Below are 113,536 nucleotides of genomic sequence, written 5' to 3' on the forward strand. Positions count from 1 at the left end.
CGGGCTACGAACGGGACCGTGACGAAGATGGTGGCCAGGACGATGCCCGGCAGGGCGAAGACGATCTGGATGTCGTGATCCTGCAGCCACGGCCCGAACAGGCCCTGGGCACCGAACATGAGCACGTAGACCAGGCCGGCGATCACGGGCGACACCGAGAACGGCAGGTCAATCAGGGTGACCAGAATACTTTTGCCGCGGAAGCTGTACTTGCTCACGCACCATGCCGCACTGACCCCGAACACCAGGTTCAGCGGCACCGAAATGGCAACGGCGAGCAGGGTGAGTTTCAGGGCCGACAACGCGTCGGGTTCGAAGATGGCTTCGAAGAAAGTGCCGAACCCATTCTTCAGGGCCTGGGAAACCACGATGACCAGCGGCAACAGCAGAAACAGTGCAAACACCAGCCAGCCAAGGCCGATGAGTAACCGCCGCGATGTGGCGCTGCCGCGGCGGGCGGCGTTGGCGGCGGCGGTTGCATTCAGGGAAGAACTGGACATGCCGACCTCCTTCAAGGGGTTTCGATGCGGCGCTGCAACAGGTTGATCAGCAGCAGCAGAATGAAGGAAACCACCAGCATCAACACGCCAATGGCGGTAGCGCCGGTGTAGTCGTACTGGTCGAGCTTGACCATGATCAGCAGGGGCAGGATCTCGGTTTTCATCGGCATGTTGCCGGCGATGAAAATGACCGAACCGTACTCACCCACGCCACGGGCGAACGCCAGGGCAAAGCCGGTGAGCCAGGCCGGTAGCAAGGCCGGGGCCAGGATGTGGCGAAACACCTGCAGCGGTCTCGCGCCCAGGCAGGCAGCGGCTTCTTCGACCTCGCGCGGGATGTCTGCCAGCACTGGTTGTACCGTGCGCACCACGAACGGCAGGGTGACGAACGTCAGCGCCAGGGTGATGCCCAAGGGGGTATAGGCGATCTTGAAACCCAGGTCGGTCGCGAACTGGCCGACCCAGCCCGCCGGCGCGTACAGCGCGGTGAGCGCGATGCCGGCCACTGCCGTTGGAAGGGCGAAAGGTAAATCGATCATCGCGTCGATGATCTTGCGCCCGGGGAAGGTATAGCGCACCAGCACCCAGGCCAGCAGCGTCCCGATCACACCGTTGATGATCGCGGCAAACAGGGCGGTGCCAAAGCTCAGCTTCAGCGCAGCGATGACCCGCGGCGCGCTGATGATGGTCCAGAACTGTTCGAAGGTCAGCTGCGAGGCATGGATGAACATGGCCGCCAGCGGTATCAGCACAATCAGGCTGAGGTACACCAAGGTGTATCCCAGCGTCAGCCCGAAGCCGGGTATGACGGGGGAAATGCGACGTGACATAGAGATCCCTGGTTGAATGCACGTGGCCCGGGAACCATCCCGGGCCGTGGTAGGCGTCCGAATTGTGTGTTGTTCCTTGGCCCTTACTGTGCCTGATAGATCTGGTCGAACACACCGCCATCATTGAAGAATTTTGGCTGGGCGATCTTCCAGCCGCCGAAGTCCTTGTCGATGGTCACCAGGTCTAGCTTGGGGAACTGCTTGCCAAATTCAGCCGCCACCTTCTCGTCACGCGGGCGGTAGAAGTTCTCGGCGGCGATCTTCTGTCCGGCCGGGCTGTAGAGGTGTTCCAGGTACTCGGTAGCGATTTCGGTATTGCCCTTTTTCTCGGCGTTCTTATCGACCACCGCCACGGGCGGCTCGGCCAGGATCGACAGCGACGGCACGACGATGTCGAACTTGTCAGCCCCACCGTCTTCCTTCAACGCCAGGAAGGCTTCGTTCTCCCAGGCCAGCAGCACATCGCCCTGACCGTTGTTGACGAAGGTGATGGTCGATCCGCGGGCGCCGGTGTCCAGGACTGGCACGTGCTTGAACAGTTCCTGCACGTAGGCTTTTGCCTTGTCCTCGCTACCGCCGGTTTTCAGGCCATAGGCCCAGGCGGCGAGGAAGTTCCAGCGCGCGCCCCCGGAAGTCTTGGGGTTCGGGGTAATGACCGACACATCCTTCTTGATCAGGTCGCCCCAGTCCTTGATGCCTTTGGGGTTGCCCTTGCGTACCAGGAATACGATGGTCGAGGTGTAGGGGGTGCTGGCGTCCGGCAAACGCGTCTGCCAGTTTTCCGGCAGGGTCTTGCCGAGCTTGGCGATTTCGTCGATGTCGCCGGCCAAGGCCAGGGTCACCACGTCGGCGCGCAGACCGTCAATCACCGCACGGCCCTGTTTGCCCGAGCCGCCATGGGACTGCTGGATCTTCACCTTGTCGCCTGGGTGAGCCTGCTGCCAGTGCTTGATGAACTCGGCGTTGTACTGCTGGTACAGCTCACGGGTCGGGTCGTAGGACACGTTCAGCAGTTCGTAATCCTTGGCGATGGCGGAACCGGCAAAAATAGCACTGGCCAGAGCGGCAAGCGCATAACGACGGATGGACATGGTGAAGCTCCCGATTGGCATTTTTCTAGTTCTGGAAGGTGGGGCGTGTTCAGCCGGGCTTGTTGCCAGGCTGCTGCAGGCGGAACTTCTCCTTGCGCTCGATCTGCACCACCTGGGCGTTGTGCACGGTGATTTCCACAGCGCCAAAGCGCAGATCGCGCAGCGCGCTCTGGATCTCACGCAAGATGGTGGCTTCGTCCTGACCGTCGATACTGCGCAGCGATGCACTCATGCTCGTTCTCCTTGGAGTGAGATTGCCGGGCAGAGGTTTGAATGAGGGTTTGCGCCTGGCGTGAGGGCAATAGTAGTGGGGGCGGATTATTCTTAAAAATACTGTTTGGGCATTTTTATATAACCATTTACACGATTGTCTGGATGCGCTTCCTCAATGGACGTATTAGCGCAGGCCATGCGCTGGTTGACGTGTTTGCGCGTAGAGTCCATCGCCGAAAAGTCGGCTTTTACGCGCAGGGTCGCTGGCTTCCAGGTCGTGGCTTAGGTGTGCAGTTGAGGGGTGCAGGTTCGCCTCGTAGGCGCGGCGTCTGCGGGGCGCCAAAGCGGCCATGATGGGCCGCAGAACGGCCCCGCATGGCAAGCGGCGCGATAGGCGCCTCAACCTTCCTGATGCGGCTCGCGGATCTTGTAGGACGCTACGTAGAGCGCTGGCAAGAACAGCAAGGTGAGCAAGGTTGCCACAATGATGCCGCCAATCATGGCGTACGCCATTGGCCCCCAGAATACTTCGCGAGCAATCGGAATCATGCCCAGGCTGGCAGCCGCAGCTGTCAGCAGGATTGGCCGGCGACGATGGTTGGTGGCCTCGACCACGGCATCCCATGGTGAATACCCCTGGGCTTCGAATTCATCGATCTGGGTGACCAGAATGACCGAGTTACGAATGATGATGCCCGCCAGCGCCAGGATGCCCAGGATCGCCACGAAGCCCATCGGCGTACCCGTCGGCACCAGCGCCAACACCACACCGATCAGGCCCAACGGCGCGACGCTGATCACCAGGAACAGCTTCTTCACGCTGTGCAACTGGATCATCAGGAACGTGGCCATCAGGAACAGCATCAGCGGGATCACTTTAGCGATGGGCCCCTGTGCCTTGCCGCTCTCCTCCACGGTGCCGCCGGTGGCCACTTCGTAGCCGGTGGGCAACTCGCTGGCGAACTTTTCGATGTCTGGCTTGAGCTGAGCCACCAGGTCCGTAGGCTGAATATCCCCGTTGACCGACGCTTTGAGGGTGATCGTAGGCTTGCGATCGCGCCGCCACACAAGAGGCTGCTCCTGCTCGTAGCGCACCGTGGCGAATGACAGCAAGGGTATCGAAGTGCCGTTGGGTGTAAGGATCTGCAGGTTCTGCAGCGTATCGGGCGAGCCCCGCTCGCTATCCACGGCGCGGGCCACCACGTCGATCAGGTAGATATCATCGTTGACCTGGGTAACGGGCACGCCGGTGACGATGCTGTTCATTACATTGGCCACATCTTCCGAAGAAAGCCCCAACTGGCGGGCCTTGTCCTGGGCAATATCGATGCGCAGCACTTTACCCGGCTCGTTCCAGTCGTAAATCATTTCGCCGATGTTGGGGTTCTTGTCCAACAGGGTCGCCAGCTCGATGGCATGCTTGCGCACCTGCTCGATGTCCTTGCCGCTGACGCGGTACTGGATCGGTCGCCCCACAGGTGGCCCCATCTCCAGCGACTGAACGTTCGAACCGATACCGACGAAGTCCTCTCGCAGACGTTTCTGCAGGCGAGTGATGAGCTCACCGCGCTCTTCCAGGCCTTTGCTGACGATGACCAATTGGGCGTAGTACGGGTTCTGCAGTTGCTGGTCCAGCGGCAGGTAGAAGCGCACCGCACCTTGACCGATATAGGTGCTCCAGTGATCGATGTCTTCGTCATCCTTGAGCGTGGCCTCCAGCTGGTCGACCACCTTGCGAGTTTCCTGGATCGACGCGTTCTGTGGCAGGTTCAGATCGACCAGGATTTCCGGACGGTCCGAAGCAGGAAAGAACTGGTTCTGCACGAAGCGCATGCAGAACACGGCCAGGGCGAACAGCACCACGGTGCCGATGATGGTCATCCAACGGTGGCGCATGCTCCACAGCAGGCCATGCTCGAAGACCCGGGCTACCCTGCCCGGCTTGTCATCATGGGACTTCACTTTGCGGGCGTTGAGAATGTGCACGCCAAGCACGGGGGCGAAGAACACGGCCACCACCCATGACACCAACAGCGCAACGGCAATGACCGCGAACAAGGTGAAGGTGTATTCACCTGCCGAACTTGCGTTGAGGCCAATCGGTACGAAACCTGCGACAGTCACCAGCGTACCGGTGAGCATTGGGAATGCCGTGGAGGTGTAAGCGAAAGTAGCAGCGTCTTCCTTGCTCTCGCCCATTTCCAGGCGCGTGACCATCACCTCCACGGTGATCATGGCGTCATCCACCAGCAGCCCCAGCGCAATGATCAGTGCACCTAGCGAGATACGCTGCATGGTGATGCCGCTGTATTCCATGAATACGAACACCATGGCCAGTACCAGCGGGATCGAGCACGCCACCACCAGGCCTGCACGCACACCCAAGCTGACGAAGCTCACGGCCAGAACAATGATCACCGCTTCGAACAATGCACTGGTGAAGCCACCGACGGCCTTCTCCACCACCGTCGCCTGGTTGGACACCGTGTGCACATCGACGCCTACCGGAAGCTCGTTGGTGATGCGCTGCATGGTTTGCTTGAGCGCCTTGCCAAACTCCTGGATGTTGCCGCCCTTCTGCATGCCGATGGCAAGGCCCAGGGCCGTCTTGCCGTTGTAGCGGAACATCGGCGCAGGCGGGTTGGTGTAGCCGCGTTCGACCTCGGCGATGTCTGCCAAGCGGAAGAAGCGATCGTTGATGCGCAGGTTGACGTTCTCAAGGTCCTTTTCCGAGGCGAACTGCCCACTTGTCCGTACGGAGATGCGCTCCGGCCCGGCCTCGATCACGCCCGCTGGCGTCACGCTGTTCTGCGCCTGCAGAGCCTGCATCACCTGGCGCTGGTCGATACCCAAGGCGGCGAGCTTGCGGGTGGAGAAGTTCAGGTAGAGCACTTCGTCCTGGATACCGACCATTTCGATCTTGCCGATATTGGGTACTTCGCGGACCTCGGCCCGCGCCTGCTCCACATAATCACGCAGCTGGCGCAGGCTCAGCCCGTCGGCGGTGAAGGCGTAGATGGAACCGAACACATCGCCGAATTCATCGTTGAAGCCGGGGCCCTGCAAGCCCTCGGGGAAATCGCCGCGAATGTCCTGGATCTTCTTGCGGACCTGATACCAGATCTGCGGTATGTCGTCTGCCTTGGTAGTGTCGCGCAGGTAGACGAACACCGTTGATTCACCAGGCCGGGTATAGCTCTTGGTGTAATCGAGCGAATCGAGCTCCTCGAGCTTCTTCTCGATCCGGTCGGTGACCTGCAGCAGCGTTTCTTCCTGGGTAGCGCCAGGCCAGCGGGTCTGGATCACCATGGTCTTGATGGTGAAGGACGGATCCTCCTCACGACCCAGGTTGAAGTACGAAAAGATGCCCATGAGCAAACCGACGAACATCAGGTACCACACGAACGACTGATGCTTGAGCGCCCATTCGGACAGGTTGAAGCTTCCTTTCATTGCGCATCCTCGTCGAAGGTGACCTGCTGGCCAGGCTTGAGGCTATTGACGCCGGCGATCACCACCCGCTCCCCAGGCTGTACGCCTGATGAGACGACGATGCGGTCCTCGTTTCGGTCGATCAGGGTCACGTCGCGCAAGGCGACGGTTTTCTGCTGGGGGTCGACGACCCATACCTGTGTCTTGCCATCGCGCTCCAGCAGCGCGCTGACCGGCAGCTCGCTGCGAGGAGAAACCTGCGAGCTGAGAGTGACGCTGACGGCAGTTCCCAGATGGAACGTTTCAGGGGTGCTGGCCAAGGTCAGCCGCGCACGCCGCGTGCGGGTGGTGGCATCGGCCTTGGGCTCGAGCTCGCGCAGGGTGGCGGTGGTGTTGACGGCGGGGTTGAGCTGCGAGGCGACAGTGAAGGTCAGGTCCGGTGTCAACTGCTCGGCAATGCCGATGGGCAGGTCAATCACCGCTTCCTTCACGTCCGGCCTGGCGAGCGTGACCACAGCCTGCCCAGCGGTGACGGTTTGCCCGGCTTCGGCCCGCCAGTCAGTAATCACCGCCGCATGATCGCTGCGCAGCGTGGTATAGCCCAGCTGGTCACGGGCCTGACTGACCGAGGAACGAGCCTGCTCCAGCGTGGCGCCGGCTGTTTTCAGGTTGGTCTGGGCGATGTCCAACTGGGCCTGAGCACCCACGCCGCGGTCGTACAACTGTTGTTGCCGGCGGGCGTCGGACTGCGCGTTGATCCACTGCGCCTGCACCCTGGCCAGATCGCCTTCGGCAGCGCGCAGCTGATTTTGCTGGTCGGTCGGATCCAGCGTGGCCAACGTATCGCCCGCTTTGACCTGGGCCCCGACGTCCAGCCAGCGGCGAGCGATGCGCCCGCCCACACGAAAGCCCAGGGTACTTTCGTAACGCGCTTCGATCACGCCTGCAAAGCGGCCCAAGCGGGCCTGCAACTGAGGTTGCACCACTACCGACAGCACTGGACGAACCGGCTCCGGCGGCTGCTCTTCCTTGCCGCACCCGACAAGCAAAACACCGGCACACATCAACGTCAGCCAAGGCTTCATAGCGGGCTCTCCGGCGCTTTGGCGGGTACTTTTTCAACTTTCATACCGGGGTGCAGCAGCTGCCCGCCGGTTACCACGACGACTTCGCCACCGTCGAGACCTTTGCCGATGACCACAGTGCCGGTCAGGTAGCGGCTTACTTCGACTTCCCGCAACTGCACCTTGTCCCCCTCGCCCACGATCCACACGGCGGGTTTCTTCAAGCCTTTGGTCAGTGCCGACCAGGGCAGCTCGACACTCGGCTTGCCCCGCCCTTGGGTCGTCACGGTGACGGGCGCGCCCAACTGCATCGCAGGCGGAACGTCCTGCAATCCGACCTTGACCTGCACCGTGCCGCTTTGAGCCGAGACAGTGGGGGTAATTTCACGCACCGCTCCACGGGCCTGCACCTTCGGATCGTCCAACAGGCTGACCACGACGCTGGCATCACTGGGCGTGCCCGCCAGAAGCGACTCGTACACGTTGAACACCGCATCACGCTCGCCGTCACGGGCCAGGCTGAAGATGGGCATGGTCGCTTGCACCACTTGCCCTACCTCGGCCTGACGCTCGGTGATCACCCCGTCGGCTTCGGAGACCAGCGCGGTATAACTCAATTGCTCGTTTGCGTTGGCCAGTTGAGCTTGCGCAGCCTTCAGCGCGCTTTTATTGCTGCGCAACGAGGCCTGGGCAGCATCATATTCGCTTTGACTGGTATAGCCCTTGGGCAACAGCTTCTGCTGACGAACGAAGGCAGCTTGGGTCTGGGTCACCCGTGCCTGCGCCGCGAACACTTCGGCCTTGGCCGAAGCCACGTTGTTCTGCAAGTCTTTAGGGTCGAGCCGGGCCAGTACCTGCTTGGCCTTTACGTGATCGCCTACATCTACACTGCGCGAAATGATCTTGCCGCCTACGCGGAATGAGAGGTCCGTCTGCACCCGCGCCTGGATGTCGCCAGTCAGCGTCACCCGGGCTGCGAAATCGGCGGACTGGACATTCTGTACCCCTACACGGGGCAGCGTTTCAGGCAGCTCTTCCTTGCTGCAGCCGGTGAGCATGCCCAGCAGCCCCAAGCCCGTGACCAGTAGCGCACGCGACAACGTCATGGAGGCTCCTTTCTTGCGCGCAAAAGATTCATGCATGCGATTCGCCAAGCAGGCCAGGGTTCCATAATTCTTGCTGTAGACGCCAGACGCCCTGCCGCCTCCAGCCTCGTGGGTGGCTTCGTCAGGCCAGGTGTTGGCAAACCCTGGCAATTCTGTCAGTAGCCCACGCTTTCAAGATCACGATACTGTCGCCTGACGCGAAACTTCCAACCTACCACTGCTTGCAGACGGTCGGTCTTATTCATCCGGGGATGTTGGTATGGACAAATCTGGCAGGGTCCACGCGTTCTATCAAGCCGGCCAACTCGTCACGGAACTGGGTGACGACGTCAAACGCTCGGTGTTCCGAGGTCAGGCACGCTTTCTAGGCCATCTTGCAGGCGATAAGCGGACGCCTTCAGTAAGCGCGGTAGACAGGGGCAACACCGTAATGGCCGAGCCCCACACCAACTGCCTGGCTCGCTTTTCCTACACGCCTTACGGCCAAAGGGCCCGTTTGAATGAACCGGACACGCCATGGGCGTATCACGGTGAGCGACTGGATGCACTATTGGATGGGTATCCACTGGGCAACGGCTATCGACTGTATAGACCGGCACTCATGCGGTTTGGCGCCCCTGACAACCTGAGCCCTTTTGGACAGGGGATGCTCAATGCGTATGCCTACTGCCTGGGTGACCCTGTCAATCAAAGTGATCCATCAGGCCACTTCGCGGTGAGAAGCCTGATCAAGTATGCAAGCTGGATCACAGCCGCTGCGTCCTTAACAGCAGGCACAGCCCTTGCTGTCGTCGGTGCTTCGAAAAATGACGATAACCTTATCGGAGTGGCGATCGGCGTTTATATTGGTGGGTCATCGCTTGTCGCCGCTTTATTCGTCCGGGAAAAATATATGAGTACGCTCAGAGCCGACTCGTCATATGGAGAACGGTTCTCGACTACAGTGGGAGGCAGCGACCGACGAAACGTGCATGACCCTGTACAGAGCTTTTCATCAGCGGATGTGACCTTGGTACCTCCAAGTGTCCATACGAATAGAAGATTTGGTGGCTCGCATTTAACAACGCAACCGGTAGTTCCGGCCCCGCCTCCCAGCTATTCGAGTTTAAACCTTCAAGCGCCAGGTCTGGACGAGCTTCCCAGCTATTTGGATCTTTATCCCAACCAGGACTCAACTGGAGGAAACTTGTCGCACAGGAACAGCCTCCCCCCACATATCGAGCCACAGCGAATTATGAATAGAGTTCGGCGCTTAAGTGTCTAGTGACCTCGCCGTAGCAATTCGTCACAAACGATACGTTTATGCGGCCACATTCAGTTCTCCGCACGGCGCAAGCGCAAGTGTGGAACAGCTGCTCGCTCCAAAAGCGTAACGAGCAGCCATACCTCGATCAGATCGGCGCTACCGGCGCCGGGCGCCGTACCTGAGGCTGCGACGCATTGGCCGCCGCACCTTCTTCAATCGCCTGCTGTATGGCCTTGCGGCGACGCTCTTCGGCACGGCGACTGAAGTACCAGACGAAGAATGTCACCAACGAGACGGACAGCAGAATCAGGCTGGCCACGGCGTTGATCTCAGGTTTCACGCCCAGGCGTACCGCCGAGAACACTTCCATCGGCAACGTGGTCGAGCCTGGCCCGGACACGAAGCTGGCCAATACCAGGTCATCGAGCGACAAGGCGAACGACATCATGCCACCTGCCGCCAGCGAAGGCGCAATCATGGGGATGGTGATCAGGAAGAACACCTTCCAAGGCTTGGCCCCCAGGTCCATGGCCGCCTCTTCGATCGACAGGTCCAGCTCACGCAGCCGGGCCGACACGACGACGGCCACATAGGCCGCGCAGAAGGTGGTGTGGGCAATCCAGATGGTGACAACGCCACGCTCCTGCGGCCAACCGATCAATTGCGCCATGGCCACGAACAGCAGCAGCAGCGACAGACCCGTGATGACTTCAGGCATGACCAACGGTGCGGTGACCAAGCCACCGAACAAGGTACGCCCGCGGAACCGGGTGACCCTGGTGAGTACGAAAGCCGCCATGGTGCCCAACGCGACAGCCGCTACCGCCGTGTAGCAAGCGATTTCCAGCGAGCGCATCACCGAACCGATCAGCTGAGTGTTGTCCAGCAAGCCGACATACCATTTGACCGACCACCCGCCCCACACCGTCACCAACTTGGAGGCGTTGAACGAGTAGATGACCAGAATCACCATCGGCAAGTAGATGAACAGCAAGCCGAACACCAGCATCAGCTTGGAAAAACCGAAGCGCTTCATGCCCTGCCCTCCATTTCCTTGGCCTGGCTGCGGTTGAACAGCAAAATGGGCACGATCAGGATCGCCAGCATCACCACCGCAAGCGCCGAGGCCACCGGCCAGTCACGGTTGTTGAAGAATTCCTGCCACAACACTTTACCGATCATCAGGGTTTCCGGTCCGCCGAGCAGTTCGGGGATCACGAACTCGCCCACCACGGGGATGAACACCAGCATGCAACCGGCGATGATGCCGTTTTTTGACAGCGGCACGGTGATTTTCCAGAAGCTGTTGAAGGTGCTCGACCCCAGGTCGGATGCCGCTTCGAGCAGGCTTGGGTCATGCTTCACCAGGTTGGCGAACAAGGGCAGGATCATGAACGGCAGGTAGGAATAGACCACGCCGATGTACACCGCCAGGTTGGTGTTGAGTATCTGCAGCGGCTGGTCGATCAGCCCGGTCCACATCAAAAAGCCATTGAGCAAACCGTTGTTGCTCAGAATGCCCATCCAGGCATACACGCGGATCAGGATCGCGGTCCAGGTCGGCATCATGATCAGCAGCAGCAGGACGGTCTGGGTTTCCTTCTTGGCGTTGGCGATGGCATAGGCCATCGGGTAGCCGATCAGCAGGCAGAGCAGCGTGCTGATGAACGCCATCTTCAGCGAACCGAGGTAGGCCGAGATATACAGTTCGTCCTCGGTCAGCAAACCGTAGTTGGCCAGGTTGAGCACCAACTGGATCTTGTCCTCGACGTAGCTGTAGATCTCGGTGTACGGCGGGATCGCCACGTCGGCTTCGGCGAAGCTGATCTTCAGGACGATGAAGAACGGCAGCATGAAGAACAGGAACAGCCACACGAAAGGAACACCGATCACCAGGTGCCGCCCTTCAGGGGTGATGCGCCGGAACGCTCGCTTGAGCTTGCGCAGCTTCATGACCGCAGTACCACGCCGCTGTCGTCTTCCCACCATACGAAGACTTCATCGTCCCACGTAGGGCGCGCGCCTTGGCGCTCGGCGTTGGCGACGAACGACTGCACCACCTTGCCACTGGGTAGCTTCACGTAGAATACCGAATGCCCGCCCAGGTAGGCGATGTCATGGATCTTGCCGCGCGACCAGTTGTACTGGAAATCAGGCTGGACAGTGGTGACCAGCATCTTTTCCGGGCGCAGTGCATAGGTGATGTGCTTGTCCTCCACGGAGGTGGAGACACCGTGCCCGACGTAGATCTTGCGCTCAAGTTCAGGCGAGGCGATCAGGGCGTGGCCTTCGGCATCGTCGATCACCTCGGCATCGAACAGGTTGACGTTGCCGATGAATTCGCAGACCAGGCGGCTGGTCGGGGTTTCGTAAATGTCTACCGGCGAGCCGATCTGAGCGATCCAGCCCAGGTGCATGATGGCAATGCGCTGGGCCATGGTCATGGCTTCTTCCTGGTCGTGGGTCACCATCACGCAGGTCACGCCGACGCGCTCGATGATTTCCACCAGCTCCAGCTGCATCTGCGAACGCAGCTTCTTGTCCAGGGCACCCATCGGCTCGTCCAGCAGCAACAGCTTAGGCCGCTTGGCCAGGGAACGAGCCAAGGCCACGCGCTGCCGCTGGCCACCGGAGAGCTGGTGCGGCTTGCGTTTGGCGTACTGAGTCATGTGCACCAGCTTGAGCATCTCGGCCACGCGGGCGTCGACCTCGGCCTTGGGCAAGCGGTCCTGCTGCAGGCCGAAGGCGATGTTCTGCGCCACGGTCATGTGCGGGAACAGGGCGTAGGACTGGAACATCATGTTGATCGGCCGCTCGTAGGGCGGCATGTCGGTAATGTCCACGCCGTCCAGGAAGATGCGTCCTTCGGTGGGGCGTTCGAAGCCTGCCAGCATGCGCAGCAAGGTCGACTTACCGGAGCCGGAACCCCCAAGCAAGGCGAAGATTTCGCCCTTGCGGATTTCCAGGGATACATCGTCCACCGCTACCGTTTCGTCGAATTTTTTCGTGACCCGGTCGATCTTGACCAGCACCTGCTTGGGTTGCTGGCCACCCTCGAGGGCTTTCTTATAGGCGCCGGAGGCAACTGCCATGAGTGAAACTCCCAACAAGTTTTTTGTGCCCGCGCGGCCTGCCAGGCAGGCCGCGCGGGTGAGGTGGATTACTTGCCCGACTTGACCTTGGTCCAGCTGCGGGTCATCAGGCGCTGCACTTTGGGCGGCAGCTCTGAGTTCACGAACATCTTGTCCAGCACATCCTGCGGTGGATAAACCGCAGCGTCAGTCCTCACGGCCTGGTCCATCAGGTCGCCAGCCTTCGAGTTAGGGTTGGCATAACCGACGTAATCACTGACCTGGGCGATAACCTCAGGTTTCAGCAAATAGTTGATCAAGGCATGCGCCTGCTCCACGTTTTTGGCGTCCTTGGGAATCGCCAGCACGTCGAACCAGAGGTTGCCGCCTTCTTTGGGAATGGCATAAGCCAGGTTCACACCCTTCTTCGCCTCTTCGGCGCGGGCCTTGGCCTGGAACACATCACCCGAGAAACCTGCCGCGACACAGATGTTGCCGTTGGCAAGATCGGTGATGTACTTGGACGAATGGAAATACGTCACGTAGGGGCGTACCGCCAGCAGCTTCTGCTCGGCCTTGGCGTAATCCTTGGGGTTGGTGCTGTTGGGATCCAGGCCCATGTAGTTGAGGACGGCCGGAAGCATTTCGTCCGCCGAGTCGAGGAAGGCCACGCCGCACTTGGACAGCTTCTTCATGTTCTCGGGTTCGAACAGCACTGCCCAGGAGTCGATGGTATCGACGCCAAGCGCCTCTTTGACCTTGTCGACGTTGTACCCGATGCCATTGGTGCCCCACAGGTAAGGCACGGCATACAGGTTACCCGGGTCGTTCTTCTCCAGGCGCTTCATCAACGCAGGTTCAAGGTTCGCGTAATTGGGCAGCAGTGCCTTGTCGAGCTTTTGGAAAGCGCCCGCCTTGATCTGCTTGCCCAGAAAATGGTTGGAGGGCACGACCACGTCGTAGCCGGTCCTGCCGGCCAGCAGCTTGCCTTCCAGGGTTTCGTTGGAATCGAAGACATCCTGCACCGGCTTGATGCCCGTGGCTTTCTCGAAGCCTGCGAGCGTGTCGGGGCCGATATAGTCGGACCAGTTGTAGAAATGCACCGTAGGCGCCGCTTGGACGCTGCATGCCAGCGTCAGGCTCGCTGCAGCCATCACGGCCTTGCGTAATACAGAATTGGACAAGTGGGTGGTCCTCACAATCAGTGTCTGGATAGCGACAATGCTGCCGCACACGCAAAACCGGCGCGCAACTTACCTTCGCAGCTTCGATGCCGCAATGCTCAATTGCCTTTCACTGGTTTCGGACCGGGAATACCCGGTCCGAAAATGCTACATCAGGCTTATTTGCCCGATTTGATCTTGGTCCAGCTGCGGGTAATTACCCGTTGCACTGCTGCTTCAGGGGCGGCAATGGCGTACAGATTCTTTTTCACTTCAGCGGACGGATAGATGCTTGGGTCGCTGGTGATGTCCTTGTCCACAAAGGCGGTCGCGGCCTTGTTGCCGTTGGGGAAGCGCACGGCATTGGTGATTTCGGCCATGACTTGCGGCTGCATCAGGAAGTCCATGAACTTGTAGGCCGCTTCCTTGTGCTCGGCATCCTTGGGCATGGCAACCATGTCATAGAAGGTGCCGGCGCCTTCTTTCGGGATCACGTAGTCCAGCTTGACCTTGTCCCCCGCTTCGTGGGCGCGGGTCTTGGACTGCTCCAGGTCACCCGAGTAGCCGACAGCCAGGCAGATGTTGCCGTTGGCCAGGTCGCCAATGTACTTGGAGGAGTGGAAATAGGTGATCGACGGACGGATCTTGAGGAACAGGTCTTCGGCAGCCTTGAGGTCTTCCTTCTTGGTGCTGTTGGTCGGCAGGCCCAGGTAATGCAGGGCCGCTGGCAACATTTCGGTTGGGGCATCAAGGAAGCTCACGCCACAGCTCTTGAGCTTGGCGATGTTCTCTGGCTTGAAGACCACGTCCCAGGAATCGATCTTGTCCACGCCCAGCGCGGCCTTGACCTTCTCGGGGTTGTAGCCGATGCCGATCGAGCCCCACATGTAGGGGAAGGCATACTTGTTTTCCGGGTCGCTGGCATCGCCCACGGCCTTGAGCAGATCCTCGTCGAGGTTCTTCCAGTTGGGCAGCTGGGTGCGATCGAGTTCCTGGTAGACGCCCGCCTTGATCTGCTTGGCCAGGAAGTTGTTGGAAGGCACCACGATGTCATAGCCCGACTTACCGGCCAGCAACTTGGCCTCCAGGGTTTCGTTGCTGTCGAACACGTCGTACTTGACCTTGATGCCCGACTCTTTCTCGAACTTGGCGATGGTGTCCGGAGCAATGTAGTCCGACCAGTTGTAGACGTTCAGTACCTTGTCTTCAGCCTGTACAGCCCCGACCACTGCGCCCATCAGCGCAGCGGCCAACAACGTCTTGCCCATATTCTTCATGCGTCATGCTCCAGAGTGTTCGATTAGCCATCCGTTCAGAAGCCGGGTCCCGCAGTACACGCGTGTGGGCGACTGAAGCAGCCGCTAGTCTGGCAAGTTACAAGGCCCGGTTTCAAGGAAACCTGGCCCTTGTAACGACTTAATGTCACATCGCTAGCTGTCAGCGAATCGCCTCGAGTGTCAGGTCCAGGCATTTGCGTGCCTTTTCCACCAGCTCGTCGATCTGCGCCGGGCTGATGACCAGAGGTGGCGCGATGATCATCGTGTCGCCGACGGCCCGCATGATCAGGCCATTGTCGAAGCAGAAATTACGGCAGATCATGCCAGCACCTTTGCCCTCGAAACGGCTGCGTGTCGCCTTGTCCTTCACCAGCTCGATCGCGCCGAGCAGGCCAACACCGCGCACCTCGCCCACCAGCGGGTGGTCCTGCAACTCACGCAAACGCTTTTGCAAATACGGTGCCGCTTCGGTGCGCGCTTTCTCGACGATCTGTTCGTCGCGCAGGATGCGCAGGTTTTCCAGGCCTACCGCGGCAGCCACCGGATGCCCGGAATAGGTGAAGCCGTGATTGAAATCCCCGCCTTCGCTAAGCACCTTGGCAACCTTGTCACGCACGATCACACCGCCCATGGGGATGTAACCGGAGGTAAGGCCCTTGGCGATGGTCATCAGGTCGGGCCTGAGGTCATAGAAATCCGAGCCGAACCACTGCCCTGTTCGTCCGAAACCGCAAATGACTTCGTCGGCCACAAAGAGGATGTCGTACCGGGCCAGGATTTCCTTGATCTTCGGCCAGTAGGTGTCTGGCGGGATGATCACGCCACCGGCGCCCTGGATAGGCTCGGCGATGAACGCGGCGACGTTGTCCTCGCCGACTTCGAGAATTTTCTTTTCCAGTTGCTCCGCAGCCCAGACCCCGAACGCCTCCGGTGTCATGTCACCGCCCTCGCCATACCAGTACGGCTGAGGGATATGCACCACGCCCGGGATGGGCAAGCCGCCTTGCTCGTGCATGCCACTCATGCCGCCCAGGCTGGCACCGGCCACGGTGGAGCCGTGATAGCCGTTGACCCGACCGATCAGGGTCTGCTTGCTCGGCTTGCCCTTGAGTGCCCAGTAATGGCGAACCATGCGCAGCACGGTGTCGTTGCCCTCGGAGCCTGAACTGGTGAAGAACACATGGCTCATGCCCTCGGGCGCCACTTGGGTGATCGCCTTGGCCAACTCCAGCGCCGGAGGATGGGCGGTCTGGAAGAACAGGTTGTAGTAGGGCAGCTCACGCATCTGCCGCTCTGCCGCCTGAACCAGCTCCTCCCGCCCATACCCCACGGCCACGCACCACAGGCCAGCCATGCCGTCGAGAATCTTGTGCCCCTCGCTGTCCCACAAATGCACGCCTTGCGCCTTGGTGATGATGCGCGGCCCCTTGTCCTTCAGCTGCTTGTAGTCGCTGAAAGGCGCGAGGTGATGCTCGCCACTGAGGGCTTGCCATTCACGGGTTTGCGGGTTGTTCAGGCTCATGTGGTTCTCCGTTGACGGACGGCCGCGCGTCTGCGGGGCCGAGGTTGATCAAACTGCGAACAGCAGGAATTCACGCTCCCAGGAACTGATGACGCGCTTGAAGTTCTCGTGCTCGGCACGCTTGGTGGCCACGTAACCGGCGATGAATTTCTTGCCCAGGTATTGCTCCAGGGCGCGGCTGATTTCCATGCGTTCCAGGGCGTCTTCGATGGTCAGCGGCAGGCGCAGGTTGCGACGCTCGTAACCCCGGCCCTGGACCGGTGCGCTGGCCTCGATACCTTCGACCATGCCGATGTAACCACACAGCAGGCTCGCGGCGATGGCCAGATACGGATTGGCATCCGCACCCGGCAGGCGGTTTTCCACCCGGCGGCTTTGCGGGCCAGCGTCCGGGACGCGCAGGCCTACCGTACGGTTTTCCTCGCCCCACTCGACGTTCACTGGCGCCGAGGTATCCGGCAGGAAGCGGCGGAACGAGTTCACGTTGGGCGCAAACAGCGGCAACGCTTCGGGAATGAATTTCTGCAAACCGCCGATGTGGTTCAGGAACAGCGTGCTCATGCTGCCGTCTTCATTGCTGAAGATGTTCTTCCCGGTGGTCACATCGACCACGCTCTGGTGCAGGTGCATCGCACTGCCAGGCTCGCCGGTCATGGGCTTGGCCATGAAGGTGGCTGCCACGTTGTGCTTGAGCGCCGCCTCACGCATGGTGCGCTTGAACACCAGGATCTGGTCGGCCAGGTGCAGGGCATCGCCGTGACGGAAGTTGATTTCCATCTGCGCCGTGCCGTCTTCGTGGATCAGCGTGTCGAGGTCCAACTGCTGCAATTCGCACCAGTCATAGACATCCTCGAACAGCGGGTCGAATTCGTTCGCAGCTTCGATGGAGAAGGACTGGCGCCCGGTTTCAGGCCGGCCCGAACGGCCCACTGGCGGTTGCAGCGGGAAGTCAGGGTCTTCGCTGCGTTTGGTCAGGTAGAACTCCATCTCGGGCGCGACGATGGGCTGCCAGCCCTTGTCGGCGTAAAGCTTGAGCACCTTCTTGAGCACGTTGCGCGGCGACAGCTCTACGGGGTTGCCCTTTTTGTCATAGGTATCGTGGATGACCTGCGCGGTCGGCTCGATGGCCCATGGCACCAGGAACACGGCATTCTCATCGGGCCGGCAGATCATGTCGATGTCTGCAGGGTCCAGCAGCTCGTAATAGATGTCGTCGTCGACATAGTCGCCGGTCACGGTCTGCAGCAACACGCTCTCGGGCAGGCGCATGCCTTTCTCGGCGATGAACTTGTTGGTAGGCGAAATCTTGCCGCGCGTGATGCCGGTCAAGTCGCTGATCAGGCATTCGACTTCGGTGATCTTGTGCTCTTTCAACCAATCGGTGAGCTGGTCGAGGTTGTTACTCATAAATACCTCAGGAGGTAAGGTGGTCCGCGACTTGATTCTGGATGCAGTGGATGGCTAAAGCAAAACCCCCGCGCAGGCGGACGGTGGATACACTGAAATGACGTGTGTCCTAAGTAATTCGTAATGGCAGAAAGAAGCGAAGCGTGGAGATGAGGTGCCATGAAGGCGGGGCCGAGCATGCCAGACGTCAATTATTGCGAGCACTGCCGCCATGGGATTGGCAGGCCAGGCTAACGTGACTGAACAGCCTGATTGCACTGCATTGGCAGCGCTTCCAGGTCGCGGCAGGCGGACCATGAGACCCTCGTATTATTCTGTTTTGGGTTGAATCGGAGCTTAGCGCCGTTCATTTTTTTACACAACACCTGCGTAAAAAAAAAACGACGCAGTGCTCACGATAGCGCTTTTCCAGAGAAATAGCGGATAATGCCGTGCCCCGATATGCAGCAAATCTGCCGTAGACGTGCCATTTCAGGGCATCATGGGGTTGGCTTGACATCAGTATGGCTTTTCGATTGACTGGTCCTGCAAGCCCCCCTTGATTGATATTTTTAACAACAAAGGTGTTGCATCATGTCGGTACCCCCGCGTGCCGTTCAGCTTAACGAAGCGAACGCGTTCCTTAAGGAACATCCTGAGGTTCTCTACGTTGACCTTCTGATTGCAGATATGAATGGTGTGGTGCGTGGCAAGCGCATAGAGCGCACCAGCCTCCACAAGGTTTACGAGAAAGGCATCAACCTGCCGGCCTCCCTGTTTGCACTGGATATCAATGGCTCCACCGTCGAAAGCACCGGGCTGGGCCTGGACATCGGCGATGCAGACCGCATCTGCTATCCGATCCCCGACACCCTCTCCAACGAGCCGTGGCAAAAGCGCCCGACTGCCCAGTTGCTGATGACCATGCACGAGCTCGAGGGCGAACCTTTCTTCGCCGACCCGCGTGAAGTACTGCGCCAGGTGGTGAGCAAGTTCGACGACATGGGCCTGACCATCTGCGCCGCCTTCGAGCTGGAGTTCTACCTGATTGACCAGGAGAACGTGAACGGCCGCCCACAGCCGCCGCGCTCGCCCATTTCCGGCAAGCGTCCGCAATCGACCCAGGTCTACCTGATCGATGACCTGGACGAGTATGCCGACTGCCTGCAGGACATCCTCGAAGGGGCCAAGGAACAGGGCATCCCTGCCGACGCCATCGTCAAGGAAAGCGCCCCGGCTCAGTTCGAAGTCAACCTGCACCATGTGCCGGACCCGCTCAAGGCGTGCGACTACGCCGTGCTGCTCAAGCGCCTGATCAAGAACATCGCCTACGACCATGAAATGGACACCACCTTCATGGCCAAGCCCTACCCAGGGCAGGCAGGCAATGGTCTGCATGTACACATTTCCGTGCTGGACAAAGATGGCAACAACATCTTCACCAGCGAGGATCCCGAGCAGAACGCCGCGCTACGTCATGCTGTCGGCGGTGTGCTCGAGACCCTGCCCGCGTCCATGGCGTTCCTGTGCCCGAACGTCAACTCCTATCGCCGCTTTGGCGCGCAGTTCTATGTGCCCAATGCGCCAAGCTGGGGCCTGGACAACCGCACCGTGGCGTTGCGCGTACCGACCGGATCCCCGGATGCCGTGCGCCTGGAGCACCGCGTGGCGGGTGCTGACGCCAACCCGTACCTGATGATGGCGGCCGTGTTGGCAGGCGTTCACCATGGCCTGACCAACAAGGTCGAGCCGGGCGAGCCTATCGAAGGCAACTCGTACGAGCAGCTGGAACAGAGCCTGCCGAACAACCTGCGTGATGCGCTGCGCGAGTTGGATGACAGCGAAATCCTGAACAAGTACATCGATCCGAAGTACATCGACATCTTCGTCGCGTGCAAGGAAAGCGAGCTGGAGGAGTTCGAACATTCGATATCCGACCTCGAGTACAACTGGTATCTGCACACCGTGTAAACCAGAACGCCGCCCTTGAAGGCGGCGTTTTCATTTCAGGCGCACAGGCGCAGAACGCCTCACCCCAACGGCTTTTCGAAGATTTTCGAATTGCGCTGGAAGTTGTACAGCGAAGCCCGTGCCGCCGGCAGCCGCTCGACACCACTGGGCGAGAAGCCGCGTTCGCGGAACCAGTGCGCCGTGCGTGTAGTGAGCACGAACAGGGTGCTCAACCCCATTTCCCGTGCCCGGCTTTCGATACGCGCCAGCAGCTCGTCCCCGCGCCCGCCATGGCGGTATTCCGGATTCACCGCCAGGCATGCCAGCTCGCCAGCATCGGACTCTGCAATCGGATACAGCGCTGCGCACGCGATGATCATGCCTTCGCGCTCCACCACACTGAACTGCTCGATTTCCCGCTCCAGCACTTCCCGTGAACGGCGCACCAGGATGCCCTGTTCTTCCAGCGGGCTGATCAGGTCGAGCAGGCCGCCGACGTCTTCGATGGTGGCCTCTCGCACGATCTCGAACTGCTCCTGGGACACCAGCGTACCGCCACCGCCCCGGGTGAACAGTTCGGTCAGCAGCGCGCCGTCCTCGGCATAGCTGACGATGTGACTGCGTGCCACGCCGCCTTTGCACGCCTCGGCAGCGGCATCGAGCAGCTCGGCCTGGTAATCACTGCCCAGGCGCTGCAAGTGCGGCGCAACCTGTTGGGGGCGCAGTTCGCGCACCAGGCGGCCATGCTCATCCAACAGACCAGGTGCTGCACCGAACAACACCAACTTCTCTGCACCCAGTTCGATGGCCGCACGGGTGGCCACGTCTTCGCAGGCGAGGTTGAAGATCTCGCCGGTTGGCGAATAGCCCAGCGGCGAGAGCAACACGATGGAGCGTTCGTCGAGCAGGCGGCTGATGCCCTTGCGGTCTACCCGACGCACTTCGCCGGTGTGATGAAAATCCACGCCTTCGAGCACGCCGATCGGCCGCGCGGTGACCAGGTTGCCGGAGGCCACCCGCAGGCGCGAGCCCTGCATGGGCGAGGCGGCGATGTCCATCGACAACCGCGCTTCGATGGCCAGGCGCAACGCGCCGACCGCGTCGATGACGCAATCCAGGGTAGCGGCATCGGTGATACGCAGGCCGTGGTGGTAATGCGCTGCCAGGCCACGTTCAGCCAGGCGGCTCTCGATCTGCGGACGAGAGCCGTGCACCAGGACCAGGCGTACCCCAAGGCTGTGCAGCAGCACCAGGTCGTGGACGATGTTGCCGAAGTTAGGGTGTTCGACCCCATCGCCGGGAAGCATCACCACGAAGGTGCAGTCGCGGTGGGCGTTGATGTAAGGAGAAGCGTGGCGTAGCCAGTTGACGTAATCGTGCATGACAGGGCCTGTGGATAAGTGGACGGAGAACGGCGTTACAGGGGCGTTCAGGATCATCGTCGGAACAGGCTTGCGGTCACGCGCGGTCTCCTCTAGGCAGAAACGAATGAATGGGGTGGACGTTTAATGCAGACAATAGTGCCCGATCAAGTCACGCAATAGACGCACGGTCGGCTCGATACGTGACATGTCCAGGTATTCGCCAGGCTGGTGTGCGCAGGCGATGTCACCAGGGCCGAGCACGATGGTCTGGCAGCCAAGCTGCTGAAGATAAGGTGCTTCGGTGCCGAATGCCACCGCTTCGGCACGGTGGCCGGTGAGCCGTTCTGCCACCTGGACGAGTTCACTGTCGGCCGCCTGTTCGAACGGCGGCACTTCGGGGAACAGCGGCGCGTAGTCGATACGCACGTCATGGCGCTCGGCCACCGGAACCAGTTTTGCACGGATGGCAGCGCGCAACTGCTCCACGTCCATGCCCGGCAATGGGCGCAGGTCGAACTCCAGGGCGCACTGACCGCAGATCCGGTTGGGGTTGTCGCCACCGTGAATGCAACCGAAGTTCATGGTGGGTGCCGGCACCGTGAACTGCGGGTTGTTATAGGCCTTCTGCCATTGCTGGCGCAGGCCCATCAGTTCGCCCATGACCGCATGCATGGCGTCCATGGCGCTACGGCCCAGGCTTGGGTCCGAGGAATGACCACTGCGCCCCAGGATGTCGATACGATCCATGAGAATGCCCTTGTGCATGCGGATCGGCCGCAGCCCGGTCGGCTCGCCGATGATCGCCGCGCGACCCAGGGGCTGGCCAGCATCGGCCAGGGCACGGGCGCCAGACATCGAGCTTTCCTCGTCGCAGGTGGCCAGAATCAGCAGCGGCTGCTTGAAGTCGTGCTGCAGCAACGGAATGACGGCTTCGATCACCAATGCGAAAAAGCCCTTCATGTCGCAACTACCAAGCCCCACCCAGCGACCCTCGACTTCGGTCAGCTTCAAAGGGTCGCTGCTCCAGAGCTGCTCGTCATAGGGCACGGTGTCGCTGTGGCCGGCCAGCACCAGGCCGCCCGGGCCGCTGCCGCGGCTGGCCAGCAGGTTGAACTTGCCGGGGGTCACCTGCTGAATGTCGCAGGTGAAGCCCAGATCGCCCAGCCAAGTAGCCAACAGGTCGATGACCTGACGGTTGGACTGGTCAAGCGAGGCCTGGGTGCAACTGACCGAAGGCGCGGCGATCAAGGCGGCAAATTGGTCTTTCAGCGTCGGCAACGGCATGCGTTTACTCCTCGGAAGCCTTGCCCATCATAGGACCATCCGCCGTCTGGAATAAACCGTTGACGGCCTACTGCTGTAGACTCTGCATCGACCACGCCCCCTTTCGAGCCTGTGATGCCCAAAGAAACCGAACTCAAGCTGCGCGCCAGCCCCGAGACCCTCGCCGCCTTGCGCGAGCACCCGCTGCTGAAAAAGCGCAACAAGTCTGGCTGGCAGACCCGCGAACTGCTGAACCAGTATTTCGACACGCCTGAGCGCGCGCTGGCCGAGGCACGCGTTGCCCTGCGCCTGCGCCGTGACGGCGATACCGTCATCCAGACCCTCAAGTGCCGCGGAACCAGTGTGGCTGGCCTGTCCGAGCGCAACGAGCACGAATGGCAACTGGACAAGGTCAAGCTGGACCTCAAGAAGCTGGATGACAGCTGCTGGCCGGCGCAACTGGCCGACCTGGACAAGAAGACCATCAAACCGTTGTTCACCACCGATTTCACCCGCGAATATGCCGAAATCGCTTGGGGCCGTGGCAAGGCCAAGGTGGTGATCGAGGCTGCGCTGGACCAAGGCTTCGTAATTGCCGGCAAGCGCAAGGAAGCGATATGCGAGTTGGAACTGGAGCTGCGTGAAGGTGAGCCGGCGGCGCTGCTGGAACTGGCTGCCGAGCTGACCACAAGCGTTGCGCTGATGCCCTGCGATATCAGCAAGGCCGAGCGCGGCTATCGTCTGCTGGAGCCAGAGCGTTTCGAGCTGGACCTGAGCGTCGCCGACCTCGAAGCGGACATGGCCTTGGACGACGCCTATGCTGCGTTGGCCTGGCAACTGCTGGGCAACAGCCAGCGCCTGGCCGAGCAATACCGCCACAGCGGCCACTGGCGGTCGCTGCAGGACTGGGTGCAGAACCTCATCGAGCTGCGCGCAATCACCGCCAGCCTGGGCCAGGCCGCCCCCCGCGCGGCTACCCGTGACCTGCGCGCGCGCCTGGATGCCCTGCTCGAAGACTGGCGTCCACTGGTGCAAGCCGGCAACGATGACGAAGACATCCGCCGCGCCGCGCCCGAGCAGTTCGCAGAAGAGCTGGATGATCCTCGCTGGGGCCAGTTCTCCCTGGAAACCTCACGTTGGCTGTTGTCGCGTGCCTGGACTGCCGAACGCAAGGGCCGTGGCGAGCGCCAGGGCAAGGCGCTTCTGGCAAGCTGGCTTGCACACCTGATTGCCGAGGAAGGCCGCGCCCTGAAGTTGTCGCTGTACACCCAGCGCCCCGAGGACCTGGCAGAGCAACTGCCGCGCATCGAGCAATTGATGGCCTGGCTGCACCATGCCCGCCATGTGCTGGACGCACCACAAATGGACCGCCTGTACGGCGACATGAAGAAGTTGCACGAACTGGCTGAGCAACCGATCGGCAATGAGGTACTCGAAGCCCGCATCGAGCAGGCACGTGCCGTCGATCAGAGCCGTGGTTGGAAACATCTGCTCAAAGCGTGATGCCCTCAGCCCGATAGCGGCAGGCTGGTGGTGGACTTGATCTCTGAGAGGGCCACGATCGAGTTCACCTCCTGAATGCCGGGCACGTTCGAGAGCTTTTCGAAGAAGAACCGCTCGTACGCCTCGATGTCCGGGGTGACGATACGCAGCAGGAAGTCCACCGAGCCCATCAACACGTAGCACTCCAGTACTTCCGAAAACCCGCGAATCGCCTCCGTGAACTCGGTGAAGTTCGAACGGCCGTGGGCATTCAATTTTACTTCGGCGAATATTTGGGTGTTCAGCCCGATCTTCTTGCGGTCCAGCAAGGTGACCTGCCCGCGAATCACCCCCTCCTCTTTGAGCCGTTGAATCCGTCGCCAGCACGGCGATTGGGACAAGCCAATGCGTTCGGCGATCTGGGCGCTGGACAGCGAAGCGTCTTCTTGTAGCAACTCGAGGATACGACGGTCGTAAGCATCCAATGCGCTGTGCATGAACAATTCTCCAGATCGACCCGCATCGATAATAGCTATGCAAAAAAAGACTCATTGGGTCGAATCTTAGCGAAAAAATTCCGGCCTAGGCATGCAAAACTTTCTGCATTCAACGAGGATAACGCATGAACTCACTGCCGCGTGCCGATGTATGGGCCAACAGCAATGCCCACACCACCGTGCTGTATCGCTTGCAGGCCGAAGCCGAGCCCGACAGCTTGTGCCGGATACTCAATCAGTTCGCCTTGCAAATGCTCACACCGCACAGCATGCAGGTCATTCAACAGGATGACTGGTTGACCATCGACATCGGCATTGGCGGGTTAAGCTGGCATCGCGCCGAGGTGATTGCTCAGAAACTGCGCAACATGGTGTGTGTGGCCGATGTGCACATGGCCCCACAACACCGTGTGGAGCTGTCAGTAGTGCACGCCTAACGGCGCCTGCCAACGCATTGAGGCGCGGAGCAAGCGTCACCCTCAGGCAAAACCCTGAAACCCTTCCGATCCGGCTTGGGCGAAGGCTGAGCTAGCCTTGATCAGGTCTTCTTGATCAGGCACGGACGCCTCATGCATAACCCAGATACCCTGGCACTCGACCTGCACCGGGTGCTCGAAGCCCTGCTTATCGATCAGCGCCTGCATGCCAGCGATAGCGTGCGTGTCCTTGAGCAGGCCGTCGATCACCCCGCTGATCATCCGCTGGAGCAGGTGGCCGCCTGCAACCTTGTCGACCGCCTCCACCCAGGGCAGATACTGGACCTGGACCGGCTTTGCCAATGGCTGGCTGCCAAGGCGGGTCTGCCCTATCTGCGTATCGATCCGCTGCAAATCGACCTGCAGCAGGTGGCTGAGCTGGTGTCGCCGGCCTTTGCGCAAAACCACGGCATTCTCATCGTGGCGGCTGACGCCGCGAGCGTCACCGTGGCCAGCGCACAGCCCTATCAGTGCCGCTGGCAGGCCGATCTTGCCCTGAGCCTTGGACGAACCGTACGGCGGGTGCTCGCAAGCCCTGTGCAACTGCGTCAGGCCGGTGAACCCTTCCAGCGCCTGGCCCAGTCGGTGAAGGGCGCGCATCATCAGCAATCGAACCGCTTTAGCGAGCTTGAGCAGTGGCTGGAGCTGGGCAAACGCCACATGCAGGCCAGTGCGGATGACGCGCACATCGTGCATATCGTCGACTGGCTGCTGCACTACGCGATCGACCAGCGCGCCAGCGACATCCATCTGGAGCCACGCCGCGACCAAGGGCACTTGCGCTATCGCATCGATGGCCTGTTGCACACCGTCTACGTGTTCCCCGGCGCAGTCATGGTGGCTCTGATCAGCCGCCTGAAGCACCTTGGGCGCATGGACGTCGCGGAAAAACGCAGGCCTCAGGATGGCCGACTGCAAAGCCGCCTGCCAAACGGGAGCGAGGTGGAGCTCCGGTTGTCGACCCTGCCCACTGCCTTTGGTGAGAAGCTGGTTTTGCGCCTGTTCGACCCGCAGCAGTTGCACGAGAGCTTTGATCGGCTCGGCCTTCAGGGGCAGCAATTGAGCCATTGGCAAGGCCTGCTGCAACGGCGCCAGGGCATCATCCTGGTCACAGGGCCCACAGGCTCAGGCAAGACCAGCACGCTGTACGCCAGTCTCAAGCTGTTGGCCACCCCGCAGGTGAACCTGTGCACCATCGAGGACCCCATCGAACGGCTCGAACCCGCGTTCAACCAGTTTCAGGTGCAGCCGGCACTGGACCTGGGCTTTGCCAACGGCGTGCGCGCCATGCTGCGCCAGGACCCGGACATCATCATGATTGGCGAAATACGAGACCCCGATACCGCACGGGTGGCCGTGCAGGCCGCCCTTACCGGGCACCTGGTGCTGTCTACCCTGCACACCAACGACGCCTGTGCCGCAATCATCCGCCTGCAAGAACTGGGTGTGGCTGACTACCTGATCAAAGCGACGTTGATCGCGGTGATGGCTCAGCGGCTCGTGCGTACGGTGTGCAGCCAGTGCCAGGGGCGCGAGGCAGCCAGCTGCAGAACGTGCCGCGGCACGGGCTTTCACGGGCGTACAGGTTTGTTCGAATTACTCGAGCCTAGCGACAACCTGCGGGCTCTGATCGGCCCTGATACAGACCTTGCGCAATTGCGACGCCAAGCCCAGGCAGATGGTCTTGTGGACCTGCTCCGCTGCGGCGAAGCCAAGGTTGCGTGTGGGCGAACCCTGGCAGAAGAAGTCCTGCGTACATGCAGCTGATCAGAAGCGGCAAGTCCCGGAACTTGGCAGGCCCGCGAGCATCCAACCGCACATCTTCAACGCTCACCTTCGAGGTGTCTCATCATGCGTCTCAACACTGCCATCGCTGCCGCAGCCCTGCTCGCGCTGCCCATGGGTTCGGCCATGGCCGATTCCTTCTGGCGTAATGTGATCTCCTCCGGGGCAACCACCGGCTCGACCTACCTGACCTCGCGCGACCACAAGTTGGTGATGGCGGCGCAGGATGATGCCGGCAGCTTCGTAGCCAGTGAAGGCGCCATCCGTGGGCCATTCCTGGAGTCGGCAATCAAGCAGGTGCGTGCGGAACATCCAGGCCTTCACGCGTCCGACATGGAACTGGCCAATGCCATTCTGGCCGAGCATGCAGTAGTCGACTGATCGATACAGCGCCGGCCCCATCGCTGGCAAGCTCGCGCCGGGAGGTCTTCACCCCCTGGCTGCGAGTGCTCATGCCAGTGATGGCCGGACGGCTTACTCGCCGATCGCGGCCTTGTAGCCAGCCGCATCCAGCAGTTTATCCAGATCAGCCTGGCTGCTCGGCTTGAGCTTGAAGATCCATGCGTCGTAGGGCTGCTCGTTCAGTTGCTCAGGGCTGTCAGCCAATGCCTCGTTGACGGCGATCACTTCGCCACTGACCGGGGCATAGATGTCGGAAGCGGCCTTGACCGACTCCACGACACCGGCCGCGTCGCCTGCGGTGAACACCTTGCCCACCTCGGCCAGCTCGACGAACACCACGTCACCCAGCGCTTGCTGCGCATGGTCACTGATGCCTACCGTGACGGTACCGTCGGTTTCCAGGCGGGCCCATTCATGGCTTTCGGCAAAACGAAGTTCGGCGGGGATATTGCTCATGTCTTGAATTCCTCGATTGGCTCAGCGGTACGCCCGCCGTTTGATGATGGATCAGATCAGAATCTTGCCATGGCGCACGAAAGTCGGCCTGACCACGCGCACCGGGTACCATTTGCCACGAATTTCCACTTCGGCCCGGTCGCCCGTGGCCATGGGGACGCGTGCCAGGGCAATGGACTTGCTCAGCGTAGGTGAGAAACTACCACTGGTGATCTCCCCTTCGCCAATCCCCGCCACACGGACCACCTGGTGGGCACGCAGTACACCACGCTCTTCCAGTACCAAACCCACGAGCTTTTCCTGTACGCCCCGCTCGATTTCCGCCAACAATGCCGCGCGCCCGATGAAGTTTCGGCTCGCCGGCTCCCAGGCGATGCTCCAGCCCAGGTTGCACGACAACGGCGTGTGCTGCTCGTCGATGTCCTGCCCGTAAAGGTGCATGCCGGCTTCGAGCCGTAACGTGTCGCGAGCCCCCAAGCCGCTGGGTGCAATACCGGCGCCGACCAGGTCGTTGAAAAAGGTCACGGCCTGGTCACCCGGAAAGATCATCTCCAAGCCATCTTCGCCGGTGTAGCCGGTGCGCGCGATGAACCACTCCCCGTCCATCACGCCTTCGAACGGGCGTAGCGTGCGTATCAGCGCGGCCCGCGAGGCACTGACCAAAGCAGCTACCTTCTCGCGCGCGTTCGGGCCCTGAACGGCAAGAATGGCGAGGTCCGGACGAACCTGAACGTCGACGGCAAGCCCGTCACGCTGCTGGTCCAGCCACGCGAGCACCCGGGCTCGGGTAGCTGCGTTGGTGACCAGGCGGTAACCCGTCGCCGTGCGGTAGGCGATCAAGTCGTCGATCACCCCGCCCTGCTCATGCAACATGGGGCTGTAAAGTGCCTTGCCAACCTGATCGAGCCGGGCGACATCGTTAGCCAGCAACCGCTGCAACCAGGCCGTGGCCGCATCGCCCTTAATATCAATGACGGTCATGTGGGAAACGTCGAAGACCCCACAGTCACTGCGCACCTGGTGGTGCTCATCGACCTGCGAGCCATAATGCAGCGGCATGTCCCAGCCACCGAAATCGACCGTCTTGGCGCCAAGCGCCAGATGCAGGTCGTACAAAAGCGTGCGCTGTCCCATGGGTTTCTCCTTCCGGGCGTGGCGAAGCGGCAGCAGTGGAGGGCTCATGGCCTTCAGCTGTGTGAACAGCGTTGTTTTGATTGCCTGCTGCGCGAGTGCCGCGCATTGTAGCGGCAAGGGCGCACGCTGGCACCCTTAGCAGGAATGGCCGGGCCTGCGCGCCGAGCGGCGGATCAGGCCAATGACCGGCAGCAGCCCTACCACCACCAGCGTCAATGCTGGCAGCGACGCCCGCGCCCATTCACCCTCGCTGGTCATCTCGAACACCCGTACCGCCAGCGTATCCCAGCCAAATGGGCGCATCAGCAGGGTTGCCGGCATTTCCTTCAGCACATCGACGAACACCAGCAACGACGCGCTCAGTGCGCCTGGCAACAGCAGCGGCAAGTACACCTTGATGAACAGCCCTACCCCGCCCACACCCAGGCTGCGTGATGCCTGCGGCAGCGAGGGACGAATCCGATCCAGGCTGCTCTCCAGCGGGCCGTAGGCCACGGCGATGAAGCGAATGACATAGGCCAGCAGCAACGCCGCAAGGCTGCCCAGCAGCAATGGCCTGCCAGCGCCTCCCAACCAGCTGGACAGCGGCGCGACGACCTGACTGTCCAGGTAACTGAAGGCCAGCATGATCGACACCGCCAGTACCGAGCCGGGCAAGGCATAGCCCAGGTTGGCAAGCCCTACGCCGATGCGGATACCCGGTGTAGGTGCCTGGCGACGGGCGAAGGCCAGCAGCAGCGCCACGCAGACCGTCACCAGCGCTGCAACGCCGCCCAGGTACAGGGTGTGGAGCACCAGGCCGATGTAGCGATCATCCAGATCGTGGCGCCCGCGCTGCCAGAACCACACCAGCAGTTGCAGCAATGGGATGACAAATGCGCAGGCGAAGACCAACAGGCACCAGCCGCTGGCCAGCAGCGCCTTGCCACCCTGCAGTCGGTACAGCGCCTGGCCTCTGGGGCGTTCACTGGCGCTGTGGTTGGCGCCCCGCGCACGGCGCTCACCGTACAGCACCAGCATGACGGCCAGCAGCAGCAAACTGGCTAATTGCGCAGCGCTGGACAGGCTGAAGAAGCCATACCAGGTCTTGTAGATGGCGGTCGTGAACGTGTCGAAATTGAAGACCGCCACGGCGCCGAAGTCAGCGAGGGTTTCCATCAGGGCCAAGGCGATACCCGCCCCAATGGCAGGCCGCGCCATGGGTAGGGCCACACGCCAGAATGCCTGCCAGGGGGAGAGCCCCAATACCCGGGCGGCCTCCATCAACCCTTTGCCCTGGGCAAGGAACGCTGTGCGTGCCAGCAGGTAAACATAGGGATAGAAGACCAGCACCAGCACGGTGATCACGCCGCCGGTGGAGCGCACCCGTGGCAGGCGCATGGGCCCGAAAGCCTCACGCAGGGCACTCTGCACTGGGCCGGCGAAGTCCAGCAAACCTACGAAGACGAAGGCCAGGACGTACGCCGGAATGGCGAACGGCAACATCAGCGCCCAATCCAGCCAGCGGCGGCCCGGAAACTCGCACAGGCTGGTGAGCCAGGCCAGGCTGACACCGAGCAAGGAGACGCCCAGACCGACCCCCACCACCAAGGTGGCGGTGTTACCCAGCAAGCGCCCCATCTGCGTGTCGAGCAGGTGGGACCAGATCTGCAGGTCGATCGACTGCCACGACAACAGCAGCACGCTCAGGGGCAGCAGCACGAGGCCAGCGATCAGGGTGACGGGGAGGTACCAGCGACGACGGTGGGTGTAGGGCACTTTAGATCTCTATGACGGGCCGCAGCTCGACCCACGAAGAGGCCTTTGCAGGCCTCTCGAGCGGGATGTGGCGCTCAGTTCCAGCCGGCACGGTCCATCAGGCGGATGGCTTGGGCCTGTCGCTTGCCGGCCACTTCCACCGCAATGCTGTCGGCCTTGAAGTCGCCCCACGCGGCGACTTCGTCCGAAGGCTTGACCTGAGGGTTGGCCGGGAACTCCTGATTGAGGTCGGCGAACAACTTCTGCGCCTGTTCACCGGTCATCCATTCCACCAGTTTCGTTGCGGCCTCAGGATGAGGCGCGTGCTTGGTCAGGCCGATGCCGGAGAGGTTCACGTGCACGCCACGGTCTTGCTGGTTGGGCCAGAAAATCTTCACCGGCAGGTTAGGATTCTGCTTGTGCAGCCGGCCGTAGTAGTAGGTATTCACAACACCCACGTCGCACTGACCCGCCTCGACGGCCTGGATCACTGCGTTGTCATCCGAGAACACGTCGGTGGAGAGGTTGTTGACCCAACCCTTGACGATCTGCTCGGCCTTCGCTTCGCCGTGGCTTTCGATCAGGGTGGCGGTCAGGGACTGGTTGTACACCTTCTTCGCCGTGCGCAGGCACAGCCGACCTTCCCACTGCTTGTCTGCCAGGGCTTCATAGGTGCTGAGCTCCGACGGCTTGACCCGTTCGGTGGAGTAGATGATGGTACGCGCCCTCAGGCTCAGGCCGGTCCAGTCGTGGGACGAGGCACGGTACTGAGGCGGGATGTTGCGCTCGATGATGTCGGATCGGATCGGCTGCAGGATGCCCATCTGCTCTGCCTGCCATAGATTGCCTGCATCGACGGTGAGCAGAAGATCCGCCACACCGTGCTCGCCCTCGGCCTTGATGCGCTGCATCAGGGGAGCTTCCTTGTCGGTGATGAACTTGACCTTGACGCCGGTCTCGGCCGTGTAGGCGTCGAACACCGGCTTGATCAGCTCATCGATACGCGAGGAGTAGACCACGACATCGTCAGCGGCCTGCACGGTACCACCGACAACGCTCAGGGCCAGGGCGGCCAGTAGGGACTTGCGTGGCAACATGGAAGGCGCTCCTCGATCGAATAGAGAGGCGCAGATGGTAGTGAATCCCATTTGAAGGCTCACCCCCATTGCCGTTACTGGATGTTGCAATGTGCCAGGGCCCGCCACGCATCCGCTCTCGCCAACGCGCCAAGAGCAGCCTTTACACCTTGGCCAAATCCGGCAAATCGCCACTCAAGCCCAGTGCCTGTCGCACGAACACAGCCTTGGCCTCTGGCAGCTGCTCAACCAGCTTCAAGCCACTGTTGCGCAGCCAACGCAGCGGCAACTTGTCGGCCTGGAACAACCGCTCGAACCCTTCCATGGCTGCCATCAGCGCCAGGTTGTGCGGCATGCGACGACGCTCATAGCGGCTCAGCACCTTGACATCGGCCAGCCTTTCTCCGCGCTTGCAGGCATCCACCAGGACTTCGGCCAGTACCGCCGCGTCAAGGAACCCCAGGTTCACCCCCTGCCCTGCCAGCGGATGAATGGTGTGGGCCGCATCACCGATCAGCGCAAGGCCGGGTTCCACGTAGCGTTTTGCATGTCGCTGGCGCAGCGGTACGCACAGCCGCGGGTCAGCCTGCAGCACCGTCCCGAGGCGGCCTTCGAATGCACGCTCCAGCGCCTTGAGGAAGGCTGGCTCATCCAGCGCCATCAGCCGCTCGGCCTCGGCCGGCGTGGTTGACCACACGATCGAGCACCAGTCCTGTTTGCCGTCGCGGGTCAATGGCAGGAAGGCGAGCGGACCATCGTCGGTGAAACGTTGCCAGGCGGTGGCCTGGTGATCCTGAGCGCAACGCACGCTGGTGACGATGGCATGGTGCAAGTAGTCCCACTCGCGCGTTTCACAACCTGCAAGGCGGCGAACCGCGGAATGAGCACCGTCGGCTGCGACGACCAGCGGCGCACGCAGCTGCCGGCCGTCGTGCAGCGTCATCAGCCAGTCGTCGCCGGAATGGCGCAGCTGTTCCATGCGCGCATTGGGCAACAGGCCGATGTCGCTGTCGTGCAGGCGCTCGAGCAAGGCATCCTGGACCACTTTGTTCTCGACGATATGGCCCAGCACCTGCGCATGCACGCTGGCGGCGGAAAAGTGGATCTGCCCGGTGCCGCTGCCATCCCATACCTGCATATCCGAATAGGGCGTCGCGCGCCGCCGTGCGATGCCTTCCCAAGCCCCCAGGCGGTCGAGAATACGCTGGCTGGCGGCCGACAACGCGCTGACCCGCGGCTCGAACGGCCCCTGGGCGTCGAACGGCCTGACGGCCAGGGGACCGCCATCGAGCAGCAGCACCTGCAAACCGCTATGGCGCAAGGCGAGCGCCAGCGCGCTGCCGACCATACCGGCACCTACGATCAGAACATCTGCGCGTGTTTCCATGCCTTACGCCAGCCTCGCTTGCGGCTTGAGCCGCACGTATAGGGTTTTATCGACCCGCGCCACCAGTTCACCTGCGCCGTCGCGGATATCGACCTGCAAACGGGGCAGGCATTTCTTGCCGGTGGCGGTCTGCTGGCGGATGTCGTCCAGCAGCGCGTCATCGACATGGAACTCGGCATACACCGGGCCCTTGCCAGGGGTGATGAAATCGATGCTGGCGGCCTTGTCCCAGACGATGTAGTCGCGCCCCAGCCGTTCGATGAGCAAGAGCATGTAGAACGGATCGACCATGGCATAGAGGCTGCCACCGAACTGGGTGCCCACGTAATTGCGGTTCCAGCGGGTGAGTTTCATCGCCACCCGGATGCTGCGCATGTCAGGGCTGATGTGCTGCACACGGATACCGGCGCCCAAGTAGGGCGGATACAGGTTCAGCATCCAGCGCAGAACGCGCGCACGCCGGGCCAGTTTGCGCGGGTTGCTCATGCCTTGCCCCGTACATCGGAACGCGTACCCAGGCCCATGGCCTGGCGGGCGAACCAGCTTTTGGCCGGTGGAAGCAGGTCCAGGCCCAGCAAACCCAGGTTACGGCCCGCGGCGAGCAAAGGCTGGCCGCTGCCGAACAACCGTGTTACCTGATCGGAAAACCCGATGGTGAGCGTTTGATCCAGGCGCTGGCGCTTACCGTAAGCCCGCAAGGTCGCAAGGTCGCCTGGCCGCTGCGGCCCTGCAAGCAGCGCCTCGGCAAGGGACTGCACATCCCGCAGCGACAGGTTGAACCCCTGGCCTGCGATGGGGTGCAGGCTGTGTGCGGCGTTGCCCAGCACAACCAGGTGGGGGCGGATCTGCTCCTGCGCCTCGATCAGCGACAGCGGGTACAGGTGCCGCACGCCTACCTGGCGAAGGGTCCCCAGGCGGTAACCGAAGACGCCCTGCAATTCACGCAGGAAATTGCGCTCATCCATGTCGGCCAGGCGCTGCGCATCCATGCCCTGCCGTGTCCAGACCAGCGCGCAGCGGTTTTCCGGTAACGGCAGCAAGGCCATGGGACCGGCTTCGGTGAAGCGCTCGAAGGCCTGGCCGCGGTGAGGCTCGCCGGGGGTGATGTTGGCGATCAATGCACTCTGCTCATAAGGCGTGTGGCAGACGTGAATGCCCAGTTGCTCACGCAGCCCCGAGCGCCCACCATCGGCCAGCACCGCCAGGTCGCAGTCAATGTGCGTGTCGTCATTGAGGCGCAAGCGGTAACCGCCCTCTATAGCCTGCATCGACGTCACTTCGGCCGGGCAGCGCCAGCTGACCACATCCCTGTCCAGGCCCTGCCAGAGGCATTGCCCAAGCCAGGCATTCTCGACCACGTAGCCCAGGGCCGGAACACCTTCCTCCCTCGCGTCCAGGCGGGTGGCACCAAAGCGTCCTCGGTCCGAGACGTGAATCTGTGCGATCGGTTCAGCACGCCGCTCGATGGCAGGCCACAGGCCCAGTCGATCGTAGATCTGGCGGGTCCCGAACGACAGTGCCGAGGACCGCGCATCGTAGCTGGGCTGAAAGCTGTCGCCGGGGGCAAAGGGTTCGATGAGAAGGATTTTCCAACCACGCGCCTTGGCGCCTGCCTGCAGGGTCAGCGCCAGGCTGGCCCCAACCAGCCCGCCGCCGATGATGGCAAGATTCACCTGGGTCATAGGCTGGCCTGACGCGCGTCGTGCATCAACGCCTCGATCTCGGCGACGGTGCGGGGAACGCCCGATGTCAGGATTTCACAGCCTTGCCTGGTGACCACCACATCATCCTCGATCCGAATGCCGATGCCGCGCCATTTCTTGGCCACGCTTTCATTGTCGGCTGCTATGTAAATGCCGGGCTCGACCGTCAAGGCCATGCCTGGCTCGAGCACCCGCCACTCACCGCCCACCTTGTAATCGCCCACGTCATGCACATCCATGCCCAGCCAGTGGCCGGCACGGTGCATGTAGAACGCCCGGTACGCCTCGCTCTCGATCAACGACTGCACGTCACCCTTGAGCAGGCCCAGCTCAACCAGCCCTTCGGTGATCACCCGCACGGTGGCTTCATGGGCATGGTTCCAGTGCTTGCCCGGGGCGATTTCGGCAAACGCCGCTGCCTGGGCGCTCAGAACAAGCTCATAGATAGCCTTCTGCTCGGATGAAAACCGCCCGCTGACGGGAAACGTACGGGTGATGTCACTGGCATAGCAATCGATTTCGCAGCCCGCGTCGATCAGGACCAGGTCGCCCTCCTTGAGCGGCGCGTCGTTCTGCTGGTAGTGCAGGATGCAACCATTGCGCCCTGCGGCGACGATCGACCCATACGCCGGCATCTTTGCCCCGCCCTGGCGGAAGGCGTAATCGAGTTCGGCTTCAAGGCTGTACTCATGAAGGCCCGGGCGGCAAGCCTGCATCGCCCGCACATGGGCCTTGGCAGAAATCTCGGCGGCCGTGCGCATCACTTTCACTTCCGCCGCCGATTTATACAGGCGCATGTCGTGCAGCAGGTGATCCAGGGCAACGAATTCGTTCGGGGGCTGTGCACCGAGGCGGGCCTTGGAGCGAATCACGTTGATCCAGTCCATCAACCTGCGATCGAATTCGGGATTGCTGCCCATGGCGCTGTAGACGCGTTCGCGGCCTTCGATCAGCCCCGGCAGGATCTCGTCGATGTCGGCGATGGGAAACGCATCGTCAGCGCCAAAATCGCGCACCGCACCCTCCTGGCCGGCCCGCAAGCCGTCCCACAGCTCGCGCTCAGGGTTGCGCTCGCGGCAGAACATCACGTATTCGCCATGCTCGCGGCCAGGTATCAACGCAATCACCGCCTCGGGCTCGGGAAAACCACTGAGGTATTGAAAGTCGCTGTCCTGGCGGTACACGTGCTCGACATCACGGTTGCGGATGGCAACGGCGGCGGCAGGCAAGATGGCAATGCTGTTGGGGACCATCTGCGCCATCAGCGCCTTGCGCCGGCGGGCATATTCGGCCTTGGGAATGCGGCTCATGGGCAGACTACCCCGTGGTTCAGTGCAGAGAAGGCTTGGGCGCAGGCGCTGCAGGCTTGGCCAGTTCGGAAAACAGCAGCAACGGCGCGACGCGCAGGTACTCCATCACTTCCATGTAGTCGCTTTCGCCGTCTTCGGATTCTTCCAGCGCTTCCTGGACCTGGGAGATGGCCACCAGGTCCTGGAGCACTTCCTTGGCCTCGATGGACAGGTCCTTGCCACCGGCGTTCAGGCCGAAGCCTGTGATGAAGCCCTGGCACCACTGCCCCAGGGCGGTGGCGCGATCGGTCAGCGCAGCGTCGTCGGACGGCAGCAGCAGCACGATGGCCATATCGTCGCTGGTAAGCTCGCCCTTGACCATTTCCTGCAGGCCAATCAGGGCATTACGCACAGCGTCTTGCGGTTCGGTTTCCAGCAACTGGGCCGCATCGGCCAGCCAGCCGTCGGCATCGAAGCCGGCGCCCGCACAGCTGCGGCCGATGAGCAGGCCGTGCAGTTCGGCGGGTGTGACGGGGTGGCCATTGCTGGAAAGCAGCATGGCGAAGGCAACGTAGGGCGATTGAGTATTGGGCATGGGCTGCTAGGCGCCGGAGGGCGCAATGACTAGAATGAAGGCCTTGTATCCTAGCACCGGCAGGCGCGCCAAGACCATCGGCACTGGCAGCCACGGCCCAGGGAGAGGCATCATCGCAAGATGAGTCAATGACGGAGCGAATCGAGTGCAACCCACGCAAGAGAACGACCTGCAGGCCCTGATGAGCCGATTCGAGCTGCTGATCGAGCGTGTCGAGCAACTTAAACGGCAAAATGCACTCCTAGTAGCTCAGGAAAAGTCCTGGCGCGAAGAGCGCGCCCACCTCATCGAAAAGAACGAGATCGCCAGACGCAAGGTCGAGTCGATGATCTTGCGTCTCAAGGCCCTGGAGCAAGACTCATGAGTTCAAGCAATAGCGTCACCGTGCAGATCCTCGACAAGGAATACTCGATCATCTGCCCGCCCGAAGAGCGCAACAACCTGGTCAGTGCAGCTCACTACCTGGACAGCAAGATGCGCGAGATTCGCAGCAGCGGCAAGGTGATCGGTGCCGACCGCATCGCGGTCATGGCGGCGTTGAACATTACCCACGAGATGCTCCATCGCCAGGAAGACCGCAGCGCTGCTCCGGCCGGCGGGGCCACGCGCGAGCAGGTGCGCGATTTGCTGGACCGGGTCGACCAGGCGCTGTCCGACGAGACGGGTACCAAAAAAAACTGAGGTTGTTATACTGGCGCCACTCCCTGGTGGATGCGCCAGTCGGTTATGTCCCTGAGCCGATACGCACAACCACGGGGGTTGCACGCTGGGGCAGGTGTGCATGTCCGCTCGACGGAAAGCCTTAATGTCCCCTGCAATCTCCACCTTGAACTTTCGGGTTCAAGGGCTACACCGATAGCGGTCTTATCGGGGAGCCCGAATTCCTTTGCCCGCCTCCCGGCGGGCAAATCGTTTTGGCCAACAGCAATGGCCAGCACCCTCGGATCGCCCGTGCCATGACCGACACCGCGACGCTCACCCGCCCTCAACTTCGCAGGCACTTGCGCAATGCGCGCAGGGCGCTCACGCCAGCGCAACAGCGTCAGGCCGCTGCGGGCCTGTACCGTCTGCTGGCACAGCACCCGCTCTTTCGCAAGGCCAGGCATATCGCCTTGTACCTGCCCAACGATGGCGAGATCGACCCTGCATTGCTGCTGCGCGAGGCGCAGCGACGCGGCAAGCGCACCTACTTGCCGGTGCTGCATCCATGGCCACGCACCCGCATGGTGTTTCAGCGATTCGAGAAGGGCGAGAAACTCACGCCCAACCGGTTCCGAATCCCTGAGCCGACCACCGACCGCAGGCGTCAACGCCCCGTATGGGCACTGGACCTGATTCTGCTGCCCCTGGTGGGCTTCGACGACGCGGGAGGGCGACTGGGCATGGGAGGTGGCTTCTATGATCGCAGCCTGGCTTACCTGGCTCGCCGGCAGACCTGGAAAAAACCACGGCTGCTAGGCCTGGCGCATGAGTGCCAGAAGGTCGAACGGCTAGCACAGGCCAGCTGGGACGTGCCTTTGCAGGGAACGGTCTCGGATCGTCACTGGTACGTGGCACCACGCTGAGCGGTATCGGGAGGGTCAGCGTTGCGCCTGACCGGCTTCGTACGGCATCTGGTAGGCGTTATCCAGCTTGCGCTCCCAGATCCCCTGCGCATAACCGGTGGTAACCACACCCAAGCCAAAGATGAACACCAGGACCCACAGTAGGTCCGGCTTTTTACGTTGATTCATCGACGATTGCCCCCCAGGCAAACTGTTCAGTGCTCGGCGACTTCTGGGTCGTACCTGAGCATCGCACCTCAAACGGGGCGCATTCTCCGACAACCTGAGCCACCACGCAAACGTTGACGTCAACCAGTCGTCGGTTTGATTGAACGAGTTATTTCAAAGCATTTCTGGAGCAAACAACATGGCCTATTGGCTGATGAAGTCGGAGCCCGACGAACTGTCCATCGAAGGTTTGGCTCACCTTGGCGAAGCCCGCTGGGACGGTGTGCGTAACTATCAGGCGCGCAATTTCCTGCGTGCGATGAGCGCGGGAGACATGTTCTTCTTCTACCATTCCAGCTGCCCTCAACCTGGCATCGCCGGCATTGCCAAGGTCATCCGCGCAGCCTATCCGGACCCCACTGCGCTGGACACGCAGAGCCCTTACCACGATGCCAAGGCCACGCCCGACAAGAACCCGTGGAGCGCGGTAGACGTGGCTCACGTGCGGACACTGCCACGCGTGCTTGAGCTGGGCTGGTTGAAACAACAGCCAGCCCTCGCCGAACTGGCGCTGGTGCAAAAGGGCAGTCGACTGTCGGTCATGCCGGTAACGGCCGAGCAATGGACTGCCATCCTGCCGATGGATTGAGGCACCTGCCCCGCTCCGACATTCCCATGAAACCCAGCCTTCAGTGGCTGACCGAAGACCGGGTTAGCCGCTCACTGGACGATCAGGTTGTTGAACAGCAGGTCCTCGACGATCGGCTTGCCCTCCTCGGTCTCCATCACCTGCTGAACCTGCTTGAGCGCCTCCTGGCGCAAATGCTCCTTGGCCTCCACATTACTCATGCTGTCCACGGTCTGCTGGGTAAACAGTGCGACGAGCTGGTTGCGGATCAGCGGTTCATGGTGCTGTACCGCCTTGGCGGCCTCATCCCCGGTCACTCGCAACGCAACATCGGCCTTGAACACCCGCAACCGCGGACCACCATCGAGCGCATAGTTACCTACGAACGGCGGTGTCAGCGTGATATAGGCCACCTTGGGCGCGCCCTCCTTGGCCTCCTCGGCCACGGCTGCGGCGGGTAACACCAGTGCCAACACCATCAATATCCACGCTTTCACGAAATCGCTCCTCTATTCAGGTGGCGCCAGCTTAACCAGCACATCATTCAAACCCAAGCCTGGGCTTATGCCGGCTCATCAGGACAAGCCATGCTCGTTGACCCGACTGGCGGCCCTCCTACACTTATCGGCCATTACCCGCAAAGGAATAGGCCACGATGAAAGCGCTGCTCTGCAAGCACCTGGGCCCGGCCCGCGACCTGGTCCTGGAAGACGTGCCCAGCCCAACGCCCAAGCCCAACGAAGTGGTGCTGGACGTGCAGGCGGCAGGGGTCAACTTTCCCGATACCCTGATCATAGAAGGCAAATACCAGTTTCAGCCGCCCCTGCCCTTTTCTCCGGGTGGAGAGGCCGCGGGCACGGTCGCAGCCGTTGGCGCCAAGGTGGGCGCCTTCAAGGTGGGTGACCGCGTCATGGCGCTGACCGGCTGGGGTGCTTTCGCCGAGCAAGTGGCAGTGCCCGCCTACAACGTAATGCCCGTGCCAGCCGGCATGGACTTCATTACCGCCGCCGCATTCGGTATGACCTACGGCACCTCGATGCACGCCTTGCGCCAGCGCGGTCGATTGCAAGCCGGCGAAACCTTGCTGGTATTGGGTGCGTCCGGCGGGGTGGGCCTGGCAGCGGTTGAGATCGGCAAGGCCATGGGGGCGCGGGTTATCGCGGCTGCCAGCAGCGCGCAAAAGCTCGCGGTGGCCCGTGCCGCCGGTGCTGATGATCTGATCGACTACAGCCAGGAAAATCTGCGCGAGGCCATCAAGCGCCTGACCGATGGCAAGGGTGTGGATGTGATTTACGATCCGGTCGGCGGCGAGCTGTTCGAGCACGCCGTGAGGGGCCTGGCGTGGAACGGTAGGCTGTTGGTGGTAGGTTTTGCCAGCGGCAGCATTCCCCAATTGGCAGCCAACCTGGTGCTGCTCAAGGGGGCGGCGGTGCTGGGCGTGTTCTGGGGCGCGTTTGCACAGCGCCAACCGGAGGATAACGCAGCCAACTTCAAGCAGCTGTTTGCCTGGCACGCGCAGGGCAAATTGAAGCCGCTCGTCTCACAAACCTACACCCTGGCCGACGCGGGTACGGCCATCGAAACACTGGGCCAGCGCCAGGCGGTCGGCAAGCTGGTGGTGGTGCCGCCCGGCACCTGATCACCGTTCGCGCAGGTCATGACAGCGCCTGAAGCGCGCCTCCAGGTTGCGATCAGGCATGTGATGGCTGCGCAGGGCGTGAAGGGTCTGCTCGACATAATCACGCGTGGTGCCATACCGCCCTTTAGCGCTGGCCAGTATGTGGCTGAGCACGTTATCCGGCAGATTGCCCGCATAGCAAGGCAGATGCCGCTCCAGCACGAAGCCCAGGGCCTGTACCTTGCTGCCATCGTCGAGCCGGCAGTTGAGCCAGTGCGGGCGGTAGGCCGGGTAAGGCATTTCGCGCTGCCACAGGGCACGAAGCGACGCATCGAGGGTGGCATCGTCCAGCCTGTAGGCAAAGCCGCTGCACGAGCCGCCTCGATCCAGACCGAACACCAAACCTGGGGTTTCAGGCGTGCCACGGTGCTCGTGCGACCACAGGTACAAGCCCCGGTGGTAACCGTGCACCCGCGCACGTCGACGCTCGACCGCGCTGCACTCGGGCCGCCAGATCAAGGAGCCATAGGCGAACAGCCACACTGGCCCGCCCTGGTGACGGGACATGGCGGCTTGCATGGAGTGATGCAGTTGCTCGTGGGTCAGTTGCTGACCAAAATCGAGCGAAGGGGGGTATGGGACTTGCCAGGATGAACGTTCGAGCGCCGACATAAGCTGCCGCTATGATTCCCTGTGAACAAAGCATGTAACGTGGCCGAGCCTGATGCGTTAGCCACTGGGTCGTTGACCAGAGCCCTCAGGCAAGTCATTTACGGCAGTCGCGCCAGGCGGTGTATAAGCTAAGTCAGGGCAAGGGGCTGAACAAGTGCATGCAGAGCTTTTCACGCCAGGCGCCGACGACCGGCCGTGCAGCGCGTCAAGTGCGTACGGGGTGGCGCGGGCAGCCTGACGGGCGCCGCGCACCGCGAGGGGATGCTTCAGCCGCGAGGCGCGTAAGCGAACACGTCCGCACGCATGCGGTGCGCATCCATGCCGGCGTCCACCAGCGCATCGAGCGTGGCGTAGATCATGTTCGGCGAGCCACTGGCGTACACGTGTACGCCGTTAAGGTCGGCAATGTCCTCGCAAACCGCTTCGTGCAGCATCCCACAACGGCCCTCCCAGCCACACAGGTCGCTGACCACCTGGTGCAGGGACAGGTTGGGCAGACTCAGCCACTGATCCCAATGCTCGATCTGATAGAAGTCTTCCGGGCGTCGTACGCCCCAGTACAAGTGAACAGGGTGTTTGAAGCCCTGAGCGCGGCAGTGTTCCACAAGGCTGTGCATCTGCCCCATGCCGGTACCGGCGGCGATCAGCACCAAGGGGCCGTCGGGCAGTTCGGCCAGATGGGTATCGCCGAAGGGCATTTCGATACGAGCCAAGCGCTCGCGCTGCAATTGCTCGATCAACTGCACGGCGCTGGGCTCGCGCGCCAGCACGTGCAATTCAAGCTCGCGCCCTGCATGGGGAGCGGAGGCCAGCGAAAAGGCGGCCGGCTTGCCCGCTTCACGTTCGATCATCAAATACTGCCCGGCATGGTAGCGCGGCGGCTTGCCCGCAGGCGCCAACAGGCGCACGCGCCAAACGTCGCCACCCACTTCACGGCATTCACTGACCGTGCAGGTCAGCTTGCGCACCGGCAGCTCGCCCAAGGCCAGCACGCCGTCCCATAGCAGGATGCAATCTTCGAGCGGCTCGGCGATGCAGGTGAACAATTCGCCATGGTCCCGGACTTCTCCGTTCTGGCGCACACTGCCTTCGACCAGCAACGCAGCGCAGACATGACAGTTGCCATTACGGCAGCTGTTGGGGCAGTCATAACCCAGCCGACGCGCACCTTCCAGGATCCGTTCCCCGGGCTCTAGCGTCAGCACTGCTCCGGACGGCTGCAACGTTACCTGCATCAATCTATTCCCAACTGATCCCACAGCTCATCGATACGCCGGGTGACGGCTTCGTCCTTGACGATGACCCGCCCCCACTCGCGTGTAGTCTCGCCCGGCCACTTGTGCGTGGCATCCAGGCCCATTTTCGATCCCAGCCCCGACACTGGAGAGGCAAAGTCCAGGTAGTCGATCGGCGTGTTGTCGATCATCACCGTATCACGCTTGGGGTCCATGCGTGTGGTGATGGCCCAGATCACGTCGTTCCAGTCGCGGGCGTTGATGTCGTCGTCGGTCACGATAACGAACTTGGTGTACATGAACTGTCGCAGGAACGACCACACACCCAGCATCACGCGCTTGGCATGCCCCGGGTACTGCTTCTTCATGGTCACCACCGCCATGCGGTAGGAGCACCCCTCCGGTGGCAGGTAGAAATCGACGATTTCCGGGAACTGTTTCTGCAGGATCGGAACGAACACTTCGTTCAGCGCCACGCCAAGGATCGCCGGTTCATCCGGCGGCCGACCGGTGTAGGTGCTGTGATAGATAGGCTTTTGCCGGTGGGTGATGCGCTCGACGGTGAACACCGGGAAACTGTCCACTTCGTTGTAGTAACCGGTGTGGTCCCCATAGGGGCCTTCAGGCGCCATCTCGCCCGGGAGGATTACCCCTTCGAGAATGATCTCGGCCGTGGCCGGCACCTGCAGATTGCTGCCGCGGCACTTGACCAGCTCAGTGCGATTACCCCGCAACAGGCCCGCGAAGGCGTATTCGGAAAGCGTATCGGGCACTGGGGTCACTGCACCCAGGATAGTGGCAGGGTCTGCCCCCAACGCCACGGCCACTGGGAACGGCTGGCCGGGATTTTTTTCACACCACTCACGGTAGTCCAGGGCGCCGCCACGGTGGCTGAGCCAACGCATGATCACTTTGTTGCGGCCAATCACTTGCTGCCGGTAGATGCCCAGGTTCTGGCGGTCCTTGTTCGGACCGCGCGTGACGGTCAGGCCCCAGGTGATCAGCGGTGCCACATCGCCCGGCCAGCAATGCTGAATCGGCAATGCGCCAAGGTCCACGTCCTCTCCTTCGAGCACCACTTCCTGGCAAACGGCGTCCTTGACCACCTTCGGCGCCATCGATACCACTTTCTTGAAGATCGGCAGCTTGGACCAGGCGTCCTTGAGCCCTTTGGGGGGCTCAGGCTCCTTGAGAAACGCCAGAAGCTTACCGATCTCGCGCAGCTCATCGACCGACTCGGCACCCATGCCCATGGCCACCCGCTCAGGCGTGCCGAACAGGTTGCCCAGCACGGGAATGTCGAAGCCGGTCGGCTTTTCGAACAACAGCGCAGGGCCTTTGGCACGCAGCGTGCGATCGCAGACCTCGGTCATTTCCAGCACTGGGGAGATCGGGACCTGGATGCGCTTGAGCTCGCCGCGCTGTTCCAGGCCACGAATGAAGTCGCGCAAGTCGCGATACTGCATGCATGAGCCTCGTGTTGGCCGTATCGGTCGGGGGTTCAGAGTGTAGCGCCGTTCAGAGCGCAATGGTCAAAACTGATCAGGGCCGCGTCGCGTCCCATCGCAGCCGGTCCGGTACCCCGGCAAAGCCGTTCTTACAGGATTACGCTATCCCTGTAGGAACGGCCTTGCAAAGGCATCGGACCAGCCGCGATGGGCTGCGAAGCGGCCCCATTCGATCTAGACCTGAAACGCTTACTTGCGCTTCATCGACAGGAAGAACTCGTCGTTGGTCTTGGTCTGCTTGAGCTTGTCGACCAGGAACTCGATGGCAGCGATTTCGTCCATCGGGTGCAACAGCTTGCGCAGGATCCACATGCGCTGCAGTTCGTCGTCGGCGGTCAGCAGCTCTTCGCGGCGAGTACCCGAACGGTTGATGTTGATGGCAGGGAACACACGCTTTTCAGCGATACGACGGTCCAGGGGCAGTTCCATGTTGCCGGTGCCCTTGAATTCCTCGTAGATCACCTCGTCCATCTTCGAACCGGTTTCGACCAGCGCGGTGGCGATGATGGTCAGCGAACCGCCCTCCTCGATGTTACGGGCGGCACCGAAGAAGCGCTTGGGCTTCTCCAGCGCGTGGGCGTCGACACCACCGGTCAGCACTTTGCCCGAGCTTGGAATGACCGTGTTGTAGGCACGTGCCAGACGGGTGATGGAGTCGAGCAGGATGACCACGTCCTTCTTGTGCTCGACCAGGCGCTTGGCCTTCTCGATGACCATTTCGGCCACTTGCACGTGACGGGTTGGCGGCTCGTCGAAGGTGGAGGCAACCACTTCGCCGCGTACGGTACGCTGCATCTCGGTCACTTCTTCCGGGCGCTCGTCGATCAGCAGAACGATCAGGTGGCACTCGGGATTGTTACGCGTGATGTTGGCTGCGATGTTCTGCAGCATGATGGTCTTGCCCGCCTTGGGCGGGGCGACGATCAGGCCACGCTGGCCCTTGCCGATCGGAGCGCACAGGTCGATGACCCGGCCGGTCAGGTCTTCGGTGGAACCGTTGCCGGCTTCCATCTTCAGGCGCTTGTTGGGGAACAGCGGCGTCAGGTTCTCGAACAAGATCTTGTTCTTGGCGTTTTCCGGCCGGTCGAAGTTGATGGTATCGACCTTCAACAGGGCGAAGTAACGCTCCCCTTCCTTCGGCGGGCGGATCTTGCCAACGATGGTATCGCCGGTACGCAGGTTGAAGCGGCGGATCTGGCTAGGCGAAACGTAGATATCGTCAGGGCCGGCCAGGTAGGACGCATCAGCAGAACGCAGGAAACCGAAACCATCCTGGAGAATCTCCAGCACGCCGTCACCCGAGATCTCTTCGCCGCTTTTCGCATGCTTTTTCAGCAGGGAGAAAATCACGTCCTGTTTGCGCGAACGGGCCATGTTCTCGATGCCCATTTGTTCGGCCATTTCCAAAAGATCGGTAATCGGCTTTTGCTTGAGTTCAGTCAGGTTCATAAGGGGAATGACGTAATCATGTAAGAAGGGAGAATTAAGCTTCTGGCTTAATGAAGCCGCGCCGCTAGATGGCGAAAGGATCGCGTACTGATTCGAATTGGGGATGCTTCGGCGACGGCATGTAGAGGGCACTGAAGAAGCAGTGCGAGGCCGAATGTAACACTTGCTTTTTTGTGCGTCTAGTGCTCTGAAAAAGAAAAGCCCCGCATTTGCGGGGCTTTTTTATCACAGGTGGGCGTCGAGGAACGCTGCCAGCTGCGATTTGGACAAGGCACCGACCTTGGTGGCTTCCACGTTGCCGTTCTTGAACAGCATCAGCGTCGGGATACCACGCACGCCGTGCTTGGCTGGGGTTTCCTGGTTTTCGTCGATGTTCAGCTTGGCGACGACCAGTTTGCCTTCATACGTGGAGGCGATGTCGTCCAGAACCGGAGCGATCATCTTGCATGGGCCGCACCATTCAGCCCAGTAGTCGACCAACACCGGGCCTTGAGCCTGAAGCACTTCAGCATCGAAGGTGGCGTCGGTGACGTGTTTGATTTTGTCGCTCATGGAAATCTCCAAGGTCGTAAGCACGGAAAACGTTGCCCATCATAGCCGCCCCCGCGGTCGACAGGAAGCCGCAGACGATTGAGTGTAACTATAGTTGTGCAAGAGCACTCGAATCAAAACTGTCACATCGTCTTCATAGAATCGAATGGCACATTGCCGTATATCAAGCGCATCGCGCAGGCCAGGTGCCACGCGTTGGCGACCAGCCTGCTATCGTGGCACGATTGCCAGGTTAACGACCGAGAACTTCCAGATCATGCCGCATACCACCGCGAAGAACCTGTCCCTGATAGCCGCCATCGACCTCGGCTCCAACAGCTTCCACATGGTCGTGGCCAAGGCCCACCACACCGAAATCCGCATTCTCGAGCGGCAGGGCGAGAAGGTACAGCTGGCCGCCGGCATCGACGAGGAGCGCAGGCTCAGTGAAGAAGCCATGGAGCGCGGCCTGGAGTGCCTCAAGCGCTTCGCTCAGCTGATCAACGGCATGCCCGCAGGCTCGGTGCGCATCGTCGGCACCAACGCCTTGCGTGAAGCGCGCAACCGCAACATCTTCATCCAGCGTGCCGAAGCCATTCTTGGCCACCCGGTAGAAGTCATCTCAGGCCGCGAAGAAGCCCGCCTGATCTACCTGGGCGTTTCCCATACGCTGGCCGACACCGCGGGCAAGCGCCTGGTGGCGGACATCGGCGGCGGCAGCACCGAATTCATCATTGGCCAGCGCTTCGAGCCGCTGTTGCGCGAGAGCCTGCAGATGGGCTGCGTCAGCTTCACCCAGCGCTATTTCCGTGACGGCAAGATCACCCCTGCGCGCTATGCCCAGGCCTATACGGCCGCCCGGCTTGAGTTGATGAGCATCGAGCATGCCCTGCACCGCCTGACCTGGGATGAAGCCATCGGTTCGTCGGGTACCATTCGCGCCATCGGCGCCGCCATTCGGGGTGCAGGCCTGGGCAATGGCGAGGTAAACGCCGAAGGGTTGGCCTGGGTCAAGCGCAAGCTGTTCAAGCTGGGCGAAGTCGACAGAATCGATTTCGAAGGGGTCAAGCCGGATCGGCGCACCATCTTCCCGGCGGGCATGGCCATCCTCGAAGCGATCTTCGATGCGCTGGAGCTGCAGCGCATGGACCACTGCGACGGTGCGCTGCGTGAAGGTGTGCTGTTCGATCTGCTTGGCCGGCATCATCATGAAGACGTACGCGAGCGTACCCTCAACTCGCTGATGGAGCGTTACCACGTCGATCAGGGCCAGGCCGCCCGGGTCGAGCGCAAGGCACTGCATGCCTTCGACCAAGTGGCCGTAGCCTGGGACCTGCAGGACGGCAATTGGCGCGACCTGCTGGGTTGGGCAGCCAAGGTCCATGAGATCGGCCTGGACATCGCCCACTATCATTACCACAAGCACGGCGCGTACCTGATCGAGCACTCCGACCTGGCAGGCTTTTCGCGCGAGGATCAGCAGATGATGGCCTTGCTGGTGCGCGGCCACCGCCGCAACATCCCCAAGGACCGTTATGCCGAGCTGGGGGATGATGGGGTCAAGCTGCTGCGCCTGTGCGTGCTGCTGCGCTTTGCCATCCTGTTTCATCACATCCGGGGCACGCAGCAGATGCCCAAAGTAGAGCTCAAGGCGGCCGATAACCGCCTGGAAGTGGTATTCCCGGAAGGTTGGCTCGAGCAGAACCAGCTGACCCAGGCCGACTTCGCCAACGAAGCGGAGTGGCTGGCCCGGGTCGGCTTCGTCCTCAGCGTACGTTGAGGACCGGGTTGCTCAGGCGCTCCAGCAAGGTCGCCTGGGCACTGCGGGGGTTCTGGTTACCCGTCGGGCTGCTGCGCACATAGCGCCCGTCGGGCTGAAGGGTCCAGGCGTGAGTGTTGTCGGTCAGGTACGCCTCCAGTTCCTTTTTCACCCGCAGCAAGAGTTTCTTGCCCTCGACCGGGAAGCAGGTCTCGACCCGCTTGTCGAGGTTGCGCTCCATCCAGTCCGCACTGGAGAGGTAGATCTGCTCTTCACCGCCATTGAGGAAGTAGAACACACGGGTGTGTTCCAGGAAGCGGCCGATGATCGAGCGCACCTGGATGTTGTGTGAAACCCCTGGAATACCTGGACGCAGGCAGCACATGCCACGCACGATCAGGTCGATCTTCACCCCCGATTGACTGGCCTTGTACAAGGCCTTGATGACCTTCGCATCGGTCAGCGAGTTGAATTTGGCGATGATGTGCGCCGGCTTGCCGTCCAGGGCGAACTGGGTTTCGCGGGCGATCATGTCCAGCATGCCCTTTTTCAGGGTGAACGGCGCATGCATCAGTTTCTTCATGCGCAGGGTCTTGCCCATGCCGATCAGCTGGCTGAACAACTTGCCGACGTCCTCGGTGAGCGCATCGTCGGAGGTGAGCAGGCTGTAGTCGGTGTACAAGCGGGCATTGCCAGCGTGGTAGTTGCCGGTCCCCAGGTGCGCATAGCGAACGATCTCGCCCTGCTCGCGGCGCAGGATCAACATCATCTTGGCGTGCGTCTTGAAACCGACCACGCCATAGATCACCACCGCGCCTGCCGCTTGCAGGCGGCTTGCCATCTGCAGGTTGGACTCCTCGTCGAAGCGTGCGCGCAGTTCGATCACGGCGGTGACTTCCTTGCCGTTGCGCGCTGCATCGACTAACGCATCGACAATTTCCGAGTTGGCGCCGGAGCGGTAGAGCGTCTGACGTACGGCCAGAACGTGCGGGTCCTTGGCCGCCTGGCGCAACAGGTCGATGACCGGCGTGAACGACTCGAAGGGGTGCATGAGCAGGATGTCCTGCTTGCTGATCACGCTAAAGATGTTGTCGGCGTTCTGCAGCAACTTCGGGATGGCCGGGGTGAACGGTACGTATTGAAGTTCGGGGTGGCTGTCCAGCCCAGTGATGCTGAACAACCGCGTCAGGTTGACCGGCCCATTGACCTGGTAGAGCTCGCTTTCGCTCAGGCTGAACTGCTTGAGCAGGTAGTCCGACAGGTGCTTGGGGCACGTATCGGCGACTTCCAGGCGCACGGCATCGCCGTAGCGGCGCGAGAACAGCTCGCCACGAAGCGCCCGGGCCAAGTCATCGACCTCTTCGGAATCCAGCGCCAGGTCGGCGTTACGGGTCAGGCGGAACTGGTAGCACCCCTTCACCTTCATACCCTGGAACAGGTCGTCGGCGTGGGCGTGGATCATCGACGAAAGGAAGACGTAATTGGCACCGGTGCCACCCACCTCCTCAGGCACGCGAATGACCCGTGGCAGCAGCCGCGGTGCCGGAATAATGGCCAGGCCTGAATCGCGGCCGAACGCATCGACGCCTTCAAGCTCGACGATGAAGTTCAGGCTCTTGTTCACCAGCAACGGGAATGGATGGGTAGGGTCCAGGCCGATCGGGGTGATGATGGGCGCAATCTCGTCGCGGAAGTAGCGACGCACCCATGTCTTGAGCTTGGGTGTCCAGTGACGGCGGCGAATGAATCGAATCTGGTGTTTTTCCAGCTCCGGAAGCAGCACATCGTTGAGAATCGCGTACTGGCGATCGACCTCGATATGCACCAGTTCGCTGATACGCGTGAGGGCCTGGTGCGGCTGCAAGCCGTCGGCACCGGCCTGCTCGCGGGCAAAGTTGATCTGCTTTTTCAGCCCGGCCACACGAATCTCGAAGAACTCGTCCAGGTTGCTCGAGAAGATCAGCAGGAACTTCAGGCGTTCGAGCAACGGGTAGCTTTCATCCAGCGCCTGCTCCAGTACGCGGATGTTGAACTGCAGCTGGGACAGTTCGCGATGAATGTACAGGCTGGTATCGTCCAGGCCAGGCACGACGATGGCCGGGGCGGGGGCCGGCGTGGGCGCCGCTGACTCCGCTGCAGGTTCCACAGCGACCTGGGACGCGGGTGGCAGATCAGGCGGGGTCTGCACCAACTCCTCTGGAAGCTCCTTGGCATCCTTGATCAAGACAGGGGGAAGCACTTCGTTATTCATCTGGCGGTCCTGAGGACGTTAACGCCCTATCATCAATTGAGCGGCAAGATAAGCGCCCATTATGACGCCTGTGTTACACGCCAGGGCAAGCCATGGCACACGGTTGCAGACATTGTGGTAGCGGGCACTGTTCACGTCGAGACACATTTGGACACTTTCCCGAACGCACGCGAAGGGGTAGGCTGCGCGTTCATTTCGCCAGCACCTCAGAAAATGCTCCAACAATTCCTGCAGGATTTCGGCTACTTTGCCCTTTTTCTAGGCACCTTCTTCGAAGGCGAGACCATTCTGGTCCTTGCAGGCTTTCTTGCGTTCCGCGATTACATGGACATCAAGCTGGTATGCCTGGTGGCATTCATGGGCAGCTATGCCGGTGATCAGCTGTGGTATTTCATGGGTCGTCGCCATGGGCGCAAGATCCTGGCGCGCAAGCCTCGCTGGCAGGCAATGGGCGACCGCGCCCTGGGCCACATCCGTCGCCATCCCGATATCTGGGTGCTCAGCTTCCGCTTCGTTTACGGGCTTCGCACGGTAATGCCGGTCGCGATTGGTCTCTCGGGCTATCCGCCGCGGCGCTACCTGCTGCTCAATGGCATCGGGGCCGCGATCTGGGCCATCGCCCTGGGTGCTGCGGCCTATCATTTCGGCGCAATCCTCGAAGGCCTGCTGGGCAATATCAAACGCTACGAATTGTGGGTACTGGGCGCCTTGCTGGTGCTTGGCGTAGGCCTGTGGCTGCACCGGCGCTTTCGCACGCTGCGGGCAGAGCGCCGGGCTGCGCGCGAGTCCCAGGACTGAACACCTGCACCTGTGCACACTCCAACAGACATGGACCATCCCGCACTGCGCCGCGCTGCCAGCCTGACGGGTATCAAGCGCTTCGACCTGGAGTAATGAGCATGACAAAAAAAGTGGCGGTGATTCTTTCCGGCTGTGGCGTTTATGACGGCGCAGAAATTCACGAAAGCGTGATCACCTTGCTGCGCCTGGACCAACGCGGCGCGCAGGTGCAGTGCTTTGCACCGAACATTGCACAGATGCATGTCATCGACCACCTGACAGGCCAAGAAATGCCCGAGTCGCGCAACGTGCTGGTGGAATCTGCCCGTATCGCGCGTGGCGATGTGAAAGACATTCGTGAGGCGCGCGTCGAGGACTTCGACGCCTTGATCGTACCGGGCGGCTTTGGCGCAGCCAAGAACCTCTCGGACTTTGCCGTGAAAGGCGCAGACTGCACTGTCAATCCGGATGTCCTGGGGTTGGCCGAGGCGTTCGCCGCCGCCTGCAAGCCAGTTGGCCTGATCTGTATCTCGCCTGCATTGGCTGCCAAGATCTATGGCCCTGGCGTGGTCTGCACCATCGGCAACGACGCCGACACCGCCGAGGCCGTCGTCAAGATGGGCGGTACCCACGAAGAATGCGACGTGCACGACATCGTCGAGGACCCGCAGCGCAAACTGGTGACCACCCCTGCCTACATGTCGGCAAAGACCATCAGCGAAGCCGCTGGCGGGATCTACAAGCTGGTTGATCGGGTGCTGGAACTGACCCACGAGTAAGCGCCGCTTGCCCGGCTGGAGCGCCTGACCAGGCGATTGGCGCTCCATTGGCTATCAAAGCGCCGACAGCCGAGCGATGATCCGGTCCAACGCATTGGCAAACGCCTGTTTGTCGCGATCCCCATAAGGCCCCTGCCCGCCACCTGACTGGCCTTGTTCACGCAGCTCGGTGAACAGGTTGCGCGTAGCCAGGCGCTCGCCCATGTTGCGCTCGTCGAACTCGCGCCCGCGCGGGTCCAGCGCCGCTACGCCCTTTTTCACAAGCCGGTCGGCCAGAGGCACGTCGCTGCAGACGACCAACTCGCCGGGTACGGCATGCTCGACCAGGTAATCGTCGGCCGCATCCATGCCGCTGGGTACCACGATCAGTCGTACGATGCCGAATGCTGGTTTTGCCACTGCCTGGCCCGCGACCATGACCACTTCGAACTTGCGCTTGAGGGCGAACTTGACGATCAGGTCCCTGGCAGCCTTGGGGCAAGCGTCGGCATCGATCCAAACACGCATGATTGACCTCACGTTGTCATTTAGCCAGTCATGATGCACTACCCCGACAGGTTGCAGGAACTCGCGCAAATAGCTCCAGAACTGAATGAGCCTGTGTGAGCCGTACCGTTCAGGCTACACTCGCCCCAGCTTCAGCGGACTGATGAGCGCAAAATGAATTGTCCCGACGAGATCCAACTGGACCTGGACAACGGGATCGACCGTAAGCTGCTGGCCAACTTGCGTGGGCGCTACCTACAGATCAACGCAGGCCGCCTGCAGCGAGCAATGGCCGGTTTGTCCCCCCGCCAGCAGCAGGTCCTGACGGTGCTGCCCGTGCTGTTCCATGTAAATCATCCGCTACTGCCCGGCTATGTTTCGTCGACGACGCCGGCAGGCATCTGCGACTTCGAGCCAAGCGCCGATCAGGTATTCGAAGCTCAGCGCCTGGCACGCGCCTTCAGCTACAAAGCCCGCGACAACACCTCACCACGCCCCATCGACGGGCTGTTTCTAATCGGCAGCCTGGGCACGCTTGCCCAGGCTGAGGACAGCGACATCGATGTATGGGTATGCCATACCAGCGACCTGGAGCGCGAAGCGCTGGAGGCACTACAGCGCAAATGCCAGTTGCTGGAAACCTGGGCCGCGATCCAGGGCGCCGATACGCACATCTTTCTGATTGACACCCAGGGGTTCGCTCAGGGCCAGCGCACAGGCCAACTCGGCACCGACGATTGCGGCACTACGCAGCATTATCTTCTGTTGGACGAGTTCTACCGCACGACCCTTTGGCTGGCAGGGCGGACGCCGCTGTGGTGGTTGGTGCCGCCCGACCAGGAGAGCGGCTATCCGGCCTACGCCCAAGCCCTGCTGGCAAAGCGTTTCGTACGCCCTGGGGAAGCCCTGGACCTGGGTCACCTGGCGCAGATCCCAGGCCACGAATTCGTCGGCGCCGGGCTTTGGCAGCTGTTCAAGGGCATCGATGCCCCTCACAAGTCCTTGCTCAAGTTGCTGCTGACCGAAGCCTATGCCAGCGAATACCCCGCCGTGCGTTGCCTGAGCCTGGACTACAAGCAAGCGGTCTTCGCCAATCAGCTCGACCTTGACCGTCTCGATCCTTACGTCATGGTCTACCGACGGATCGAGCGCTACCTGATGCAACGCCGTGAGCAGGCTCGGTTGGAACTGGTGCGGCGCAGTTTGTACCTGAAAGTGAACAGCAAGCTCAGCGAACAGGGCCGCGCCGAAGGCTGGCAACGCCGCCTGCTGCGCAGCCTGACCGACGAGTGGGGATGGGGAGGCGCGCAGTTGGCCCTGCTCGATGGTCGCCCTGGCTGGGGCGTGCACCAGGTTACCCTGGAGCGCCGAGAACGGGTGGCCGAGCTCAGCCGCAGCTACCGGTTCCTGGTGCAGTTCGCGCGCACACATGACGCGACCAGCCGCGCCGACTTGCGCGAGCTCAACCTGTTGGGACGGCGATTGCAGGCAGCATTCGAGCGCCGTGCGGACAAGGTGGAAATCCTCCAGAGCGACCGTGCCTGCGACCTGGCCGAGCAAACCGTGACGCTGGCCCAGTCACCCAGCCGCAGAGCGCCAGGTGGCCACCCCTGGGCACTCTACAGCGGCAACCTGCATGGCCATGAAATGGAACTCGCCAACCCGATCAAGCGCTGCTGGCACCTTGTGGAGCTGTTGGTCTGGGCCCATTGCAATGGCGTGATAGACAGGCATACACGACTGGCGCTTCATCCGGGTATCAGCGATCTGAAAGAGCCTGAATTGCAGGGCCTGCTCGCGAGCCTGCAGCAGCTCATCGTGTTGCCGCTGCCCGCCGTCAGCGAGGTGAGCCTGTTGCAGCCAAGCGTCGCCGACGATGTGCTGCTGCTGATCAACGTGGGCATTGACCCCCTGCCCCACCACCGTGAGCTGGATATCCTGCTGACCACCGAGCGTACCGACTCGCTCAGCTACGGTGGCCTGCGGGAAAACCTGGTATTGACAGTGGACCAGGTCACGGTCAACTCCTGGAACGAGGTGCTGGTACATCGCTACGACGGCGAGCATGCGCTGATGCGATGCCTGCGCGATTTCATCAACCTGCCGAAACAGGCAAGCGGCTGGCCCAATGTGCGGGCGCACTGCTTTGCCCAGCACCGGGCGCAGGCCATCAGTCAGCGTGTGGCCGAGCTCTTCCAGACTGCGCGGCAGTTGCACGCACAGGACGTTCCTGGCCGTTACCTGGTGCAGGTGGCGCACCAGGTTCATGTGCTGGAGTGGCTCCAGGGCAAGGTCGTCCTCACGAGCCTTGACGACCATGATGCGCTACTCACGTTCATGGGCCAGGAGCGCAGTACCTACAGCCCCGTGTGCCTGGATGCCAATGCCCTGCCGGACACCGATGTGGGCCTTGTGCTCGAGCAAGGCCGCCGCGACTGCGTCCAGGTCTTCTATCGACTGTTCGACAGCTGGGCCGAGCTCTACGTGCTGGATGAATGCAACGCTTTGTGGCACCAGCGCGTGCCGTTGCAGGACGAACCTCACCTTCTGCTGCCGCTGCACCGCTTTCTGGCTTCGGTCTTGCGCCGACGCGAGGCGCAGTTGCCTTATGGTGCAAGGCAAGCAGCACGCCTGGACATCGTGTACGCGCAGCTGCTTGGGTCTGGATCAGCCAGGGCACGGGGCCTGGAGCAGAGGGCGGCACCGGATGCGGGGAACGTGCAGCCCTACTACGACGTCCAGGCCATGATTCACGCCGACACCGACGGTGCCACGCACGTGACCTTGTTCTGCGAACAACAGGAGTTCTCCGAGCTCGACCATGGGCCGAGCCTGTATGGCGTGGTGGCACGAGAAATCATCGCCCAGCGGCGAAGTGCAGGCCTGTATCGGTGCTACATCACCGACTTGGATGTTTCCGGGTTACCCGATGGCCGCCAGGCCACGACGCAGGTTTACCTGAACTACAAGCGGACACTTGAGCAGGCCTTGAATGAGGGGCTACAGCAGGTGCTGGCTGGCCAGGCTTAGGCACTGGCCACGCCACAGGTGCGTTGAAAGCACTACAGGTCGAAATCGCCCGCCGCTTCCGGCTGATACTCGACTTCCAGCAACTCTAGCCTGAGGGTCTTGCCCCCTGGCGCCGGCCAGTCGATCTGCTCACCCACCGACAACCCGAGCAAGGCACAGCCGATGGGCGCCAGGACCGAGACCTTGCCGTCTGGCCCGGCATCCTTGGGGTAGACCAAGGTCAAATGGTAGTCCTTGCCACTGGCTAGCTCGCGGCAATGCACGCGCGAATTCATGGTCACCACACCTGCCGGCACCTCATCATGCCCCACCACCTGCTCGGCGCGGTCGAGCTCGCCGCTGAGCGCGAGCACGCCAGGGGTACTTTCGTCGAGACTATCGAGCAGACGCTCCAGACGTTGTACATCCAAACGGGTGAGGATAAGGGAAGGCTTGGTGCTCATGATCCAGTCAGACTCCTTTGAACAGGCAGTTTTCGATGCACAGATAAAGCAAAACCCCGCCCTATGCGCGTAGTGCTGTTCACTTGAGAGTGTTTGGGCTGCAGAGCAGCCCTAAGTGACCAGCATTACGCCCAAAGGCGGGGTTTTCGAATGCTTTGGCGTCATCGACGCAAGCCCCGACACTACCACAGCGGGGCAAATACTCAAGCCCTTGCTATCAGTGTGCCTTAAGGTCGCGAAGCGCAGTGGCCTCGCGGCAGATCTGCCGACGGCGCTCATCATCGGCAGAGCGCCATTCGCGGATATGTTCAACATGCCGATGACAGCCGGTGCACACGCGCTGTTCGTCAAGGCGGCAGATGCTGATGCACGGCGATGGCACCGCTGGGCTGACGTTGCTGTAAAGCGGCTTGGGGGGCCGAACGGGTGCATTGCTCATGTCAGATGTCGTCGAAATCCAGCTTTTCGCCGGCTCGCTCCCACACGATGCGCTCAAGCATTTCACCCAGCAGCTCTTCGCTCTTCTCGCACACCCACTTGCCGCTCTCTTCGTCATAGTCGAAGTGGAAGCCGCCGGACCGATCGGCCAGCCACAGCTGGCGCAGAGGCTCCTGGCGGCTGAAGATCAGCTGGGCTCCACCTTCGAACTTCACGGTCAGCACTCCAGCGGAGTTCTCCATGTCCAGATCCAGCCCGCTTTCGTCGAACAGGTCTTCCAGCGCCTGCTGGGTAGCGTCGACCAGATCATGGAAACGCGCTTCACTCAAACTCATTGCAGGAACCTCGAAATTGGCGGCGTGACAGGCAAGCCGGGCACGATACGGGCGCTTGCCGATGAATGCAAAGGTTTAGCCAGGGTCCTTGCAGGCCACTTCGCTTGCAACGCGGCCCTGACGGCAAACAGGTGCGGCTCGGCACCCAGAATAGCCTGCCCGGCGGGCCGGTACTTGCATAGGCAAGCCGCCGGTCGCTCGGTATACTCGGGCTCAATACTGCATTTTTCTAAGGATTTCATCCATGAAGCGCCTGATTTCCTCCCTCGCGGCGCTGGTCGCTGTTGCCTGCCTCGTTTCTGCATGCGGCCAGAAAGGCCCGTTGTACCTGCCCGATGACGGCAAGGACCGCAAAGACGCCCACTCGGCGCACCAGCACCAGACCAAAGCCAAGTCAGCACAGACCCAGGAGCAGCAAGACACGCTGCAGTCCGAGCCTGAGCAGTCGCCTGAGCAGTAAGGGAATCGGATGAACGTCTTCAATTACCGCGACGGTGAACTGTTCGCGGAAGGGGTGTCCCTGTCGGCAATCGCCGAGCGGCACGGCACCCCCACCTACGTGTACTCGCGTGCCCACATCGAGGCCCAGTACCGTAGCTACACCGATGCCTTGCAAGGTTGCGAACACCTGGTCTGCTTCGCGGTGAAAGCCAACTCGAACCTGGGCGTGCTCAATGTACTGGCGCGCATGGGTGCAGGGTTCGACATCGTTTCCGGTGGCGAACTTGAGCGCGTACTGGCTGCCGGCGGGCGCGCTGACCGCGTGGTGTTTTCCGGCGTGGGCAAAACCCGCGAAGACATGCGTCGCGCGCTTGAAGTGGGCGTGCATTGCTTCAACGTCGAGTCCACCGATGAGCTGGAGCGTTTGCAGCAGGTGGCCGCCGAAATGGGCAAGGTTGCGCCCGTCTCGCTGCGGGTCAACCCGGACGTGGATGCAGGTACCCACCCGTACATTTCCACCGGGCTCAAGGAAAACAAGTTCGGCATCGCCATCGCCGATGCCGAGGCCATCTACGTGCGGGCCGCTCAGTTACCCAACCTGGACGTAGTCGGGGTCGATTGTCATATCGGTTCGCAGCTGACCACCGTGGAGCCCTTCCTCGATGCGCTGGACCGCTTGCTGGTACTGGTCGACCGCCTCGCAGAGTGCGGCATCCACCTGCGCCACCTGGACCTGGGTGGCGGGGTCGGCGTGCGCTACCGCGACGAAGAACCACCGCTGGTAGCCGATTACATTCAGGCCATCCGCGCGCGCCTGGGCGATCGGGACCTGGCGCTGGTATTCGAGCCGGGGCGCTACATCGTGGCCAACGCTGGCGTACTGCTGACCCGTGTGGAGTACCTCAAGCACACCGAACACAAGGACTTCGCCATCATCGATGCGGCCATGAACGACTTGATCCGCCCAGCCCTGTACCAGGCCTGGATGGGCATCTGTGCAGTCAAGCCGCGTGAAGGCGAAGGTCGCCCGTATGACCTGGTCGGCCCGATCTGCGAAACCGGCGACTTCCTGGGCAAGGACCGGGTTCTGAACCTTGCCGAGGGTGACGTGCTGGCCGTTCAGTCAGCGGGCGCCTATGGTTTCGTGATGAGCTCCAACTACAACACCCGTGGCCGTTGTGCGGAAATACTGGTCGACGGCGACCAGGCTTTCGAAGTACGCCGCCGCGAAACCATCGCCGAATTGTACGCTGGCGAAAGCCTGCTACCGGAGTAAGCCCATGCTGCTGCGTTTTACCAAGATGCATGGGCTGGGCAACGACTTCATGGTCCTGGACCTGGTAAGCCAGCACGCCCACATCCAGCCCAAGCACGCCAAGCAGTGGGGCGATCGCCACACGGGCATCGGCTTCGACCAGTTGCTGATCGTCGAGGCGCCGAATAACCCGGAAGTCGATTTCCGCTACCGTATCTTCAATGCCGACGGCTCCGAAGTGGAACAGTGCGGCAACGGGGCACGCTGCTTTGCGCGGTTCGTGCTCGACAAGCGCCTGACCGCCAAGAAGCGCATACGCGTGGAAACCAAAAGTGGCATCATCGTGCTGGACGTACAGAACGACGGCCAGGTTAGTGTCGACATGGGTCCGCCACGCTTCGTCCCTGCCGACATCCCGTTCGTCGCCGACGAGCAGTCGGTGAGCTACCCGCTGGAGGTAGACGATCAGGTGCATTCGATTGCCGCGGTGTCCATGGGCAACCCTCACGCCGTACTGCGCGTGGACGACGTGGTCGGCGCCCCTGTGCATCAGCTGGGGCCAAAGATCGAACACCACCCGCGCTTCCCCCAGCGCGTCAATGCCGGCTTCCTGCAGGTCATTGACCGCCATCGCGGCAACTTGCGCGTGTGGGAGCGCGGTGCTGGGGAAACCCAGGCGTGTGGCACTGGCGCCTGTGCAGCTGCCGTGGCGGCCATCAGCCAAGGCTGGATGGACTCGCCCGTCGCACTTGACCTGCCGGGCGGGCGCTTGCATATCGAGTGGGCCGGGCCAGGCAAGCCGGTGGTGATGACCGGCCCGGCCGTACGCGTCTACGAAGGACAGGTTCGATTCTAAGCGAGTAACCGTCATGACCGATCACCCCAAGGATATACCCCAGCAGGCCGCTGAGCTCGATGCCGAAGCGGTGGTCGCCTACCTGCGTGCTCATCCAACCTTTTTCACCGAGCATGATGAGCTCTTGGTCGAGCAGCACATTCCCCACCAGCGCGGTGACAGTGTTTCGCTGGTCGAGCGCCAGCTCAAGTTGCTGCGCGACCGCAACATCGAGATGCGCCACCGCCTTTCGCAGTTGATGGACGTGGCCCGCGACAACGATCGGTTGTTCGACAAGACCAGACGCCTGATCCTGGACCTGCTCGATGCAACCACGCTGGAAGACGTGGTGATGGTCGTCGAAGACAGCCTGCGTCAGGAGTTCCAGGTACCTTTCGTCAGCCTGATCCTGTTTGGCGACAACGTAGCGCCGGTGGGGCGCTGGGTCAGCAACGCCGAAGCCCAGCAAGCGATCGGCCCGCTGCTCGGTAGCGGCAAGACCGTCAGCGGCAGCTTGCGCGAGCACGAGCTGGCGTTTCTGTTCGGTGAGGAGCAACGCCGCGACGTGGGCTCTAGCGCGGTGGCGACCTTGGAGCACCAGGGGCTGCATGGGGTGCTGGCCATTGGTAGCCGCGACCCGCAGCATTACAAGAGCAGTGTCGGCACGCTGTTCCTGAGCTATATCGCCGAGGTGCTGGGCCGTGTGGTCCCCCGCGTCAGCCAAAGCCTGCGCCCGGTGCGCTGATGGAGCGCCAGCTGGAAGCTTACTGCGCACACCTGCGCAATGAGCGCCAGGTCTCCGAGCACACGCTTGTGGGCTACCGCCGGGACCTGGAGAAGGTCATGGCGTACTGCAGCGAGCAGGCTATTGGTGGCTGGCAAGCCTTGCAGATTCAACACCTGCGCCAGCTGATCGCGCGCCAGCATCACCAGGGCCAGTCTTCGCGCAGCCTGTCCAGGCTGCTATCGGCGGTGCGGGGCCTGTACCGTTACCTCAACCGCGAAAAGATCTGCCAGCACGATCCTGCCAATGGCCTGAGCGCCCCCAAGGGGGAGCGTCGATTGCCCAAGGTGCTCGACACCGACCGTGCCTTGCAACTGCTCGATGGCGGCGTGGACGATGATTTCATTGCCCTGCGCGATCAAGCCATTCTCGAATTGTTCTATTCCTCGGGCCTTCGCCTTTCGGAGCTGACCAACCTTGACCTCGACCATGTCGACCTGGCCGGTGGCCTGGTACAGGTGCTGGGCAAGGGCGGCAAGGCCCGCGTGCTGCCGATAGGGCGCAAGGCGCGGGAGGCGCTGCAGGCGTGGTACCGCCTGCGCGGCGCCGGCAACCCCAGGGATCGCGCCGTCTTCATCACCCGGCAAGGCAACCGCATCAGCCCACGCGCCGTGCAACAGCGGGTCAAGGTGGCCGGGGAACGCGAGCTGGGCCAGCATCTGCACCCACACATGCTTCGCCATTCCTTTGCCAGCCACGTGCTGGAATCGTCCCAGGACCTGCGCGCTGTACAGGAAATGCTCGGACACGCCGACATCGGCACGACGCAAATCTATACGCACCTGGATTTCCAGCACCTGGCAACGGTGTACGACAGCGCCCATCCCAGGGCCAAACGCAGCAAAGGCAACGACTGATGAACATCAAGCTGATCACCTTCGACCTCGACGATACCCTTTGGGACACCGCGCCGGTCATTGCCAGTGCCGAAGTCGTGCTGCGCGACTGGCTTCAAGCCAATGCCCCGTTACTGGGCGATGTGCCTGTCGAGCATCTGTTTGCCATCCGAGAACGGATCGTCCTGGCAGAGCCCGAGCTCAAGCACCGCATCAGCGCCTTACGCCGCCGCGTGCTGACCCGCGCCCTCGAAGACGTGGGCTACGGCCAGATGCAGGCACAGCAACTGGCCGAGCAGGGGTTCGAGGTGTTCTTGCAGGCCAGGCACAAGGTCGAGATATTCCCGGAAGTTCAACCGATGCTGGAATTGCTGAGCCAGCATTACGCCCTGGGTGTCATCACCAATGGCAATGCCGATGTCAGCCGGCTGGGGCTGGCCGATTATTTCCGCTTCGCCTTGTGCGCGGAGGACCTGGGCATCGGCAAACCCGACCCGGCCCCGTTTGTAGAGGCCCTGCGCCGCAGCGGCGTGCCTGCCAGCGAAGCGGTGCACGTCGGCGATCATCCTCGCGATGACATTGCCGGTGCTCAGCGCGCCGGGCTGCGCGCTGTCTGGTTCAACCCCCAGGCCAAGGCGTGGCCCGGTGAGCAAGCACCCGACGCCGAAATTCAGCGCCTGTCGCACCTGCACGAGGTGCTCGCCCGCTGGCAATGACCTTGCCGACAGCACCTCCCTGCGCAAGCCAGGCATAAAAAAACCCGCAGCGACGGCGGGTTTTTCGAAGGCATCGCTTAGATAGGGCGACTGCCGTATTTATTGTCCGGCTTCTTGGGTGGGTCGGCGACCACGTTGGCCTCGACTTCCTGAACCTTGCCACCACGCGACAGGAACTCTTCCATGGCCTTGGCCAGGGCATCACGCTCCTTTTGCTTAGCTTCCAGGCTGGGCATCTCGTCTACCGAGACAGCCGCCTTGGATTTGCCCTTGGCAGCGGGTGCAGGACTGCTGTCGTCGTCGCCAGCGTCTTCTGCAACATCATCGGCAGCCGCTTCAAGGCCGTCATCAGCCTCGTCTTCATCACCGACCTCGAGGTCATCATTTTCCAGATCGTCGTCGCTCATGTTCTACCTCATGACGTGCAAAAGCAGGTTAGTTAGAGACCAGTGCTGCCGTAGACCGGCAGCTTCTGGTGAAAATTCCACTGGCCGTGGGTTCGACCACGGCCTTTGGGCCAACGCATCTGACGGACGGCTGTACCCGGGTGGGCCTGCACGTGGCAGTGCCGCACAAAACCTGTGACCCCTGCTGGGCCACGCGCTTTTTAGCCAGCCTGGCAAAGGCCGGCAGGGGTGATGAATGTACGTTCCAGCACCCTTCGGCGCGCATTCTAGCGCGCTCGCAGAAAAAGCAAAGCGCCATGAATGCCCCAACTTTTGTAAGTTTTGTACCCGTGTCACAAATAGACGGGATAAACCGTTTGCGCACGTGAAAATGCTGGGCAAGTGATCAAAAAAAATGGCAGCAGGTGCCGCTTGTGAGCGCCTTGCCAGCCCCCTGCGCGCACGCTTGATCAGGCCGACCTTAAACACAAGACGAAAAAATGCCCGGCGAGCCGGGCACATTTCTGCAGCGTCGTTGTTAGAGGTTGTAGCCGCGTTCGTTGTGCTGCGCCAGATCCAGACCAACGGATTCTTCTTCTTCGTTGACCCGAAGCCCCATCACCAGGTCCAGGACCTTGAGGATGATGTAGGTGACGATGGCGGTGTAGGCCACGGTGAAGATCACGCCTTTGGCCTGCACCCAGACCTGCATGCCGATATCGGTGACCGCGCCGAAGCCACCCAGCGCCGGGGCTGCGAACACGCCGGTCAGGATGGCGCCGACGATACCGCCGATGCCGTGTACGCCAAACGCATCCAGGGAGTCGTCGTAGCCCAGCTTGCGCTTGAGGCTGGTGGCGCAGAAGTAGCAGATCACGCCCGATGCCAGCCCGATGACCAGCGCGCCCATCGGCCCCACCGTGCCCGCTGCTGGCGTGATGGCAACCAGGCCAGCGACCACGCCCGAGGCGATACCCAGCGCACTGGGCTTACCGTGACCGATCCATTCGGCGAACATCCAGCCCAATGCCGCGGCAGCCGTGGCGATCTGGGTGACCAGCATGGCCATGCCCGCAGTGCCGTTGGCCGCAGCCGCCGAACCGGCGTTGAAACCGAACCAGCCGATCCACAGCATGGCCGCACCCATCAGCGTATAGCCCAGGTTGTGCGGTGCCATGGGTGTGGTCGGGTAGCCTTTACGCTTGCCCAGTACCAGGCAGCAGACCAGGCCTGCGATACCAGCGTTGATGTGCACGACGGTGCCGCCCGCGAAGTCCAGCACGCCCCAATCCCACATCAGGGCACCGTCACCGCTCCATACCATGTGGGCGATCGGAGCATAGACGAGGGTGAACCAGATGCCCATGAACACCAGCATGGCCGAGAACTTCATGCGTTCGGCGAAGGCACCCACGATCAAGGCTGGGGTGATGATGGCGAACGTCATCTGGAAGGTGATGAACACTGCTTCAGGGAACAGCGCCGTGGCCGAGGTCAGGCTGTCAGGCGTCACGCCGCTGAGAAATGCCTTGGAGAAGCCGCCGACGAAGGAGTTGAAATTGAGTACGCCCTTCTCCATACCGGTGGTATCGAAGGCCATGCTGTACCCGTAGACGACCCAGAGAATGCTCATCAAGCCAGTGATGGCGAAGCACTGCATCATCACCGACAGCACGTTCTTGGAGCGCACCATGCCGCCGTAGAACAGCGCCAGGCCTGGGATGGTCATGAACAGCACGAGCGCCGTGGCGGTGAGCATCCAGGCGGTGTCGCCGGAGTTGAGTGCTGGCGCGGCCTCCTCTGCAAGGGCGAGCCCTGGCATGACGAAGGACAATAGGGCTCCTAGCCCTGCGATCTTACGCAGAGTCATGTTGTTTTCTCCTGGGGCGTTGGGTTTGGTGAGGCTTGTGTTGCTGCTTAGATCGCGTCGGTATCGGTCTCGCCGGTACGGATGCGGATCGCCTGCTCCAGATTCACCACGAAGATCTTGCCGTCACCGATCTTGCCGGTGTTGGCAGCCTTGGTGATGGCCTCGATTACCCGATCCAGGTCTTTGTCATCGATAGCAACATCGATCTTCACCTTGGGCAGGAAATCGACCACGTATTCGGCACCGCGATACAGTTCGGTGTGACCCTTTTGACGCCCGAAGCCTTTGACTTCGGTGACGGTGATGCCCTGCACGCCGATTTCCGACAGTGACTCGCGCACGTCGTCCAGCTTGAACGGCTTGATGATGGCTGTGACTAGCTTCATGAAACTCTCTCCCGATTTGGTGGACTTGCCCCAGGAAAACAAACCCGTCTCAAGTCTAAGCGCAGCGGTTGCCTTTTGTAACGCGTCGTCGGCATGCGCACTGCCTGGTCACAAGGAACTGCATCAGTGCATGGCTCGCTTAGCACTTTGCAGAAACCTTGCCAGGTCTGTGAACACCAGCGAAATCAGGGGGTTGGCCCGACGTTACAGCTTTGGCTAATCGCCAGCACTCAACCTGTGCACCCATACGGTGCGAGGCTGGTTCGGGCTTTGCGCGAAAAACGTGCAACACCGCCTCGTCATGGGAGGCACAAGGGTGCGTGCTACACTGGCCGCCATTTCTCGACACTGGTGGACACCCTCATGCTCGCGCCCAAAGCCCTTCTCGACGCCCTGAGCGACCAGGCCTCGCGCCTGTTCAGCAGCGACAACACCCAGCCTCGGGCCGAGCTGGAAAGCCAGTTCAAGGCCTTGATGCAAGGCGCTTTGAGCAAGCTCGACGTGGTCAGCCGCGAGGAGTTCGACAGTCAGATGGTGGTGCTGGCACGCACCCGGGCTCGCCTGGAGGCGCTGGAACAACAAGTCGCAGAACTCGAAGCGCGCCTGGAAGGCAAGCGCTGACACCAAAGCTGCGTGACCCAGCCTCCTATCGACTTTCAGCGCGCTTCAAGCCTGCTGGCCGGTCGATCCAGGCCAGGTTTGGGCGGCAGTTCGCTGGGGCGTAGGGTGCCCCGGAACAACGCGGCGCCGTATTGCGTGAACAGCGTCCGTACCCTGTTGCGCGAATTGAGGACTTCGGCGTGAATGTCTTCGATGGCTGTGTCGCCAGGTCGCAGGCTCGCCGCATGGGTCACCCACTCAATGGCTGCATAGCGGCTTTGCCTGCGTGTACCTTGCCCCTGCATCCAGGCAAGCCCCAGCTCGGCACTGGCACGTGCTGCAATAGCGCTGTCCGGGTGCTCCACCAGGCTCAGCAAGTAGGCGACCGCCTCGGCTCGCTCACGCGGCTGGCCAAACTGGCGCAGCAATATGCCCAGGTGCAACCGTGCGCAGGCATTGGTCTGAGCATTGCCCAGGGCGTCTATCAACAGGCGCCTGACCTCGAGCATTTTTTCTCGATCACCCAGGTTCGTCCCCCCTTGCATCTGCAAGCAGGCCAACCGGTATTTGGCCTGGCGACTCCCTGTCTGGACGGCGCGCAGCAACCATTGCTCAGCCACTTCACAGTCCATGTATCGCCCAGGGGTATCGCTCCACTCACCCTGGTGAAGCTCGAACAGGCTCAACGCCGCACCTGACAGGGCTTGCTCGGCACCGCCTTGAAGCAAATAGTAGGCAACCTCATGCCGATCATGGGACCAGAGCAAGCGGGCCAGTTCCAGGATTTTCAGGCCGGGAGCCTGACCCGCCCGCTGGCGCTTGATCGCAATCGTCAGCCAGCGTTTGGCTTGATCGCCGCTGCGCGCCAGGCCCCACAAGCCAAAGTGATGTCCCGCGGCCCGCAGCGCGCAGGCAGCGGCGTGGGAGCGGCCATCGCTCAGGCGAAGAATCGCGGTATTGAGCAGTGCCTGCTCGTGCGCAGGGCTGCGTGTCAAAGCCGTGATGACCAAATGCCGAAGCGGTGGTCCCAGCGCCTGGATGCCGCCCAGGTCGGCAGGGCATGCAAGGCTTTGGGTAAAATCGGCCAGTGCCTTGTCATGGTCGCCCCAAACGCTCGCCTGCAACGCACCGCGCCATGCCAGCAATACGGCAGTCTCCCTAGGCCGCAGTGGGCGCACGGCCCAGTCTTCGAACAATTGCTGGTACTTGGCCACTGCGCTTGGGCGTTCGGCACTTGGGCGTTTCAAGCGTGCTTCCACGGCCATCCATCGCAGCGCGTTGCGCAACGGCTCGCTCCAGCCCCGGCAAGCCGGCATGTTGACCAACCGTTCTATGGACTCGACTTGCCCACGTCGGTCCTGCAATAGATACAACGCGTGGGCCTTGATGGCCTCGAAGCAGCCCGGCCGTGCGGCCAGTGCCTGGCTCAGCCAATAGGCCTGCGGCTCCTGGCGCTCTGTGCGCGGCTCAAGTCCATCGGGCAACATCCGAGGCAGCTCGGCCAAAGGCATCACGCCATGCCTGACCAAATACGGCGCGGCAGCCTCCTGCACCTCCACGTCCGCATGTGTACTGGGCCTAAAGCGGGCTGGCTGCTCATTGAACAGCTCGACCAGCCAGCCCGGCTCGCGAAACCTGGCACTGAGCAACTGCAAGCCTATGGCAGCCGCGACCGGCCGCTGCGAACGGGCCAAGGCTCTGAGTAAATGGGCAGTGGCGGTTTCGCACATTTGCTCGATCGCCAGCCAGCGTGCCGGTGTGCGGGCGCCGCCGTGGTCCACCTGGCAGGCACGGCTAAGGCAGTAGAAGCCCATGACGACCTGCGGGTGATAGGCCCTGGGGCAGGCATCGATCCAGGCGCGAAGCACTTGGCTCAGCGCCCTGTCCCCCTGGTCCGGGTCGACCAGCAGATGGCTCTCGACGGCTGAGAGATAGGCCGGGAACTCGCCCGGGGGCGCTTGGTACCAGCGAGCCTCCAGGGAATCGAAATAGCGATTGAGCTCGACGAACGCGTTGGTCTGAACCAGTTCGCGAATAACCTCACGGGTGTGGGTGAGCGTTTGCACAGCGCAATACCTCAAGTCCATTTCAAGGTCGAAGCGGTGCCATCCCATGGCATCGGTGGTTTGCTTGAACAACACTAAGCCAAAGAAGGCCGCTGCGCAAAACTATTGGATCCATTTCTAGGCGGTGCACAGGTAGAAATGATCAGAAGCACACTGGCATCCCCTGCCCCGTCTCGGCTCGCTATGCTGGGTCCATCCGCAGGAAGCGGTCTTGGCAGCGAATGGAGCGCCCATGTCTTTAGCCCTTGCTCACAGCCGCGCCCAGGTAGGCGTGCAGGCCCCGGCCGTCAGCGTTGAAACCCACCTGGCCAATGGCTTGCCTCATCTCACACTGGTCGGCTTGCCCGAAACCACGGTCAAGGAAAGCAAGGACCGCGTGCGCAGTGCCATCGTCAACAGTGGCCTGAACTACCCAGCCCGGCGCATCACGCAAAACCTCGCTCCGGCCGACCTGCCCAAGGACGGTGGCCGCTACGACCTGGCCATCGCCCTGGGCATCCTGGCCGCCGATGCCCAGGTGCCCGTGGCCACCCTGGCCGAGCTCGAATGCCTGGGCGAGCTGGCACTGTCGGGCGCGTTGCGGCCGGTACAGGGCGTCTTGCCCGCAGCGCTTGCCGCACGCCAGGCGGGGCGGGCACTGGTAGTGCCCCGTGAAAATGCCGAGGAAGCCAGCCTTGCCAGTGGCCTGGTGGTGTATGCCGTAGGCCATCTATTGGAGCTGGTGGCCCACCTGAACGGACAGGTACCGCTAGCTGCCTATGCCGCCAATGGCTTGCTCCTGAACCCTCGCCCCTACCCCGACCTGAGCGAGGTGCAGGGGCAACTGGCGGCCAAACGCGCGCTGCTACTGGCCGCTGCCGGGGCGCACAACCTGCTTTTCACCGGGCCGCCAGGTACTGGCAAAACCTTGTTGGCCAGCCGCCTGCCGGGCCTGCTGCCACCGCTGGATGAGCATGAAGCGCTGGAGGTCGCCGCCATCCAGTCGGTCAGCGGGCACACCCCGCTGAACAGCTGGCCACAACGGCCGTTTCGCCACCCTCATCATTCCGCCTCCGGACCTGCGCTGGTGGGTGGCGGAAGCCGGCCGCAGCCCGGGGAAATCACCTTGGCCCACCACGGGGTGCTGTTTCTGGACGAGTTGCCCGAATTCGAGCGCCGGGTACTGGAAGTGCTGCGTGAACCCCTGGAATCTGGCGAGATCGTAATCGCCAGGGCGCGGGATAAAGTGCGCTTTCCCGCCCGCTTTCAGCTCGTCGCTGCCATGAACCCCTGCCCTTGCGGCTACCTGGGCGACCCTACAGGGCGATGCCGCTGCAGTACCGAGCAGATATCCCGTTATCGCAACAAACTGTCAGGCCCGCTACTGGACCGGATCGACTTGCACCTGACCGTGGCGCGCGAGAGCACCACGCTCAACAACCAGCCTTGCGGGCAAAGCAGCGCCGACGTCGCCCTTCAGGTCGCGCACGCCCGGGAGGTGCAACAACGTCGGCAAGGGTGCGCCAATGCATTCCTCAACCTCGATGGCCTGCGCCAGCACTGTAGCTTGGCAGCACCTGATCAGGCTTGGTTGGAAGGCGCCTGTGAACGATTGACGCTGTCGCTGCGAGCAGCACACCGATTGCTCAAGGTCGCCAGAACACTGGCAGACCTCGAGGGATGCACGGCAATTGGCCGGGCGCACCTGGCTGAGGCCCTGCAGTACCGTCCCGGGAGTGGTTGAGAGGCGAACGCGGTAGCTGGAAGCACTTGACCAGGCCGGAGCACCTCACCTCCTGTACATCGCATCAACCTCCAGGTGGGTAGACGCTCCTCCCCAAGCACTACTCGCCGTTTCGTTTGTTTCGAATATTGTGCATTTCGTTTGTTTCGAATATAAATTGGCTATCTGTCGTACTAGGCGCCGGAATTCTTTTTAACGACTGGAGACAACCCATGACTACCGCCGATCTCGCTCAAGCCATCCTTCCAGATGAAAAAGCGATCACCGCGGCTATTGAGTCAAGCCGCCAGATTGCCGCGTTCGTCTCAACCAAGTTGGATACTCAGCGCATTGAGTTGGTAGATGAAGCCCAGCAACGGCAGACTGTTGAACTGCCAACGTTCGCGCTCAGATTGCTTGGCGATATACTCAACGAGCTGGCCTTGGGCAACACCGTAAAGGTGGTGCCTATCCATGCGGAACTGACCACCCAGGAGGGCGCCGATATGCTCAACGTCTCGCGTCCTCACTTGGTCAAGCTGCTGGATGAGGGGCTAATCCCACACACCAAAACCGGCAGCCACCGCCGTGTAAAATTTACTGACCTAATGGCCTACAAGGCCGATCGTGATAAAGCAAGCCAGGCCGCCATGGATGAACTGGCTGCACAAGCCCAAGAACTTAATATGGGCTATCAATGAGGCACTCACCTTTTACAGTTATCTACGACGCCTGCGTGCTTTATCCAGCACCATTGCGTGACCTATTGATGCATCTGGCTCTGACTGGCGCGTATCGCGCGCGCTGGTCCGAGCAAATCCACGATGAATGGACACGAAACGTGTCAAGAAACCGTCCCGACGTGTCAGAAACACAGCTTTATCGCACAGTCGGACTCATGAATCGGGCGATTCCTGACTCTCTGGTAAATGACTACGAGCCACTTGTGCAGGGGCTTGACCTTCCAGACGAAGACGATAGACACGTCTTGGCAGCAGCGATCAAATGTGGCGCCTCGGTGATTGTCACGTACAACCTCAAAGATTTTCCGGCCGAGATTCTGAAACGTTTTGAGATCGAGGCGTTGCATCCCGATGTATTCCTCTCCGACATCTGGGACCTTGATCAGGCAGCTGTGCTCAAGGCCGTCCAGAAGCAGCGCGCAGCCCTTAACAATCCGGTTTACTCACCCCGCGAGCTGCTGGACATCCTCCTCAAGCAGCGGCTCCCAGAGACCGTCAAGCACCTCTCGAACTACGAGCTGCTGATCTAACCATCTTGACCGGACGCACCTGGCTGAGGCCCTGCAGTACCGTCCCGGGAGTGGTTGAGGGGCGAACCCTGGTGCCCGCCCCCCGGCAGAAACAAGGCTGTCCAGCGCCCTCAATGCCTGAATGAACTTCCCCAGCCGCTTCGCTTTCCATCTACAAAGCGAACGATTTCAGGTGCTCGATGCTCCCACACAGCCAGCAAGGCCGCGGTCCCGTTACCTTCGTGTTGATGCATTTTCTGGGTGGTTCGCACCGAACATGGTCCGCCACGGTCCCTTACCTAGACCGAGCGCATGCCTGCATCGCCCTGAACACACCCGGGTACGGCGATGCCAATGCCGTTACCGGCTATACCGTTGACGAAATGGCCGATCAGGTCGATGCGAGCATCCGTGAGCTTGGGCTCAAGCACTGCATCCTCGTTGGCCACTCGATGACCGGCAAAGTCGCGGTCGTGCTGGCCGCTCGTCGCCCGGACTACCTTCGGGGCCTGATCCTGGTGGCCCCATCGCCTCCCGGCCCCCAGCCGATGAGCGATGAAGACCGCGACCAGCAACGGGCCTACACCGCCAGCCGGGAGCAAGCCGAAGCCTTCGTCGACGACTCGAGCTACCACAGGCTGCCCGATGCGCTGCGCGAAGTCGCCATCGCCGACGCCCAGGCCGTCAACCTTGACGCCTGGCGTGCCTGGGTCGATCACGGCAGTCGCGAGGACTGGAGCGATCGCATCGGCCTGCTGCCCTATCCGGCCCTGCTGATCTGCGGCGCCGATGACCAGCAGGTGCCCGACGCCCAAGAGCAGCGGCGCACCACCTTGTCGCACTTCCCCAACGGCACCTTGCTTACCCTGCCCGGTGCGGGCCACCTGATGCCTTACCAGACCCCTCAGGCATTGGCCGAGCCGATGCTTGATTTCGCAAGACCAATCGCTGCTGAACTTTCCCTGGGAGATCGTTGATGGATTTAGGTTTGAAAAACCGTGTGGCCCTGATCAGCGGCGCAGCTGGCGGCATTGGCCTGGCCACTGCCCACCTCCTCGCCGAGGAAGGTGTGAAGCTGGTGTTGACTGACATCGACCAGGACAAGCTCGAAGATGCCGTCAAGGCGTTGGGCGGTGACCCGTTGCTGATCGCGGCAGACATGACCAATCAGGACGAGGTGAACGGCCTGGTTCGGCAAGCCGAAGAGCGGTTTGGTCAGGTGGACATCGTGGTGCACACCGCGGGTGTAACAGGCGCCAAGGGTGACCCGCTGGAAATGAAGGACGAGGATTACCAGGAAGCCTGGGATACCGACTTCTTCACCGCCGTGCGCGTGGCGCGGGCCACCGTTCCGGCGATGCGCAAACGGGGCTGGGGGCGGTTGGTGTGCATCACCTCCGAGAATGCCGTGCAGCCTTACTGGGAAGAGGCGGTGTACAACGTCGCCAAGGCCGCACTGGCCGCGTTCATCAAGAACCTGTCCTACAAGGAAGCGGCGCATGGGGTGCTGTGCAACACGGTATCGCCGGCATTTATTGAAACCAACATGACCGATGGCATGATGAAGCAGCGCGCCGAAGAGAAAGGCGTGAGCTTCGAGGAGGCCATCGAAAGCTTCCTGGAAGAGGAACGACCCGGCATCGTGCAGAAGCGCCGAGGCAAGCCTGAAGAGGTCGCGGCCGCGATCGCGCTGCTGGTTTCGGAGCGAGCTTCGTTCATCAATGGCAGCAACCTGCGGGTCGATGGCGGCTCGGTGCAAAGCGTCCAGAACTGAGCCTGCACTGGCGCTCGGGCCAAGGCAAGCCCGGACGCGCTGCGACCCAAGCGCCAGATGCGGCATCCAGCTTCCAGGAACGTTAAACTGCGCAGGCCGCCTTTGGCGGGTTCTGTGGAGACGCATTCTTGGAAGACCTCAACTCACTCTACTACTTCACGCAGGTGGTCGAGCACGGTGGCTTCGCCCCGGCGGGTCGGGCGCTGAACATGCCCAAGTCGAAACTCAGCCGACGCATCGCCGAGCTCGAAGAGCGTCTGGGCGTGCGTTTGCTGCAGCGTACCAGCCGCCACTTCGCACTGACCGAGATCGGCCAGGCTTATTACAACCGCTGCCTGGCCATGCGCGTCGAAGCCGAGGGTGCGGCCGAGCTCATCGAGCGCAACCACAGCGAACCACGAGGGCTGGTGCGCATCAGTTGCCCGACCACCCTGCTCAACGCTTGGGTCGGGCCGATGTTGACGCGCTACATGCTCAAGTACCCGCAGGTGGAGCTGTTCATCGAAAGCACCAACCGGCGCGTCGATCTCTTGCATGAAGGCTTCGACATTGCCCTGCGTGTTCGTTTTCCGCCGCTGGAAAACACGGACATGGTGATGAAGGTGCTGAGCGACAGCACCCAGTGCCTGGTAGGCCATCCCCACCACCTGGCGCAATTGCCCGACGGTTTCGATCCTCAGCTACTGGGCACGCTGCCCAGCCTGCATTGGGGCAGTGCCCAGCGGGAGTATCACTGGGAGCTGTCCCGAGACGGTGACAACAACCAGAGCATCGTCATACCGCACATGCCGCGCATGGTCACCGACGACCTGTTCGCCCTGCGCCATTTCGTAGTGGCGGGTATCGGCATTGCGCACCTGCCACGGGTGGCCGTGCGTGACGACCTGGCAGCGGGCCGCCTGGTGGAGTTGCTGCCAGGCTGGTACCCGCGCAGTGGCATCGTGCACGCGATCTTCCCCTCACGACGCGGCTTACTGCCTTCGGTGCGGGCATTGATCGATCACCTGGCGGACGAATTTGCGCTTTGCGACATGGCTTGAGGTTCGAGCCTGCAACGCCCATGGCGAGCGCCCAAAATGTCCCGCCGCTACAGTTTCAGGGGGAGTGGGCGGCTGGTGATGGGGGCGCTCACTGATCGCGATGGGCCGCAAAGCGGCCCCGGCAAGATGAGCTGCCAAGCTGAAATCTTGGTGCCGCTGTGCGGCCCATTGCGGTCGGTTCGTCCCCCCGACAAGGCCGCTTTCACAGAGTTAAGCGGGTTCAGGCCTGCGCTGTACTTGCAGGCTGGCTGCGACGGGTTGCTGCACAGCCCTCAGCATCTCGGCCTAGAAGGCAAAGCACGAGCAACCCAACGCGCCCCAGAACCCCTGGAAGTCATTGACCGGCACGCTGGAATGCCGGGCCTTTTCATGGCTGTGGGCATGGACACCGCACGGGCCCGAGCACTGGTGTGCCATGGCTGCCAGCGAGGGGGTGCCCACGCGCCAGTGGCCGGGCACCTTGGCGACCGGTGACCACTCAGGCAACACAGGCACCTGCGGTGGCCCCAGCTTGTCGAACTCGGCGGCGCCGTACACGACCTTGCCGTCTACCAGGGTGAGCACCGACTCGATACCCTTGATCGCCTCTTCCTCCACCGAGAAGAAATCCTGCGACAGCGCCGCCAGGTCGGCGAGCTGACCGACCTTGATCTGCCCCTTCTTGCCCTGCTCACTGGAAAACCAGGCACTGCCTTGGGTGAACAGCTGCAAGGCCGTGTCCCGGCTCAACCCTTCGGGATACAGTGCCATGCCGCCAACGGTCTTGCCGCTGACCAGCCAGTACAGCGAAGTCCACGGGTTGTAGCTGGACACGCGGGTCGCATCGGTGCCCGCCCCTACCGGCACCCCCATCTCCAGCATGCGCTTGATCGGTGGTGTCTGCTGCGCCGCTTGGGCGCCATAGCGGTCGACGAAATACTCGCCCTGGAAGGCCATGCGGTCCTGAATGGCAATGCCGCCACCCAGGGCGCGTACCCGCTCGATGTTACGGGGCGTGATGGTTTCGGCATGATCGAAGAACCACGGCAAGCCGTTGAACGGTACGTCGCGGTTGACCTTCTCGAACACGTCGAGCATGCGTGTGATCGACTCGTCATAGGTCGCATGCAGACGGAACGGCCAGCGTTGCTCGACCAAGTGCCGCACCACCGGCTCCAGTTCTTGCTCCATGGTCTGCGGCAGGTCCGGGCGCGGTTCCAGAAAGTCTTCGAAGTCAGCCGCCGAGAACACCAGCATTTCGCCCGCACCGTTGTGACGCAGGAAATCGGTGCCACTGTGCAGCTTGACGCTGGCAGTCCACTTGCGGAAATCGTCCAGCTCTTCCTTGGGCTTCTGGGTAAACAGGTTGTAGGCGATGCGCACCGTCAGTTGACCCTTGTCGGCCAGCTCCTGGATCACCGAATAATCGTCCGGAAAATTCTGGTAGCCGCCACCGGCATCGATGGCGCTGGTCAGCCCCAATCGGTTCAGTTCGCGCATGAACTGGCGCGTGGAGTTGACCTGGTATTCGAGTGGCAGCTTGGGGCCTTTTGCCAGCGTGGCGTAGAGAATCATGGCGTTCGGCCGCGCGATCAGCATGCCCGTGGGGTTGCCGAACGTGTCACGCTGGATTTCCCCGCCAGGCGGATTGGGCGTGGTCTTGTCATAGCCCACAGCCTTGAGCGCTGCACGATTGAGCAACGCCCGGTCGTACAGGTGCAGCAGGAACACCGGGGTATCCGGGGCAGCCTGGTTGATTTCCTCGAGGGTGGGCATGCGCTTTTCGGCGAACTGGAACTCGTTCCAGCCACCCACCACCCTGACCCATTGCGGGGTCGGCGTACGTGCGGCTTGGTCCTTGAGCATGCGCAGGGCATCGGCCACCGACGGCACCCCTTCCCAGCGCAGCTCCAAGTTGTAGTTGAGGCCCCCGCGGATCAGGTGCAGGTGCGAGTCGTTGAGCCCGGGAATGACGGTGCGCCGGCGCAGGTCGACAATCTGAGTGACCGTTCCTTTGTGGGCCATGGCCTCGGCATCGCTGCCCACGGCGATAAAACGGCCATCCTTGATGGCCACGGCGGTGGCGTTGGGGTTCTCGCGGTCGACGGTGTGCAGCTTGCCGTTGAACAGAATCAGATCGGCGTCCATAGGGCCTCCTTGGAATGGAGTTCATAGGTCAGGCGCAGCGGCGTCGTCGCGACGCCGCTTGCCTGTCTGGCTCAGCGCTGGAGAAACGCCAGCAGGTCTTCGTTCAGTTGTTGCGCATGGGTCACTGCGAACCCATGCGGCGCACCGGCATACACTTTCAACTCGGCGCCGGCGATCAACTGCGCGGCGCGCTTGCCGGTGGTTTCGAAGGGCACGACCTGGTCGGCGTCGCCGTGAATCACCAAGGTGGGCACGTCGACCTTGGCCAGGTCCTGCCGGAAATCGGTCTGCGAGAACGCCGTCACGCAGTCCAGCGTGGCCTTGAGCGAGGCCAGCAGCGCGATGTTCAAGGTCTGCGTCTGCACGCCCTGGGACACCTGCTGCCCCTGGTTCAGCCCGTAAAACGGGGCCGCGAAGTCGGCGATGAACTGGGCGCGGTCGGCCCGCAGCCCGGCCTCGATCCCTTCGAACACCGACAGGTCCACCCCGTCCGGATTGTCTGCGCGCTTGCCAAATACAGGCGTGACGGCCCCCAGCAGCACCAGCCCGGCCACCCGCCCGGTACCGTGGCGACCGATATAGCGGCTGACATCACCGCCCCCCATCGAAAAGCCCACCAGGGTGACCTCACGCAGGTCCAGGTGCTCGATCAATTGCGCGATGTCATCGGCGAAGGTGTCATAGTCGTAGCCGGTCCACGGCTGGCTCGACCGCCCAAAGCCACGGCGGTCAAAGGCGATGGTCCGGTAGCCGCGGCTGGCCAGGTACTCCATCTGCGTGTCCCACATGTCGGCATCCAGCGGCCAACCATGGCTGAACAGTACCGGCTTGCCAGTACCCCAGTCCTTGAAATAGATCGAAGTGCCATCACGCGTTTGGAACGTGCTCATATCGGTATCTCCTAGTGGTACGTGGAAAAAGGCTTGTTCAGCCGCGCAGCCAATGGGCGCAACGGCGGGTGATCCAGGGCATGATGTAGAACACCATAGGCAAGATGACAAACAGGTTACCGATCAGGGTGCCTCTGACCGGGCCAGCCAGTTGTGGCAAACGTTCGAATAACGGGGCCAGCAGGTGCGGCACCACCAACGTCATCGGGCAGATCACCAGGTACGTCAGCACCGCCTGTTTCCAACGCGGTGGTGGTACGGCGCGGGTGCCGGGTGGGGTGAACCAGAATTCCGGGTCCTCATGGACCTGAGGGCTGTCACCACCGTCGAGCAGCGGCAGCACGTCCCGGACCATCGCCTGGCGTTCTGCTGAGTTGACCCACGCCTGCAACAGGTCGGCGTTGGCGAACCGGACCACGGTGGTGAAGTGTAGACCGCCCTCATCGGGTCGAATGACATTGACGTCCAGGTGCCCCGCCTGGCGGCGGGCGGTGCCTACCGCATGCTTGAGCCACACTTCGTAGTCGTTCAGTGACGCGGCGCGGACCTTGTGCTGGATCACCAGGGTAACCACGTCGCGGTTGTCTTGGGCGGCGGTGTTCATCTGCATTCCTTGGGCTGAGCCTGCCCGCTTGCGCTGGGCAACAGTGGACGGGCTGAACGTTATCGAGGTGTGCGGCCCGGCGGGCACCGGCCGGGGTGCCCGCGGCGATGGGGTTACTTGCTGGCGTTGAAGGCGTTGTAGCTGGTCATCAGGTTGCGGTAGTCAGGGATATGGTTGGAGCACAGTGCGGCCAGGCCCTCGACGTCGTTGCGCCAGTCACGATGCAGTTCGCAGGCTACGCCGAACCAGGTCATCAACTGCGCGCCAGCACGGCTCATGCGGTCGTGGGCGGCATCGCGGGTCATGGCATTGAAGGTGCCGGACGCGTCGGTCACCACGAACACCTCGAATGCTTCCTCCAGGGCGGCCAGGGCCGGGAAGGCCACGCACACTTCGGTGACGACACCCGCGATGATCAACTGCTTCTTGCCAGTGGCTTTCACCGCCTTGACGAAGTCTTCGTTGTCCCAGGCGTTGATCTGGCCAGGACGCGCAATGTAAGGCGCGTCCGGGAACAGGGCCTTGAGCTCTGGCACCAATGGGCCGTTGGGGCCTTGCTCGAAGCTGGTGGTCAGGATGGTCGGCAGGTTGAAGAACTTGGCCAGGTCCGCCAGGGCCAGCACATTGTTCTTGAAGGTGTCGGGCTCGATATCGCGCACCAGCGACAGCAACCCAGCCTGGTGATCGACCAGCAGAACGGCAGCGTCGTCTTTGTTCAGGCGGTTGTATTTGAATTGAGTCATGGCGGTAGCTCCAGTAGTCGTGATTTGCAGTAGGTGGGGTGTTTCGCGTTGATGGGAGAAGATTAAAACCATCCAGTTTTCGGCGGTAGATAGCGTTTTTTGGCTTTAGCGTTCTATTTTATGAACGATGGTTCAGCGCCCTGTAGGGCCGGTTCTATGCAACGCCATGCCCATTGCCTCCTGCGTGAACCTGCTCTATTACTACCGGCAGCCCTTCCCTGTCCCGAGACCATCATGCTGGCGTTCATCCAGTCCTCCCCACTGCTGCTCGGCACCACCTTGTTGTTGCTCGACTTGATCGTTTGGCAGCTGATCCCGGCACAGCGCCATGCCTGGCGAATAGCCGCGCGGCTGACGCTGTTCCTGCTCTTCAGCCTGGTGCTGGTGGCGGCAGGGATGAGCCCGCTACAGCCCGCGCCCTGGGCCGACGACGTTGCCCGCAACTTGCTGGCCACGGTGCTTGCCATCGCATGGTGGCTGTTTGGCGCGCGCACCGTCACGGTGGTTTTCGGCCTGCTGTTGGTGGCGCGCGGCAGCCACGGCGGCCGGTTGCTGCAGGATGTGCTCGGGGCGTTGATCTTCATCGCCGCGGTGGTGGCGGCGGCCGGCTATGTACTGCAATTGCCCGTCAAAGGGCTGCTGGCCACATCGGGAGTGATGGCCATCGTCATCGGCCTGGCCTTGCAGAGCACCCTGGCGGACGTGTTCAGCGGCATCGTGCTCAACACCACGCGGCCCTATCAGATCGGTGACGCCGTTTCCATCGATGGCACGGAGGGCAAGGTGCTGGATATCGACTGGCGTGCCACGCGGCTGCTCACCAGCAGCGGTAGCCTGGCGGTCATTCCGAACTCCGTGGCTGCCAAGGCCCGCTTGCTCAACCATAGCCGTCCAACTGATGTGCATGGCGTGTCGATCAGCGTGGTCGTGCCTGCAAGCGTGCGCCCTGGCAAAGTGTTCGATGCGCTGGAAAAGGCGCTGCGCGGTACCCGTGCGCTCCTCCCTTCACCTGCCCCCAAGGTGGCCGTGAAAACCGCGACGCTCGATTCGGTGGAATACGAAGCCAGCGGTTTCATCGCCGATATGAGCGCCAAGAACGCTACGCGCAACCAGTTGTTCGACCTGGCCCATCGGCACCTGGAAGCGAACGGGGTCATCTGGAACCAGGACCTGGCGACGGCGCCGCGTAGCCGTCAACGGGAGGTGCTGGACGAAGTACGGGTGTTCCGCGCGCTGAGTGATGAAGAGCGCGACGCACTGAGCCAACACATGATCGCCGTTGAGTACCTGGCTGACACAACGATCCTGGAGGTGGGCAAGCAGTCCGAACACGTGCTGGTCATAGGGCGAGGTGTCGTATCAGCGGCGGTGCTGGAAGATGGCAAGCGCCTGGAGGCCGGACGCATGGGCCCAGGTGAAGTACTGGGTATCGACGGGCTCGTCGATGAAGACGACTCGCTGGTGGAGTTCAGAACCTTGACCAGTTGCCTGCTGTATCGCATCGACAAGCAACGAGTCAAAGCGTATCTGCAGCAGCACGGCGATGTGCAGACCGCCTTGGGCAAACTGCAACGCGTCCGACGTCAGGGTCGCGATTCGCTGCTCTTGCACAAGCCTGCTTCCATCAAGAAAGGCGGTTTCCTGAGCTGGCTGCACAAATGACGCGTCACCTGCCGTTGCGGAGCGTTGCCTTACAGCACCACGCGCAGGCACTGGCCGGCGTGGTACAGCGAGAACCCGGACTCGTAGAACGCGGTGCGCAGTGAGGTCGCGCTCACGCCTTTCATGGTCGAGAACGGTATCGGCAGGCTGGCGGCTTCCCCTTTGGACAGAAACTCGGCGAACGCCCGGCCAATGACGGTGCCAGTGGTATTGCCGCGCCCGTTATAGCCGGTGACCGCCACCAACCCTGGGGCGGGTTCGAACAAACGCATCAGGTGGTCGGGCGTAAAGTCGATGCAGCCGGTCCAGTGCATGTCCCATTCGACCTTGCCAAGCGTCGGGTAGTAGTGACGCTGGATACGGTCGGCCCAGCTGCGCACGAACCACGCGGGTTTATTGTCGACCCGGCCCAGGCTACCGAGCAGCAAACGGCCCTGATCATCGCGACGGATACTGCTGAGCACGGTGCGGGTATCCCAGGAGCCTTGGCCGTGAGGGAGTACCTTGTCGGCCTGCGCGCCCTGCAATGGCTTGGAGGCGACCTGGTAGTAATAGCCTTTGAAGAACTGCTTTTGCAGGTTGCTCCAGTCCCCTTCGGTGTAGGCGCCAGTGGAGATCACCACCTTCTCGGCGCGAACCGAACCGCGTGCAGTCTGCACACGCCAGCTGTCACCTTCGCGCGTCAGGCCCTGGACTGCGGACTGCTGGAACAGCTTGCCACCCAGGCGCACCACGGCAGCTGCCAGGCCCTGGGTGTAGCCCATCGGGTTGATGGTGCCGGCGCGCCGGTCCAGCAGGGCGGCGGCGATCTTGTCGGTGCCGCAATATTCCTGGCACTGTGCGCCGGTCAGCAGTTCGACATCGGCACCGCGCCGTCGCCATTGCTCGTGGCGGGCCTGCAGATCGGCGATGCCGGTCGCGTTATGTGCCATGTGCAGGGTGCCCTGGTGCCGCGCCTGACAGTCGATGCCCAGGCGTTCGATCATGGCGAACACATCGGCCGGGGCCTGACCCAGCACCGTGTTCAACCGGCTGCCTTGTTTCTGACCCAGGGTGGCCTCGACATCATCCGGGCGAATCCAGGTACCGGCATTGACCAGACCGACATTACGGCCGGAGCCGCCGTGGCCCACTTTCCAGGCCTCCAGTACGATCACCGACTTGCCCTGCTCGAGCAGGTGAATGGCTGCTGACAATCCGGTAATGCCGCCGCCGATCACGCAGACATCGGCGTGGTACTCCCCCGCCACGGCCTGGACAGTCACGCTCGGCACGGTGACGCATTCCCACAAGCATTCTTGACGCAGTTCGGACATGGCCCGGCTCCCGCAATTTATTCTTGTTCGAGACCGCCGTGCGGCCTTTCGCAGCCAAGCCCGCATGCCCAGATAGCGGTGCAAGCACACCGATCCTGATGGCCGCGGGCTTGGTCGCCCACCAGGGGCCGTGCCCCTGGTTCTACACCATTACGCTGATCAGTCGAACACGATGCCTTGCGCCAGTGGCAACTCACGGGAGTAGTTCACGGTGTTGGTCTGACGGCGCATATAGCCTTTCCAGGCATCTGAACCGGACTCACGGCCACCACCGGTCTCCTTCTCACCCCCGAACGCCCCGCCGATTTCGGCACCGCTGGTGCCGATGTTGACGTTGGCGATACCGCAATCGCTACCAGCCGCGCTCTGGAAACGCTCAGCCTCGCGTAGATCGGTGGTAAAGATGCAGGACGACAAGCCCTGCGGGACTTCGTTGTTCAGCCGCAAGGCTTCGTCGAAGTCATCGTAAGCCAGTACATAGAGAATCGGCGCGAACGTTTCATGGCGCACCACCTCGCTTTGCCCAGGCATTTCGGCAATGGCAGGCGACACGTAATAAGCATTGGGATACTGGTCGGTCAACTGACGCTCGCCCCCGAACACTTGGCCCCCTTCGTCGCGAGCCTTGGCCAGGGCGCCTTGCATGGCATCGAATGAGGCCTTGTCGATCAGGGGCCCAACCAGGTTGTCCTTGCGCGGGTCGCCAATGCGCACCTTGCCGTAGGCGGCCTTGACCCGAGCCACCACTTCGTCCTTGATCGAACGGTGCACGATGAGGCGGCGCAGCGTGGTACAGCGTTGCCCGGCAGTGCCGACTGCCGAGAAGAGAATGCCCCGCACGGCCAGGTCCAGGTCGGCGCTGGGTGCAAGGATCATGGCATTGTTGCCGCCAAGTTCCAGGATGCTGCGCCCGAAACGTGCGGCTACACGCGGCCCGACTTCACGGCCCATGCGCGTGCTGCCGGTGGCACTCACCAGGGCCACGCGGGGGTCATCGACCAGGGCTTCGCCTGCTTCACGGCCACCGATGACCAGCTGCGCGAGACCTGCCGGCGCATCGCCGAAGGCTTTCAACGCCTTGTCGAACAACGCCTGGCACGCCAGGGCGGTCAATGGCGTTTTCTCGGAGGGCTTCCACACCACCGAGTTGCCGGCCACCAGGGCCAGGGCGGTGTTCCAGGACCAGACCGCCACCGGGAAGTTGAATGCGCTGATCACACCGACCACACCCAGCGGGTGCCAGCTTTCGCGCATGTGGTGACCCGGGCGTTCGGAGGCGATGGTCAGGCCGTACAACTGGCGTGACAGCCCCACTGCAAAGTCACAGATGTCGATCATTTCCTGCACTTCGCCCAGACCTTCCTGGGTGATCTTGCCTGCCTCGATCGAAACCAGTTCACCCAGGTCTGCCTTGTGCTCGCGCAGCACTTCGCCGAACAGGCGCACCAGCTCACCCCGGCGAGGGGCTGGCACGCTGCGCCATGCCTCGAAGGCCTGCTGAGCCTGCTCGATGCGCGCGGTAGTCTCGGCTTGACCGAGCAGTGTCACCGAAGCGATCTGGCTGCCGTCGATGGGCGTGTGTACAGCGTAATCGCCTTGCGTGTAAGCCTGGGCAGCAACCCCCAGGCGCTCGAGCAATCCAGCAACCATTGGTGTTCTCCTACATCGGTGGACAGGTTGGATATGATGTGGATCAGTATTAATCCGATCAGTTAAGCGCAACAAACGACCTTTATTCCGCATATCATTCCGTCAGGTAATGACTCGAGCCTTTGAGAACGCTATGTCAAAACGTCTGGTGCCTTCCATGACCGCCCTGCAGTGCTTCGAAGCTGCAGCCCGTCACTTGAGCTTCACCCGAGCCGCCGAAGAGCTGCACTTGACCCAGAGTGCGGTCAGCAAGCAGGTCGCGCAGCTTGAAGACCTGTTGCGTCACCATCTTTTCCTGCGCATTCGCCGACGTTTACAACTCACGCCAGCCGGCAGCCTCTATCTGGCCGAGGTGAACAAGATCCTCACGCAGGTCGATATGTCCAGCCGCTATGTGCTGACCTACGGGGAGCAGACCGAGATCCTGAAGGTCGCGACGCAGCCGAGCTTTGGTGTGCGGTGGCTGATCCCCCACCTCAAGGGCTTCGGCCGGCGGCACAGCAACATTCACTTGGACATCCGCAACGAAATGGAGCCCTTCTCGCTGTTGCAGGGCTCGGCCGACGTCGTGTTCTTCTACGGCCAGGGCACCTGGCCGGGGGCCAGCTGCATCGAGCTGTTCGGTGAAGAAGTGGTGCCGGTGTGCTCGCCAGAGTTACTGGCCGGCCGTGACCTGGCCAGTGCCGAGGCATTGACCGACCTGGTGTTGCTGCAAAGCACTTCACGGCCGGAAGCCTGGCACGAATGGTTCCTGGAGCAGGACCTGCAAAGCGTCAGCGCCTACCACGGCCCACGCTTTGACACCTTCTACATGGCACTGAGCGCTGCCCAGGCCGGCTGCGGGGTAGCGCTGGTGCCGCGCTACCTGGTCGCAAAGGAGTTGGCCGAAGGCAGCCTGGTCATGCCTTGGAACCATGCGATGCGCAGTGCCGGCGCGCACTACCTGGCGTACGCCGAACATGCCGCAGAAGTGCCCAAGGTGCGGGCGCTGGTGGATTGGATCGGTGAGCAGTTGCAGGCCTGATGCTCTAGACAGGCGTAGCGCCCTAGACCGCCTACGTCGATCAAAAAAGGAATGACACACCTACTTTTTTTCGCTTGTAGACCGGGTGCATTCCCCGCTTTCATGTAAAGGTCAGCCATCAACCAGGAATCCAGCGATGCCCGCCCATGATTTCGTCAGCCCCGACAGCATCCGTGCGCAGTTTTCTGCCGCCATGTCGCTCATGTACAAACAGGAAGTGCCGTTGTACGGCACGCTGCTTGCGCTGGTGAGCGAAATCAACCAGCAGGTGATGGCCGAGCAGCCAGAAGTGACGCAGGCGCTGCGCTGGACCGGGGAGCTCGAACGGCTGGGCCATGAACGCCACGGGGCCATCCGAGTAGGTACGGCCCAGGAGCTGGCGACCATCGCGCGACTTTTTGCGGTCATGGGCATGCAGCCGGTGGGCTACTACGACCTCAGCAGTGCTGGGGTGCCGGTGCACTCCACCGCGTTCCGTGCCGTGCACGAGCAGTCGCTGCACGTCAGCCCGTTCCGCGTCTTCACCTCGCTGTTGCGCTTGGAGCTGATCGACAACCTGCAGTTGCGGGAAATGGCCAAGGATATCCTGGCCAAACGCCAGATCTTCACCCCTCGCGTACTCCATCTGATCGAGCAGCACGAACGCGATGGCGGCTTGAATGCCGCAGATGCTCAGGCTTTCGTACAGCAAGCCCTGCAGACCTTCCGCTGGCACCACGACGCCACCGTCACCGCCGAGCAATACCAGCAGCTGCACGACCAGCACCGCCTGCTTGCCGATGTGGTCGCGTTCAGGGGTCCGCACATCAACCACCTGACTCCGCGCACCCTGGACATCGATGCCATCCAGCTCGGCATGCCAGCCAAGGGCATCACGCCCAAGGCCGTGGTCGAAGGCCCCCCTCCCCGCCGCCACCCAATCCTGCTGCGCCAGACCAGCTTCAAGGCCCTGCAGGAAAAGGTCGCATTCTGCGGTCAGCACGGTAGCGAAGGCAGCCACACCGCGCGCTTTGGGGAAATCGAGCAACGTGGCGCGGCGTTGACACCGAAGGGGCGCCAGCTCTATGACAAGCTGCTCGACACGACGCGTGTCGCATTGGGGGGTGCGCCCGTCGAGGCCAATGCCGCACGGTACATGGCGATACTCACCGACACCTTCGCCGCCTTCCCGGACGACCTGGCGCAGATGCGTGAACAGGGCCTGGCGTATTTTCGCTACTTCGCCACCGAGAAAGGCCTGGCCGCGCGCGATAAGCAAGGCAGGCCAACTACCCTGCAAGGGCTGATCGACGCAGACCACGTGCATTTCGAGGCGCTGGTGTACGAGGATTTCTTGCCGGTAAGCGCCGCAGGGATCTTCCAGTCCAACCTGGGCGACGATGCCCAGGCCGAGTACGGCAGCAACGCCAACCGCGCGGCCTTCGAAGCGGCGCTGGGGCTGCAGGTGCAGGATGAACTGGCGCTGTATGCGCAAAGCGAGCGCCGCTCGCTGCAGGCCTGCGCCCAGGCATTGAACCTGGTATCGGTGTAAGGCGACAGAGTGAAGGGGCACGTGGGTGCCCCAGCGTGTCAGCGGAAGCGGTCCACTTCCTGACGCAACTGCGCAGCCAATCCTTCCAGCTCCCGCGCTGTGAGTGCCAGCTCGTTGGCCACCTCGCGCTGCTCACCGTTGGCCTGGGCGATGCTCTGCAAATTGCGGCTCAGCACGGTCGCTGTGCTGCTCTGCTCCTGGGTCGCCGTACTGATCACGGCAAACTGCTCACCCGCCGCACGGCTTTGTTCGTCGATGCGGGCAAGTGCTTGCGCGACCTTGTCGTTACGCTCAAGGCCGTCCTGCATCAGCTGGTTACTCTGCTCCAGTGTGGTGATGGCGTGCCCGGTATCGGACCGGGATATAGCGCTCGCAATCAAAGGGCTGGCAGGATCACCACCTCGGGTAGCGCCATGGCAGCCACCTCTGCTTGCAGGAAGGCACTGAGGCGGCGCAGCCGCTCGCCGCCCGGTCGGGTCCGCGGCCATACCAGGTAGTAGTCCAAGCCGCTGGGGACCGCCGTGGGCCATGGCAGGCTCATGCGCCCCTGCGCCACATCTTCGGCCACCATGATCAGGTCGCCAATCGAAACACCGTAGCCACGGGCCGCTGCAATCATGCCCAGTTCCAGCGTGTCGAACACCTGGCCGCCCTTGAGCGAAACCCTGCTACCCAGGCCCAGGCGTTCCAGCCACACTCGCCAGTCGCGCTTGTCCATTGTGGGGTGCAGCAGTTCGCTGCTCGCAAGGCGCGCCGCGCACCAAGGCCCGTCATCCAGCAGCCCTGGTGCGCCCACCGGCACCAGCAGTTCGGGGAACAGCTTGCGCACCTCCCACTCCGCCGGGAACACCCCATCGCCCAGCAGCACCGCGCAATCGAAAGGTTCCTGGTTGAAGTCCACATGGTCGACGTCCATCCAGGCACTGGTCAGTTGCACTTCATTGCCAGGCTGCAGCCGACGGAAGCGGCTTAGCCGGGCCAGCAACCAACGCATGGTCAGGGTGGATGGCGCCTTCATGCGCAGCATGTCGTCTTCACCGCGCAACGTGTCACAGGCACGCTCAAGCGCGGCAAAGCCTTCGCGCACACCCGGTAGCAGCACCCGCGCCGCTTCGGTCAGTTGCAGGCTGCGGCCACTGCGCGTGAACAGGCGGCAGGCAAAGTGATCCTCCAGCGTGCGAATGTGCCGGCTGACCGCGCTTTGGGTAATGGACAACGCTTCGCCAGCACGGGTGAATGAGTTCAACCTCGCCGCGGCTTCGAATGCACGCAGCGCATACAGGGGCGGCAGCTTGCGGGTCATGAGATTCCTTGTTCGGTGGAGAAGCGGCGACCTGCGCATCATATCGCCATGATTAAAACTCATGCCAATGATCGCATTTATCCTTTTGTTAAAAGCTGACCCAAGCCTCAGAATCGCCCTTCGTCCGCCATTGTCTTTGCCAAGGATCACATCCATGCACGTCGCACCTACGCTCGAGCTCAAGGCATTACTGCGCTTGGCAGGCCCACTGATCGCCTCGCAGCTGGCGCACATGCTCATGGTACTGACCGACACCCTGATGATGGCACGCATCAGCCCGCAGGCCCTGGCCGGGGGCGGATTGGGCGCGGCGGGCTATTCGTTCGTGTCCATCTTCTGCCTGGGCGTCATCGCGGCGGTTGGCACCCTGGTAGCCTTCCGCAGGGGCGCCAATGACATCGAGGGCGCCACACGGCTGGCGCAAAGCGGTCTGTGGCTGGCCTGGGGCCTGGCCCTGTTCGCGGCGCTGGTGCTGTGGAACCTCGAACCTGTCCTGCTGCTCTTCGGGCAACAGCCTGACAACGTGGCCTCGGCGGCCGAGTTTCTCACCCTGCTGCCGCTGGCTTTGCCGGGCTACCTGACCTTCATGGCCTTGCGCGGCTTCACCAGCGCCCTGGGCCGCTCTACGCCGGTGATGGTCATCAGCCTGGTGGGTACCGTACTCAACTACTTGCTGAACGTTGCACTGATCGAGGGCATGTTCGGCCTGCCCAAGCTTGGCCTGATGGGCATCGGCCTGGTCACTGCGGTGGTCTCGATGGGCATGGCCATTGTCCTGGCGCTGTATATCCGCTGGCACCCGGCCTATGCGGCCTACCCACTGCGCAAAGGCCTGTCACGGCCATCGCTGCCAGCGTTGGGCGAGCTGTGGCGGCTGGGCCTGCCGATCGGCGGCACCTACATGGTGGAGGTAGGGCTGTTCGCCTTTGCGGCGCTGTGCATGGGCGTGCTGGGCAGTACCGAGTTGGGCGCGCACCAGATCGCCCTGCAGATCGTGTCGACCGCCTTCATGGTGCCCACTGGCCTGTCCTATGCCGTGACCATGCGCGTGGGCCATTACTACGGCGCGGGGAACTTGCTCGCAGCGCGCAGCGCAGGCCGGGTGGGTATCGGCTTCGGAGCCATGCTGATGTTCGCCTTCGCTGCCCTGTTCTGGTTGCTGCCAGACGCACTGGTAGGGCTGTTCATCGACCGGGCCGACCCGGCGTTTGCCGCCATCTTCCAACTGGCGGTCCAGCTGCTGATGGTCGCCGCCTGGTTCGAGCTCTTCGATGGCGTGCAGACCATCGCCATGGGCTCTATTCGCGGGCTGAAGGACGCCAAGACCACGTTCCTGATCGGGCTGGTGTGCTATTGGCTCATCGGGGCACCCAGCGCCTGGTTGTTCACCTTCGTCTTCGGCGGGGGCGCGGTGGGCGTCTGGTGGGGGCTGGCATTGGGGCTGGCGTGCGCCTCGGTGGCACTGACCTTCGGCTTCGAGTGGCGGATGCGGCGGTTGCTACGCCACGCCGGGACAAGCGCCGCAACGGCCACACCTGCCTGATGTCAACGACTTGATGTGGATTTGCGCATTGGCCAAGGGGGCGCGGCTGGCTAGCCTGCAAACCCCACCTGGCGATGGGACACCTGGCGCAGGAACGGGATCAGCGCGTCTACCGGCAGGGGCTTGCTGACCAGGTAACCCTGTACCTGGTTGCAGCCAAACCCGCGCAGCAACGCCAATTGCGCTTCGCTTTCGACGCCCTCGGCCACCACTTCGAGGTTGAGGTTGTGGGCCAGGTTGATCATGGCATGCACCAGCTTGCGGTTCTCTTCGCGCATTTCCATCTGCGCAACGAAACTGCGGTCCACCTTGAGCAAGGTGATCGGCAGGCTGTTGAGGTGCACGAACGAAGAAAACCCTGTGCCAAAGTCGTCCAGCGAGAAGCGCACGCCCAGGCGCCCCAGTGCATCCATGGTCTGACGCACCCGCTCATTGCGCCGCATCACGGCCGTTTCGGTCAGCTCGAATTCCAGCCAGTGAGCATCGACACCGTACTCGGCGATCAGCCTGCTCAAGGTCGCCAGCAGCTGGCTGTCCTGGAACTGCCGGAAACTGAGGTTGACCGCCATGTGCAATGGCGCAAGCCCTTGGGTGTTCAGGGCCTGCATGTCGCGCAGGGCACGGGCGATGACCCAGTAACCCAGCGGCACGATCAGCCCGCTCTGCTCGGCCAGCGGCACGAACTCACTGGGCGGCAGCAAGCCCCGTTCGGCGTGGCGCCAGCGCACCAGCGCTTCGAGACCGACGACCCGCCCATCCGCCAGGTTCAGGCGCGGCTGATAGTGAAGTTCCAGCTCGTCACGGCGCAAGGCCCGGCGCAGCTCGCTTTCGAGATCGGCCAGGCTGCGTGCGTGGCGATTGATGCGCTCGTTGAAGACATGGAAGGTACAGCCCTGGATGGCCTTGGCCTGGCGCATGGCGATGTGCGCATGCCACATCAGCGGGTCGGCGCCGCCCTGGGCGCGGGCGTGGGCCAGCCCCAGGCTGCAGCCGAGCAGCAGGCTTTCGCCATCGACCCAGTAGGGCTCGGCCAATGCCTCCACGATGCGCTCCGCCATCCACTCGGCCCGCCCTGGGTCGCGGCGGGTGTCGATCAGCAAGGCGAACTCGTCACTGCCCAGGCGTGCCAGCTGGTCGCCTGCTTCGAGCTGATGCTTCAGACGTAGCACCACCTGCAGAATGAGGCGATCCCCACTCTGGTGCCCCAAGGCGTCATTGACGTGGCGAAAGTTGTCCAGGTCCAGATGCCCCAAGGCAACGCCGCGCCCGTCATGGTCGGCCAGGCGCGTGGCCAGCAAGGCCTGAAAGCCCTGGCGGTTGGCGATGCCGGTCAAAGGGTCTTGTTCGGCCAAGCGCTGCAGGGTGGCCACCAGTGCACCTCGCTCGCGCACGTGGCGCAGGCAGCGACGCAGGCTGTCGCCATTGAGTTGGTCGCTCACCAGCCAGTCACTGACGCCGCCTGGCGCCGCCTCGGGTTCGCTGTGCAGCAGCAGGATGGTCGGCAGGTCACAGCGACCGGGTGCTGGCCGCAAGGCCGGCGTGGTCAGCACCACGGCCTGCCGGTCGCGGCTGAACAGACTGTCGACGGCATCCCAGTCGGGTGCCGTGAGCAGTACGGCCGTGCCCTTCAAGGCCGGCATGCACGCGTGCAGCAAGGCCGCCCACTCGGGCTCACTGGCCAACAGCAGCAAACGCATAGGTTCGACAGGCGCGGACAAGACGGCTCCTTAAAGCTCGACGATGCAAACGTTGACCGATAATGAGCCCAACGCAATTAATGGAAATGATTTTCACTCTTAAAAGCGGTTTTGGACAGCCTGGTCCGACGTATTTTGTCGTGCATCCTGCGCGAAAGCGGACAAACCGGCAAATACGATTTTTTCAGGCGCAACTATTAGTGACGCTAATGATCGTTTCGAAAGTCTGACTCGAACGTCAGACGGTCACGCCACGAACACGCATGCCTGTTAGAATGCGCGGCTATTTTCTGGCGACCCCCGGTTTCTAGCATGTCCCGACTCAATCCCCGGCAGCAGGAAGCCCGTGACTATGTCGGCGGCCCTCTTTTGGTGCTCGCCGGTGCAGGTTCGGGCAAGACCAGCGTCATCACGCGCAAAATTGCCCACCTCATCCAGAACTGCGGTATTCGCGCCCAGTACATCGTGGCCATGACCTTCACCAACAAGGCCGCCCGCGAGATGAAGGAGCGGGTTGCCAGCCTGCTGCGTCCGGGCGAAGGCCGAGGGCTGACGGTCTGCACGTTCCACAACCTGGGCCTGAACATCATCCGCAAGGAGCACGACCGCCTGGGCTACAAGCCTGGGTTCTCGATCTTCGACGAATCGGATATCAAGGCCCTGCTGTCGGACATCATGCAGAAGGAGTACTCCGGCGACGACGGCATCGACGAAATCAAGAACATGATCGGTGCCTGGAAAAACGACCTGATCCTGCCTCCCGAGGCCCTTGAGAAGGCACGCAACCCGCGCGAGCAGACCGCTGCGGTCGTCTACACCCACTATCAGCGCACGCTCAAGGCGTTCAACGCCGTGGACTTCGACGACCTGATCCTGCAGCCGGTCAAGTTGTTCCAGGAAAACCCCGAGGTGCTCGAGCGCTGGCAGAACCGCGTGCGTTATCTGCTGGTCGACGAATACCAGGACACCAACGCCAGTCAGTACCTGCTGGTGAAGATGCTGATCGGCATGCGCAACCAGTTCACCGTCGTGGGCGACGACGACCAGTCGATCTACGCCTGGCGCGGCGCGCGCCCTGAGAACCTGATGCTGCTCAAGGAGGATTACCCCTCCCTGAAAGTGGTCATGCTGGAGCAGAACTACCGCTCCACCAGCCGCATCCTGCGTTGCGCCAACGTGTTGATCGCCAACAACCCGCACGCATTCGAGAAACAGCTCTGGAGCGAGATGGGCGTTGGCGACGAGATCCGGGTGATCCGTTGCAAGAACGAGGACGCCGAGGCCGAACGCGTGGCGATGGAAATCCTCACGCTGCACCTGCGCACCAACCGTCCCTACAGCGATTTCGCCATCCTGTACCGCGGTAACTACCAGGCCAAGCTGATCGAGCTGAAGTTGCAGCACCACCAAGTGCCTTACCGTCTTTCCGGCGGCAACAGCTTCTTCGGCCGTCAGGAAGTCAAAGACCTCATGGCCTATCTGCGCCTGCTGGTAAACCCTGACGACGACAACGCCTACCTGCGGGTCATCAACGTGCCGCGCCGGGAAATCGGCTCGACCACCCTGGAAAAGCTCGGCAACTATGCCACCGGCCGGGGTGTCTCGATGTATGCCGCCAGTGAGGAACTGGGGCTGGGCGAGCACCTGGATGCGCGCTACACCGAGCGCCTGCAGCGTTTCAAGCATTGGCTGGACGGCGTGCGCCACAAGGTGGCGCTGGATGATCCCATCGCCGCCCTGCATGAAATGATCCGCGACATCGACTACGAGAACTGGATCCGCCAGCAGACCGCCAGCGATAAGGCAGCGGAGTTTCGCATCAGCAACGTCTGGTTCCTGGTCGAAGCGCTGAAGAATACCCTCGAGAAGGACGAAGAGGGTGACATGACCATCGAGGACGCCATCGGCAAGTTAGTGCTGCGCGATATGCTCGAACGCCAGCAGGAAGAGGAAGAAAACGCCGACGGTGTGCAGATGATGACCCTGCACGCGTCCAAGGGCCTGGAATTTCCCTACGTGTTCATCATGGGCATGGAGGAGGAGATCCTGCCTCACCGCTCCAGCATCGAGGCCGACACCATCGAGGAAGAGCGCCGCCTGGCTTACGTGGGCATCACCCGCGCACGCCAGACGCTGGCGTTCACCTTCGCCGCCAAACGCAAGCAATACGGGGAAATCATCGACTGCACGCCCAGTCGCTTCCTCGACGAGCTGCCCCCCGAAGACCTGTCCTGGGAAGGACTGGACGATGCCCCGGTCGAGGTCAAGGCCGCACGCGGCAACAATGCCCTGGCCGACATCCGGGCGATGCTCAAACGCTGATCAACCATTACTCTTAAACACTGCCGCTGTTTGCGGCCATTTTTGTTCCGAGGAATACCATAGTGGAAGCACTGCATCAGAAGATTCGCGAAGAAGGCATCGTGCTTTCCGACCAGGTTCTCAAAGTCGATGCGTTTCTCAACCATCAGATCGACCCGGCGCTGATGCAGCTGATCGGTGACGAGTTCGCCCGCCTGTTCGCCGATGCCGGCGTGACCAAGATCGTCACCATCGAGGCGTCGGGTATCGCGCCTGCGGTGATGACCGGGCTGAAGCTGGGTGTGCCGGTGATCTTCGCACGCAAGCACCAGTCGCTGACCCTCACCGAGAACCTGCTGACGGCTTCTGTGTATTCGTTCACCAAGCAGACCGAGAACACCGTGGCCATTTCGCCGCGCCACCTGAGCAGCAGCGACCGGGTGCTGGTCATGGATGACTTCCTGGCCAACGGCAAGGCGTCCCAGGCGCTGATCTCGATCATCAAGCAGGCCGGAGCGACCGTGGTAGGGCTGGGGATCGTGATCGAGAAATCGTTCCAGGGCGGGCGCGCCGAGCTGGATCGCCAAGGCTATCGCGTGGAGTCGCTGGCGCGGGTGAAATCGCTGGAAGGCGGTGTGGTCAGCTTCATCGAGTGAGGCGGCACTGGCTCGCTTACATCCGGGCCACAAGGGGCTGCGCGGCAGCCCCTGTCGTCTTCAGGTCGCCGCCAGGCCTGCCAACAGCAACCGTTGGTACAGCTCTTCCTTGAGCCCCTGAGGCTTTTCAAGCTGCATCCGTGCCAGATGCCGCTCATACCCTTGGGGCCCTGGCGCGTCCAGCGCGGCTTTGCCCAGCTCAAGCGCCTCGCTGAGCTTGAACTTGCTTTTCAACCAGTTCAGCGCCCGTAACAAGTCCTGCTCTTCAGCCGTGAAGTCGGTCCCCATGGGGTACTCCGGGAACAGCTGTGGATGCTGCGCCCGGACCGCGGCCAGGCGCTGCGGCGTGTTATCGGCAAAACGCCTGTCGAGCTGAAAATCTTCCGCCAGCTTGCCAGCGTCCCTGGCCTGCTCGATGAGGCTTTGCTGGAACCGGGAGTCACACACCGCAAGCAATCGCGCAATGACCTCACTGTCGGTCTGCCCCCTGAGGTCAGCGATGCCATATTCGGTCACCACGATATCGCGCAGGTGGCGGGGAATGGTGCAATGGCCGTAGTTCCAGAAAATGTTCGATGAAACCTCGCCACCCGCTTCGCGCCAACTGCGCAGCAGCAGTATCGAGCGGCCACCTTCCAGCGCGTGCCCCTGGGCAACGAAGTTGTACTGCCCACCTACCCCGCTCAGCACGCGCCCGTCTTCGAGCTGATCGGCCACACCCGCGCCGAGCAGGGTCATGCCGAACACCGTATTGATGAAGCGTGCGTCCTGTCGCTGAGCACGCTTGAGCTGTTCATCACCGTAGAGCTCATTGACGAAGCCGATACCGGTCATGGCAAACCGCGCACGCTGCTCCAGGCTCATGTCGCGCAGGCGCTGGTAGAACGCTTGCGGGCCGAGGAAGAACCCTCCGTGCAGGACTACCCCCTGCTCATCGACAGCACGCCGCAGCAAGCCTGCTTCGGCCAGCGCCAGCAGCCCGTTGACGAACATCTCGCTACAGCCATATAGCCCATGCTCGAAGGGCGCGAGCCCGCCTTCCCGCTCGATCAAGGCCTGCGCGGTACTCGCGCCAAGGCTGTCGAGCGCTGCGCGGTAAGCAACGTTATCGCTCTGGCGAGCGAGCAGCGCGGCGGCAACCGCATCGCCCATGGCACCAATCCCGATCTGCAAGGTACCCCCGTCACGCACCAGGCTGCTGGCATGCAGGCCGATGCAGTGGTCCTGCGTGGTGACCGGCATGTTGGGCGTCGAAAACAATTGGCGCTGCTCGGCTTCGTCCAACAGCAGGTCGAAGGCATCCATTGGCAGCTCGGCATCACCGGGCATGTACGGCAACTGCGCATGCACCTGGCCCAGCATCAGAATGGTCTCGCCAGCGGCGCGGCGGCGTTCGACCATGGGTAACAGGTCCAGGGTGATGTCCGGGTTGCAGGCCAGGCTCAGGTGGACGGGCCGCTCCGGCGTAGCCGCCACCAGTTGGGCGATCAGGTTCAGGCCCTTGGCATTGATGTCTCGCGCGGCATGGCTGTAGTTGCTGCTGACGTAATCCTGTTGGGCCGATTCACTGGCAAGCAGGCTGCCGGGCTGCATGAAGAACTGTTCTACGCGAATGTTTGGCGGCAGGCTGTCATTGCGCAGGTCGGCCAGGTAGTGAAGCTCTTCGTAGTCGCCGAACACGCGCTCCACGAAGGGCTCGAGCAAGCGTCGCTGCAAGCCATCCCCGAGCGCCGGTCGACCCAGGGAAAGGGCCGTATAGATCGTCAGACGGCGTTCGGGCAATTCGCGGATGCGGGCATAGAGGGCGTTGACGAAAGCATTGGGTTTGCCCAGGCCCAGCGGCAGGCCCATGTGGATATGGGTTGGCAGGCGTGACAGGATCTGTTCGACGGCCTGGTCGATGGAGCTGAGGTGCATCGAGGCCTCCTGGTTCGTGCTTGGGTTCAGGAGGTTCGACAGGCAGGTAGACAGGTTGGTTGCCTGGACGGTAAGAGGAAGCCGCAGCCACCTGGGGTCTGGATAACTCGGTGGTCTTCAGCCACAGCGTAGGTCCACGCGTACGCGGTGCCTGAGCGCTCTCGCCGGGGCGCCGGACCGGCCGCGATGGGCCGCGAAGCGGCCCCGGCAAGGCAAGAGGCGAAGCTAGAATACTGGGACTGCTACGCGGCACATTGCGGTATTTACAGGCCAGACATCTTCTGAATAGCGGCCTTGAGCTCATCATCCGAGCAATCCGCGCAGGTGCCCTTCGGCGGCATGGCGTTGATGCCCGTGATGGCCTTGGCCAGGATGCCATCCAACCCACCCTGGTGGTCGGCACGCTCCTTCCAGGCTGCGTTGTCGCCCACTTTCGGCGCGCCGAGCAGCCCCGTGCCATGGCAGGCCGTGCAATGCTTGGCGATGATGTCATCCGGCGTCCTGGCAGACCCGGCACCCGTGCTGGCGGACACGGCCATGCCCTTGCATTCCTGGCCCTGGATACACACCTTGCCGACCGGCTCCAGGCGCTTGGCGATATCGTCGTTGGTCGCAGCGGTAGCGGTGATTGCCCACAGGGCCAGTACGGCGGCCGGGATGGCCAGCATCTTCTTGACTTGATTCACGCGAACACCCTCATGGTGGCTAATCATGCTCGCGGCCACGGATCCTCGAGCGCCGAAAAGTATAACGACAAGCCCGAGGCCGGGAAACGACCCTACACAGGAAAGGGGTATTGACGCGTCAATGCACTGCGCTGGATCAAAAGTTCGAGGGGGTAGCGGCACTGATCAAGCGTGCTGGCTGTTCGAACGGGTTGCGAAAACGGTGCGGGCGGGTGCTTTCGAAGTAGTAGCTGTCGCCTGCTTCGAGAATGAACAGCTCGGTACCGACCACCAACTCCAGGCGGCCTTCGAGCAGGATGCCGGTCTCTTCGCCATCATGGGTCAGCATTTCGGCGCCGGTGTCGGCGCCAGGCGGGTACACCTCGGTCAGAAAAGCGATGGCGCGGTTACGGTGCGATTTGCCAACCAGCTTCATGGTCACCGCACCATCGGAGATGTCGATCAGTTCGTGGGCCTTGTAGACGATTTGCGCAGGGCTCTCGGGTTCGAGCTCGACGGAAAAGAACTCGACCATGGACATGGGAATGCCGCTCAGTACCTTGCGCAGCGAACTGATCGATGGGCTCACACTGTTCTTCTCGATCATCGAGATGGTGCTGTTGGTAACGCCCGCGCGCTTGGCGAGTTCACGCTGGGACAGGCCCTTGAGCGTGCGGATGGCTTGCAGTCGTTCGCCGACGTCCAAAGCTGGAGCCTCCTGAGACGGGTATGCGGGTGGATGTGAACGATATCATGGCAACGCCGTTCAGTATTTACAACACACCACCCGCCCTGACGCCTTAGTCCCCAACGTATTCCCGGGGCACCCGCTTGAGGTTGCAGAAGATCTGGTAAGGGATAGTACCGGCCTGGCTCGCCACCTCAGTGGCATGGACCTGCTTGCCCCACAGTTCGACTGGGCTGCCGACCGTCGCTTGGGGCACGTCGGTCAGGTCGATGCTCAGCATGTCCATCGACACGCGACCAATGAGCGGGGCTCGACTGCCGGCAACGATGACCGGCGTGCCGTTGGGCGCCTGGCGCGGGTAACCGTCGGCGTAGCCCATGGCAACCACGCCTACACGGGTGGGCCGCGTGCTGACGAACGTGGCGCCGTAACCCACCGGCTCGCCGGCCGGCAGCTCCCGCACACTGATGACCCGCGACTGCAGTGTCATGACCGGCTGCAGGCGTTGGGCGTGTGCTTGAGGCATGTCGAACGGCGTGGCGCCATAGAGCATCAGGCCTGGCCGTACCCAATCACCGGCTGCCTGGGGCCAACCCAGCACGGCTGGGGAGTTGCGCAGGCTGCACTCTGCAGCCAAGCCCTGGCGCGCGGTTTCGAACACGGCAATCTGCTCGCTTGTGGCCTTAGCATCCAACTCATCGGCACGGGCGAAATGGCTCATGAGCACGATGCGCCCTACCTTGCCGCTGGCCAGCAGGCGCTCATAGGCATCGCGATAATCCTTGGGATGCAGCCCTACACGGTGCATGCCGGTATCGAGCTTGAGCCAGACGGTGAGTGGGCTGTGCAGCGGGCTTTTCTCGATGGCCTCCAACTGCCAGGCCGAATGCACGACGCACCACAGGTCATGTTCGACGATCAATGGCAGCTCACTGGCTTCGAAGAAGCCCTCCAACAGCAGTACTGGGCTCCTGATGCCGGCCGCACGCAGCTCCAGTGCCTCTTCGATGCAGGCCACGGCAAACCCGTCCGCCTCGGGCTCGAGCGCCAACGCGCAGCGCACGGCACCGTGACCGTAGGCGTCGGCCTTGATCACGGCTAGCGCCTTGGCGCCGGTCAGTTCACGGGCGAGACGGTAATTATGGCGCAGGGCCTGGAGGTCGATCAGGGCACGGGCGGGGCGCATGCGGCTGCCTTAAAAGTCATACGGGTTGAAATCGAAGCTGGGGCACGCGCAGGTCATTCGCGAGCACCCCAATGGATGGTTTACTGCTGATGGGCAGGCGAACCATGCCCGTGACGGGCCACTTCGCGGCTGCTGCCATAGCGCGAGATGTCCAGCCCTTGTGCACTGATCTGCGGTTTCTTGCGCGCGATCAGGTCAGCCAGCAGGCGACCCGAGCCACAGGCCATGGTCCAGCCCAGCGTGCCGTGCCCTGTGTTGAGGAACAGGTTACTGAAGGCGGTTGCACCCACGATGGGGGTACCGTCTGGCGTCGCGGGACGCAGTCCGGTCCAGAAACTGGCTTGGCTCAAATCACCGCCGCGAGGATAAAGGTCGTTGACGATCATCTCCAGCGTTTCACGTCGACGGGGGTTGAGCGACAGGTCAAAGCCCGCGATTTCAGCCATGCCCCCAACACGGATACGGTTGTCGAAACGGGTGATGGCGACCTTGTAGGTCTCGTCGAGGATGGTCGAGGCAGGCGCCATGTCGCCGTTGGTGATGGGCACGGTCAGGGAGTAACCCTTCAACGGATAGACCGGCGCCTTGATACCCAAGGGCTTGAGCATCTGCGGCGAATAGCTGCCCAATGCCAGCACATAGCGGTCGGCGGTTTCGAGCTTGCCATCGATCCAGACACCGTTGATGCGGTCACCTGCATGATCCAGACGCTGGATATCCTGCCCGAAGCGGAACTCCACGCCCAGGTTCCGGGCCATTTCCGCCAGCTTGGTGGTGAACAACTGGCAATCGCCGGTCTGGTCGTTAGGCAGGCGCAGGGCGCCGGCGAGGATGCCCTTCACACTGGCCAGGGCAGGTTCGACGCGGGCGATGCCATCGCGATCGAGCAATTCATAAGGCACGCCTGATTGCTCGAGCACGGCGATATCCTTGGCAGCTGCATCGACCTGGGCCTGGGTACGGAACAGCTGGGTAGTGCCCAGGCTACGGTTCTCGTACGCGATTCCGGTTTCGGCGCGCAGTTCGTCGAGGCAGTCGCGGCTGTACTCGGACAACCGCACCATGCGCTCCTTGTTCACGGCATAGCGGTTGGCCGTGCAGTTACGCAGCATCTGCGCCATCCACAGGTACTGGTCCACGTCACCGGTCAGCTTGATGGCAAGCGGAGCGTGACGCTCGAGCAACCACTTCACGGCTTTTAGAGGCACCCCTGGCGCCGCCCACGGTGAGGCATAGCCGGGCGAGATCTGGCCGGCGTTGGCGAAGCTGGTTTCCATGGCCACCGCTGGCTGGCGGTCCACCACCGTCACTTCGAACCCTTGCCGGGCCAGGTAATAGGCACTGGCGGTTCCAATCACGCCGCTACCAAGTACCAGAACTCGCATCGTTTCTTTCCCCTCGCGCACTGCCGCAGTGTGTTGTTGGACTGCCATTGATGGGCGAAGTATAGGAATTCGTGAGCAGTGCAATTCACTATATAAAAGCCTATTATTGGCGAGAATTCTCGGCACAATGGCCTTTCACGGAGGGGCATCCCCTATGAGAACCCAGCATCAAAGTAAGCGTGAGCTGGACAAGATCGACCGGAACATCCTGCGCATCCTGCAGAACGACGGGCGTATCTCCTTCACCGAATTGGGCGAGAAGGTCGGCCTCTCCACCACGCCGTGCACCGAGCGCGTACGTCGGCTGGAACGTGAAGGCATCATCATGGGCTACAACGCGCGCCTGAACCCACAGCACCTCAAGGGCAGCCTGCTGGTGTTCGTGGAAATCAGCCTGGACTACAAGTCTGGCGATACCTTCGAGGAGTTTCGTCGGGCAGTGCTCAAGCTGCCGCACGTGCTCGAATGCCACCTGGTTTCCGGCGACTTCGACTACCTGGTCAAGGCGCGCATTTCGGAAATGGCTTCGTATCGCAAGCTGCTTGGCGACATCCTGCTCAAGCTGCCCCACGTGCGTGAGTCCAAAAGCTACATCGTGATGGAGGAGGTGAAGGAAAGCCTCTGCCTGCCAATCCCGGACTGACGCCGGGCTCTACCGCGAACGCCTAGACCAGCACTTGCCGGGTGGTAGCAATGAACTGGTGCACCAGCTGCTCGGCCGCAGGGTCGATCATGGGTTCGGGCCCACGACCGCGTGGGCAGGCCAGGCGTGGGGTGGTGCCGAACAGGCGGCAGATCATTGGCCGCTCTTCATATACCGTGCAGCCCTGGGGCCCCAAATGCACGCAGTCCAGGCGCTCCAGGGCAGCGTCCTGCTCGGCCTGGGATTTGCGCGGCAGCCGAGCCATCTCTTGCGCCGAGGTAGTGACCGGTCCGCAGCAGTCATGGCAGCCGGGCTCGCATTCGAACGACGGGATGAGTTCGCGCAGGAAGTGGATTTTGTGGCGATCGCAGGACATGACTAGGCACAGGCTGAAAATGTTCGCTCATTATAGGCCGGTTGCCCGCCCTGGGCCTGCGGCTTATCCTCCCGTTCCAGCCCATGCACCAGGACGCGTCCAATGATCCACAGCGCGCAGCACGCCGCTTCTTATTACGCCGCCAGCAGTGCGCCTCACCCTGATCATGCCTTTCTGCAGGGTGAGCACACCGCCGATGTGTGCATCGTCGGCGGTGGCTACTCTGGTCTGAACACGGCCCTGGAGTTGGCCGAGCGTGGCTTCTCGGTGATCCTGCTCGAAGCGCGCAAGATCGGCTGGGGCGCCAGTGGGCGCAACGGTGGGCAGTTGATTCGCGGGGTCGGCCATGGCCTGGAGCAGTTCCTGCCGGTCATCGGCGAGCAGGGCGTTCGCGACATGCAACGGATGGGATTGGAGGCCGTGCAGATCGTGCGCGACCGTGTAGCGCAGCACGCCATCGCCTGTGACCTGGTCTGGGGCTATTGCGACCTGGCCAACAAGCCGGCGCAAATGGCGGGCCTGGCCGAAGAGGCCGAACACTTGCGCAGCCTGGGTTACGCCCACGAACTGCGGCTGGTCGCAAAGGATGACATTCACGACGTGGTGGGCTCGCAGCGCTATGCAGGCGGGCTGGTGGACATGGGTTCTGGCCACTTGCACCCCCTCAACCTGGCCTTGGGCGAAGCCGCGGCAGCCGCGCGCCTGGGCGTGAAACTCCACGAGCAGTCCGAGGTGACCCGCATCGACTATGGCCCCCAGGTGCAGGTACACACTGCCCAAGGCCGGGTCCGGGCGCAAACGCTGGTCCTGTGCTGCAACGCCTACCTCAATGGGTTGCACGGTGAGCTGGGCGGCAAGGTATTGCCCGCCGGCAGTTACCTCATTGCCACCGAGCCGCTGGGTGAAGCGCGTGCACGTTCGCTGCTGCCACAGAACATGGCCGTGTGCGACCAGCGGGTGGCGCTGGACTACTACCGCCTGAGCGCAGATCACCGGTTGCTGTTCGGCGGCGCTTGCCATTATTCCGGGCGCGACCCAAAGGATATCGCCGCCTACATGCGGCCCAAGATGCTGCGGGTGTTCCCTCAACTGGCGGACGTCCGCATCGACTACCAGTGGGGTGGCATGATCGGGATCGGCGCCAACCGCCTGCCCCAGGTAGGCCGTCTGCCCGATCAGCCCAACGTCTACTACGCCCAGGCCTACGCAGGCCACGGGCTGAACGCGACCCATCTGGCCGCCCGGCTGCTCGGGGAGGCCATCAGTGGCCAGCAAAGCGGGCGCTTCGACCTGTTCGCCAAGGTGCCACACATGACGTTCCCAGGCGGCAAGCACTTGCGCTCACCTTTACTGGCATTGGGCATGCTGTGGCACAGGCTCAAGGAGCTGGCCTGAAAGCGGTCAAGGCCTCCAGAACGGCTTGCGGCCTTCCGAGCGCGCCTCTTGCCAGCTGAGCCCCACATCACGCAATTCATGGTCGCTCAACTGGAGCAGCGCCCTGCGGGTGTGCCAGCGGCGCAGCATCAACTGCAAGCGACTCGAAGCCTTTGGCGTAGCGTGGGTTTCGCTTCGCTGCAGGGCCTCTTTATCGCCTACCAACGGTTCATTGCGCACATCGCTCAAGCTTCCCATCGCTGCTGTCTCCCTTTCGATGACAATGTGGGGACAGCATGCAGGGTGCATGGCCTGACAATACAGATCCAAAAAAGCGTTATTATTTGGATACAGATCGGGCTTCCAGGTAACTGAATGCAGCCTTTTCAATCAATCTGTATGGTGCGTTACCCGGCGCAGCCCAGGAGTATGACGTGACGCTCTACCTGAACCTTGCCGAGGTACTCGGCGCGCGCATCGAACAGGGCCTATATCGCCCCGGCCAGCGGCTGCCATCGGTGCGCGCACTAAGCGTGGAGCACGGGGTAAGCCTGAGCACCGTGCAACAGGCCTACCGCATGCTCGAAGACAGTGGCATGGTCTCGCCACGGCCAAAATCCGGCTATTTCGTGAGCGATCACCGCCACCTGCCGGCCTTGCCTGCGGTCAGCCGACCCGCCCAGCGCCCCGTGGACATCTCCCAGTGGGAGCAGGTACTGGAACTGGTGCGCAGTACTCCGCAGCCAGGGGTGATACAGCTTGGACGGGGCATGCCAGACATCGAGAGCCCTACCCTCAAGCCGCTGTTGCGCAGCCTCGCCCGACTCAGCCGTCGGCAGGACATGCCCGGGCTGTATTACGACAATATCCACGGCAACCTGGCCTTGCGTGAACAGGTGGCACGCCTGGCCCTGGACTCCGGTTGCAGGCTCTCCCCCTCGGAGCTGGTGGTGACGACAGGCTGTCACGAAGCCCTGTCGTGCAGCATCCGCGCCGTGTGCGAGCCTGGCGATATCGTTGCGGTGGACTCGCCCAGCTTCCATGGCGCCATGCAGACGCTCAAGGGCCTGGGCATGAAGGCGCTGGAGATCCCCACGGACCCGGTGACGGGCATCAGCCTCGAGGCGCTCGAACTGGCCCTCGAGCAGTGGCCGATCAAGCTCATCCAGATCACCCCAAGTTGCAACAACCCGCTGGGCTACATCATGCCCGAGGCTCGTAAAAAGGCCCTGTTGAAGCTTGCACAGCGCTACGACGTGGCCATTCTCGAGGACGATGTCTACGGTGACCTGGCCTACACCTACCCTCGGCCACGAACGGTCAAGTCATTCGATATGCAAGGCCGCGTGCTGTTGTGCAGTTCATTTTCAAAGACCCTTGCCCCTGGCCTGCGTGTCGGTTGGGTAGCGCCCGGACGCTACCTGGAGCGGGTCCTGCACATGAAGTACATCAGCACAGGCAGCACCGCCAGTCAGCCTCAATTGGCGGTAGCGGACTTCATCGCCAACGGGCACTACCAGCCCCATGTGCGACGGATGCGTAGCCAGTACCAACGCAGCCGTGAGTTGATGAGCGACTGGGTGACCCGGTATTTCCCACCCGGCACCCGCGTAAGCCGTCCGCAAGGCGGCTTCATGCTGTGGGTGGAATTGCCGGAACATTTCGATACCTTGCAACTCAATCACGCCTTACTGGAACAGGGCGTACAAGTGGCCGTGGGCAGCATCTTTTCCGCTTCCGGCAAGTTCCGTCATTGCCTGCGCATGAACTTCGCCGCCAGGCCTACAGCGCAAATCGAGGCGGCGGTGCGCAAGGTGGGTGAGACCGCCCAACGCTTGCTGGACGAGGACATCGTCGCGACGTAACTTTGCGTTGCCTGCCACTGTCCAACCCCAAAGCCCTGCTGCACAGGACGATCCACCGTTGAAACTCCAGCGAGCCCTACCCTTGCTGCTGACGCTGCTGCTCGGCGTCGGCGGCTGCGCCAGCGTCGATACGCCGCGCCAAACCAGCCAAGCCCTGCCGGCCGATGGCTCGGCGTTCGGCCGCTCGGTGTTGCGCCAGGCAGCACCTTATGAAGGCCGTTCCGGCTTTCGCCTGCTCCCCAACAGCAACGAGGCTTTCCGGGCGCGCGCCGAGCTGATACGCAATGCACAGGCCAGCATCGACGTGCAGTACTACATCGTCCATGACGGGCTCAGCACCCGCGCCCTGGTCCATGAACTGTTGCGGGCGGCAGACCGGGGGGTGCGGGTACGCATCCTGCTGGACGACACCACCAGTGACGGCCTGGATGCAATCATGGGCACCCTCGCCGCCCACCCGAACATCCAGATCCGCGTGTTCAACCCCCTGCACCTGGGACGCGCCACCGGGGTCACGCGCGCCATGGGCCGGTTGCTCAACCTGTCGCGTCAGCACCGGCGCATGCACAACAAGCTGTTCCTGGTGGACAACAGCATGGCCATCGTCGGCGGGCGAAACCTGGGCGACGAGTACTTCGATGCCGAGCCCAACCTGAACTTCACCGACATCGATCTGCTGGGTGTGGGCCCTATAGCAGAGCAGTTGGGACACAGTTTCGATCAGTACTGGAACAGCGCCCTGAGCCGCCCGATCACCGACTTCCTCTGGCACCAGCCCAATGCCAGCGACCTGCGCACCAGCCGCCATCGGCTGGAGGTCTCGCTGGCCGAAGCCAGAACTCGGCGCAAGGTCTTGTATGACCGCCTGATGGCCTATCAATCCCAGCCGCGGCTGGACACCTGGCGCAACGAACTCATATGGGCCCATGCCCAGGCGCTGTGGGACGCACCCAGCAAGGTGCTGGCCGATGACGAGCCTGACCCACAGCTGCTGCTGACACGGCAACTTGGCCCTGACCTGCGCGATGTGCGTCACGAACTGATTCTGGTCTCGGCTTATTTCGTGCCCGGCGAACCAGGGCTGCTTTACCTCACTCAGAGCGCCGACGCGGGCATTTCGGTAAAGCTGTTGACCAACTCGCTGGAGGCCACCGATGTGCCTGCCGTACACGGCGGTTATGCCCCTTACCGCAAGGCATTGCTGGAGCACGGGGTGAAGCTATACGAAATGCGCCGCCAACCCGGGGACCCCAGCGCGGGCAAGCTGAGTTTTCATGGCAGCTCCAATTCCAGCCTGCACAGCAAGGCGATCGTGTTCGACCGTCACAAGACGTTCATTGGCTCGTTCAATTTCGATCCGCGCTCGGTGTTGTGGAACACCGAAGTCGGCGTGTTGGTCGACAGCCCCGAACTTGCCGAATACACCCGTGCGCTGGCGGTGCAGGGCATGGCACCGGCCCTGAGCTACCAGCCTGAGCTCGTCGGCGGCAAGCTGGTCTGGGTGACCGAGGAGGACGGACAGCGGCGGGTGCTCACGTCAGAGCCTGGTAGCCTGTGGCGGCGGTTCAATGCCTGGATCAGCAAGGCGGTCGGGCTGGAAAAGATGCTCTAGCGCTGCGCAGTCACGCCGCCGCAGGCTCGAACGCTCCGGGCCGCCGGGTCAGCACCACAAGCCCAGCGGCGCCTGCTGCCATCAGCAGCGGCAAGGCGTGCCCACTGATCCACTGGCTACCTGCGCCGGCCAGCAACGGCCCCAGCAGGCAACCGATGCCCCACAGCTGGGCCACGTGGGCATTGGCCCGCACCAGGGCATCGTCTCGATAGCGCTCACCGATCAATACCAGCGACAAGGTGAACAACCCACCGGCGCTTGCGCCGAACAATACCCACACAGGCCAGATCGCCCAGGTGTGCAACAGCAGGGGGATGGCAAGGCTCGACCCCAACAATGCCGAGGCGCAACCGGTGAACAGCGCGCGCCGCGACATGTGGTCCGCCAGTGCGCCAATGGGCAACTGCAGCACCGCATCGCCGACCACCACCGTACTGACCATGAACAACGCGATTTCCGTGCTCAGGCCCTGTTGCAGGCAGTATATCGGCAGCAGGGTCAGGATCATGGCTTCGAACGAAGCGAACAATGCGATGGCCCAGGCGATCACGGGCAGCCTTCTGCAGAAGGCAAACAGGTCGGCAAAGGTGACATTGCATGCTTGCGTAGAGGGCGCGCCACCGCGGCCCAGCAACAGCAAGGGCGACACCAGCAGCAGACCGGTCGCCGCCCAGAAGCCGAAGTCGTCGTCCGACCCCAGCATGCCCAGCACCAACGGCCCTGCCAGTTGGCTCAGCGCATAGCTACTCCCGTACAGGGCTACCAGCCGTCCGCGCCACTGCTCGACCACCAGTTGGTTGATCCAGCTCTCACCCAGCACGAACACCACGGTCAACGCCATGCCGATCAACAGCCGCAGCACCAACCAAAGCGGGTAGCTTGGCAGCAGGGCCAACAGGCCGATGGACAATGCCCCGCCCCACAGGCACAGGCGCATGGCCGCAGGCACGCCTACCCACCCGGCAAGACGGCTGGCTAGGCTGGCGCCGGCCAGCACGCCCAGAGCAGGCATGGCGGCCATGACGCCAATAGCGAAGCCGCCATACCCCCAGGCCTCCAGACGCAAGGACACCAACGGCATGCTCACACCCAATGCGAGCCCGACGCTCAGCACCGACGCCAGCACGGCAAAATAGGTTCCCCAACGCATGACGGCCTCCCAGGCAGCATTGTTGTATGACAGAAACAACGAAGCCGGGACGGTATGAGCCGCCCCGGCCAGTGGTGGAGTGTCCGCCCCGCGTGCAATCGAGCTGCCTCAGGCCCTGCTCAGCTCGCAACAGCGATACCAGGCACTTGGAAGCCGAATTGCCTGCTACAGGCTGCTGGAATTACAGCTTGATCCAGGTGGCCTTGAGCTCGGTGTACTTCTCCAGCGCGTGCAGCGACTTGTCACGGCCGTTGCCCGACTGCTTGAAGCCACCGAATGGCGCGGTCATGTCGCCGCCATCATATTGGTTGACCCAGACACTGCCGGCGCGCACGGCGCGGGCCGTCCTGTGCGCCTTGGAAATGTCCGAAGTCCAGATGCCCGCCGCCAGCCCATAGGGTGTGTCGTTGGCGATGGCAACCGCCTCTTCGGCCGTGTCGAAAGCAATCACGGACAGGACGGGGCCGAAGATTTCTTCCTGGGCGATCTTCATGGCATTGGTCACGCCATCGAAGATGGTCGGCTCGACGTAGGTGCCGCCGGTATCTTCCAGCGTCCGCTTGCCACCGGTCAGCAGCTTGGCACCGTCCTTGTGGCCGGCCTCGATGTACGACAGCACGGTATTCATCTGCTGGGTATCGACCAGGGCACCAACGGTGGTCTGCGGGTCCAGCGGGTTGCCGGGCTTCCAGGCCTTGAGGGCCTCGACCACCATGGGCAGGAAGGTGTCCTTGATCGAGCGCTCCACCAGCAAGCGAGAACCTGCGGTGCACACTTCACCCTGGTTGAAGGCGATGGCGCTGGCAGCAGCCTGGGCGGCGGCCTCAAGGTCGGGCGCGTCGGCAAAGACGATGTTCGGGCTCTTGCCACCGGCTTCCAGCCAGATGCGTTTCATGTTCGATTCGCCTGCATACACCATCAGCTGCTTGGCGATCTTGGTCGAACCTGTGAATACCAGGGTGTCGACGTCCATGTGCAGGGCCAGGGCCTTGCCCACGGTGTGGCCATAGCCAGGCAGCACGTTCAGCACACCTGCCGGGATGCCGGCTTGCACCGCCAACTGAGCGATGCGAATGGCCGTCAGCGGCGATTTCTCGGAAGGCTTGAGCACAACCGAGTTGCCCGTAGCCAATGCGGGGCCCAACTTCCAGCTCGCCATCAGCAGCGGGAAGTTCCACGGGACGATGGCACCCACCACGCCTACCGGCTCGCGGGTGACCAGGCCCAGTTGATCGTGAGGCGTAGGAGCGACTTCGTCGTACACCTTGTCGATGGCTTCGGCTGTCCAGTGAATGGCATTGGCAGCGCCTGGGATATCGATGCTGGAGGCGTCACCGATCGGCTTGCCCATGTCCAGCGTTTCAAGCAGCGCCAGCTCTTCCACGTTCTTGCGCAGCAGGTCGGCGAAGCGGATCAGAATGGCCTTGCGCTTGGCCGGAGCCAGCTGTGACCATACGCCCGAATTGAAGGTCGCGCGGGCGTTTTCGACCGCGCGGTTGGCGTCGGCCAGGTCGCAGCTGGCAACCTTGGCCAGGAAGCGTCCGTCGACCGGGCTCAGGCATTCGAAGGTTTCACCGGATGCGGCATCGGTGTATTCGCCGTTGATGAAGGCGCGGCCTTCGATCTTCAGTTGCTGGGCACGTTGTTCCCAGTCTGCACGAGTCAGGGTGGTCATACGAAACTCCTCCTCTTGTTTAGGTGCAACGCTGCACTGAGGACTTGCAGGCGTTGTCGGGGTCCGGGCGTGCGACAGGCGCACACAGGCATGCAATACCCTAAACCAGCCCTTTCAAACTATCAATATATTTGACACTATCGGCTCAAACGCCCAGCGATGTTAATTTTATTGAACATACAGGAGCCCCCTCATGAGCATCGACAGCATCATCGACTTCGCCCAGGCCATTACCGAGGCCGAGCGCTATCGCCCCGCAGCCGAAAAGGTTCTCAAGGGCGAGCCGGACCAGGCCGTGTACAACCACTATGCAAGCCCCTGCGGGCAGTTTGCCGCTGGCGTCTGGGAGGGGGAAGTCGGCCAGTGGAAGGTCAACTACACCGAGCATGAGTACTGCGAAATCGTGCAGGGCGTGTCGGTGCTGCGTGACGAAAAAGGCGCCAGCAAGACACTGCGTGCGGGTGATCGGTTCGTCATACCCGCCGGGTTCAAAGGGACATGGGAAGTGCTGGAGCCTTGCCGCAAGATCTATGCATTGTTCGAGCAGAAGTAACCCCTGGCCTGCCCACCCTTTCGGCCAGGCATAAAAAAACCCGCCTCTGTTCAGAGGCGGGTTTTTTTCAGGTCGCCGATCAATTACTTGATCTTGGCTTCCTTGTACACCACGTGCTTGCGAACAACGGGATCGTATTTCTTGATCTCGATTTTGTCCGGGGTGGTGCGCTTGTTCTTGTCGGTGGTGTAGAAGTGGCCGGTACCGGCACTCGAAACCAGACGGATCAATTCACGCATGATGCTCTCCCTTAAACCTTGGCGCCAGCTTTACGGATGTCAACCAGAACGGCATCGATGCCGCGCTTGTCGATGATGCGCATGCCTTTGGCGGAAACGCGCAGACGCACGAAACGCTTCTCGGATTCAACCCAGAAACGGTGGTGCTGCAGGTTTGGCAGGAAACGACGACGGGTTTTGTTGTTTGCGTGGGAAATGTTGTTCCCGGTTACTGGACCCTTACCAGTAACTTGACAGACTCTCGACATGACTCAGCCCTCTAAAACCACATGCCCAACCCGGCATGGGTTGGCCGCTTAATCTCTCAGTCTTTGGCGCCGAGGCGCCGTGATTCTGGAGGTCTTATCGACCGGATTCGCTGATGCGACAGGCCGAGCCCCTAGAAAAGAGCGCTGCTTTATACCAGAAAGACTCGATTGCAACAATACCTGATCAACATTCGAGCCGGGGCGAACCGCCGCGGGCGGCACGGCCGCAGGCCCTATCGGACGCTGACCGCTCGTCGCCAAGATTGTAAAAAAGAGTGTGGTCATTTTCCGGCAGTCACACTAGGGTAGGCCTTTTCCAGACTGCACTGGCAGATGGGCCACTGACAGCCAAGGAGCCACCATGCGTGCCGCCGCTCTTTCCTTATTGTTCACTTCCCTGCTTGCCGTGGGTGCAGCCCAGGCAGCGCCACTGAGCGTTTGCAGCGAAGCCAGCCCCGAAGGCTTCGACGTGGTGCAGTACAATTCGCTGACTACCACCAATGCCACGGCCGATGTCCTGATGAACCGCCTGGTGGAGTTCGATGCCGGCAAAGGCAAGGTGGTGCCGAGCCTGGCCGCCAGCTGGACGGTGTCGGCCGATGGCCTGGTGTACGATTTCACCTTGCGCGACAACGTGAAATTCCATACCACCGGCTACTTCAAGCCCAGCCGTACGCTCAATGCCGACGACGTGCTGTTCAGCTTCCAGCGCATGCTCTACCCCGCCCACGCCTGGCACAAGACGGCACCCGGCGGCTACCCCCATGCCCAGTCGCTGCAACTGGGCAGCCTGATCAAAACGATCGACGCACCAGCGCCCAATACCGTGCGCTTTACCCTCACCCACCCGGATGCGACCTTCCTGGCTACCCTGAGCATGGGCTTTGCCTCGATCTACTCCGCCGAATACGCCGACACGTTGCTCAAGGCAGGCACTCCCGAGAAGCTCAACAGCCAACCCATCGGCACCGGGCCATTCGTCTTCCAGCGATTCCAGAAGGATGCGGTGGTGCGCTATCGCGCCAATCCTGACTACTTTGCCGGCAAACCGGCCGTCGACCCGCTGATCTTCGCCATCACCACCGATGCGAACGTGCGCCTGCAGAAGCTCAAACGCAATGAGTGCCAGGTAGCCCTGTCGCCCAAGCCACTGGACATTGCCGAAGCCAGCCAGGACAGCAGCCTCAAGGTGGCCAGCACGCCAGCGTTCATGACGGCATTCATCGCGCTCAACAGCCAGCACCCACCCCTGGACAAGCCAGAGGTGCGTCAGGCCATCAACCTGGCTTTCGACAAACAGGCCTACGTGAAGGCTGTTTTCGAAGACTCGGCCATCGCGGCCAATGGCCCGTACCCGCCCAATACCTGGAGCTATGCCAAGGACCTGCCCGGTTACCCACTGGATGTGAAGAAAGCCAAGGCCTTGCTGGCCAAGGCCGGCCTGGCGGACGGCTTCAGCACGACGATCTGGACACGTCCTTCGGGTAGCCTGCTCAACCCCAACCCCAGCCTGGGCGCGCAGATGCTGCAGGCTGATCTCGCCAAGGTGGGCATCAAGGCTGACATTCGGGTGATCGAATGGGGCGAGCTGATCCGCCGCGCCAAGGCCGGCGAGCACGACCTGCTGTTCATGGGCTGGGCAGGTGACAACGGTGACCCGGATAACTTCCTCACCCCGCAGTTCTCCTGTGCAGCGGTCAAGTCCGGGACCAATTTCGCGCGGTTCTGTGACAATCGCCTGGACCAGCTGATCAGTGCCGGTCGCACCACCAATGATCAGAGCGTGCGCAGCCGGCTGTACCAGCAGGCGCAGACCCTGATCCAGCAGCAGGCGCTGTGGGTGCCATTGGCGCATCCGAATGCGGCGGCCCTGCTGCGCCAGGGTGTCGAGGGTTATCAGGTCAACCCGTTCGGCCGGCTGGACTTCAGCAAGGTGAGCGTGACCAAGTAAGCCCTGGCCACGCCTCGCCCTTGTCATGAACGGGGGAAGGCGCCCCTTCCCCGGTCATGACAGGTCGTCCTGGACAGCGCCGCTACCACAGCGGCGTGCCCTAAGCCACGACCCACCCGTGCTCGGCCATGGACAGCGGCTCCCCGTCGCCAATGATGATGTGATCCAGCACACGCACATCGATCAAGGCCAGCCCACGCTTGAGCGACAAGGTCAGGTGCACATCCTCCTTGCTCGGTTCGCTGTTCCCCGAAGGGTGGTTGTGACACAGGATCAGCGCCGCGGCATTGTGCATCAATGCCCGTCGCACGACTTCCCGCGGATAGACACTGGCTCGGTCGATGGTACCCCTGAACAGAATCTCGAACGCCAGTGGCCGGTGCTTGGTGTCCAGAAACAGGCAGCCGAACACCTCGCTGGGTTCATGGCGCAGCATGGCCTTGAGGTAGCGTCGTACGGCCTGGGGGTCCTCCAACGCCGCTGCGCGGGTGATCCCCTCATCGAGGTAGCGACGACCGATTTCCAGCAATGCCTGCAGCTGTGCGTATTTGACCTCCCCTATGCCAGGCTCGCGCAAGACGGCCCGCCGATCGGCCTCCAGAAACGGCCGTAAGCCGCCAAAACGCACCAACAAGCCGCGCGCCAAGTCGAGCACGTTGTGCCCTGCAACGCCTGACCCCAGCAGCACAGCCAGCAGCTCGGCGTCAGACAGCACCGCCGCCCCACGCTGCAGCAGCTTTTCCCTTGGCCGATCCTGAACCGGCCATTCCCTGATGTTCATCGCGTCCCTGCCCTTGCTGCGGCCCATTTCGGCCCTGTGTTAATCTATTTGCCCTCGTACATGCGACGTTCTGCCGCACGCAGTTTCTGTCGCCGCCCGCTTTCACTGGAAAAAGGCAACCCTATGCAGCGGCTGTATCGCAAGCGCATCGTTCTTGGCGTCGGTGGTGGCATCGCCGCCTACAAGAGCGCCGAACTGATCCGCCGACTCCTGGAGCACGGCGCCCAAGTGCGTGTCGTCATGACCCGCGGTGGCGCCGAATTCATCACGCCGCTGACCTTGCAGGCGTTGTCCGGCCATCCGGTGCACCTGGACCTCCTCGACCCGGCAGCAGAGGCGGCCATGGGCCATATCGAGCTGGCCAAATGGGCTGATCTGGTGCTGATCGCTCCGGCCACCGCCGACCTCATGGCACGCCTGGCCCAGGGCATGGCCGATGACCTCTTGACGACCCTGGTGCTGGCCACCGACGCCACCGTCGCCGTCGCCCCCGCCATGAACCAGGCCATGTGGCGTGACGCTGCCACCCAGGCCAACCTCCAAGTGCTCAGGAGCCGAGGCATTCAGGTGTTCGGCCCTGCCTCGGGCAGCCAGGCCTGTGGCGACGTGGGCCTGGGCCGCATGCTCGAGGCCACGGACCTGGCCCGGTGCGCCGCCGAAAGCTTCAAGCGCCAGGCATTGACCGGCAAGCACGTGCTGATCACCGCCGGCCCCACTCAGGAGAACATCGACCCGGTGCGCTACATCACCAATCATAGCTCCGGGAAGATGGGCTTCGCCCTGGCCGAGGCGGCCGCCGAAGCCGGGGCTCGGGTGACCCTCGTGACCGGTCCCGTCCACCTGCCTACCCCCGACCGGGTCAGCCGTATCGACGTGGTCAGCGCGCGGGACATGCTGGCAGCCTGTGAGGCGGCCATGCCATGCGACCTGTTCATCGCTTCGGCGGCGGTGGCGGACTACCGCCCAGAGGTCATAGCGCCACAAAAGCTGAAGAAAGATCCTACGACTGGCGATGGCATGCTGCTGCAGATGGTGCGCAATCCCGATATCCTTGCCACCCTGGCCGGTCGCACCGACCGCCCTTTCAGTGTCGGCTTCGCCGCCGAGACCGAACACTTGCTCGATTACGCCACGCGCAAGCTCAAGGACAAGAACCTCGACCTGATCGTCGCCAACGATGTGGCCAACCCCAGCATCGGCTTCAACAGTGAAGAGAACGCCTTGACCGTGATCGATCGCCAGCAGCACCAGACCCTCTTCGCGCAGACCAGCAAGGGCAAGATCGCCCGTCAGCTGGTTGCCTTCATCGCCGAACGGCTCAATCAGGTTCAGTAAGTTACATGCACGCATTACAAGCCAAGATCCTCGACCCACGCCTGGGTACCGAATTCCCGTTGCCGCAGTACGCCACTCCGGGCTCCGCCGGCCTTGACCTGCGCGCGCTGCTCACGCAGGACACGGTGCTCGAACCCGGTCAGACGGTCCTGATTCCAACGGGCCTGTCCATCCATATCAGCGACCCGGGTCTTGCCGCACTCGTGCTGCCGCGCTCGGGCCTGGGCCACAAGCATGGCATCGTGCTGGGCAACCTGGTCGGGCTGATCGATTCGGACTACCAGGGCGAACTGATGGTGTCGTGCTGGAACCGCGGCACCACCGCCTTCACCATCGCTGTCGGTGAGCGTATCGCCCAGCTGGTGCTCGTGCCCGTGGTACAGGCGCAGTTCGAGATCGTCGAATCGTTCGATCAAAGCCAGCGCGGCGCCGGTGGCTTCGGTCACTCCGGCACCCGTTGAACCGCACATGAGCACATTCGCCATGGATGGCGAACTCCGGGCCGCAACCTTCGTCCAAGCGCTCTGCGTGCGCCTGCAACCGAGCGCTTCTGACTGATGGGGTTTTCCAGATGAACGACATGGCCCCGGCGGGCCGCGCCCACTTGCCGCCTGGTATTTTTCGCGCTTACGACATCCGCGGCATCGTCGGCAAGACGCTGCACGCTGATACCGCCTACTGGATAGGCCGCGCCGTCGGCGCACAGAGCCTGGCCATGGGCGAACCCCAGGTCAGCGTGGGCCGCGATGGTCGCCTGTCCGGCCCGCTGCTCGTCGAGCCGCTGATCCGCGGCCTGGTCGAAGCAGGCTGCCATGTGAACGACCTTGGTCTGGTACCCACGCCGGCGCTGTACTACGCCACTCACGAACTGGGCGGCAAATCGGGCGTGATGCTCACCGGTAGTCACAACCCCCCGGACTACAACGGCTTCAAGATCGTCATTGCAGGCGACACCCTGGCCAACGAGCAGATCCAGGCGCTGCTCGGCCGCTTGCAGGCCAATGACCTGACCCTGGGCACAGGGCACGTGCAGCAGGTAGCGATTCTGGAGCGCTATTTCCAGCGGATCGTCAGTGACGTGAAGCTGGCCAGAAGGCTCAAGGTGGTCGTGGACTGTGGCAACGGCGTCGCTGGCGTGATCGCCCCGCAACTGATCGAAGCGTTGGGTTGCGAGGTGATTGCGCTGTTCAGCGAAGTGGATGGCAACTTCCCGAACCATCACCCCGACCCCAGCAAGGCGCATAACCTTCAGGTGCTGATCGACACGGTCAAGCGCACGGGTGCGGACCTCGGCCTGGCATTCGACGGCGACGCGGATCGCGTCGGCGTGGTGACCGAGGCCGGCAGCATCATCTACGCCGACCGCTTGCTGATGCTGTTCGCCCAGGATGTCCTGGCTCGTAACCCAGGCGCCGAAATCATCTTCGACGTCAAGTGCACCCGACGCCTCATCCCCCTGATCGAACGATTGGGCGGACGTACCCTGATGTGGAAGACCGGTCATTCGTTGATGAAGAAGAAGATGCATCAGACCGGCGCTTTGCTCGCAGGCGAGATGAGCGGTCATCTCTTCATCAAGGAACGTTGGTACGGTTTCGACGACGGCATCTACAGCGCTGCGCGCCTGTTGGAAATCCTCAGCAAGACCGAACAGAGTGCCGAAACCGTGTTCGCCGCTTTTCCTGATGATATTTCCACGCCGGAACTCAATATTGATGTGACCGATGAACGTAAATTCAGCATCATTGATGCACTGCAACGCGACGCCGATTGGGGTGACGCGCGCCTGACCACCATTGACGGTGTACGGGTGGACTATGCACAGGGCTGGGGCCTGGTGCGTGCCTCCAACACCACACCGGTTCTGGTACTGCGCTTCGAGGCCGACAGCGACGCCGAGTTGCAGCGTATCAAGGATGTTTTCCGCACTCAGTTGCTGCGAGTAGAACCTGACCTGCAACTGCCGTTCTGACCGACTATCTGGCCTCACAGGAGCCCTGCATGACCCTCGATCGCGATGCCGCCACCCACGTAGCCGAAGTTCTGTCCGAAGCCTTGCCCTACATTCGCCGCTTCGTCGGCAAGACGCTGGTGATCAAGTACGGCGGCAACGCGATGGAAAGCGAGGAGCTCAAGACGGGCTTCGCCCGCGACATCGTGCTGATGAAGGCCGTGGGCATCAACCCGGTGGTCGTGCACGGGGGTGGCCCGCAGATCGGTGATCTGCTCAAGCGGCTTTCCATCGAAAGCCATTTCATCGACGGCATGCGCGTGACCGATTCGGCGACCATGGACGTTGTGGAAATGGTACTGGGCGGCCAGGTCAACAAGGACATCGTCAACCTTATCAACCGGCACGGTGGCAGCGCCATCGGCCTGACTGGCAAGGACGCGGAACTGATCCGTGCACGCAAGCTCACCGTCAGCCGCCAGACGCCGGAAATGACCACCGCCGAGATCATCGACATCGGCCATGTGGGTGAAGTGGTGAGCGTGAACACCGACCTGCTGAACATGCTGGTCAAGGGTGATTTCATCCCGGTGATCGCCCCCATCGGCGTCGGCATCAATGGCGAGTCCTACAACATCAATGCCGACCTGGTAGCAGGCAAGGTGGCCGAAGCGCTGCAGGCCGAGAAGCTGATGCTGCTGACCAACATCGCCGGGCTGATGGACAAGCAGGGCCAGGTCTTGACCGGTCTGACCACAGAGCAGGTCAACGAACTGATCGCCGACGGCACCATCTACGGTG

At 62.1% G+C, this 113,536-nt stretch carries 106 protein-coding genes, 1 other RNA gene and 1 pseudogene (2 of these 108 running past the window's edge); 45 read left to right on the top strand and 63 right to left on the bottom strand.

Annotation, left to right across the window (positions count from 1 at the left end; translation table 11 throughout):
• From cysW to NMB38_RS20955, 7 genes are all read right to left on the bottom strand, one after another.
• A protein-coding gene (gene cysW, locus NMB38_RS20925; RefSeq protein WP_023532630.1) for a sulfate ABC transporter permease subunit CysW crosses the window boundary here: on the bottom strand, positions 1–500 show its 5' portion. 373 nt of this gene lie to the left of the window's left edge; 500 of the gene's 873 nt are visible here — the first part of the coding sequence; its start codon is at positions 498–500; the stop codon falls past the left edge of the window.
• 11 nt (positions 501–511) lie between these two features.
• Complete coding sequence (gene cysT / locus NMB38_RS20930; protein ID WP_023532644.1) at positions 512–1,330, bottom strand: sulfate ABC transporter permease subunit CysT; 819 nt, start codon at positions 1,328–1,330, stop codon at positions 512–514.
• Between the two features lie 83 nt (positions 1,331–1,413).
• Complete coding sequence (locus tag NMB38_RS20935) at positions 1,414–2,421, bottom strand: sulfate ABC transporter substrate-binding protein (protein ID WP_028686746.1); 1,008 nt, start codon at positions 2,419–2,421, stop codon at positions 1,414–1,416.
• A 49-nt stretch (positions 2,422–2,470) separates the two neighbouring features.
• Positions 2,471–2,653 carry a sulfur starvation response protein OscA gene (gene oscA, locus NMB38_RS20940; protein ID WP_003248957.1) on the bottom strand — a complete coding sequence of 61 codons (183 nt, stop codon included), beginning with the start codon at positions 2,651–2,653 and terminating at the stop codon, positions 2,471–2,473.
• A 380-nt stretch (positions 2,654–3,033) separates the two neighbouring features.
• Positions 3,034–6,087, bottom strand: a complete 3,054-nt coding sequence (locus NMB38_RS20945; protein ID WP_028686747.1) for an efflux RND transporter permease subunit — start codon at positions 6,085–6,087, stop codon at positions 3,034–3,036.
• Positions 6,084–7,151: an efflux RND transporter periplasmic adaptor subunit gene (locus NMB38_RS20950; protein ID WP_128610037.1), complete on the bottom strand. Its 1,068-nt coding sequence runs from the start codon at positions 7,149–7,151 to the stop codon at positions 6,084–6,086. The genes NMB38_RS20945 and NMB38_RS20950 overlap by 4 nt, the downstream gene beginning before the upstream one ends.
• Positions 7,148–8,236, bottom strand: coding sequence for an efflux RND transporter periplasmic adaptor subunit (locus NMB38_RS20955; RefSeq protein WP_027913443.1), 1,089 nt, complete (start codon positions 8,234–8,236; stop codon positions 7,148–7,150). The genes NMB38_RS20950 and NMB38_RS20955 overlap by 4 nt, the downstream gene beginning before the upstream one ends.
• A gap of 430 nt (positions 8,237–8,666) precedes the next feature.
• Here NMB38_RS20955 and NMB38_RS20960 point away from each other — a divergent pair, with 430 nt between their 5' ends.
• Entirely contained in the window at positions 8,667–9,500 is an 834-nt protein-coding gene (locus tag NMB38_RS20960) for an RHS repeat-associated core domain-containing protein (protein WP_494355085.1), read from the top strand.
• Between the two features lie 127 nt (positions 9,501–9,627).
• On the opposite strand, the gene NMB38_RS20965 is transcribed toward NMB38_RS20960, so the two are convergent.
• The 7 genes from NMB38_RS20965 to NMB38_RS20995 all read right to left on the bottom strand — a co-directional run bounded on the left by NMB38_RS20965 (position 9,628) and on the right by NMB38_RS20995 (position 17,922).
• Entirely contained in the window at positions 9,628–10,518 is an 891-nt protein-coding gene (locus tag NMB38_RS20965; RefSeq protein ID WP_023532426.1) for an ABC transporter permease subunit, read from the bottom strand.
• Entirely contained in the window at positions 10,515–11,435 is a 921-nt protein-coding gene (locus tag NMB38_RS20970) for an ABC transporter permease subunit (protein WP_027913442.1), read from the bottom strand. The genes NMB38_RS20965 and NMB38_RS20970 overlap by 4 nt, the downstream gene beginning before the upstream one ends.
• A complete protein-coding gene (gene potA / locus NMB38_RS20975) occupies positions 11,432–12,574 on the bottom strand; it encodes a polyamine ABC transporter ATP-binding protein (RefSeq protein WP_027913441.1) in 1,143 nt (380 codons plus the stop codon). The genes NMB38_RS20970 and potA overlap by 4 nt, the downstream gene beginning before the upstream one ends.
• Before the next feature lie 68 nt (positions 12,575–12,642).
• The gene (locus tag NMB38_RS20980; protein ID WP_027913440.1) at positions 12,643–13,737 is read right to left on the bottom strand and encodes a polyamine ABC transporter substrate-binding protein; all 1,095 of its coding nucleotides are present in this window, start codon (positions 13,735–13,737) and stop codon (positions 12,643–12,645) included.
• A 158-nt stretch (positions 13,738–13,895) separates the two neighbouring features.
• Positions 13,896–14,993: a polyamine ABC transporter substrate-binding protein gene (locus NMB38_RS20985; RefSeq protein WP_400561359.1), complete on the bottom strand. Its 1,098-nt coding sequence runs from the start codon at positions 14,991–14,993 to the stop codon at positions 13,896–13,898.
• A 160-nt stretch (positions 14,994–15,153) separates the two neighbouring features.
• On the bottom strand, positions 15,154–16,515 hold the full coding sequence (locus NMB38_RS20990; RefSeq protein ID WP_049695307.1) for an aspartate aminotransferase family protein: 1,362 nt from the start codon (positions 16,513–16,515) through the stop codon (positions 15,154–15,156).
• A gap of 48 nt (positions 16,516–16,563) precedes the next feature.
• The gene (locus NMB38_RS20995; protein ID WP_023532328.1) at positions 16,564–17,922 is read right to left on the bottom strand and encodes a glutamine synthetase family protein; all 1,359 of its coding nucleotides are present in this window, start codon (positions 17,920–17,922) and stop codon (positions 16,564–16,566) included.
• Between the two features lie 573 nt (positions 17,923–18,495).
• Here NMB38_RS20995 and NMB38_RS21000 point away from each other — a divergent pair.
• A complete protein-coding gene (locus NMB38_RS21000; protein ID WP_023532636.1) occupies positions 18,496–19,872 on the top strand; it encodes a glutamine synthetase family protein in 1,377 nt (458 codons plus the stop codon).
• A gap of 59 nt (positions 19,873–19,931) precedes the next feature.
• Here NMB38_RS21000 and argA read toward each other — a convergent pair whose 3' ends face one another.
• The gene (argA, locus tag NMB38_RS21005; protein ID WP_027913437.1) at positions 19,932–21,233 is read right to left on the bottom strand and encodes an amino-acid N-acetyltransferase; all 1,302 of its coding nucleotides are present in this window, start codon (positions 21,231–21,233) and stop codon (positions 19,932–19,934) included.
• 123 nt (positions 21,234–21,356) lie between these two features.
• Positions 21,357–22,499 (bottom strand): acetylornithine deacetylase, encoded by a 1,143-nt coding sequence (gene argE / locus NMB38_RS21010; RefSeq protein ID WP_028686748.1) that lies wholly within the window; start codon positions 22,497–22,499, stop codon positions 21,357–21,359.
• A gap of 114 nt (positions 22,500–22,613) precedes the next feature.
• On the opposite strand from argE, the gene NMB38_RS21015 reads away from it, so the two are divergent.
• The gene (locus NMB38_RS21015) at positions 22,614–23,981 is read left to right on the top strand and encodes a CYTH domain-containing protein (protein ID WP_104926623.1); all 1,368 of its coding nucleotides are present in this window, start codon (positions 22,614–22,616) and stop codon (positions 23,979–23,981) included.
• Between the two features lie 5 nt (positions 23,982–23,986).
• Here NMB38_RS21015 and NMB38_RS21020 read toward each other — a convergent pair whose 3' ends face one another.
• Positions 23,987–24,457 carry an Lrp/AsnC family transcriptional regulator gene (locus NMB38_RS21020; RefSeq protein ID WP_027913434.1) on the bottom strand — a complete coding sequence of 157 codons (471 nt, stop codon included), beginning with the start codon at positions 24,455–24,457 and terminating at the stop codon, positions 23,987–23,989.
• 125 nt (positions 24,458–24,582) lie between these two features.
• Between NMB38_RS21020 and NMB38_RS21025 the strand changes: the two genes are divergently transcribed.
• The 3 genes from NMB38_RS21025 (at position 24,583) to NMB38_RS21035 (ending at position 27,099) form a co-directional block, all read left to right on the top strand.
• Complete coding sequence (locus tag NMB38_RS21025) at positions 24,583–24,894, top strand: ACT-like domain-containing protein (RefSeq protein WP_059183543.1); 312 nt, start codon at positions 24,583–24,585, stop codon at positions 24,892–24,894.
• Between the two features lie 132 nt (positions 24,895–25,026).
• Positions 25,027–26,700 carry a GspE/PulE family protein gene (locus NMB38_RS21030; RefSeq protein ID WP_027913432.1) on the top strand — a complete coding sequence of 558 codons (1,674 nt, stop codon included), beginning with the start codon at positions 25,027–25,029 and terminating at the stop codon, positions 26,698–26,700.
• An 84-nt stretch (positions 26,701–26,784) separates the two neighbouring features.
• Entirely contained in the window at positions 26,785–27,099 is a 315-nt protein-coding gene (locus NMB38_RS21035) for a DUF2388 domain-containing protein (protein ID WP_027913431.1), read from the top strand.
• Between the two features lie 93 nt (positions 27,100–27,192).
• Here the strand turns inward: NMB38_RS21035 and gcvH are convergent, their stop codons facing one another.
• From gcvH to NMB38_RS21080, 9 genes are all read right to left on the bottom strand, one after another.
• Entirely contained in the window at positions 27,193–27,576 is a 384-nt protein-coding gene (gene gcvH / locus NMB38_RS21040; RefSeq protein ID WP_027913430.1) for a glycine cleavage system protein GcvH, read from the bottom strand.
• Positions 27,577–27,627: 51 nt separating this feature from the next.
• Positions 27,628–28,710 carry a glycine cleavage system aminomethyltransferase GcvT gene (gene gcvT / locus NMB38_RS21045; protein ID WP_028686752.1) on the bottom strand — a complete coding sequence of 361 codons (1,083 nt, stop codon included), beginning with the start codon at positions 28,708–28,710 and terminating at the stop codon, positions 27,628–27,630.
• Between the two features lie 135 nt (positions 28,711–28,845).
• Entirely contained in the window at positions 28,846–30,468 is a 1,623-nt protein-coding gene (locus NMB38_RS21050; protein ID WP_027913428.1) for an ABC transporter permease, read from the bottom strand.
• Positions 30,469–30,542: 74 nt separating this feature from the next.
• Positions 30,543–31,544: an extracellular solute-binding protein gene (locus NMB38_RS21055; RefSeq protein ID WP_132578282.1), complete on the bottom strand. Its 1,002-nt coding sequence runs from the start codon at positions 31,542–31,544 to the stop codon at positions 30,543–30,545.
• A 142-nt stretch (positions 31,545–31,686) separates the two neighbouring features.
• Complete coding sequence (locus tag NMB38_RS21060; RefSeq protein WP_027913426.1) at positions 31,687–32,910, bottom strand: 2-octaprenyl-3-methyl-6-methoxy-1,4-benzoquinol hydroxylase; 1,224 nt, start codon at positions 32,908–32,910, stop codon at positions 31,687–31,689.
• Between the two features lie 3 nt (positions 32,911–32,913).
• Positions 32,914–33,396 carry a DUF4442 domain-containing protein gene (locus NMB38_RS21065; RefSeq protein ID WP_027913425.1) on the bottom strand — a complete coding sequence of 161 codons (483 nt, stop codon included), beginning with the start codon at positions 33,394–33,396 and terminating at the stop codon, positions 32,914–32,916.
• Positions 33,393–34,592 (bottom strand): 2-octaprenyl-6-methoxyphenyl hydroxylase, encoded by a 1,200-nt coding sequence (ubiH, locus tag NMB38_RS21070; protein ID WP_028686757.1) that lies wholly within the window; start codon positions 34,590–34,592, stop codon positions 33,393–33,395. The genes NMB38_RS21065 and ubiH overlap by 4 nt, the downstream gene beginning before the upstream one ends.
• Entirely contained in the window at positions 34,589–35,923 is a 1,335-nt protein-coding gene (gene pepP, locus NMB38_RS21075; protein ID WP_028686758.1) for a Xaa-Pro aminopeptidase, read from the bottom strand. Before pepP ends, ubiH begins: the two co-directional genes overlap by 4 nt.
• Before the next feature lie 19 nt (positions 35,924–35,942).
• The gene (locus tag NMB38_RS21080; RefSeq protein WP_027913422.1) at positions 35,943–36,497 is read right to left on the bottom strand and encodes a YecA/YgfB family protein; all 555 of its coding nucleotides are present in this window, start codon (positions 36,495–36,497) and stop codon (positions 35,943–35,945) included.
• A 181-nt stretch (positions 36,498–36,678) separates the two neighbouring features.
• Here NMB38_RS21080 and NMB38_RS21085 point away from each other — a divergent pair, with 181 nt between their 5' ends.
• The 4 genes from NMB38_RS21085 to NMB38_RS21100 all read left to right on the top strand — a co-directional run bounded on the left by NMB38_RS21085 (position 36,679) and on the right by NMB38_RS21100 (position 38,062).
• Positions 36,679–36,861 (top strand): TIGR02449 family protein, encoded by a 183-nt coding sequence (locus NMB38_RS21085; RefSeq protein ID WP_033693939.1) that lies wholly within the window; start codon positions 36,679–36,681, stop codon positions 36,859–36,861.
• A complete protein-coding gene (locus NMB38_RS21090) occupies positions 36,858–37,178 on the top strand; it encodes a cell division protein ZapA (protein ID WP_023532287.1) in 321 nt (106 codons plus the stop codon). Before NMB38_RS21085 ends, NMB38_RS21090 begins: the two co-directional genes overlap by 4 nt.
• Before the next feature lie 17 nt (positions 37,179–37,195).
• Positions 37,196–37,375: non-coding RNA, 6S RNA (gene ssrS, locus NMB38_RS21095), on the top strand.
• A gap of 78 nt (positions 37,376–37,453) precedes the next feature.
• The gene (locus NMB38_RS21100) at positions 37,454–38,062 is read left to right on the top strand and encodes a 5-formyltetrahydrofolate cyclo-ligase (protein WP_027913421.1); all 609 of its coding nucleotides are present in this window, start codon (positions 37,454–37,456) and stop codon (positions 38,060–38,062) included.
• Positions 38,063–38,077: 15 nt separating this feature from the next.
• Here NMB38_RS21100 and NMB38_RS21105 read toward each other — a convergent pair whose 3' ends face one another.
• Entirely contained in the window at positions 38,078–38,230 is a 153-nt protein-coding gene (locus NMB38_RS21105; protein ID WP_023532702.1) for a hypothetical protein, read from the bottom strand.
• Positions 38,231–38,408: 178 nt separating this feature from the next.
• On the opposite strand from NMB38_RS21105, the gene NMB38_RS21110 reads away from it, so the two are divergent.
• Positions 38,409–38,858, top strand: coding sequence for an EVE domain-containing protein (locus NMB38_RS21110; RefSeq protein WP_049695304.1), 450 nt, complete (start codon positions 38,409–38,411; stop codon positions 38,856–38,858).
• Between the two features lie 71 nt (positions 38,859–38,929).
• Here the strand turns inward: NMB38_RS21110 and NMB38_RS21115 are convergent, their stop codons facing one another.
• Positions 38,930–39,334: a flagellar basal body-associated protein FliL gene (locus tag NMB38_RS21115; protein ID WP_027913419.1), complete on the bottom strand. Its 405-nt coding sequence runs from the start codon at positions 39,332–39,334 to the stop codon at positions 38,930–38,932.
• Between the two features lie 158 nt (positions 39,335–39,492).
• On the opposite strand from NMB38_RS21115, the gene NMB38_RS21120 reads away from it, so the two are divergent.
• Complete coding sequence (locus NMB38_RS21120; RefSeq protein WP_128610034.1) at positions 39,493–40,476, top strand: NADPH:quinone oxidoreductase family protein; 984 nt, start codon at positions 39,493–39,495, stop codon at positions 40,474–40,476.
• Here the strand turns inward: NMB38_RS21120 and NMB38_RS21125 are convergent, their stop codons facing one another.
• From NMB38_RS21125 to trxA, 5 genes are all read right to left on the bottom strand, one after another.
• On the bottom strand, positions 40,477–41,127 hold the full coding sequence (locus NMB38_RS21125) for a gamma-glutamylcyclotransferase (protein WP_027913417.1): 651 nt from the start codon (positions 41,125–41,127) through the stop codon (positions 40,477–40,479).
• 266 nt (positions 41,128–41,393) lie between these two features.
• Complete coding sequence (locus NMB38_RS21130; protein WP_027913416.1) at positions 41,394–42,362, bottom strand: CDP-6-deoxy-delta-3,4-glucoseen reductase; 969 nt, start codon at positions 42,360–42,362, stop codon at positions 41,394–41,396.
• Positions 42,362–43,828: a 4-hydroxy-3-polyprenylbenzoate decarboxylase gene (gene ubiD / locus NMB38_RS21135; RefSeq protein ID WP_490805760.1), complete on the bottom strand. Its 1,467-nt coding sequence runs from the start codon at positions 43,826–43,828 to the stop codon at positions 42,362–42,364. Before ubiD ends, NMB38_RS21130 begins: the two co-directional genes overlap by 1 nt.
• 231 nt (positions 43,829–44,059) lie before the next feature.
• Positions 44,060–45,319: a transcription termination factor Rho gene (gene rho, locus NMB38_RS21140; RefSeq protein WP_023532437.1), complete on the bottom strand. Its 1,260-nt coding sequence runs from the start codon at positions 45,317–45,319 to the stop codon at positions 44,060–44,062.
• A 225-nt stretch (positions 45,320–45,544) separates the two neighbouring features.
• The gene (gene trxA, locus NMB38_RS21145) at positions 45,545–45,871 is read right to left on the bottom strand and encodes a thioredoxin TrxA (RefSeq protein WP_023532641.1); all 327 of its coding nucleotides are present in this window, start codon (positions 45,869–45,871) and stop codon (positions 45,545–45,547) included.
• 256 nt (positions 45,872–46,127) lie between these two features.
• Here trxA and ppx point away from each other — a divergent pair, with 256 nt between their 5' ends.
• On the top strand, positions 46,128–47,630 hold the full coding sequence (gene ppx, locus NMB38_RS21150; protein WP_027913414.1) for an exopolyphosphatase: 1,503 nt from the start codon (positions 46,128–46,130) through the stop codon (positions 47,628–47,630).
• Here the strand turns inward: ppx and ppk1 are convergent.
• Positions 47,617–49,860, bottom strand: coding sequence for a polyphosphate kinase 1 (ppk1, locus tag NMB38_RS21155; RefSeq protein WP_027913413.1), 2,244 nt, complete (start codon positions 49,858–49,860; stop codon positions 47,617–47,619). The two genes, ppx and ppk1, sit on opposite strands and share 14 nt — an antisense overlap.
• A 213-nt stretch (positions 49,861–50,073) precedes the next feature.
• Here ppk1 and NMB38_RS21160 point away from each other — a divergent pair, with 213 nt between their 5' ends.
• Both NMB38_RS21160 and elbB read left to right on the top strand, forming a co-directional pair.
• The gene (locus NMB38_RS21160) at positions 50,074–50,658 is read left to right on the top strand and encodes a DedA family protein (protein ID WP_023532679.1); all 585 of its coding nucleotides are present in this window, start codon (positions 50,074–50,076) and stop codon (positions 50,656–50,658) included.
• Positions 50,659–50,759: 101 nt separating this feature from the next.
• On the top strand, positions 50,760–51,419 hold the full coding sequence (gene elbB / locus NMB38_RS21165; RefSeq protein ID WP_027913412.1) for an isoprenoid biosynthesis glyoxalase ElbB: 660 nt from the start codon (positions 50,760–50,762) through the stop codon (positions 51,417–51,419).
• A gap of 54 nt (positions 51,420–51,473) precedes the next feature.
• Here elbB and NMB38_RS21170 read toward each other — a convergent pair whose 3' ends face one another.
• On the bottom strand, positions 51,474–51,926 hold the full coding sequence (locus tag NMB38_RS21170; RefSeq protein ID WP_027913411.1) for a YaiI/YqxD family protein: 453 nt from the start codon (positions 51,924–51,926) through the stop codon (positions 51,474–51,476).
• Positions 51,927–52,079: 153 nt separating this feature from the next.
• Between NMB38_RS21170 and NMB38_RS21175 the strand changes: the two genes are divergently transcribed.
• On the top strand, positions 52,080–54,935 hold the full coding sequence (locus NMB38_RS21175) for a class I adenylate cyclase (protein ID WP_345956454.1): 2,856 nt from the start codon (positions 52,080–52,082) through the stop codon (positions 54,933–54,935).
• Between the two features lie 32 nt (positions 54,936–54,967).
• On the opposite strand, the gene rnk is transcribed toward NMB38_RS21175, so the two are convergent.
• From rnk to cyaY, 3 genes are all read right to left on the bottom strand, one after another.
• The gene (rnk, locus tag NMB38_RS21180) at positions 54,968–55,378 is read right to left on the bottom strand and encodes a nucleoside diphosphate kinase regulator (protein ID WP_023532559.1); all 411 of its coding nucleotides are present in this window, start codon (positions 55,376–55,378) and stop codon (positions 54,968–54,970) included.
• Positions 55,379–55,595: 217 nt separating this feature from the next.
• Complete coding sequence (locus tag NMB38_RS21185; protein WP_028686761.1) at positions 55,596–55,817, bottom strand: DUF1289 domain-containing protein; 222 nt, start codon at positions 55,815–55,817, stop codon at positions 55,596–55,598.
• Between the two features lies 1 nt (position 55,818).
• Positions 55,819–56,151: an iron donor protein CyaY gene (gene cyaY / locus NMB38_RS21190; protein WP_023532439.1), complete on the bottom strand. Its 333-nt coding sequence runs from the start codon at positions 56,149–56,151 to the stop codon at positions 55,819–55,821.
• Positions 56,152–56,395: 244 nt separating this feature from the next.
• Between cyaY and lptM the strand changes: the two genes are divergently transcribed.
• From lptM to NMB38_RS21220, 6 genes are read left to right on the top strand one after another with little or no spacing between them, the layout of a single operon-like run.
• Positions 56,396–56,611 (top strand): LPS translocon maturation chaperone LptM, encoded by a 216-nt coding sequence (gene lptM / locus NMB38_RS21195; RefSeq protein WP_033694875.1) that lies wholly within the window; start codon positions 56,396–56,398, stop codon positions 56,609–56,611.
• 9 nt (positions 56,612–56,620) lie between these two features.
• The gene (gene lysA / locus NMB38_RS21200) at positions 56,621–57,868 is read left to right on the top strand and encodes a diaminopimelate decarboxylase (RefSeq protein WP_028686762.1); all 1,248 of its coding nucleotides are present in this window, start codon (positions 56,621–56,623) and stop codon (positions 57,866–57,868) included.
• Positions 57,869–57,872: 4 nt separating this feature from the next.
• Entirely contained in the window at positions 57,873–58,703 is an 831-nt protein-coding gene (dapF, locus tag NMB38_RS21205; RefSeq protein ID WP_104926630.1) for a diaminopimelate epimerase, read from the top strand.
• Between the two features lie 13 nt (positions 58,704–58,716).
• Positions 58,717–59,427, top strand: coding sequence for a DUF484 family protein (locus tag NMB38_RS21210; RefSeq protein ID WP_023532867.1), 711 nt, complete (start codon positions 58,717–58,719; stop codon positions 59,425–59,427).
• Positions 59,427–60,323 (top strand): tyrosine recombinase XerC, encoded by an 897-nt coding sequence (gene xerC / locus NMB38_RS21215; protein WP_104926631.1) that lies wholly within the window; start codon positions 59,427–59,429, stop codon positions 60,321–60,323. The genes NMB38_RS21210 and xerC overlap by 1 nt, the downstream gene beginning before the upstream one ends.
• Positions 60,323–61,018, top strand: a complete 696-nt coding sequence (locus NMB38_RS21220) for an HAD family hydrolase (protein ID WP_027913406.1) — start codon at positions 60,323–60,325, stop codon at positions 61,016–61,018. The genes xerC and NMB38_RS21220 overlap by 1 nt, the downstream gene beginning before the upstream one ends.
• A gap of 77 nt (positions 61,019–61,095) precedes the next feature.
• On the opposite strand, the gene sutA is transcribed toward NMB38_RS21220, so the two are convergent.
• The 3 genes from sutA to glnK form a co-directional block, all read right to left on the bottom strand.
• Entirely contained in the window at positions 61,096–61,425 is a 330-nt protein-coding gene (sutA, locus tag NMB38_RS21225; RefSeq protein ID WP_023532471.1) for a dormancy-specific transcriptional regulator SutA, read from the bottom strand.
• Positions 61,426–61,942: 517 nt separating this feature from the next.
• On the bottom strand, positions 61,943–63,274 hold the full coding sequence (locus NMB38_RS21230) for an ammonium transporter (protein ID WP_023532646.1): 1,332 nt from the start codon (positions 63,272–63,274) through the stop codon (positions 61,943–61,945).
• A gap of 47 nt (positions 63,275–63,321) precedes the next feature.
• The gene (glnK, locus tag NMB38_RS21235; protein ID WP_002555808.1) at positions 63,322–63,660 is read right to left on the bottom strand and encodes a P-II family nitrogen regulator; all 339 of its coding nucleotides are present in this window, start codon (positions 63,658–63,660) and stop codon (positions 63,322–63,324) included.
• Positions 63,661–64,023: 363 nt separating this feature from the next.
• On the opposite strand from glnK, the gene NMB38_RS21240 reads away from it, so the two are divergent.
• The gene (locus NMB38_RS21240; RefSeq protein ID WP_027913405.1) at positions 64,024–64,281 is read left to right on the top strand and encodes an accessory factor UbiK family protein; all 258 of its coding nucleotides are present in this window, start codon (positions 64,024–64,026) and stop codon (positions 64,279–64,281) included.
• A gap of 35 nt (positions 64,282–64,316) precedes the next feature.
• Here the strand turns inward: NMB38_RS21240 and NMB38_RS21245 are convergent, their stop codons facing one another.
• The gene (locus NMB38_RS21245) at positions 64,317–66,326 is read right to left on the bottom strand and encodes a DUF4034 domain-containing protein (protein WP_088522876.1); all 2,010 of its coding nucleotides are present in this window, start codon (positions 66,324–66,326) and stop codon (positions 64,317–64,319) included.
• A gap of 232 nt (positions 66,327–66,558) precedes the next feature.
• On the opposite strand from NMB38_RS21245, the gene NMB38_RS21250 reads away from it, so the two are divergent.
• The 6 genes from NMB38_RS21250 to NMB38_RS21275 all read left to right on the top strand — a co-directional run bounded on the left by NMB38_RS21250 (position 66,559) and on the right by NMB38_RS21275 (position 72,094).
• Positions 66,559–68,049 carry a YifB family Mg chelatase-like AAA ATPase gene (locus NMB38_RS21250; RefSeq protein WP_345956455.1) on the top strand — a complete coding sequence of 497 codons (1,491 nt, stop codon included), beginning with the start codon at positions 66,559–66,561 and terminating at the stop codon, positions 68,047–68,049.
• A gap of 212 nt (positions 68,050–68,261) precedes the next feature.
• The gene (locus NMB38_RS21255) at positions 68,262–68,729 is read left to right on the top strand and encodes a helix-turn-helix domain-containing protein (protein ID WP_027913402.1); all 468 of its coding nucleotides are present in this window, start codon (positions 68,262–68,264) and stop codon (positions 68,727–68,729) included.
• Entirely contained in the window at positions 68,726–69,301 is a 576-nt protein-coding gene (locus NMB38_RS21260) for a PIN domain-containing protein (RefSeq protein ID WP_345956456.1), read from the top strand. Before NMB38_RS21255 ends, NMB38_RS21260 begins: the two co-directional genes overlap by 4 nt.
• Before the next feature lie 179 nt (positions 69,302–69,480).
• Complete coding sequence (locus NMB38_RS21265; RefSeq protein WP_345956457.1) at positions 69,481–70,257, top strand: alpha/beta fold hydrolase; 777 nt, start codon at positions 69,481–69,483, stop codon at positions 70,255–70,257.
• Complete coding sequence (locus NMB38_RS21270) at positions 70,257–71,054, top strand: SDR family NAD(P)-dependent oxidoreductase (protein ID WP_059183535.1); 798 nt, start codon at positions 70,257–70,259, stop codon at positions 71,052–71,054. Before NMB38_RS21265 ends, NMB38_RS21270 begins: the two co-directional genes overlap by 1 nt.
• A gap of 128 nt (positions 71,055–71,182) precedes the next feature.
• Positions 71,183–72,094 (top strand): LysR substrate-binding domain-containing protein, encoded by a 912-nt coding sequence (locus tag NMB38_RS21275; protein ID WP_196110265.1) that lies wholly within the window; start codon positions 71,183–71,185, stop codon positions 72,092–72,094.
• Positions 72,095–72,379: 285 nt separating this feature from the next.
• Here NMB38_RS21275 and NMB38_RS21280 read toward each other — a convergent pair whose 3' ends face one another.
• From NMB38_RS21280 to ycaC, 4 genes are all read right to left on the bottom strand, one after another.
• On the bottom strand, positions 72,380–74,221 hold the full coding sequence (locus NMB38_RS21280; protein ID WP_345956458.1) for an amidohydrolase: 1,842 nt from the start codon (positions 74,219–74,221) through the stop codon (positions 72,380–72,382).
• Positions 74,222–74,292: 71 nt separating this feature from the next.
• Positions 74,293–75,111, bottom strand: coding sequence for an alpha/beta fold hydrolase (locus tag NMB38_RS21285; RefSeq protein ID WP_027913397.1), 819 nt, complete (start codon positions 75,109–75,111; stop codon positions 74,293–74,295).
• Positions 75,112–75,148: 37 nt separating this feature from the next.
• Positions 75,149–75,715, bottom strand: a complete 567-nt coding sequence (locus NMB38_RS21290) for an antibiotic biosynthesis monooxygenase (protein WP_345956459.1) — start codon at positions 75,713–75,715, stop codon at positions 75,149–75,151.
• Between the two features lie 113 nt (positions 75,716–75,828).
• Positions 75,829–76,458 (bottom strand): isochorismate family cysteine hydrolase YcaC, encoded by a 630-nt coding sequence (gene ycaC, locus NMB38_RS21295; RefSeq protein WP_023532859.1) that lies wholly within the window; start codon positions 76,456–76,458, stop codon positions 75,829–75,831.
• A gap of 234 nt (positions 76,459–76,692) precedes the next feature.
• Here ycaC and NMB38_RS21300 point away from each other — a divergent pair, with 234 nt between their 5' ends.
• Positions 76,693–78,120 (top strand): mechanosensitive ion channel family protein, encoded by a 1,428-nt coding sequence (locus tag NMB38_RS21300; RefSeq protein ID WP_027913394.1) that lies wholly within the window; start codon positions 76,693–76,695, stop codon positions 78,118–78,120.
• Between the two features lie 29 nt (positions 78,121–78,149).
• On the opposite strand, the gene amaA is transcribed toward NMB38_RS21300, so the two are convergent.
• Both amaA and amaB read right to left on the bottom strand, forming a co-directional pair.
• Entirely contained in the window at positions 78,150–79,436 is a 1,287-nt protein-coding gene (gene amaA / locus NMB38_RS21305) for an L-pipecolate oxidase (protein WP_027913393.1), read from the bottom strand.
• A gap of 159 nt (positions 79,437–79,595) precedes the next feature.
• A complete protein-coding gene (gene amaB / locus NMB38_RS21310; protein WP_028686768.1) occupies positions 79,596–81,086 on the bottom strand; it encodes an L-piperidine-6-carboxylate dehydrogenase in 1,491 nt (496 codons plus the stop codon).
• A gap of 133 nt (positions 81,087–81,219) precedes the next feature.
• Here amaB and NMB38_RS21315 point away from each other — a divergent pair, with 133 nt between their 5' ends.
• Together NMB38_RS21315 and hglS are read left to right on the top strand one after the other, a co-directional pair.
• Positions 81,220–82,110: a LysR family transcriptional regulator gene (locus NMB38_RS21315; RefSeq protein WP_049695297.1), complete on the top strand. Its 891-nt coding sequence runs from the start codon at positions 81,220–81,222 to the stop codon at positions 82,108–82,110.
• Positions 82,111–82,246: 136 nt separating this feature from the next.
• Complete coding sequence (gene hglS / locus NMB38_RS21320; protein ID WP_206405088.1) at positions 82,247–83,641, top strand: 2-oxoadipate dioxygenase/decarboxylase HglS; 1,395 nt, start codon at positions 82,247–82,249, stop codon at positions 83,639–83,641.
• A 38-nt stretch (positions 83,642–83,679) separates the two neighbouring features.
• On the opposite strand, the pseudogene NMB38_RS21325 reads toward hglS, so the two are convergent.
• Positions 83,680–83,991, bottom strand: a pseudogene (locus NMB38_RS21325) (methyl-accepting chemotaxis protein); the annotation flags it as partial.
• 26 nt (positions 83,992–84,017) lie between these two features.
• On the bottom strand, positions 84,018–84,944 hold the full coding sequence (locus NMB38_RS21330; protein ID WP_027913388.1) for a LysR substrate-binding domain-containing protein: 927 nt from the start codon (positions 84,942–84,944) through the stop codon (positions 84,018–84,020).
• A 154-nt stretch (positions 84,945–85,098) separates the two neighbouring features.
• On the opposite strand from NMB38_RS21330, the gene NMB38_RS21335 reads away from it, so the two are divergent.
• The gene (locus NMB38_RS21335) at positions 85,099–86,487 is read left to right on the top strand and encodes a NorM family multidrug efflux MATE transporter (RefSeq protein ID WP_490805761.1); all 1,389 of its coding nucleotides are present in this window, start codon (positions 85,099–85,101) and stop codon (positions 86,485–86,487) included.
• Positions 86,488–86,537: 50 nt separating this feature from the next.
• On the opposite strand, the gene NMB38_RS21340 is transcribed toward NMB38_RS21335, so the two are convergent.
• Positions 86,538–88,205: a putative bifunctional diguanylate cyclase/phosphodiesterase gene (locus NMB38_RS21340; protein WP_027913386.1), complete on the bottom strand. Its 1,668-nt coding sequence runs from the start codon at positions 88,203–88,205 to the stop codon at positions 86,538–86,540.
• 291 nt (positions 88,206–88,496) lie between these two features.
• On the opposite strand from NMB38_RS21340, the gene rep reads away from it, so the two are divergent.
• The gene (rep, locus tag NMB38_RS21345; protein WP_027913385.1) at positions 88,497–90,506 is read left to right on the top strand and encodes a DNA helicase Rep; all 2,010 of its coding nucleotides are present in this window, start codon (positions 88,497–88,499) and stop codon (positions 90,504–90,506) included.
• 62 nt (positions 90,507–90,568) lie between these two features.
• Complete coding sequence (gene xpt / locus NMB38_RS21350) at positions 90,569–91,141, top strand: xanthine phosphoribosyltransferase (RefSeq protein WP_023532789.1); 573 nt, start codon at positions 90,569–90,571, stop codon at positions 91,139–91,141.
• 60 nt (positions 91,142–91,201) lie between these two features.
• Here xpt and NMB38_RS21355 read toward each other — a convergent pair whose 3' ends face one another.
• From NMB38_RS21355 to dadA, 5 genes are all read right to left on the bottom strand, one after another.
• A complete protein-coding gene (locus NMB38_RS21355; RefSeq protein ID WP_059183530.1) occupies positions 91,202–93,058 on the bottom strand; it encodes an acetyl-CoA hydrolase/transferase C-terminal domain-containing protein in 1,857 nt (618 codons plus the stop codon).
• 263 nt (positions 93,059–93,321) lie between these two features.
• Positions 93,322–93,771: a c-type cytochrome gene (locus NMB38_RS21360; RefSeq protein ID WP_225806663.1), complete on the bottom strand. Its 450-nt coding sequence runs from the start codon at positions 93,769–93,771 to the stop codon at positions 93,322–93,324.
• A gap of 109 nt (positions 93,772–93,880) precedes the next feature.
• Positions 93,881–94,429 (bottom strand): cupin domain-containing protein, encoded by a 549-nt coding sequence (locus NMB38_RS21365; RefSeq protein ID WP_023532512.1) that lies wholly within the window; start codon positions 94,427–94,429, stop codon positions 93,881–93,883.
• 94 nt (positions 94,430–94,523) lie between these two features.
• Entirely contained in the window at positions 94,524–95,597 is a 1,074-nt protein-coding gene (gene alr, locus NMB38_RS21370; RefSeq protein WP_027913382.1) for an alanine racemase, read from the bottom strand.
• Between the two features lie 80 nt (positions 95,598–95,677).
• Positions 95,678–96,982 carry a D-amino acid dehydrogenase gene (dadA, locus tag NMB38_RS21375; protein WP_027913381.1) on the bottom strand — a complete coding sequence of 435 codons (1,305 nt, stop codon included), beginning with the start codon at positions 96,980–96,982 and terminating at the stop codon, positions 95,678–95,680.
• Positions 96,983–97,136: 154 nt separating this feature from the next.
• On the opposite strand from dadA, the gene dadR reads away from it, so the two are divergent.
• Positions 97,137–97,625 carry a transcriptional regulator DadR gene (gene dadR, locus NMB38_RS21380; protein ID WP_003258963.1) on the top strand — a complete coding sequence of 163 codons (489 nt, stop codon included), beginning with the start codon at positions 97,137–97,139 and terminating at the stop codon, positions 97,623–97,625.
• Positions 97,626–97,647: 22 nt separating this feature from the next.
• Here dadR and NMB38_RS21385 read toward each other — a convergent pair whose 3' ends face one another.
• Entirely contained in the window at positions 97,648–98,001 is a 354-nt protein-coding gene (locus NMB38_RS21385) for a YkgJ family cysteine cluster protein (RefSeq protein WP_027913380.1), read from the bottom strand.
• 102 nt (positions 98,002–98,103) lie between these two features.
• Between NMB38_RS21385 and NMB38_RS21390 the strand changes: the two genes are divergently transcribed.
• The gene (locus tag NMB38_RS21390; protein WP_088522819.1) at positions 98,104–99,396 is read left to right on the top strand and encodes an NAD(P)/FAD-dependent oxidoreductase; all 1,293 of its coding nucleotides are present in this window, start codon (positions 98,104–98,106) and stop codon (positions 99,394–99,396) included.
• Positions 99,397–99,402: 6 nt separating this feature from the next.
• Here NMB38_RS21390 and NMB38_RS21395 read toward each other — a convergent pair whose 3' ends face one another.
• Positions 99,403–99,633 carry a DUF1127 domain-containing protein gene (locus tag NMB38_RS21395; RefSeq protein ID WP_345956460.1) on the bottom strand — a complete coding sequence of 77 codons (231 nt, stop codon included), beginning with the start codon at positions 99,631–99,633 and terminating at the stop codon, positions 99,403–99,405.
• Between the two features lie 176 nt (positions 99,634–99,809).
• Between NMB38_RS21395 and NMB38_RS21400 the strand changes: the two genes are divergently transcribed.
• Together NMB38_RS21400 and NMB38_RS21405 are read left to right on the top strand one after the other, a co-directional pair.
• On the top strand, positions 99,810–101,240 hold the full coding sequence (locus NMB38_RS21400; RefSeq protein WP_042138954.1) for an aminotransferase-like domain-containing protein: 1,431 nt from the start codon (positions 99,810–99,812) through the stop codon (positions 101,238–101,240).
• Positions 101,241–101,298: 58 nt separating this feature from the next.
• Positions 101,299–102,852 (top strand): phospholipase D family protein, encoded by a 1,554-nt coding sequence (locus NMB38_RS21405; protein ID WP_028686771.1) that lies wholly within the window; start codon positions 101,299–101,301, stop codon positions 102,850–102,852.
• 10 nt (positions 102,853–102,862) lie between these two features.
• Here the strand turns inward: NMB38_RS21405 and NMB38_RS21410 are convergent, their stop codons facing one another.
• Both NMB38_RS21410 and NMB38_RS21415 read right to left on the bottom strand, forming a co-directional pair.
• A complete protein-coding gene (locus tag NMB38_RS21410; RefSeq protein ID WP_028686772.1) occupies positions 102,863–104,002 on the bottom strand; it encodes an MFS transporter in 1,140 nt (379 codons plus the stop codon).
• 181 nt (positions 104,003–104,183) lie between these two features.
• Positions 104,184–105,677, bottom strand: a complete 1,494-nt coding sequence (locus NMB38_RS21415) for an aldehyde dehydrogenase (protein ID WP_023532569.1) — start codon at positions 105,675–105,677, stop codon at positions 104,184–104,186.
• A gap of 193 nt (positions 105,678–105,870) precedes the next feature.
• Between NMB38_RS21415 and NMB38_RS21420 the strand changes: the two genes are divergently transcribed.
• Positions 105,871–106,230 (top strand): cupin domain-containing protein, encoded by a 360-nt coding sequence (locus tag NMB38_RS21420; protein WP_028686773.1) that lies wholly within the window; start codon positions 105,871–105,873, stop codon positions 106,228–106,230.
• A gap of 83 nt (positions 106,231–106,313) precedes the next feature.
• On the opposite strand, the gene rpmG is transcribed toward NMB38_RS21420, so the two are convergent.
• Positions 106,314–106,469, bottom strand: a complete 156-nt coding sequence (gene rpmG / locus NMB38_RS21425) for a 50S ribosomal protein L33 (protein ID WP_003253507.1) — start codon at positions 106,467–106,469, stop codon at positions 106,314–106,316.
• An 11-nt stretch (positions 106,470–106,480) separates the two neighbouring features.
• Positions 106,481–106,717 (bottom strand): 50S ribosomal protein L28, encoded by a 237-nt coding sequence (gene rpmB, locus NMB38_RS21430; RefSeq protein ID WP_003253504.1) that lies wholly within the window; start codon positions 106,715–106,717, stop codon positions 106,481–106,483.
• Between the two features lie 361 nt (positions 106,718–107,078).
• Here rpmB and NMB38_RS21435 point away from each other — a divergent pair, with 361 nt between their 5' ends.
• Complete coding sequence (locus NMB38_RS21435) at positions 107,079–108,668, top strand: ABC transporter substrate-binding protein (RefSeq protein ID WP_027913374.1); 1,590 nt, start codon at positions 107,079–107,081, stop codon at positions 108,666–108,668.
• A 100-nt stretch (positions 108,669–108,768) separates the two neighbouring features.
• Here the strand turns inward: NMB38_RS21435 and radC are convergent, their stop codons facing one another.
• Positions 108,769–109,449 carry a RadC family protein gene (gene radC / locus NMB38_RS21440; protein WP_028686774.1) on the bottom strand — a complete coding sequence of 227 codons (681 nt, stop codon included), beginning with the start codon at positions 109,447–109,449 and terminating at the stop codon, positions 108,769–108,771.
• Between the two features lie 123 nt (positions 109,450–109,572).
• Here radC and coaBC point away from each other — a divergent pair, with 123 nt between their 5' ends.
• From coaBC to argB, 4 genes are all read left to right on the top strand, one after another.
• Entirely contained in the window at positions 109,573–110,784 is a 1,212-nt protein-coding gene (coaBC, locus tag NMB38_RS21445; RefSeq protein ID WP_028686775.1) for a bifunctional phosphopantothenoylcysteine decarboxylase/phosphopantothenate--cysteine ligase CoaBC, read from the top strand.
• 5 nt (positions 110,785–110,789) lie between these two features.
• Positions 110,790–111,245: a dUTP diphosphatase gene (gene dut, locus NMB38_RS21450; RefSeq protein WP_027913372.1), complete on the top strand. Its 456-nt coding sequence runs from the start codon at positions 110,790–110,792 to the stop codon at positions 111,243–111,245.
• 119 nt (positions 111,246–111,364) lie between these two features.
• Positions 111,365–112,756, top strand: a complete 1,392-nt coding sequence (locus NMB38_RS21455; RefSeq protein ID WP_345956882.1) for a phosphomannomutase/phosphoglucomutase — start codon at positions 111,365–111,367, stop codon at positions 112,754–112,756.
• Positions 112,757–112,785: 29 nt separating this feature from the next.
• On the top strand, positions 112,786–113,536 hold the 5' portion of the coding sequence (gene argB, locus NMB38_RS21460) for an acetylglutamate kinase (protein WP_023532327.1). It continues 158 nt past the right edge of the window; the window shows 751 of its 909 coding nt (coding positions 1–751); its start codon is at positions 112,786–112,788; its stop codon lies beyond the right edge, outside the window.

The organism is Pseudomonas sp. FBCC-B35 (assembly GCF_059133755.1).

Bases quoted from the DNA above. Each gene is read 5' to 3' on its own strand.
- cysT (WP_023532644.1), bottom strand. From the start codon at position 1,330: ATGTCACGTCGCATTTCCCCCGTCATACCCGGCTTCGGGCTGACGCTG.
- NMB38_RS20935 (WP_028686746.1), bottom strand. From the start codon at position 2,421: ATGTCCATCCGTCGTTATGCGCTTGCCGCTCTGGCCAGTGCTATTTTT.
- oscA (WP_003248957.1), bottom strand. From the start codon at position 2,653: ATGAGTGCATCGCTGCGCAGTATCGACGGTCAGGACGAAGCCACCATC.
- NMB38_RS20945 (WP_028686747.1), bottom strand. From the start codon at position 6,087: ATGAAAGGAAGCTTCAACCTGTCCGAATGGGCGCTCAAGCATCAGTCG.
- NMB38_RS20950 (WP_128610037.1), bottom strand. From the start codon at position 7,151: ATGAAGCCTTGGCTGACGTTGATGTGTGCCGGTGTTTTGCTTGTCGGG.
- NMB38_RS20955 (WP_027913443.1), bottom strand. From the start codon at position 8,236: ATGACGTTGTCGCGTGCGCTACTGGTCACGGGCTTGGGGCTGCTGGGC.
- NMB38_RS20960 (WP_494355085.1), top strand. From the start codon at position 8,667: ATGGCCGAGCCCCACACCAACTGCCTGGCTCGCTTTTCCTACACGCCT.
- NMB38_RS20965 (WP_023532426.1), bottom strand. From the start codon at position 10,518: ATGAAGCGCTTCGGTTTTTCCAAGCTGATGCTGGTGTTCGGCTTGCTG.
- NMB38_RS20970 (WP_027913442.1), bottom strand. From the start codon at position 11,435: ATGAAGCTGCGCAAGCTCAAGCGAGCGTTCCGGCGCATCACCCCTGAA.
- potA (WP_027913441.1), bottom strand. From the start codon at position 12,574: ATGGCAGTTGCCTCCGGCGCCTATAAGAAAGCCCTCGAGGGTGGCCAG.
- NMB38_RS20985 (WP_400561359.1), bottom strand. From the start codon at position 14,993: ATGAAGAATATGGGCAAGACGTTGTTGGCCGCTGCGCTGATGGGCGCA.
- NMB38_RS20990 (WP_049695307.1), bottom strand. From the start codon at position 16,515: ATGAGCCTGAACAACCCGCAAACCCGTGAATGGCAAGCCCTCAGTGGC.
- NMB38_RS20995 (WP_023532328.1), bottom strand. From the start codon at position 17,922: ATGAGTAACAACCTCGACCAGCTCACCGATTGGTTGAAAGAGCACAAG.
- NMB38_RS21000 (WP_023532636.1), top strand. From the start codon at position 18,496: ATGTCGGTACCCCCGCGTGCCGTTCAGCTTAACGAAGCGAACGCGTTC.
- argA (WP_027913437.1), bottom strand. From the start codon at position 21,233: ATGCACGATTACGTCAACTGGCTACGCCACGCTTCTCCTTACATCAAC.
- argE (WP_028686748.1), bottom strand. From the start codon at position 22,499: ATGCCGTTGCCGACGCTGAAAGACCAATTTGCCGCCTTGATCGCCGCG.
- NMB38_RS21015 (WP_104926623.1), top strand. From the start codon at position 22,614: ATGCCCAAAGAAACCGAACTCAAGCTGCGCGCCAGCCCCGAGACCCTC.
- NMB38_RS21020 (WP_027913434.1), bottom strand. From the start codon at position 24,457: ATGCACAGCGCATTGGATGCTTACGACCGTCGTATCCTCGAGTTGCTA.
- NMB38_RS21025 (WP_059183543.1), top strand. From the start codon at position 24,583: ATGAACTCACTGCCGCGTGCCGATGTATGGGCCAACAGCAATGCCCAC.
- NMB38_RS21030 (WP_027913432.1), top strand. From the start codon at position 25,027: ATGCATAACCCAGATACCCTGGCACTCGACCTGCACCGGGTGCTCGAA.
- NMB38_RS21035 (WP_027913431.1), top strand. From the start codon at position 26,785: ATGCGTCTCAACACTGCCATCGCTGCCGCAGCCCTGCTCGCGCTGCCC.
- gcvH (WP_027913430.1), bottom strand. From the start codon at position 27,576: ATGAGCAATATCCCCGCCGAACTTCGTTTTGCCGAAAGCCATGAATGG.
- gcvT (WP_028686752.1), bottom strand. From the start codon at position 28,710: ATGGGACAGCGCACGCTTTTGTACGACCTGCATCTGGCGCTTGGCGCC.
- NMB38_RS21055 (WP_132578282.1), bottom strand. From the start codon at position 31,544: ATGTTGCCACGCAAGTCCCTACTGGCCGCCCTGGCCCTGAGCGTTGTC.
- NMB38_RS21060 (WP_027913426.1), bottom strand. From the start codon at position 32,910: ATGGAAACACGCGCAGATGTTCTGATCGTAGGTGCCGGTATGGTCGGC.
- NMB38_RS21065 (WP_027913425.1), bottom strand. From the start codon at position 33,396: ATGAGCAACCCGCGCAAACTGGCCCGGCGTGCGCGCGTTCTGCGCTGG.
- ubiH (WP_028686757.1), bottom strand. From the start codon at position 34,592: ATGACCCAGGTGAATCTTGCCATCATCGGCGGCGGGCTGGTTGGGGCC.
- pepP (WP_028686758.1), bottom strand. From the start codon at position 35,923: ATGAGCCGCATTCCCAAGGCCGAATATGCCCGCCGGCGCAAGGCGCTG.
- NMB38_RS21080 (WP_027913422.1), bottom strand. From the start codon at position 36,497: ATGCCCAATACTCAATCGCCCTACGTTGCCTTCGCCATGCTGCTTTCC.
- NMB38_RS21085 (WP_033693939.1), top strand. From the start codon at position 36,679: ATGAGCCGATTCGAGCTGCTGATCGAGCGTGTCGAGCAACTTAAACGG.
- NMB38_RS21090 (WP_023532287.1), top strand. From the start codon at position 36,858: ATGAGTTCAAGCAATAGCGTCACCGTGCAGATCCTCGACAAGGAATAC.
- NMB38_RS21100 (WP_027913421.1), top strand. From the start codon at position 37,454: ATGACCGACACCGCGACGCTCACCCGCCCTCAACTTCGCAGGCACTTG.
- NMB38_RS21105 (WP_023532702.1), bottom strand. From the start codon at position 38,230: ATGAATCAACGTAAAAAGCCGGACCTACTGTGGGTCCTGGTGTTCATC.
- NMB38_RS21110 (WP_049695304.1), top strand. From the start codon at position 38,409: ATGGCCTATTGGCTGATGAAGTCGGAGCCCGACGAACTGTCCATCGAA.
- NMB38_RS21120 (WP_128610034.1), top strand. From the start codon at position 39,493: ATGAAAGCGCTGCTCTGCAAGCACCTGGGCCCGGCCCGCGACCTGGTC.
- NMB38_RS21125 (WP_027913417.1), bottom strand. From the start codon at position 41,127: ATGTCGGCGCTCGAACGTTCATCCTGGCAAGTCCCATACCCCCCTTCG.
- NMB38_RS21130 (WP_027913416.1), bottom strand. From the start codon at position 42,362: ATGCAGGTAACGTTGCAGCCGTCCGGAGCAGTGCTGACGCTAGAGCCC.
- ubiD (WP_490805760.1), bottom strand. From the start codon at position 43,828: ATGCAGTATCGCGACTTGCGCGACTTCATTCGTGGCCTGGAACAGCGC.
- rho (WP_023532437.1), bottom strand. From the start codon at position 45,319: ATGAACCTGACTGAACTCAAGCAAAAGCCGATTACCGATCTTTTGGAA.
- trxA (WP_023532641.1), bottom strand. From the start codon at position 45,871: ATGAGCGACAAAATCAAACACGTCACCGACGCCACCTTCGATGCTGAA.
- ppx (WP_027913414.1), top strand. From the start codon at position 46,128: ATGCCGCATACCACCGCGAAGAACCTGTCCCTGATAGCCGCCATCGAC.
- ppk1 (WP_027913413.1), bottom strand. From the start codon at position 49,860: ATGAATAACGAAGTGCTTCCCCCTGTCTTGATCAAGGATGCCAAGGAG.
- NMB38_RS21160 (WP_023532679.1), top strand. From the start codon at position 50,074: ATGCTCCAACAATTCCTGCAGGATTTCGGCTACTTTGCCCTTTTTCTA.
- elbB (WP_027913412.1), top strand. From the start codon at position 50,760: ATGACAAAAAAAGTGGCGGTGATTCTTTCCGGCTGTGGCGTTTATGAC.
- NMB38_RS21170 (WP_027913411.1), bottom strand. From the start codon at position 51,926: ATGCGTGTTTGGATCGATGCCGACGCTTGCCCCAAGGCTGCCAGGGAC.
- NMB38_RS21175 (WP_345956454.1), top strand. From the start codon at position 52,080: ATGAATTGTCCCGACGAGATCCAACTGGACCTGGACAACGGGATCGAC.
- rnk (WP_023532559.1), bottom strand. From the start codon at position 55,378: ATGAGCACCAAGCCTTCCCTTATCCTCACCCGTTTGGATGTACAACGT.
- NMB38_RS21185 (WP_028686761.1), bottom strand. From the start codon at position 55,817: ATGAGCAATGCACCCGTTCGGCCCCCCAAGCCGCTTTACAGCAACGTC.
- cyaY (WP_023532439.1), bottom strand. From the start codon at position 56,151: ATGAGTTTGAGTGAAGCGCGTTTCCATGATCTGGTCGACGCTACCCAG.
- lptM (WP_033694875.1), top strand. From the start codon at position 56,396: ATGAAGCGCCTGATTTCCTCCCTCGCGGCGCTGGTCGCTGTTGCCTGC.
- lysA (WP_028686762.1), top strand. From the start codon at position 56,621: ATGAACGTCTTCAATTACCGCGACGGTGAACTGTTCGCGGAAGGGGTG.
- dapF (WP_104926630.1), top strand. From the start codon at position 57,873: ATGCTGCTGCGTTTTACCAAGATGCATGGGCTGGGCAACGACTTCATG.
- NMB38_RS21210 (WP_023532867.1), top strand. From the start codon at position 58,717: ATGACCGATCACCCCAAGGATATACCCCAGCAGGCCGCTGAGCTCGAT.
- xerC (WP_104926631.1), top strand. From the start codon at position 59,427: ATGGAGCGCCAGCTGGAAGCTTACTGCGCACACCTGCGCAATGAGCGC.
- NMB38_RS21220 (WP_027913406.1), top strand. From the start codon at position 60,323: ATGAACATCAAGCTGATCACCTTCGACCTCGACGATACCCTTTGGGAC.
- sutA (WP_023532471.1), bottom strand. From the start codon at position 61,425: ATGAGCGACGACGATCTGGAAAATGATGACCTCGAGGTCGGTGATGAA.
- NMB38_RS21230 (WP_023532646.1), bottom strand. From the start codon at position 63,274: ATGACTCTGCGTAAGATCGCAGGGCTAGGAGCCCTATTGTCCTTCGTC.
- glnK (WP_002555808.1), bottom strand. From the start codon at position 63,660: ATGAAGCTAGTCACAGCCATCATCAAGCCGTTCAAGCTGGACGACGTG.
- NMB38_RS21240 (WP_027913405.1), top strand. From the start codon at position 64,024: ATGCTCGCGCCCAAAGCCCTTCTCGACGCCCTGAGCGACCAGGCCTCG.
- NMB38_RS21250 (WP_345956455.1), top strand. From the start codon at position 66,559: ATGTCTTTAGCCCTTGCTCACAGCCGCGCCCAGGTAGGCGTGCAGGCC.
- NMB38_RS21255 (WP_027913402.1), top strand. From the start codon at position 68,262: ATGACTACCGCCGATCTCGCTCAAGCCATCCTTCCAGATGAAAAAGCG.
- NMB38_RS21260 (WP_345956456.1), top strand. From the start codon at position 68,726: ATGAGGCACTCACCTTTTACAGTTATCTACGACGCCTGCGTGCTTTAT.
- NMB38_RS21265 (WP_345956457.1), top strand. From the start codon at position 69,481: ATGCTCCCACACAGCCAGCAAGGCCGCGGTCCCGTTACCTTCGTGTTG.
- NMB38_RS21270 (WP_059183535.1), top strand. From the start codon at position 70,257: ATGGATTTAGGTTTGAAAAACCGTGTGGCCCTGATCAGCGGCGCAGCT.
- NMB38_RS21280 (WP_345956458.1), bottom strand. From the start codon at position 74,221: ATGGACGCCGATCTGATTCTGTTCAACGGCAAGCTGCACACCGTCGAC.
- NMB38_RS21285 (WP_027913397.1), bottom strand. From the start codon at position 75,111: ATGAGCACGTTCCAAACGCGTGATGGCACTTCGATCTATTTCAAGGAC.
- NMB38_RS21290 (WP_345956459.1), bottom strand. From the start codon at position 75,715: ATGAACACCGCCGCCCAAGACAACCGCGACGTGGTTACCCTGGTGATC.
- ycaC (WP_023532859.1), bottom strand. From the start codon at position 76,458: ATGACTCAATTCAAATACAACCGCCTGAACAAAGACGACGCTGCCGTT.
- NMB38_RS21300 (WP_027913394.1), top strand. From the start codon at position 76,693: ATGCTGGCGTTCATCCAGTCCTCCCCACTGCTGCTCGGCACCACCTTG.
- amaA (WP_027913393.1), bottom strand. From the start codon at position 79,436: ATGTCCGAACTGCGTCAAGAATGCTTGTGGGAATGCGTCACCGTGCCG.
- amaB (WP_028686768.1), bottom strand. From the start codon at position 81,086: ATGGTTGCTGGATTGCTCGAGCGCCTGGGGGTTGCTGCCCAGGCTTAC.
- NMB38_RS21315 (WP_049695297.1), top strand. From the start codon at position 81,220: ATGTCAAAACGTCTGGTGCCTTCCATGACCGCCCTGCAGTGCTTCGAA.
- hglS (WP_206405088.1), top strand. From the start codon at position 82,247: ATGCCCGCCCATGATTTCGTCAGCCCCGACAGCATCCGTGCGCAGTTT.
- NMB38_RS21330 (WP_027913388.1), bottom strand. From the start codon at position 84,944: ATGACCCGCAAGCTGCCGCCCCTGTATGCGCTGCGTGCATTCGAAGCC.
- NMB38_RS21335 (WP_490805761.1), top strand. From the start codon at position 85,099: ATGCACGTCGCACCTACGCTCGAGCTCAAGGCATTACTGCGCTTGGCA.
- rep (WP_027913385.1), top strand. From the start codon at position 88,497: ATGTCCCGACTCAATCCCCGGCAGCAGGAAGCCCGTGACTATGTCGGC.
- NMB38_RS21355 (WP_059183530.1), bottom strand. From the start codon at position 93,058: ATGCACCTCAGCTCCATCGACCAGGCCGTCGAACAGATCCTGTCACGC.
- NMB38_RS21360 (WP_225806663.1), bottom strand. From the start codon at position 93,771: ATGATTAGCCACCATGAGGGTGTTCGCGTGAATCAAGTCAAGAAGATG.
- alr (WP_027913382.1), bottom strand. From the start codon at position 95,597: ATGCGCCCCGCCCGTGCCCTGATCGACCTCCAGGCCCTGCGCCATAAT.
- dadA (WP_027913381.1), bottom strand. From the start codon at position 96,982: ATGCGAGTTCTGGTACTTGGTAGCGGCGTGATTGGAACCGCCAGTGCC.
- dadR (WP_003258963.1), top strand. From the start codon at position 97,137: ATGAGAACCCAGCATCAAAGTAAGCGTGAGCTGGACAAGATCGACCGG.
- NMB38_RS21385 (WP_027913380.1), bottom strand. From the start codon at position 98,001: ATGTCCTGCGATCGCCACAAAATCCACTTCCTGCGCGAACTCATCCCG.
- NMB38_RS21390 (WP_088522819.1), top strand. From the start codon at position 98,104: ATGATCCACAGCGCGCAGCACGCCGCTTCTTATTACGCCGCCAGCAGT.
- NMB38_RS21395 (WP_345956460.1), bottom strand. From the start codon at position 99,633: ATGGGAAGCTTGAGCGATGTGCGCAATGAACCGTTGGTAGGCGATAAA.
- NMB38_RS21410 (WP_028686772.1), bottom strand. From the start codon at position 104,002: ATGCGTTGGGGAACCTATTTTGCCGTGCTGGCGTCGGTGCTGAGCGTC.
- NMB38_RS21415 (WP_023532569.1), bottom strand. From the start codon at position 105,677: ATGACCACCCTGACTCGTGCAGACTGGGAACAACGTGCCCAGCAACTG.
- NMB38_RS21420 (WP_028686773.1), top strand. From the start codon at position 105,871: ATGAGCATCGACAGCATCATCGACTTCGCCCAGGCCATTACCGAGGCC.
- rpmG (WP_003253507.1), bottom strand. From the start codon at position 106,469: ATGCGTGAATTGATCCGTCTGGTTTCGAGTGCCGGTACCGGCCACTTC.
- rpmB (WP_003253504.1), bottom strand. From the start codon at position 106,717: ATGTCGAGAGTCTGTCAAGTTACTGGTAAGGGTCCAGTAACCGGGAAC.
- NMB38_RS21435 (WP_027913374.1), top strand. From the start codon at position 107,079: ATGCGTGCCGCCGCTCTTTCCTTATTGTTCACTTCCCTGCTTGCCGTG.
- radC (WP_028686774.1), bottom strand. From the start codon at position 109,449: ATGAACATCAGGGAATGGCCGGTTCAGGATCGGCCAAGGGAAAAGCTG.
- coaBC (WP_028686775.1), top strand. From the start codon at position 109,573: ATGCAGCGGCTGTATCGCAAGCGCATCGTTCTTGGCGTCGGTGGTGGC.
- dut (WP_027913372.1), top strand. From the start codon at position 110,790: ATGCACGCATTACAAGCCAAGATCCTCGACCCACGCCTGGGTACCGAA.
- NMB38_RS21455 (WP_345956882.1), top strand. From the start codon at position 111,365: ATGGCCCCGGCGGGCCGCGCCCACTTGCCGCCTGGTATTTTTCGCGCT.